General features: G+C 33.1%; 109 protein-coding genes and 3 tRNA genes (1 of these 112 cut by a window edge). 48 read left to right on the plus strand and 64 right to left on the minus strand.

The features are described from left to right. Positions 1–58: 58 nt before the first annotated feature. Positions 59–283 carry a DUF6922 domain-containing protein gene (locus tag ACM55F_RS07930; protein WP_416853275.1) on the plus strand — a complete coding sequence of 75 codons (225 nt, stop codon included), beginning with the start codon at positions 59–61 and terminating at the stop codon, positions 281–283. 66 nt (positions 284–349) lie between these two features. Continuing rightward, positions 350–1,849, plus strand: a complete 1,500-nt coding sequence (locus ACM55F_RS07935) for a TOTE conflict system archaeo-eukaryotic primase domain-containing protein (RefSeq protein ID WP_416853276.1) — start codon at positions 350–352, stop codon at positions 1,847–1,849. A gap of 40 nt (positions 1,850–1,889) precedes the next feature. Here the strand turns inward: ACM55F_RS07935 and yidC are convergent, their stop codons facing one another. From yidC to guaA, 6 genes are all read right to left on the minus strand, one after another. Beyond that, complete coding sequence (gene yidC / locus ACM55F_RS07940) at positions 1,890–3,794, minus strand: membrane protein insertase YidC (RefSeq protein WP_416853277.1); 1,905 nt, start codon at positions 3,792–3,794, stop codon at positions 1,890–1,892. Between the two features lie 82 nt (positions 3,795–3,876). After that, on the minus strand, positions 3,877–5,490 hold the full coding sequence (locus ACM55F_RS07945) for a CTP synthase (RefSeq protein ID WP_416853279.1): 1,614 nt from the start codon (positions 5,488–5,490) through the stop codon (positions 3,877–3,879). Positions 5,491–5,642: 152 nt separating this feature from the next. Further along, positions 5,643–5,876, minus strand: coding sequence for a DUF3820 family protein (locus ACM55F_RS07950; RefSeq protein ID WP_143386364.1), 234 nt, complete (start codon positions 5,874–5,876; stop codon positions 5,643–5,645). A gap of 86 nt (positions 5,877–5,962) precedes the next feature. After that, positions 5,963–6,364: an OsmC family protein gene (locus ACM55F_RS07955; protein ID WP_416853280.1), complete on the minus strand. Its 402-nt coding sequence runs from the start codon at positions 6,362–6,364 to the stop codon at positions 5,963–5,965. Further along, complete coding sequence (locus tag ACM55F_RS07960; protein ID WP_416853281.1) at positions 6,364–8,310, minus strand: amino acid ABC transporter substrate-binding protein; 1,947 nt, start codon at positions 8,308–8,310, stop codon at positions 6,364–6,366. The genes ACM55F_RS07955 and ACM55F_RS07960 overlap by 1 nt, the downstream gene beginning before the upstream one ends. A 134-nt stretch (positions 8,311–8,444) precedes the next feature. Further along, the gene (guaA, locus tag ACM55F_RS07965; RefSeq protein WP_416853283.1) at positions 8,445–9,974 is read right to left on the minus strand and encodes a glutamine-hydrolyzing GMP synthase; all 1,530 of its coding nucleotides are present in this window, start codon (positions 9,972–9,974) and stop codon (positions 8,445–8,447) included. A 228-nt stretch (positions 9,975–10,202) separates the two neighbouring features. On the opposite strand from guaA, the gene ACM55F_RS07970 reads away from it, so the two are divergent. Continuing rightward, on the plus strand, positions 10,203–10,730 hold the full coding sequence (locus ACM55F_RS07970) for a hypothetical protein (RefSeq protein WP_416853284.1): 528 nt from the start codon (positions 10,203–10,205) through the stop codon (positions 10,728–10,730). 26 nt (positions 10,731–10,756) lie between these two features. Here ACM55F_RS07970 and ACM55F_RS07975 read toward each other — a convergent pair whose 3' ends face one another. Both ACM55F_RS07975 and ACM55F_RS07980 read right to left on the minus strand, forming a co-directional pair. Further along, positions 10,757–11,452 carry a hypothetical protein gene (locus tag ACM55F_RS07975; RefSeq protein WP_416853285.1) on the minus strand — a complete coding sequence of 232 codons (696 nt, stop codon included), beginning with the start codon at positions 11,450–11,452 and terminating at the stop codon, positions 10,757–10,759. A gap of 125 nt (positions 11,453–11,577) precedes the next feature. Beyond that, positions 11,578–12,183 (minus strand): hypothetical protein, encoded by a 606-nt coding sequence (locus tag ACM55F_RS07980; RefSeq protein WP_416853286.1) that lies wholly within the window; start codon positions 12,181–12,183, stop codon positions 11,578–11,580. Between the two features lie 282 nt (positions 12,184–12,465). Here ACM55F_RS07980 and ACM55F_RS07985 point away from each other — a divergent pair, with 282 nt between their 5' ends. The 6 genes from ACM55F_RS07985 to ACM55F_RS08010 all read left to right on the plus strand — a co-directional run bounded on the left by ACM55F_RS07985 (position 12,466) and on the right by ACM55F_RS08010 (position 18,318). Beyond that, positions 12,466–12,858, plus strand: a complete 393-nt coding sequence (locus tag ACM55F_RS07985) for a RidA family protein (RefSeq protein WP_416850307.1) — start codon at positions 12,466–12,468, stop codon at positions 12,856–12,858. 50 nt (positions 12,859–12,908) lie between these two features. Further along, positions 12,909–14,165 carry a voltage-gated chloride channel family protein gene (locus tag ACM55F_RS07990; RefSeq protein ID WP_416853288.1) on the plus strand — a complete coding sequence of 419 codons (1,257 nt, stop codon included), beginning with the start codon at positions 12,909–12,911 and terminating at the stop codon, positions 14,163–14,165. Between the two features lie 69 nt (positions 14,166–14,234). Next, positions 14,235–15,239, plus strand: a complete 1,005-nt coding sequence (locus tag ACM55F_RS07995; RefSeq protein WP_416853289.1) for a DHH family phosphoesterase — start codon at positions 14,235–14,237, stop codon at positions 15,237–15,239. Between the two features lie 3 nt (positions 15,240–15,242). Continuing rightward, entirely contained in the window at positions 15,243–15,887 is a 645-nt protein-coding gene (gene gldI, locus ACM55F_RS08000; RefSeq protein WP_416853290.1) for a gliding motility-associated peptidyl-prolyl isomerase GldI, read from the plus strand. 16 nt (positions 15,888–15,903) lie between these two features. Then, positions 15,904–17,028, plus strand: a complete 1,125-nt coding sequence (locus ACM55F_RS08005) for a peptidylprolyl isomerase (RefSeq protein WP_416853291.1) — start codon at positions 15,904–15,906, stop codon at positions 17,026–17,028. 33 nt (positions 17,029–17,061) lie between these two features. Next, positions 17,062–18,318, plus strand: a complete 1,257-nt coding sequence (locus ACM55F_RS08010) for a peptidylprolyl isomerase (protein ID WP_416853292.1) — start codon at positions 17,062–17,064, stop codon at positions 18,316–18,318. 222 nt (positions 18,319–18,540) lie between these two features. Here ACM55F_RS08010 and ACM55F_RS08015 read toward each other — a convergent pair whose 3' ends face one another. The 13 genes from ACM55F_RS08015 to ACM55F_RS08075 all read right to left on the minus strand — a co-directional run bounded on the left by ACM55F_RS08015 (position 18,541) and on the right by ACM55F_RS08075 (position 31,416). Further along, a complete protein-coding gene (locus ACM55F_RS08015) occupies positions 18,541–18,981 on the minus strand; it encodes a hypothetical protein (protein ID WP_416853293.1) in 441 nt (146 codons plus the stop codon). 559 nt (positions 18,982–19,540) lie between these two features. Next, the gene (locus ACM55F_RS08020) at positions 19,541–20,257 is read right to left on the minus strand and encodes a response regulator transcription factor (protein ID WP_416853294.1); all 717 of its coding nucleotides are present in this window, start codon (positions 20,255–20,257) and stop codon (positions 19,541–19,543) included. 3 nt (positions 20,258–20,260) lie between these two features. Then, a complete protein-coding gene (locus tag ACM55F_RS08025; protein WP_416853296.1) occupies positions 20,261–21,844 on the minus strand; it encodes a sensor histidine kinase in 1,584 nt (527 codons plus the stop codon). Between the two features lie 59 nt (positions 21,845–21,903). Next, positions 21,904–22,500 (minus strand): dephospho-CoA kinase, encoded by a 597-nt coding sequence (gene coaE / locus ACM55F_RS08030; protein WP_416853297.1) that lies wholly within the window; start codon positions 22,498–22,500, stop codon positions 21,904–21,906. A gap of 1 nt (position 22,501) precedes the next feature. After that, entirely contained in the window at positions 22,502–23,500 is a 999-nt protein-coding gene (locus ACM55F_RS08035; RefSeq protein WP_416853299.1) for a glycosyltransferase family 2 protein, read from the minus strand. 131 nt (positions 23,501–23,631) lie between these two features. Continuing rightward, the gene (gene fabV / locus ACM55F_RS08040; RefSeq protein ID WP_416853300.1) at positions 23,632–24,822 is read right to left on the minus strand and encodes an enoyl-ACP reductase FabV; all 1,191 of its coding nucleotides are present in this window, start codon (positions 24,820–24,822) and stop codon (positions 23,632–23,634) included. Between the two features lie 91 nt (positions 24,823–24,913). After that, positions 24,914–26,566, minus strand: coding sequence for a DNA repair protein RecN (recN, locus tag ACM55F_RS08045; protein ID WP_416853301.1), 1,653 nt, complete (start codon positions 26,564–26,566; stop codon positions 24,914–24,916). A 55-nt stretch (positions 26,567–26,621) separates the two neighbouring features. Beyond that, positions 26,622–27,506, minus strand: coding sequence for a type IX secretion system protein PorD (porD, locus tag ACM55F_RS08050; RefSeq protein WP_416853302.1), 885 nt, complete (start codon positions 27,504–27,506; stop codon positions 26,622–26,624). Between the two features lie 73 nt (positions 27,507–27,579). Continuing rightward, positions 27,580–28,797, minus strand: a complete 1,218-nt coding sequence (gene coaBC / locus ACM55F_RS08055; protein WP_416853303.1) for a bifunctional phosphopantothenoylcysteine decarboxylase/phosphopantothenate--cysteine ligase CoaBC — start codon at positions 28,795–28,797, stop codon at positions 27,580–27,582. Between the two features lie 8 nt (positions 28,798–28,805). Then, the gene (locus ACM55F_RS08060) at positions 28,806–29,123 is read right to left on the minus strand and encodes a DNA-directed RNA polymerase subunit omega (RefSeq protein ID WP_035671643.1); all 318 of its coding nucleotides are present in this window, start codon (positions 29,121–29,123) and stop codon (positions 28,806–28,808) included. An 8-nt stretch (positions 29,124–29,131) separates the two neighbouring features. Then, on the minus strand, positions 29,132–29,926 hold the full coding sequence (locus tag ACM55F_RS08065) for an outer membrane protein assembly factor BamD (RefSeq protein WP_416853304.1): 795 nt from the start codon (positions 29,924–29,926) through the stop codon (positions 29,132–29,134). A 131-nt stretch (positions 29,927–30,057) separates the two neighbouring features. Then, positions 30,058–30,945 (minus strand): 4-hydroxy-tetrahydrodipicolinate synthase, encoded by an 888-nt coding sequence (gene dapA, locus ACM55F_RS08070; protein ID WP_416853305.1) that lies wholly within the window; start codon positions 30,943–30,945, stop codon positions 30,058–30,060. 6 nt (positions 30,946–30,951) lie between these two features. Continuing rightward, a complete protein-coding gene (locus tag ACM55F_RS08075; protein ID WP_416853306.1) occupies positions 30,952–31,416 on the minus strand; it encodes a DUF6913 domain-containing protein in 465 nt (154 codons plus the stop codon). A 101-nt stretch (positions 31,417–31,517) separates the two neighbouring features. On the opposite strand from ACM55F_RS08075, the gene ACM55F_RS08080 reads away from it, so the two are divergent. Next, positions 31,518–32,327, plus strand: a complete 810-nt coding sequence (locus tag ACM55F_RS08080) for a 5'-nucleotidase C-terminal domain-containing protein (RefSeq protein WP_416853307.1) — start codon at positions 31,518–31,520, stop codon at positions 32,325–32,327. A gap of 205 nt (positions 32,328–32,532) precedes the next feature. Then, positions 32,533–33,444, plus strand: a complete 912-nt coding sequence (locus ACM55F_RS08085; RefSeq protein WP_416853308.1) for a bifunctional metallophosphatase/5'-nucleotidase — start codon at positions 32,533–32,535, stop codon at positions 33,442–33,444. Here ACM55F_RS08085 and ACM55F_RS08090 read toward each other — a convergent pair. The 6 genes from ACM55F_RS08090 to rpsF all read right to left on the minus strand — a co-directional run bounded on the left by ACM55F_RS08090 (position 33,430) and on the right by rpsF (position 37,957). After that, complete coding sequence (locus ACM55F_RS08090; RefSeq protein ID WP_416853309.1) at positions 33,430–34,122, minus strand: lysoplasmalogenase family protein; 693 nt, start codon at positions 34,120–34,122, stop codon at positions 33,430–33,432. The two genes, ACM55F_RS08085 and ACM55F_RS08090, sit on opposite strands and share 15 nt — an antisense overlap. Next, the gene (ligA, locus tag ACM55F_RS08095) at positions 34,112–36,115 is read right to left on the minus strand and encodes an NAD-dependent DNA ligase LigA (RefSeq protein ID WP_416853310.1); all 2,004 of its coding nucleotides are present in this window, start codon (positions 36,113–36,115) and stop codon (positions 34,112–34,114) included. Before ligA ends, ACM55F_RS08090 begins: the two co-directional genes overlap by 11 nt. Positions 36,116–36,191: 76 nt before the next feature. Then, on the minus strand, positions 36,192–36,665 hold the full coding sequence (locus ACM55F_RS08100) for a DUF6495 family protein (protein ID WP_416853311.1): 474 nt from the start codon (positions 36,663–36,665) through the stop codon (positions 36,192–36,194). 139 nt (positions 36,666–36,804) lie between these two features. After that, entirely contained in the window at positions 36,805–37,248 is a 444-nt protein-coding gene (gene rplI, locus ACM55F_RS08105; protein WP_416853312.1) for a 50S ribosomal protein L9, read from the minus strand. 65 nt (positions 37,249–37,313) lie between these two features. After that, a complete protein-coding gene (gene rpsR / locus ACM55F_RS08110; RefSeq protein ID WP_007138295.1) occupies positions 37,314–37,610 on the minus strand; it encodes a 30S ribosomal protein S18 in 297 nt (98 codons plus the stop codon). Between the two features lie 5 nt (positions 37,611–37,615). Further along, positions 37,616–37,957 carry a 30S ribosomal protein S6 gene (rpsF, locus tag ACM55F_RS08115; RefSeq protein ID WP_416853313.1) on the minus strand — a complete coding sequence of 114 codons (342 nt, stop codon included), beginning with the start codon at positions 37,955–37,957 and terminating at the stop codon, positions 37,616–37,618. Between the two features lie 167 nt (positions 37,958–38,124). On the opposite strand from rpsF, the gene ACM55F_RS08120 reads away from it, so the two are divergent. Further along, entirely contained in the window at positions 38,125–38,820 is a 696-nt protein-coding gene (locus ACM55F_RS08120; protein ID WP_039110583.1) for a LytR/AlgR family response regulator transcription factor, read from the plus strand. A gap of 8 nt (positions 38,821–38,828) precedes the next feature. Here the strand turns inward: ACM55F_RS08120 and priA are convergent, their stop codons facing one another. Together priA and ACM55F_RS08130 are read right to left on the minus strand one after the other, a co-directional pair. Next, complete coding sequence (priA, locus tag ACM55F_RS08125) at positions 38,829–41,282, minus strand: replication restart helicase PriA (protein ID WP_416853314.1); 2,454 nt, start codon at positions 41,280–41,282, stop codon at positions 38,829–38,831. Between the two features lie 58 nt (positions 41,283–41,340). After that, positions 41,341–41,775, minus strand: coding sequence for a DUF2147 domain-containing protein (locus ACM55F_RS08130; RefSeq protein WP_416853315.1), 435 nt, complete (start codon positions 41,773–41,775; stop codon positions 41,341–41,343). A 262-nt stretch (positions 41,776–42,037) separates the two neighbouring features. On the opposite strand from ACM55F_RS08130, the gene gcvT reads away from it, so the two are divergent. The 3 genes from gcvT to ACM55F_RS08145 all read left to right on the plus strand — a co-directional run bounded on the left by gcvT (position 42,038) and on the right by ACM55F_RS08145 (position 46,142). Next, positions 42,038–43,120, plus strand: coding sequence for a glycine cleavage system aminomethyltransferase GcvT (gene gcvT, locus ACM55F_RS08135; protein ID WP_416853316.1), 1,083 nt, complete (start codon positions 42,038–42,040; stop codon positions 43,118–43,120). A 173-nt stretch (positions 43,121–43,293) separates the two neighbouring features. Then, positions 43,294–45,324, plus strand: coding sequence for a S41 family peptidase (locus tag ACM55F_RS08140; RefSeq protein WP_416853317.1), 2,031 nt, complete (start codon positions 43,294–43,296; stop codon positions 45,322–45,324). Positions 45,325–45,428: 104 nt separating this feature from the next. Then, entirely contained in the window at positions 45,429–46,142 is a 714-nt protein-coding gene (locus ACM55F_RS08145) for a YebC/PmpR family DNA-binding transcriptional regulator (RefSeq protein ID WP_416853318.1), read from the plus strand. Between the two features lie 926 nt (positions 46,143–47,068). Here the strand turns inward: ACM55F_RS08145 and typA are convergent. Further along, entirely contained in the window at positions 47,069–48,865 is a 1,797-nt protein-coding gene (gene typA / locus ACM55F_RS08150) for a translational GTPase TypA (RefSeq protein WP_416853319.1), read from the minus strand. 171 nt (positions 48,866–49,036) lie between these two features. Between typA and ACM55F_RS08155 the strand changes: the two genes are divergently transcribed. Both ACM55F_RS08155 and ACM55F_RS08160 read left to right on the plus strand, forming a co-directional pair. Beyond that, positions 49,037–50,752 (plus strand): PAS domain-containing sensor histidine kinase, encoded by a 1,716-nt coding sequence (locus ACM55F_RS08155; RefSeq protein ID WP_416853320.1) that lies wholly within the window; start codon positions 49,037–49,039, stop codon positions 50,750–50,752. After that, positions 50,752–51,159: a response regulator gene (locus ACM55F_RS08160; RefSeq protein ID WP_416853321.1), complete on the plus strand. Its 408-nt coding sequence runs from the start codon at positions 50,752–50,754 to the stop codon at positions 51,157–51,159. Before ACM55F_RS08155 ends, ACM55F_RS08160 begins: the two co-directional genes overlap by 1 nt. 71 nt (positions 51,160–51,230) lie before the next feature. Here ACM55F_RS08160 and rpsT read toward each other — a convergent pair whose 3' ends face one another. From rpsT to proS, 5 genes are all read right to left on the minus strand, one after another. Continuing rightward, a complete protein-coding gene (gene rpsT / locus ACM55F_RS08165; RefSeq protein WP_035673520.1) occupies positions 51,231–51,482 on the minus strand; it encodes a 30S ribosomal protein S20 in 252 nt (83 codons plus the stop codon). 34 nt (positions 51,483–51,516) lie between these two features. Then, a tRNA-Glu gene (locus tag ACM55F_RS08170) sits at positions 51,517–51,588 on the minus strand. 42 nt (positions 51,589–51,630) lie between these two features. Then, positions 51,631–51,702: transfer RNA gene (locus tag ACM55F_RS08175), tRNA-Glu, on the minus strand. Between the two features lie 47 nt (positions 51,703–51,749). Beyond that, positions 51,750–51,821: transfer RNA gene (locus ACM55F_RS08180), tRNA-Glu, on the minus strand. A gap of 78 nt (positions 51,822–51,899) precedes the next feature. Next, complete coding sequence (gene proS / locus ACM55F_RS08185) at positions 51,900–53,378, minus strand: proline--tRNA ligase (RefSeq protein ID WP_416853322.1); 1,479 nt, start codon at positions 53,376–53,378, stop codon at positions 51,900–51,902. A gap of 101 nt (positions 53,379–53,479) precedes the next feature. On the opposite strand from proS, the gene ACM55F_RS08190 reads away from it, so the two are divergent. The 5 genes from ACM55F_RS08190 to ACM55F_RS08210 all read left to right on the plus strand — a co-directional run bounded on the left by ACM55F_RS08190 (position 53,480) and on the right by ACM55F_RS08210 (position 58,967). Continuing rightward, on the plus strand, positions 53,480–54,439 hold the full coding sequence (locus ACM55F_RS08190; protein ID WP_416853323.1) for a hypothetical protein: 960 nt from the start codon (positions 53,480–53,482) through the stop codon (positions 54,437–54,439). Positions 54,440–54,485: 46 nt separating this feature from the next. Continuing rightward, entirely contained in the window at positions 54,486–55,988 is a 1,503-nt protein-coding gene (locus ACM55F_RS08195) for an OmpP1/FadL family transporter (protein ID WP_416853324.1), read from the plus strand. A gap of 218 nt (positions 55,989–56,206) precedes the next feature. Next, the gene (rimO, locus tag ACM55F_RS08200; protein ID WP_416853325.1) at positions 56,207–57,520 is read left to right on the plus strand and encodes a 30S ribosomal protein S12 methylthiotransferase RimO; all 1,314 of its coding nucleotides are present in this window, start codon (positions 56,207–56,209) and stop codon (positions 57,518–57,520) included. A 42-nt stretch (positions 57,521–57,562) separates the two neighbouring features. Then, complete coding sequence (locus ACM55F_RS08205) at positions 57,563–58,030, plus strand: hypothetical protein (RefSeq protein ID WP_416853326.1); 468 nt, start codon at positions 57,563–57,565, stop codon at positions 58,028–58,030. A 34-nt stretch (positions 58,031–58,064) separates the two neighbouring features. Beyond that, positions 58,065–58,967, plus strand: a complete 903-nt coding sequence (locus ACM55F_RS08210; protein WP_416853327.1) for an N-acetylmuramoyl-L-alanine amidase — start codon at positions 58,065–58,067, stop codon at positions 58,965–58,967. Between the two features lie 416 nt (positions 58,968–59,383). On the opposite strand, the gene ACM55F_RS08215 is transcribed toward ACM55F_RS08210, so the two are convergent. Next, positions 59,384–60,421, minus strand: a complete 1,038-nt coding sequence (locus ACM55F_RS08215; protein WP_416853328.1) for an outer membrane beta-barrel protein — start codon at positions 60,419–60,421, stop codon at positions 59,384–59,386. A 749-nt stretch (positions 60,422–61,170) separates the two neighbouring features. Here ACM55F_RS08215 and ACM55F_RS08220 point away from each other — a divergent pair. The 5 genes from ACM55F_RS08220 (at position 61,171) to ACM55F_RS08240 (ending at position 64,912) form a co-directional block, all read left to right on the plus strand. After that, positions 61,171–61,452, plus strand: a complete 282-nt coding sequence (locus ACM55F_RS08220; protein ID WP_416853329.1) for a hypothetical protein — start codon at positions 61,171–61,173, stop codon at positions 61,450–61,452. Between the two features lie 91 nt (positions 61,453–61,543). Beyond that, a complete protein-coding gene (locus ACM55F_RS08225) occupies positions 61,544–63,199 on the plus strand; it encodes a SulP family inorganic anion transporter (RefSeq protein WP_416853330.1) in 1,656 nt (551 codons plus the stop codon). A 98-nt stretch (positions 63,200–63,297) separates the two neighbouring features. Continuing rightward, entirely contained in the window at positions 63,298–63,933 is a 636-nt protein-coding gene (can, locus tag ACM55F_RS08230; RefSeq protein WP_416853331.1) for a carbonate dehydratase, read from the plus strand. Positions 63,934–64,054: 121 nt separating this feature from the next. After that, on the plus strand, positions 64,055–64,354 hold the full coding sequence (locus tag ACM55F_RS08235) for a hypothetical protein (RefSeq protein WP_416853332.1): 300 nt from the start codon (positions 64,055–64,057) through the stop codon (positions 64,352–64,354). A gap of 78 nt (positions 64,355–64,432) precedes the next feature. After that, positions 64,433–64,912 carry a hypothetical protein gene (locus tag ACM55F_RS08240; RefSeq protein ID WP_416853333.1) on the plus strand — a complete coding sequence of 160 codons (480 nt, stop codon included), beginning with the start codon at positions 64,433–64,435 and terminating at the stop codon, positions 64,910–64,912. A gap of 98 nt (positions 64,913–65,010) precedes the next feature. Here ACM55F_RS08240 and ACM55F_RS08245 read toward each other — a convergent pair whose 3' ends face one another. The 5 genes from ACM55F_RS08245 to ACM55F_RS08265 form a co-directional block, all read right to left on the minus strand. Then, on the minus strand, positions 65,011–65,847 hold the full coding sequence (locus tag ACM55F_RS08245) for a hypothetical protein (protein ID WP_416853334.1): 837 nt from the start codon (positions 65,845–65,847) through the stop codon (positions 65,011–65,013). Between the two features lie 51 nt (positions 65,848–65,898). Beyond that, on the minus strand, positions 65,899–67,251 hold the full coding sequence (locus tag ACM55F_RS08250) for an NAD-dependent succinate-semialdehyde dehydrogenase (protein ID WP_416853335.1): 1,353 nt from the start codon (positions 67,249–67,251) through the stop codon (positions 65,899–65,901). A 49-nt stretch (positions 67,252–67,300) separates the two neighbouring features. After that, a complete protein-coding gene (locus tag ACM55F_RS08255) occupies positions 67,301–67,948 on the minus strand; it encodes a GNAT family N-acetyltransferase (protein ID WP_416853336.1) in 648 nt (215 codons plus the stop codon). A 366-nt stretch (positions 67,949–68,314) separates the two neighbouring features. Then, positions 68,315–68,740, minus strand: coding sequence for a QcrA and Rieske domain-containing protein (locus ACM55F_RS08260; RefSeq protein ID WP_416853337.1), 426 nt, complete (start codon positions 68,738–68,740; stop codon positions 68,315–68,317). Between the two features lie 216 nt (positions 68,741–68,956). Further along, entirely contained in the window at positions 68,957–69,916 is a 960-nt protein-coding gene (locus tag ACM55F_RS08265) for an aldo/keto reductase (RefSeq protein WP_416853338.1), read from the minus strand. Positions 69,917–70,326: 410 nt separating this feature from the next. Between ACM55F_RS08265 and ACM55F_RS08270 the strand changes: the two genes are divergently transcribed. Genes ACM55F_RS08270 through ACM55F_RS08285 form a run of 4 tightly spaced genes read left to right on the plus strand, consistent with a single transcriptional unit; the run spans position 70,327 to position 76,357 of the window. Beyond that, complete coding sequence (locus ACM55F_RS08270) at positions 70,327–72,540, plus strand: helicase associated domain-containing protein (protein ID WP_416853339.1); 2,214 nt, start codon at positions 70,327–70,329, stop codon at positions 72,538–72,540. Further along, positions 72,521–72,703 carry a DNA modification system-associated small protein gene (locus tag ACM55F_RS08275; RefSeq protein ID WP_315188335.1) on the plus strand — a complete coding sequence of 61 codons (183 nt, stop codon included), beginning with the start codon at positions 72,521–72,523 and terminating at the stop codon, positions 72,701–72,703. The genes ACM55F_RS08270 and ACM55F_RS08275 overlap by 20 nt, the downstream gene beginning before the upstream one ends. Continuing rightward, a complete protein-coding gene (gene dndD, locus ACM55F_RS08280) occupies positions 72,700–74,802 on the plus strand; it encodes a DNA sulfur modification protein DndD (RefSeq protein ID WP_416853340.1) in 2,103 nt (700 codons plus the stop codon). The genes ACM55F_RS08275 and dndD overlap by 4 nt, the downstream gene beginning before the upstream one ends. After that, complete coding sequence (locus ACM55F_RS08285) at positions 74,792–76,357, plus strand: DndE family protein (protein ID WP_416853341.1); 1,566 nt, start codon at positions 74,792–74,794, stop codon at positions 76,355–76,357. The genes dndD and ACM55F_RS08285 overlap by 11 nt, the downstream gene beginning before the upstream one ends. 147 nt (positions 76,358–76,504) lie before the next feature. Here the strand turns inward: ACM55F_RS08285 and ACM55F_RS08290 are convergent, their stop codons facing one another. The 5 genes from ACM55F_RS08290 to ACM55F_RS08310 all read right to left on the minus strand — a co-directional run bounded on the left by ACM55F_RS08290 (position 76,505) and on the right by ACM55F_RS08310 (position 84,385). Next, on the minus strand, positions 76,505–78,046 hold the full coding sequence (locus ACM55F_RS08290; RefSeq protein WP_416853342.1) for an acyl-CoA carboxylase subunit beta: 1,542 nt from the start codon (positions 78,044–78,046) through the stop codon (positions 76,505–76,507). Positions 78,047–78,165: 119 nt separating this feature from the next. Further along, complete coding sequence (gene accC, locus ACM55F_RS08295; protein WP_416853343.1) at positions 78,166–79,605, minus strand: acetyl-CoA carboxylase biotin carboxylase subunit; 1,440 nt, start codon at positions 79,603–79,605, stop codon at positions 78,166–78,168. A 199-nt stretch (positions 79,606–79,804) separates the two neighbouring features. After that, positions 79,805–80,290 carry an acyl-CoA carboxylase biotin carboxyl carrier protein subunit gene (locus tag ACM55F_RS08300; protein ID WP_416853344.1) on the minus strand — a complete coding sequence of 162 codons (486 nt, stop codon included), beginning with the start codon at positions 80,288–80,290 and terminating at the stop codon, positions 79,805–79,807. A 354-nt stretch (positions 80,291–80,644) separates the two neighbouring features. Next, positions 80,645–82,855, minus strand: coding sequence for a B12-binding domain-containing radical SAM protein (locus tag ACM55F_RS08305; RefSeq protein WP_416853345.1), 2,211 nt, complete (start codon positions 82,853–82,855; stop codon positions 80,645–80,647). 246 nt (positions 82,856–83,101) lie between these two features. After that, positions 83,102–84,385, minus strand: coding sequence for an MFS transporter (locus ACM55F_RS08310; protein ID WP_416853346.1), 1,284 nt, complete (start codon positions 84,383–84,385; stop codon positions 83,102–83,104). A gap of 104 nt (positions 84,386–84,489) precedes the next feature. Between ACM55F_RS08310 and bshC the strand changes: the two genes are divergently transcribed. The 4 genes from bshC (at position 84,490) to ACM55F_RS08330 (ending at position 87,908) form a co-directional block, all read left to right on the plus strand. Continuing rightward, positions 84,490–86,082, plus strand: a complete 1,593-nt coding sequence (gene bshC, locus ACM55F_RS08315) for a bacillithiol biosynthesis cysteine-adding enzyme BshC (RefSeq protein WP_416853347.1) — start codon at positions 84,490–84,492, stop codon at positions 86,080–86,082. A 16-nt stretch (positions 86,083–86,098) separates the two neighbouring features. Next, on the plus strand, positions 86,099–87,127 hold the full coding sequence (locus ACM55F_RS08320; RefSeq protein WP_416853348.1) for an acyltransferase family protein: 1,029 nt from the start codon (positions 86,099–86,101) through the stop codon (positions 87,125–87,127). Positions 87,128–87,132: 5 nt separating this feature from the next. Next, a complete protein-coding gene (locus ACM55F_RS08325; protein WP_416853349.1) occupies positions 87,133–87,369 on the plus strand; it encodes a hypothetical protein in 237 nt (78 codons plus the stop codon). 119 nt (positions 87,370–87,488) lie between these two features. Continuing rightward, on the plus strand, positions 87,489–87,908 hold the full coding sequence (locus tag ACM55F_RS08330; protein WP_416853350.1) for a nucleoside-diphosphate kinase: 420 nt from the start codon (positions 87,489–87,491) through the stop codon (positions 87,906–87,908). Positions 87,909–88,050: 142 nt separating this feature from the next. On the opposite strand, the gene ACM55F_RS08335 is transcribed toward ACM55F_RS08330, so the two are convergent. Together ACM55F_RS08335 and ACM55F_RS08340 are read right to left on the minus strand one after the other, a co-directional pair. Further along, positions 88,051–88,347: a DciA family protein gene (locus ACM55F_RS08335; RefSeq protein WP_035673647.1), complete on the minus strand. Its 297-nt coding sequence runs from the start codon at positions 88,345–88,347 to the stop codon at positions 88,051–88,053. Then, positions 88,328–88,768 (minus strand): lipocalin family protein, encoded by a 441-nt coding sequence (locus ACM55F_RS08340; RefSeq protein ID WP_416853351.1) that lies wholly within the window; start codon positions 88,766–88,768, stop codon positions 88,328–88,330. Before ACM55F_RS08340 ends, ACM55F_RS08335 begins: the two co-directional genes overlap by 20 nt. Positions 88,769–88,992: 224 nt before the next feature. On the opposite strand from ACM55F_RS08340, the gene ACM55F_RS08345 reads away from it, so the two are divergent. Beyond that, entirely contained in the window at positions 88,993–90,069 is a 1,077-nt protein-coding gene (locus ACM55F_RS08345; RefSeq protein ID WP_416853352.1) for a serine hydrolase domain-containing protein, read from the plus strand. A 187-nt stretch (positions 90,070–90,256) separates the two neighbouring features. Here the strand turns inward: ACM55F_RS08345 and ftsY are convergent, their stop codons facing one another. The 12 genes from ftsY to ACM55F_RS08405 form a co-directional block, all read right to left on the minus strand. Continuing rightward, positions 90,257–91,210, minus strand: a complete 954-nt coding sequence (gene ftsY, locus ACM55F_RS08350) for a signal recognition particle-docking protein FtsY (RefSeq protein WP_416853353.1) — start codon at positions 91,208–91,210, stop codon at positions 90,257–90,259. A gap of 128 nt (positions 91,211–91,338) precedes the next feature. Then, entirely contained in the window at positions 91,339–91,491 is a 153-nt protein-coding gene (locus ACM55F_RS08355) for a DUF4295 domain-containing protein (protein WP_143386768.1), read from the minus strand. 9 nt (positions 91,492–91,500) lie between these two features. Continuing rightward, on the minus strand, positions 91,501–91,683 hold the full coding sequence (rpmG, locus tag ACM55F_RS08360; RefSeq protein ID WP_017495179.1) for a 50S ribosomal protein L33: 183 nt from the start codon (positions 91,681–91,683) through the stop codon (positions 91,501–91,503). Between the two features lie 27 nt (positions 91,684–91,710). Next, positions 91,711–91,947, minus strand: a complete 237-nt coding sequence (gene rpmB / locus ACM55F_RS08365) for a 50S ribosomal protein L28 (protein ID WP_024980263.1) — start codon at positions 91,945–91,947, stop codon at positions 91,711–91,713. 75 nt (positions 91,948–92,022) lie between these two features. Then, positions 92,023–93,273, minus strand: coding sequence for a CinA family nicotinamide mononucleotide deamidase-related protein (locus ACM55F_RS08370; protein ID WP_416853354.1), 1,251 nt, complete (start codon positions 93,271–93,273; stop codon positions 92,023–92,025). Between the two features lie 215 nt (positions 93,274–93,488). Beyond that, positions 93,489–93,833 (minus strand): Hpt domain-containing protein, encoded by a 345-nt coding sequence (locus tag ACM55F_RS08375; protein ID WP_282732276.1) that lies wholly within the window; start codon positions 93,831–93,833, stop codon positions 93,489–93,491. Next, the gene (locus ACM55F_RS08380) at positions 93,833–94,444 is read right to left on the minus strand and encodes a fumarylacetoacetate hydrolase family protein (RefSeq protein WP_143386772.1); all 612 of its coding nucleotides are present in this window, start codon (positions 94,442–94,444) and stop codon (positions 93,833–93,835) included. The genes ACM55F_RS08375 and ACM55F_RS08380 overlap by 1 nt, the downstream gene beginning before the upstream one ends. An 83-nt stretch (positions 94,445–94,527) precedes the next feature. Continuing rightward, positions 94,528–95,298 carry a 3'-5' exonuclease gene (locus tag ACM55F_RS08385; protein WP_282732278.1) on the minus strand — a complete coding sequence of 257 codons (771 nt, stop codon included), beginning with the start codon at positions 95,296–95,298 and terminating at the stop codon, positions 94,528–94,530. 145 nt (positions 95,299–95,443) lie between these two features. Continuing rightward, positions 95,444–96,733, minus strand: coding sequence for a dihydrolipoamide acetyltransferase family protein (locus ACM55F_RS08390; protein ID WP_416853355.1), 1,290 nt, complete (start codon positions 96,731–96,733; stop codon positions 95,444–95,446). Positions 96,734–96,817: 84 nt separating this feature from the next. Further along, entirely contained in the window at positions 96,818–98,023 is a 1,206-nt protein-coding gene (locus ACM55F_RS08395; RefSeq protein WP_416853356.1) for a glycosyltransferase family 2 protein, read from the minus strand. Between the two features lie 3 nt (positions 98,024–98,026). Beyond that, entirely contained in the window at positions 98,027–98,317 is a 291-nt protein-coding gene (locus ACM55F_RS08400) for a type II toxin-antitoxin system RelE/ParE family toxin (RefSeq protein ID WP_416853357.1), read from the minus strand. Then, on the minus strand, positions 98,317–98,559 hold the full coding sequence (locus ACM55F_RS08405) for a hypothetical protein (RefSeq protein ID WP_416853358.1): 243 nt from the start codon (positions 98,557–98,559) through the stop codon (positions 98,317–98,319). The genes ACM55F_RS08400 and ACM55F_RS08405 overlap by 1 nt, the downstream gene beginning before the upstream one ends. A gap of 317 nt (positions 98,560–98,876) precedes the next feature. Between ACM55F_RS08405 and ACM55F_RS08410 the strand changes: the two genes are divergently transcribed. From ACM55F_RS08410 to ACM55F_RS08425, 4 genes are all read left to right on the plus strand, one after another. Further along, positions 98,877–99,845 carry a T9SS C-terminal target domain-containing protein gene (locus ACM55F_RS08410; protein ID WP_416853359.1) on the plus strand — a complete coding sequence of 323 codons (969 nt, stop codon included), beginning with the start codon at positions 98,877–98,879 and terminating at the stop codon, positions 99,843–99,845. Between the two features lie 80 nt (positions 99,846–99,925). Next, a complete protein-coding gene (locus ACM55F_RS08415; RefSeq protein WP_416853360.1) occupies positions 99,926–101,788 on the plus strand; it encodes an ABC-F family ATP-binding cassette domain-containing protein in 1,863 nt (620 codons plus the stop codon). A gap of 331 nt (positions 101,789–102,119) precedes the next feature. Beyond that, the gene (locus ACM55F_RS08420) at positions 102,120–103,034 is read left to right on the plus strand and encodes a serine hydrolase domain-containing protein (protein ID WP_416853361.1); all 915 of its coding nucleotides are present in this window, start codon (positions 102,120–102,122) and stop codon (positions 103,032–103,034) included. A gap of 26 nt (positions 103,035–103,060) precedes the next feature. After that, on the plus strand, positions 103,061–103,558 hold the full coding sequence (locus ACM55F_RS08425) for a tetratricopeptide repeat protein (protein ID WP_416853362.1): 498 nt from the start codon (positions 103,061–103,063) through the stop codon (positions 103,556–103,558). Positions 103,559–103,795: 237 nt separating this feature from the next. Here the strand turns inward: ACM55F_RS08425 and ACM55F_RS08430 are convergent, their stop codons facing one another. After that, positions 103,796–104,101 carry a hypothetical protein gene (locus tag ACM55F_RS08430; protein WP_416853363.1) on the minus strand — a complete coding sequence of 102 codons (306 nt, stop codon included), beginning with the start codon at positions 104,099–104,101 and terminating at the stop codon, positions 103,796–103,798. A 333-nt stretch (positions 104,102–104,434) separates the two neighbouring features. Between ACM55F_RS08430 and ACM55F_RS08435 the strand changes: the two genes are divergently transcribed. Then, on the plus strand, positions 104,435–104,737 hold the full coding sequence (locus ACM55F_RS08435; protein ID WP_143388175.1) for a nucleotidyltransferase family protein: 303 nt from the start codon (positions 104,435–104,437) through the stop codon (positions 104,735–104,737). Next, positions 104,727–105,065 carry a HepT-like ribonuclease domain-containing protein gene (locus ACM55F_RS08440; RefSeq protein ID WP_416853364.1) on the plus strand — a complete coding sequence of 113 codons (339 nt, stop codon included), beginning with the start codon at positions 104,727–104,729 and terminating at the stop codon, positions 105,063–105,065. The genes ACM55F_RS08435 and ACM55F_RS08440 overlap by 11 nt, the downstream gene beginning before the upstream one ends. A 77-nt stretch (positions 105,066–105,142) precedes the next feature. Here the strand turns inward: ACM55F_RS08440 and ACM55F_RS08445 are convergent, their stop codons facing one another. Both ACM55F_RS08445 and ACM55F_RS08450 read right to left on the minus strand, forming a co-directional pair. After that, positions 105,143–106,690, minus strand: coding sequence for an SDR family NAD(P)-dependent oxidoreductase (locus ACM55F_RS08445; protein ID WP_416853365.1), 1,548 nt, complete (start codon positions 106,688–106,690; stop codon positions 105,143–105,145). Positions 106,691–106,744: 54 nt separating this feature from the next. Next, entirely contained in the window at positions 106,745–107,836 is a 1,092-nt protein-coding gene (locus tag ACM55F_RS08450) for a PD-(D/E)XK nuclease family protein (RefSeq protein ID WP_416853366.1), read from the minus strand. A 323-nt stretch (positions 107,837–108,159) separates the two neighbouring features. Between ACM55F_RS08450 and ACM55F_RS08455 the strand changes: the two genes are divergently transcribed. Continuing rightward, positions 108,160–108,960: an O-methyltransferase gene (locus ACM55F_RS08455; RefSeq protein WP_416853367.1), complete on the plus strand. Its 801-nt coding sequence runs from the start codon at positions 108,160–108,162 to the stop codon at positions 108,958–108,960. Positions 108,961–109,026: 66 nt separating this feature from the next. Here ACM55F_RS08455 and ACM55F_RS08460 read toward each other — a convergent pair whose 3' ends face one another. Further along, on the minus strand, positions 109,027–109,704 hold the full coding sequence (locus tag ACM55F_RS08460; protein WP_416853368.1) for a hypothetical protein: 678 nt from the start codon (positions 109,702–109,704) through the stop codon (positions 109,027–109,029). A gap of 385 nt (positions 109,705–110,089) precedes the next feature. Here ACM55F_RS08460 and ACM55F_RS08465 point away from each other — a divergent pair, with 385 nt between their 5' ends. The 5 genes from ACM55F_RS08465 to secA all read left to right on the plus strand — a co-directional run. After that, positions 110,090–110,776, plus strand: coding sequence for an ABC transporter ATP-binding protein (locus ACM55F_RS08465; RefSeq protein WP_416853369.1), 687 nt, complete (start codon positions 110,090–110,092; stop codon positions 110,774–110,776). Between the two features lie 131 nt (positions 110,777–110,907). After that, positions 110,908–111,765 carry an ATP-grasp domain-containing protein gene (locus ACM55F_RS08470; protein ID WP_416853370.1) on the plus strand — a complete coding sequence of 286 codons (858 nt, stop codon included), beginning with the start codon at positions 110,908–110,910 and terminating at the stop codon, positions 111,763–111,765. A gap of 31 nt (positions 111,766–111,796) precedes the next feature. Further along, positions 111,797–112,366 (plus strand): cob(I)yrinic acid a,c-diamide adenosyltransferase, encoded by a 570-nt coding sequence (locus tag ACM55F_RS08475; protein WP_416853371.1) that lies wholly within the window; start codon positions 111,797–111,799, stop codon positions 112,364–112,366. A gap of 227 nt (positions 112,367–112,593) precedes the next feature. Then, on the plus strand, positions 112,594–112,815 hold the full coding sequence (locus ACM55F_RS08480; RefSeq protein WP_007138072.1) for a DUF2795 domain-containing protein: 222 nt from the start codon (positions 112,594–112,596) through the stop codon (positions 112,813–112,815). An 84-nt stretch (positions 112,816–112,899) separates the two neighbouring features. Beyond that, positions 112,900–115,343, plus strand: the 5' portion of a protein-coding gene (secA, locus tag ACM55F_RS08485; RefSeq protein ID WP_416853372.1) for a preprotein translocase subunit SecA. The gene runs 901 nt beyond the window's last position; the window shows 2,444 of its 3,345 coding nt (coding positions 1–2,444); the start codon lies at positions 112,900–112,902; its stop codon lies off the right edge, out of view.

Below are 115,343 nucleotides of genomic sequence, written 5' to 3' on the forward strand. Positions count from 1 at the left end.
TTTGAACAGCCGTTTAACATTTATTAACGAATGTTATTAAAAAAATGACTAATTATGTATGGTGAAACAATCAGTAAACATAGCGACAATTTTTCCCAAACACTTATTTTGGGATATGGATCATAGTAAACCTAGTCTCTCCAGAGATAAGGATATTATAATCCCAAGGGCTTTGTTTGCCACAAACCAAGAAACTTTCGCAACAGATATTGTTAAACTAGAACAGTATTATTCCAAAACACTAATTCTTAAAATACCTCAAAACCAAAAAAGAGGGTATTAGTAACGAAGTTTGTGCAATGGTTGCAAAAAGATACAATGTATACACTTTTGCTCGTTTCAAACAAGTATGAGTGCAGTAAGTTCTATTCTAAAACAGACTATCTTAGAATTACAAAATTTATCAAGCATCTCGCAATTTGCATTAGGTGGTGGTACAAATTTGGCTTTAAGATACAACCATCGCATATCGATGTTACAATCAGGACCATTAAATAAAATCGAACTATTCAAATCTGTTTTTATGGGCAGAGAAGATGTATTTGCGGTACGCTGGGAAAAGGGAAATAAAAGCGGCTATATGCCAGCATACTTCTATGATCCATATAGATATCGGGCACATAAAATGAGTGGTGGCACTTTTCAAAATTACACAGATAAAGAATACTTACCTTTTACTGATAAAGAAATTGAAAAACACCTTAATGGGGAACAACTAATCGGAGTTTATCCTTTACTGAAAGATAATACTTCTTGGTTTATTGTTGCAGATTTCGATAAAGTTGATTGGGTAAATGACTGCACAAAGTTTATAACTGCTTGTACAGAAAAGGGAATTCAATCCTATTTGGAGCGTTCGCGCTCAGGTAAAGGCGGACACGTTTGGATATTTTTTGAACAACCTTATCCGGCAATTAAAAGCAGAAAAATTTTTATTTCAATTTTAGAACAAGCAGGAATTTTTTCTTTGTTCGACAAGAGTTCCAGTTTTGACAGATTGTTTCCCAATCAAGATTTTCTTTCCGGAAAAGGATTTGGAAACTTAATCGCACTTCCGTTTTATAAAAAAACATTGGAACAAGGAAATAGTTGTTTCATCGAAATTGATAGCTTGCAACCATTTCCAAATCAATGGGATTATATTAAAAACATTCAAAGAATCTCAACAACAGAACTTGATAAACTCTACCAAATTTATATTGAACCACAAAACATTGCTATTCCAACTTTACCACAATCTAACAATGGAAAGCTGACCATAACATTAAACAATGTTGTAAAAATTAATCGTAACGCAATATCTAGCCCATTGATTAATTTCCTAAAAGAAGAATTAAATTTTCTGAATACAAAATTTTTAATAAAAAAGAAAATGGGCAAAAATATTTTTGGAACCGAACGCTATTTCAAGTTTGTTGAAGAAACTGAAAATGCCATAATCATTCCAAGAGGTTTTATTGGGAAAATAATTCGCTTTTGCAGAGAAAATAAAATCGAATATGATTTTATTGATGAAAGAAAAAAACGAAATGAAGTTTCTTTTTTATTTAATGCACAACTCCGAGAACACCAGCAAATAGTGATTGATACTATCGGCAAGAAAGATTTAGGAGTAATTGTAGCTCCACCTGGTTCTGGAAAAACGGTTGTAGGACTAAAAATTATAGCAGAGAAAAGACAACCTGCTTTAATCATTACGCATCGCAAACAAATTGCGGAACAATGGATAGAAAGAATTGAAACCTTTTTAGGAATACCAAAAAATGATATTGGAAAAATCGGGCAAGGAAAAACTAAAATAGGAAAACAAATAACAGTTGCCATGATTCAAAGTTTATCAAACCTTTGAAATAAAAAAACCCGCTCAATTGAACGGGTTTCTTTATGATTTATTTTTTCTTTTGTTGTGCTTTTTGAGCTTCAGCCTGTTCCATAACTTCTTGAAGTTTTTTCTGGAATTTACCTTGTTTTTTAGGCTCTTTCAATTTATTTTCTTGAATTTGAGCATGAATCTTATCACTATCGATAAAGTATCTTTTAATGACAATCATAATTCCAATTGTAATTAGATTCGAAATAAAGTTATACAAACTCAATCCCGCGCCATAACTATTAAAGAAAAACAACATCATTATTGGCGAAACATAAATCATGATTTTCATCATTTTTGCCATATCCGGCATACCTTCTTGTTGTGGAGCAGCCATTTGTTGATCACCGGAAGTCATTTTCATATAGAAGAAAATAGCAATCGAGGCAAGCACTGGAAACAAACTGATATGATTTCCGTAAAAAGGAATATAAAAAGGCAATCGCACAACTTCATCAAAAGAAGATAAATCGTCTGCCCATAAGAAACTCTTTTGTCTTAACTCAAAAGCCGATGGGAAAAACTGAAACGAAGCATACATAAAAGGAAGCTGAATCAAAGCTGGAATACAACCTGCCATAGGATTCACTCCTGCCTTATTGTATAGTTTCATCGTTTCCTGTTGTTTCTTCATTGGGTCTTTTTTGAATTTTTCTCCCAATTCTGTAATTTCAGGTCGCAATACTTTCATCTTGGCTTGCGACAAGAAAGATTTAAAAGTAATAGGTGACATCGCCAATTTTATCAAAATTGTAAAAATAATTATCGCAATTCCGTAAGCAATATAAGAGCTTAAAAATCCGAACAATGGAATAAATATAAGCTTATTGATCCATCCAAAAATACCCCATCCAAGTGAGATTGTTTTTTCAAGATTCTTATCGTATGCTTTTAATGTTTTATAATCTGTTGGACCAAAATACCAACTCATCTTATAATCCACTTCTCCATTATCAAAAGCTAATGGGATATTCGCTTTGAATTGCTTCGTAAAAGTAGTATCCACTTTATCATCATGAACCAAATCAGTAGATTTCAATTTAGCCTTTTCAAAAGGTGTTTTTGTCAAAAGAATCGTAGAGAAAAAATGTTGTTTGAAAGCTACAAAAGTTGCTTTTTCAAGATCTGATTCTTCTAATTTACCAAGTCCTGCATAATCAATCTTTCCTTCTTCGTGTTCGAAATATATTTCTGTATATCGGTTTTCGTAAGCTACACTTTTCTCGTTTCTATAGGTTTTCAAATTCCATTCTAAATCCAATGGTTTAGAAGTATTCAAAACCTTATTCAATCCTTGAGAACGAATATCAAAACCAATCATATAATCATTTGGTTTCAATACGTATTTGTATTCTAAAAACTCGTTTGCTCCTGCTTTCAAACGCATAGACAGAACTTGATCCGCTCCAACTTTTGTTAAAGTTGGTTCAAAAAATAAGTCTTTTGTGTTTAAAGTACGGTTATCACTGGTAAGTAATTGCACATTCAGATCGGCATTATTGTCTTTTATCAATTCAACCAATTCTCCTGAACCTTTTTTGAACTTTTCAAATTGTTTCAACGTAGCCCCAACAATATATCCTCCTTTATTGGCAATTGTCAACTTAACTAATTCGTTTTCAATAGTGGTGAAACCAGCTTTCGCAGAAGGAAGTGTTGCTGAATAAGCAAAATTCCCTAACGTTTTTTGCAATTGGGCCAATTGTGTCGAATCTCCGGTTGCTGCAACAGCAACTGTAGCTGTAGCAACTGTTTTAGCTTCCAATTCTTTGGCTTTGGCCTCCTTGATTACCAGCTCTTTTTTGGCTTTCTCGGCTGCAATGGCTGCCTCATCAGGCTGATTTTGATACATGATCCAAATCAAAATACCAAAAATCAATACAAAACCTATAATCGAATTAAGGTCAAATTTTTTCTCTTCCATTATTTTATTTAAAAAAGTTTATTGTTTAAAGTATAACGTTTACTGAATACTGTGCCTTAACACCGATTCTAAAAACGAAATACTATTTTTTCTTTGCCTGAACAGCCGCTGCAACAAAATTCACAAAAATAGGATGTGGATTTGCCACTGTACTTTTGTATTCAGGATGGTATTGAACCCCAATAAAAAACGGATGGTTTTCTAATTCAATGATTTCAACCAAACCTGTATCTGGATTTACCCCAGAAGCGATTAAACCTGCATTTTGCAATTGCGCAACATAATTACTATTGTACTCATAACGATGACGGTGACGTTCTGAAATAGTCTCTTTTCCGTAGATTTTATACGCCAATGAATCTTGTTTCACATCACATTTCCAAGCTCCAAGACGCATTGTCCCTCCTTTATCAGTTATGGTTTTTTGCTCTTCCATCAAATTGACAACAGGATGTGAAGTTTGCTCATTCATTTCGGTAGAATTAGCATCGGGATAACCCACAATATTTCTTGCGTATTCAATAATTGCCATTTGCATACCCAAACAAATTCCGAAAAACGGAACTTTATTTTCCCTTGCATAACGAACCGCTTCTATCTTTCCTTCAATTCCTCTTTCACCAAAACCTGGCGCTACAAGAATTCCGTCTAAACCTGCTAACTTTTCTTCAATATTTGATTCATCAATATATTCTGAATGTATAGAAATGACATTTACTTTGGTTTCATTGGCAGCACCTGCATGAATAAAAGCTTCCAAAATAGATTTGTAACAATCTTGCATTTCTACATATTTCCCGATCAAGCCAATATTTACGACATGCTTAGGATGTTTTAATCTACGCAAGAACGTATTCCAGTTTTTTAAATCCGGAGCTGCTTTTTTAGGCAAATCCAATTTCTTTAAAGCTACAATATCAAGTCCTTCTTCCAACATTAAATTTGGCACTTCATAAATGGTTGAAGCATCGATAGATTGGATAACCGCCTCTCTTTTTACATTACAAAACAAAGCCAATTTATTACGTATTTCATCTGAAATTTCGTGTTCTGTCCTACAAACTAAAATATCAGCTTTTATACCGCTTTCCATTAAAGTTTTTACCGAATGTTGTGTTGGTTTTGTTTTCAATTCCCCTGCAGCAGCCAAATAAGGAACTAAAGTAAGATGAATTACTAAACCGTTATGTTCTCCTAATTCCCATACCAATTGGCGAACCGATTCAATATAAGGCAAAGATTCGATATCCCCTACTGTCCCACCGATTTCGGTAATAACAATATCATAATCACCCGATTTACCAAGCAATTGCATTCTATCTTTAATTTCATTGGTGATATGAGGAACAACTTGTACCGTTTTCCCTAAAAACTCTCCTCTTCTTTCTTTTTCAATAACCGAAAGATAAATTCTACCAGTCGTTACATTATTGGCTTGAGAAGTTGGAACATTCAGGAAACGCTCGTAATGCCCTAAATCCAGATCCGTTTCTGCCCCATCATCGGTAACATAACATTCTCCATGCTCGTAAGGATTTAAAGTACCTGGGTCAACATTGATATAGGGGTCAAATTTCTGAATAGTAGTCCTGTACCCTCGTGCTTGTAATAATTTCGCCAAAGATGCTGCTATAATTCCTTTTCCTAAAGAAGAAGTCACACCGCCAGTAACAAAAATATATTTCGTTTGATTCATTCTGTTGTTGTTTGTAATGTAGTTGTGTAAAAAACGTGGCAAAAATACAATTATAAATTGAGAAAATGCTAATTTGAAAATGAGATAATTTGGAAATTTGAGAATTGTCCAATGCTCGGTTTTTTAAACCGAAACATTATTGAATTAACAAATTAAAGCGGTTTTGGATATCGCTTTTTGATATTTCGTATCAATTCCTCTAATCCATTCAATTTTAACTCATAAATAAGTTGAAGCTGTTGCCCTAATTCTCCTTTTGGAAATCCTTTATTACTGTACCAAACTACATAATATTCCGGCAAATCGATAAGATACTTGCCTTCATATTTACCAAAAGGCATTTTGGTATGAGCGAGTTTGATGAGTTGTTTTTGGTTTTGTTCCATTTTTTTTGAAGAAAAAAGAATAAAGAGAGGAGAAGCAAGATTTATTCAATACTCTTGCTTCTCCTCTCTTTATTCTTTACTCTAATTTATTTCCAGTTGAAAGTAATTCGTTTCTCAATTTCGGTATTTAAACTTAAGAAAACAGGACAAGTCATGGCTGCTCTTTCAAGGATCGTTTTATTCTTTTGATCGACTGTCCCTACCATCTCAAAAGCAATTTCTATTGTTCCTATTCGTCTTGGCTCGGCATTCATAATTTTTGTAACTGATGCTGTAGAATCTTTCAAATCCACATTCATATCACGGGCTTTTATTCCCATAATTGTCATCATACAACTTGCCAAAGCATTAGCAACAGTATCTGTTGGAGAGAAAGCCTCTCCTTTTCCGTTATTATCTACCGGCGCATCCGATATTATTTCTGTTCCAGATTGCAAGTGTATCGACGATGTTCTTAAATCGCCTAAGTAAGTTACTTTTGATGTCATTAGTTGGCTTCTTTTATGGTTAAATCAGTATCGTAGTATAAAATATGCACCCCTTTATTGGTATAACCACCATCTTCTTTTTTATAGTATTCAAATTTATTATCGATCTGTTCTGTCGCCATCGTGTCGGCAGTTTCCTGATATGTTTTATCTTGTGACAATCGCATCATAGTGTCAAATGTAATATCAAAACCACGGGTTGCAAAAGCGCTAGGAAAAATTTTATTTTTCTTTCTATACTCTTTTTCGAAAATTAAAGCTTCAGGAGATACATTTTCACGAGTAACGGAAGGATACATTAATTTCAACTTTGTTAAATTCACAAAATTAATTTCATCCGTATCCAGTGTTTCATTAGGCTCTAAAATAACCAACTGTACTTTATAAGTGGCCATAGCACTCAACATAGCTGCCATTGTTGATTTTATCATTCCTGTATTTGCCGTTTCCATTACCACATAGTTTATTTTATCTTTTACAAATAAACTCTTTAAATTTTCAGCGGATATGCCACCGTTTGCAGTAAGTGCTGAAAATTTCACATCTTTATGATTTTCCTTAATATACTGTATAACGGATTCTTTTTTCTTATCCACTACAGCTATGATATTCCCGTCTTTTGCTCTCATAAAATCAAACACAGCATTTTTAACCACAACGACAGTTGGGATAGTTTGAAACAAATTAGTGTAAGAGTTGCCCAAATCTTTCGATAAAGGCGAAATTACCGGAACTTGATTCACTTTCAATAATTCAGCTGTTTTTTCTACATTATTTTGATAGAATGGCCCAATTATAGCATCCGAATCTTCTAGATTATTTTCTTTGATTATAGACGCGACATTAGAAGTGTTTTTGGTTTCTTGAGAATCAAATATCTTCACATCGAAAGAAAGTCCCATTTGTTTTGCAGAATCGATAGCCATTAAAGCTCCCGAATAAAAATCTAAAGTCATGTTCAAAAACTTGTCTTTTTTCAATCGCATCGCAGTTGAATTAACAGTATCGCCCTCTATTTTTGCCATATTAAAAGGCAAAAGCAGCACAAGTTTTTTTCGATCGTTACTACCCATTTTCTTTGACAAAATGGTGTATTCTTTTTTAGTTTCTTGCGGAATAGCAATGATTGCAGGAACCTTCAAAATCATTCCTTCCACAACACCTTGAGATAAAGCAGGATTCAAAGCGATTAACTCTTCCTGAGTCATACCAACCATTTTTGATAAACTATAAAGTGTTTCTTTTGGCTTCACTTCATAATTTAAATAATTAACTGCTGTATCTGTCTTTATAGGACTTGGTTTTGCAATTTCTTTTTTGGGTTCAACCGCAACAGCTATTTTATCAGCTTTGGGGGCAGTACCTTTAATCAATAATTTATATCCCTCAGGTAAACTAGAAATAACTTCAGGATTCTTACGCTCTAATTCTTCAATGGTAATTCCATATTGTTTAGAGATTGAATATTTTGTCTCTTTTGGAAGCACATAATGATAGACCACTTTTTCTGGAGTCGCAGTACTATTTTTCTGAACTTTATTAGAAGGAATAATTAGGGTTTGACCTATTTGCAGCCCTTCTTTTTCAAGAAAAGGATTTGCTTGTTTTAACGCTTCGTCAGAAACACCATATTTTTTTTCAATACCGTAAAGTGTTTCTTTAGGCAGCACTTCATGGGTTATGGTCTTTGCGCTTGGTTTGGCTAGGAGCACAGCCTTTGGTTTACCACCACTTTTTGGAATCAGCAAAATACTGTTAGGCTTTAATCCACTTTGCGCATCTGGATTTAATTGATAAATATCAAATGGAGTAACGTTGTACTTTATTGCAATTTGACTTATCGTTTCTCCTTTCTGAACTTTATGGGTTGTGGGTTTTTCTTGTGAAAAAACACTATAATTAAACAACAAAGCAGTCATACAAATCGCAAAAAAATATTTCATCATTTTTATTTAAAAAATTATTCAAATCACTAATAAAATAACGGTATCAAATTTTATTCCAAAAATTTGATACCGTTTATATAAAGAACATTAAAAAAATAATGATATTCCGAGAAGGGATTAACAAAAATTTAATTTTATTCCCACTCAATAGTTGCAGGCGGTTTTGAACTAATATCATAAACCACTCTATTTACACCTTTTACTTTATTAATAATATCATTAGATACTTTCATCAAGAAGTCATACGGTAAATGTACCCAATCCGCTGTCATGCCATCGGTAGATTCAACAGCACGAAGCGCTATTACTTTTTCATATGTACGCTCATCACCCATTACACCTACACTATTTACAGGAAGTAAAATAGCTCCGGCTTGCCAAACTTTATCATACAATCCCCAAGATTTCAATCCTTCAATAAAAACAGAATCTACTTCTTGTAAAATTCTAACTTTCTCTGGCGTGATATCTCCTAAAATTCTAATTGACAATCCTGGTCCTGGGAAAGGATGTCTTCCTAATAATTCTGGGTCAATTCCTAATGAAGCTCCTACTCTGCGCACTTCATCTTTGAAAAGCATACGAAGTGGTTCTACTATTTTCAATTTCATGTAATCAGGTAAACCTCCTACATTATGGTGTGATTTAATGGTAGCCGAAGGTCCTTTTACTGAAACTGATTCAATAACATCAGGATAAATTGTTCCTTGCGCCAACCATTTTACATCTTCTATAAGGTGTGATTCATCATCAAAAACTTCAATAAATACACGTCCAATAATTTTACGTTTGGTTTCTGGGTCGCTTACACCTGCTAATTCAGATAAGAAACGATCTCCTGAATCTACTCCTTTAACGTTCAAACCCATTCCTTTGTATTGATCCAATACGTTTTGAAATTCGTTTTTACGAAGCAAACCGTTATTTACAAAAATACAATATAAGTTTTTCCCAATTGCCTGATGCAATAAAACTGCCGCTACAGTAGAATCTACTCCTCCAGAAAGGCCAAGAACTACTTTATCGTCTTGTAATTTTTCTTTTAATTCTGCCACCATTTCGCTAACAAAAGCCTTTGGTGTAAAATTTTGAGGAACTTCTGCTATTTTTACTAAAAAGTTTTCCAGCATTTTTGATCCATCTGTAGAGTGAAAAACCTCTGGATGGTATTGAATAGCGTATGTTGTTTCGCCTTCAATTTTATAAGCTGCAAATTCTACATCATGTGTACTTGCTAATTTCACTCCGTTTGTTGGCAAAGCTTTAATACTATCGCTATGACTCATCCAAACTTGGCTATTCTCTGAAACACCTTCAAAGAAAACTTCATTCTCTTTTATAAAAGACAAATTAGCTCTACCATATTCTCTAGTGTTTGAAGCCGCTACTTCACCTCCACTAAAATGAGATAAATATTGCGCACCGTAACAAACAGCTAGCATAGGAAGTTTTCCTCTAATTTGAGATAAATCAGGATGTGGCGCATCTTCTCCTCTAACAGAAAAAGGGCTACCTCCAAGAATTACTGCTTTATAAGATGATAAATCACTCGGAAAATGATTGTAAGGGAAGATTTCGCAGAATATATTTAATTCGCGAACTCTACGCGCAATAAGTTGAGTATATTGCGATCCGAAGTCTAAAATAAGTACGTTGTGTTGCATGCGCAAAAATACTTTTTATATTTTGAATTGAAAAATTGAATTTTGAAAAATATTTTTTTTTTTTTTCAATAGGCTATTTATCCTATTTATTCACACTTCAAAAACTGTCTTTTTTTGACAAAATGAATGATTTTTAAAATAAAAACTAAGAATAATTTAAGTCCGTATGAAATATTTACTGTTTTTTTAAGTTAACCTTATATAAATAAAACATAAAATTAAAAAACAATGAAAATTAAAACATACGCAGCAATTACCTTTTTAGTTCTTCTTATCGCTTCCTGTAGTGTTGTCGATAGCTTATTAACTATTAATATAGCTACTCAAACTTCCTTTAAAATCGAAAGTGGATTCCCTCTTAATGTCGCTTCCGAAATAATAACTCCAGATGTTACTACAAACTCAAGCGCCATTTTTGAAAACAACAATACGAAAGCTGATTTAGTAAAAGATGTAAAATTGAAAGAGTTAAAACTGACCATAACAGACCCAAGTAACAAAACATTCAGTTTTTTAAAATCAATTCATTTATACATTTCAACAGATGCTGATGACGAAATCGAATTAGCGTATTCAGACGATATTAATTCCACTTCAAATACTTTAAATCTAACCTGTACTGCACAAAAATTAGACAAATACATCAAGGCTCCGAGCTATAAAATAAGAGCTAAGGCTGTCATTAAAGAAACGTTGTCTCAAGATATTACTGTAAAATCAGACATGAAATTTAGTGTTACTGCTGATCCGTTTTAACAAATCAGCAGTTTTTCAATTACGCTTTATTCTCTAATAATTACAAACTTCCCTTTTACTCCTGCATCCCAATTTTCCCAATAATCAGACTTAATAAGTTTTCCTTTGTCATCATAAATTTGAAATTCAGCTGTATTTCCGCCTAGCGCCCCTCTATTTAAAGCTTCTATTTCGAATGTATTTATTCCTTCTTTAAGAAATATTTTAAATTCTTGATAATTTTCTTTCATTAATAATCTTTCTTGGACTATACTTTCATTCATAGTCGCTTTTGCTAAATCCCCATCAATCTGTCCAAAATCACGATATTTAATTACAAAAAAATTAGATTTCGTTCTAATCTCACCAAAATTGACATCAATTTTAACCAAAAGTCTTGAATCTTCTTTTAAACCTTCTCTTACTAATGTTTTCCCTAAATCTTTTTCCATTTTATCCCTATAAACATCTCCTGGATTAGCAAAATCATTTTTTGGAGTCATGTTAATAGTGCTTGTTTCTCCAATTTTTAATACTGAACTAGGGGTTTTAATTTCAGGGCTTTTAAAAACATTTGGAGAATAAGTTGGTGGTATATCAGTTTCAGGAGGTACTATTTTTTTAAACTTAGGACTTCTATTTATAGGGGGAATTGCTTTAAACTTTTTACTAAATTCAATCTGACTATAGCTTTTTGAAGAAATACCAATACTAATTATTATAAAAAAAAGAATCTGTTTCATATCAAGGTGAATATTGATAAATCAATATTTATTAAAAAATTTAAAACTAAAAACATAGTGTAAATAACAAAAATAATATAAATTAATTTTATTTATTTATTTATCGAATTGAAAAAAGAACATTCCTATTCTTTAATTAAAATTAAGGTTGCTTTAAAATCTATCCCAAGATTCCATTGGCTAGAAGAAATAATGCTTCCTTTATCATCATACACTTCAAATTCTGCTGTATTAGGGGGTGCAAATCCTTCGTTCAACGCCTCAAAATCAATCTTATTAATCCCTTTTTCTAATTTTATCTGGAAACCTTTAAAATCTCCATCCAAAACGACCTCGTATTCTATTACCTTATCATTTAAATATACTCTAATCTTATCCCCATCAACATAAGCGGCATCACGATATCTTACTTTAGCAGTAAGAGAACCCGTTTTGAAATTTCCTAAATTTTGATTTCTTTTATAATTAACAACCTCTAAATTTTCTGCTTTTTTAGTGATTTTATCAGGATTCACAAAATTGATTTTTGGCACATCAAGGGGGATATCTTGTTTTTTTATCACTTTTGGTGCAGTAATTTTTGGCAAATCTGCCTTTGGCGGAATTACTATTTTGGCTTTCAAGTTTTTATTTTTAGGTGGAATTGCTTTAAATTTAGAGCTAAATTCATTCTGTGCATATCCTCTTAGGGACATACCTATAACAATAATTAAAAATAGGATTTTTTTCATAACTTTTTAGATTAACGTATCTGTGCTTGTAAAATTTTAAAAATAAAAAAAACAAAAGTGTAAAATCATAAAAACGATATAATTTAACTTTCATTTATAACATTCAATTTCAAATTTTATTACATTTTAGAGCATAAGATTTTCTAAAATTGATTTTCCGAAATTGAACTTTTTAATTAAAAATTAGTGTTTTTTATTTCTCATTTTTTTCTAAATTGCAAAAAATATACCAAAAATCAAATTAGGTTGTAATATTTTAAAAATCAGTTAAAAACAATTAAAATGAAAAGAGAAAACATATTGACAGGCTCACCATGGGAAGACAAAATGGGATATTGTCGCGCAGTACGTATTGGAAATATCATTGAAGTATCAGGAACAGTAGCTATAATTGATGGTGAAAAAGTAAAAGCTGACGATGCACATGCACAAACTCTTAATATTTTAGAGCGCGTGGAAAAAGTCCTTGAAGACCTGAATGTAGGTATGAAAGACGTGATTCGCACCCGAATATTTACTACTGACGTTGCTACATTTGAAGCAGTTGCTACAGCTCACGCCAAATTTTTTAAAGACATAAAACCTACGACTGGTTTTTACGGAATCAATCAATTAGTTGCACCCGAATATTTGGTTGAAATAGAATTTACAGCCATTGCTCCTGAAAAATCATAAATTCAGAAACGATTGTAATACTTTAGCAAAAAAACTCCGACTATTCTATAATGAATTTAGAAAACGCTAAAAAAATAATGCTTGTCATACCCAAATGGATTTTCATTTGTGCTTTGACAGGCATTTTTTCTGGATCAGCATCCGCGTTTTTTTTAGTGGCACTTGAATGGGCTACACACTATAGAGAACACAACAACTGGATTATTTGGCTCTTGCCAGTAGGCGGCCTCATCATAGGGTTGTGTTACCATTATTGGGGAAAGGATGTTGTAAAAGGTAATAATTTATTACTGGAAGAATACGAAAATCCCCAGAAAATAATTCCGTTAAAAATGGCGCCTTTGGTACTTATTAGCACCTTAATAACACATCTTTTGGGAGGTTCCGCAGGTCGCGAAGGCACAGCTGTACAAATGGGAGGCTCCATTGCCGATCAATTTACAAAACTTTTCAAACTTGATAATTCTGAGAGAAAGACACTAATCATTCTGGGAATCAGTGCTGGTTTTGCATCGGTTTTTGGTACACCTTTGGCTGGAGCCTTGTTTGCTTTAGAAGTTTTATATTTCAGTAAAATCAGTTACAAAAGTATTCCTTTGACTTTTATAACCGCTTACATTGCTTATTTTACGGTTGAATTCTGGCAAGTAAAACACACCCATTATAGTATTCCAATTCTTCCCGAAATGAATTTTACCAACATACTTTGGGTGATTCTAGTTAGTATTCTTTTTGGCTTAGCAGCCATGTTATTCTCCCGAAGCACCCACTTTTGGGGCGCTTTATTTTCGAAAACAATACCCTTTCCTCCACTTCGTCCATTCATAGGAGGAATTATACTTGCTTTAGTAATTTACCTTATCGGGACCACAAAATACATCGGCTTAGGAGTACCAATGATTGTGGATGCATTTTCGAATCCAAATGCTTCCTATGATTTTCTTCTAAAAATACTATTTACCGGATTTACACTGGGAGCTGGATTCAAAGGTGGCGAAGTAACTCCGCTGTTCTTCGTGGGTGCCACGCTAGGAAGTGCTTTATCGCTAATTGTTCCTTTACCTATTGCACTTTTGGCAGGAATGGGTTTTGTTGCTGTCTTTTCTGGAGCAACCCATACTCCTATTGCCTGTACAGTCATGGGAATGGAACTTTTTGGGATAGAAAGCGGCATTTTCATTGGTATCGCCTGTTTAACAGCCTACTTTTCTTCAGGCTCAGTAGGAATCTATCATGCCCAAATTGTAAAAGGCACCAAATACCGCCTCTATCAAAAAATTAAAACGAAAAACCTAGACCTTTTCTAAGATTGTAAAAGTTTGTTAATTATATAAATGATTTCAACATTACATTAAAAAAATGTAATTTCGCAAACTATGAAAATACAAGACATTCAAGCGATACAGTTGTTATTATCAACTCCAAAAAAAATTGTAATTATTCCACACCGTGGTCCTGATGGCGACGCTATGGGTTCGACCTTAGGATTATATCATTTTTTATTAAAAAACAACCATCATCCTGTTGTAGTTTCTCCAAATGAGTTTCCTGAATTTTTAGCATGGATGCCTGGATCGGAAACTGTTAAAATATACGAAAAAGACAAAGTCAACTGCACCAAAATTCTTGAAGAAGCAGAACTAATCTTCACATTGGATTTTAATGCCTTGCACCGCACAGGTGAAATGGAAAATGTTTTAGCAAAGCTAAAAACAGCATTCATCATGATTGATCATCATCAAAAACCGGATGATTATGCTACATTTACCTATTCAGACACTTCGTATGGGTCAACTTGTGAAATGTTATACAACTTCATTTTATTTCTTGGAAAAAAAGAAGACATCGACAAAACTATCGGAACTTGTATTTATACTGGAATTCTAACCGATTCAGGTTCATTTCGTTTTCCAAAAACAACAGGAGACACACACAGAATTGTTGCTGAATTAATTGATCTAGGAGTAGAAAACACGGAGATTCCAACCTTATTATTTGACAACAGTTCTTTTGGACGTTTACAATTGTTGGGAAGAGCGCTTCAAAACATGAAAGTGTTAACAGAGCATAAAACAGCTTACACAATACTTACACAAGATGAATTAAACTCTTTTGATTATGTCAAAGGAGATACAGAAGGTATTGTAAATTACGGATTGAGCATAAAAGGAATCCTTTTTACAGCTATTTTCATCGAAAATAAGGAAGAGAAAATTATCAAGATTTCGTTCCGTTCCCAAGGTGATTTCGATGTCAATCAATTCGCAAGAGATTACTTTAATGGTGGTGGACATCGTAATGCGGCTGGTGGGAAATCAGAAGTATCCATGGACGAAACAATAAAGAAATTTGAAGATTTAGTAACAAAACTAACTATCTAATACATGAAAAATAGCAAATTAATCGCAATTGTATTCTTTTTGTTCGCATTAGTTTCAAGTTGTAAACAACATCAGGATGCCCGCAAACCTATTTCTCAGGCTTCAGGGAGCTTTATGAAGAAATCGATAGAGCGGAATAAAAAATTAATAGCCGGTGAGGAAGGACAAATTGATGCAGTTATCAAAAGAAATCCTAAAGTAAAATTTATTGCTTCATCAAAAGGATATTGGTATTCTTATGTGGTTAAAAATGAGCTGGATACTTTAACACCAAAAAAAGGAGATGTTGCATTCTTTGATTATGAAATTAAAGATTTGAAAGGTAATATCATTTATTCTGAATTAGAATTAAGACCTCAAGTTTATTATGTTGACAAACAAAATATCATGATGGGATTGAGAGACGGTATAAAATTGATGCGTAAAAAAGAGAAAGTAAATTTTCTTTTTACCTCACATATGGGCTATGGCTACCACGGAGACAACAAGAAAATTGGTATAAATCAACCGCTGTTTTGTACGGTAACACTTCGTGATTTTAAATCGGAAGCTGCCTATAGAAAAGAAAGCGAAATAAAACCAACAGCTCCGACAGTAAAACAGGAAGTCGCAACAGAAATCAAATCAAAAGACACCATAACACAATAAAAAATAAATTTTAGAAATGAAAAAAAGCATCCTATTCGTATTACTTGTAATTGCCTCATTTTATTCTTGTAAAGAAGAACACAATGATCTTCCTGATGGTTTATATGCCAAAATTGAAACCAATAAAGGCGAAATAATAGTACAACTAGATTTTGAAAAAGCACCTATCACAGTAGCCAACTACGTCACTTTGGCCGAAGGAAAAAATAAATTTGTTACCAATGAAAATCTAAAAAACAGACCCTTTTTTGACGGTTTGAAATTTCACAGAGTGATTAAAGAATTCATGATACAAACGGGAGACCCATTAGGAACAGGATCAGGAGATACCGGTTATAAATTCAAAGACGAATTTTCCGATTTGAGATTTGACAAAGGTGGTGTTTTGGCTATGGCCAACAACGGACCTACAACTAACAGCAGTCAGTTTTTCATCACCCATCTTGCGACTCCTTGGCTGGAAGGCAAACACACCATTTTTGGTCATGTTGTAGAAAAAGGAATAGATGTAGTGGAGAAGATTGAACAAAATGATTACATCAATAAAGTGACTATCATTAGAAATGGTGAAGCGGCAAAAAAGTTTGATGCAGTAAAAACATTCAGTGATTATTTCTCGATAGAGTCTCAAAACCAAAAGAAAAAAGCAGCCATTGATGCCGAAAACAAAAAAATGTACAACGCCAAATACAAAGAAGTTCGGGATCAAAAAATAGCTTATTTTGCTGCGTTAAAAACTAAAGCGACAAAAACACCTACTGGATTACAATACGTAATAACTCAGAAAAGTGGCGGTAAAAAACCCGCTAATGGTGCTAATATTTTCATTCATTACGCCGGTTTTCTTGAAGACGGTGAACTATTTGACGCAAGTGTAGAAAGTGCTGCTAAAACTTTTGGAAAATACGATGAAAACAGAGCCGCTCAAAATGGCTACCAACCGATTCCTTTTCAAGCCGGGAAAAAAGATGGCATGATTCCTGGTTTCATTGAAGGACTGGAGAAATTAGCTCTTGGTGACAAAGCCGTAATATTCATTCCGTCAAAACTGGCCTATGGTCAAGCGGGTGCTGGTGGAGTAATTCCGCCAAATGCCAATATTATTTTTGAAATTGAATTATTAGAAGCAATGCCTCAATAGCGAAGTAAAAGTCTGACCTTAAACTATTACAAGATGAAATTTAAAATTCTATTTTTATTATTTTTTGGAATCCTGAGTGTTCAGGCTCAAACTACCAAAAAAACTGTTCCTGCTAAAAAACCAACGACAACTTTAGCGAAACCGGGTGTAAAAGCAATTGTAAAACCAGCTGTAAAAGCAACAGTAAAAACTCCTGTAGCAATTGAAGGGATTTTTGCAATCATTTCAACTACTAAAGGAGATATTACTGCTCAGTTGGAATACAAAAAAACACCGGTTACTGTAGCCAACTTTATAGCGCTTGCCGAAGGAAAAAATACTTTTGTGGCAGATGAAAAACTAAAAAGGAAACCTTTTTTCGATGGTTTAAAATTTCACCGCGTTATTAAAGATTTTATGATTCAGGGCGGTGATCCATCCGGGAACGGTTCTGGTGGTCCCGGCTATGCGTTCAAAGATGAGTTTACCGATTTGAAACACAACAAAGGCGGTATTCTCTCTATGGCAAACTCTGGCCCAACTACAAATGGAAGCCAATTTTTTATCACGCACAAAGAAACTCCTTGGTTGGATGGAAAACACACCGTTTTTGGTCATGTTACCGAAGGAATGAGCATTGTAAATCTAATTACTCAAGAGGATATCATTAAGAAGATTACCATCATAAGAAAAGGAGCATTAGCAAAACAATTTGATGCTCCAAAAGTATTCTCAGATTATTTCAACAATAAAGCCGAAGATGCTAAGAAACAAGCATTAATTGATGCTGAAAATCAAAAGAAACAAGTTGCACTTGCTACAGAAAGTAAAAAAGCTTATTTTGAAAAATACGGTAGCATTATCACTGCAAAAACAGCCTATTTAGCCGCTGCAAAAGCAACCGCAACTACCACCACCACCGGTTTAGCCTATAAAATAGTTCAAAAAGGAAGCGGTGTAAAACCTGCTGACGGTACGACTTTCTATTTTCATTACGCGGGTTATTTCGAGGACGGAACTTTATTTGACAGCAGCTATGAAAACGTAAGCAAAGACTACGGAAAATACGATGCGAACAGAGCCGCTCAAAACGGATACCAAGTGTTCCCTTTTGAAGCAGGCAAAAAAGACGGAATGATTCCCGGATTTTTGGAAGGCTTGGCCCTAATGTCTTTTGGAGACAAAGCCGTGATTTTCATCCCTGCTAATTTGGCTTACGGCCAAAGAGGTGCTGGTAGTGTAATTCCACCCAATACTAATCTTGTTTTCGAATTGGAAATGTTTGAAAAACAGCCCGCTCCGAAACAGTAAATATCAAAAAAGTATTCAATAAAAAACCCGACAGTTCTCACCAAAGCGAATTGTCGGGTTTGTTATTTCAAATTATTCCGATGAATACAAATAACCAAAAATCAGCACACGGTTTAGACAGATTAAACGGATTTACACTGATTATAAAAATCTTTAAAAATCCGTGTTTTTCTGTTGGATCCGTGTCATCTGTGTGCTATAAAACTCCAATCAGAAAGGGGATTATTTCTTTCCAAATTTCCAATCAAATTCATCTTTTTGATTAATAATCGCACCAATCTCAAATTTCACTACCTCATCAAATTCCGTTTGAAAGATGATCCAATTTTCCTCATTGAAATAGTTTTCAAAAGTATCGAATTCTTCCTGAGTGAATTTAGTTATTCCTTTGGCAAGCAAATCTTTTTTGACATCACTGATTTTTCTATTAATCACTTTATTCCCAAACAACTCCAGTTCCGGACTCGAAGCCACAATATAACCTAATTTAAAATCTTCCTCTACATAGAAAGTCAAACGCATTTTAAGTTTATTGTAGGCAAAAATCACATTATCATCTTCGTCCTTGTAGTTTCTATCTGGTTTACCGTAAATAGTGGTAACATCATTTTGTTTCATTCCGAAAATGAGCTTGTCAATTCCGTTTTTTGGATTTATTTTCATACGTAGTTTATATTTGTTTCTTAAAGGAGTATGTAATTCGCATAGCCCTATCGGTGTTTATTTCGAGCTTGCGTTATACTCATTCATGTTCTATCATTTGACCGCAAAGTTCGCAAAGTTTTTTGCAAAGTACACTACCTTTTTAGTTTAAAAGATACTGAGATATAGAAATTCGAACTATAAAAGAGTTATTAAAATATAGTTTATGGTTTAAATCCAGTTTCGGGAGATTTTTGTTTTCGTAGACAAAGCGCTTCTTCGCGGGAAATCATACCTTCAGTTCATCGCAACCAAAAAATTAAAGAGATATCAATATGAAATTGAATTAATCAAAATGAAGGACATCAATGAATCCAATGAAAGAATACTTAAAAGTTATGTTCGTTAGCGTTTTGTAATCGATATGGCATCTCTTAAAAGCTAGGCTGTAATCTCGTTGACTACGTATTTGTCTTTGGGGTAATTATGATTCCATAAACAAGTTCTTTGGGTGACAGCCTATTTTCAGGATGGGACATTCCAAACAAAAAAGGCTCCGATTTCTCGAAGCCTAATTTCTTTATACTGCCGTTTTATTTTTTACAACTAATCTAAATCCTTCACCGTGAATATTTAAGATTTCGACATCTTCATCCAGTTTCAGATATTTTCTTAACTTAGCGATGTACACATCCATACTTCTTGAAGTAAAGTAATTATCATCTCTCCATATTTTTGTCAAGGCCAATTCTCTCGGCATCAAATCATTTTCATGAAGAATCAACATTTTTAATAACTCATTCTCTTTTGGAGACAATTTTATAGGCTCTTCGTCATCATAAGTTAAGAAACGAAGTTTTGAATTCAAATGGAATTTACCAATATTAAATTCAAACTGTACTTGCTCCGCTTTTGTATCAGAAGATTTTCTTTGAATAATAGCTTTGATTTTCATCAACAATACTTCAGAATCAAAAGGCTTATTCAAATAATCATCGGCACCTGCTTTATATCCTTTCAATACATCTTCTTTCATAGATTTGGCAGTCAAGAAAATAATAGGCACTTCATTGTTCTTTTCTCTGATTTCTTTTGCCAGTGTATAACCATCTTTATATGGCATCATTACATCCAGAATACACAAATCGTAAGTATCTTTTTTGAATTTTTCAAATCCCTCCATTCCATTTTTAGCCAAAGTGACATCAAAATCATTTAGCATTAAATAATCTTTTAGTACTGCTCCAAAATTAAGGTCATCTTCAACTAAAAGTATTTTTTTATTTACATTTTCCATGTTCTAATTTATTAATGGTAATTTTATTATGAAGGTACTTCCTTTTCCCTTTTCACTTTCTACATAAATTTGACCGTTATGGTCTTCAACTATTCTTTTTACATACGCTAGACCTAGTCCGTGGCCTTTAACATTATGTATATCTCCTGTATGTTCTCTGTAAAATTTTTCAAAAATTCTCTTTTGAGCCACTTTACTCATTCCCAAACCATTATCCTTTACTTTAATAATAACCATGTCTTTAACATTTTCTGTAAAAACATCAATCTCTGGAATATTTGGCGAATATTTTATTGCATTTTCTAAAATATTAACAAGCACATTCGTAAAATGCACATCATTTATTAAAACAGTAGTTCTACCAGCGTCGAAATGACTTGTAATTGTACCTTGTCTGTCTTCTAAAATTAAATTCACATGCTCAATCGCATCATTAATAACATCATGGATGTTATTTGAATCTTTATTAATGTCTAATTCTTTTTTCTCCAGTTTAGAAATTCTTAAAACATTTTCAACCTGAGCATGCATCCTCTTATTTTCATCTCTAATCATTTGAAGGTATCTAAACACCTTTTCCTTGTCATCAATAATCTTTGGATTCTTTATTGCATCCAAAGCCAAATTAATAGTTGCTATAGGAGTTTTAAACTCATGGGTCATATTGTTGATGAAATCTGTTTTTATTTCTGATATGTGACGTTGACGAATCAATTGGTTTAATGCACTTGAATAGGCAATAATAATGATAAGCGTAAATATGATTGAAAGCACAGTTATACTAACGAGTTCCGATAATAAGAATTTCTTTTTATGAGGAAAAGTTACTAATAACTGATACTTACTATTCCCTTCATTATCAGTAAATATTGGAATCGAATACGTCGCTTCTTTGTCATATTTAAAATCATCTGATTTTATTTTGGTTGCTAAATTACTGCTGTATATTCCAAACTCAAATTTTGTGTTTACACCATATTCCTCTAATTCTTTTTTTATCAGTTTACGCAATAATTCTTTTGAAACTCTTTCTTCTAGAGGCATTGCACCTGCAATATCCTTAAAGAAAATTTCAAATTGTGCATTATCCAAAACGTCTAAATTTCCGGATTTTTCAATCCTAACATCTGGTATTAAACTTTGTTCAACACCTGAATTATCTATTTTATTATTGTTATAAACTTCTGTAACACGTTTAGAATTAAAATTTTTAAATCTTTCGCTGTCAAATTTCTTATCAAAGAACGTTGAAGATATATTGTAATCTTCTGATATAATACTATTTGAATATATTATGGTTTTATTCGTTCTGGGATTCTTCTGAACATAATAAAACTCTAACAAATCATTCTTTTTTGGAATCTTTCCTGTACTGTCTTTATAATGATTGTATTTATCATAAAAACTATAGGCTTCCTGTTGTTGCAGCTTATCTGCTACATTACCAATAACTTGCTTCACATGAAATTTAAATTGTTCATCATTGTTTTTAAATGAGGTATTAAACCAATATACCTGAACGAGAATTATTCCTATCAAGGACAAACTCATCAACAACACAAGCAATCTAAAAAAAAGTTTATTCATCGTGACAAAATTAGTATTTTAACAATATATTAAATAATACATTAACCAAAGATTAACATCTAAGACTCGTTTTGTTTAATCTTTAAAATTTTAAGAATTTTAACAACTTCTGTTTTTGCCTTTTCAATTGAAGTATTTTCTATGACAAAATCGCTTTTTGAGATGCGTTGTTCGTCAGTCCACTGTGCATTTATTCGCTTTAAAACAAGCTCACGAGTAGTTCCATCTCGCTGCATAACCCTTTCAACCCTTGATTCTACTGGGACTGTGACGGTTATGATTATATCACATCTTTTATAGCCTCCGCTTTCAAATAAAATAGCAGCTTCATAAATAATATAGGGCGCTGTTGCATGTTCCAAAAGCCATTGATCAAAATGTTTTTTTACCGCAGGGTGAACAATTGTATTGAGTACTTCTAATTTTTCAGGGTTACTGAATACAATTTCTGCCAATTTTTCCCTATTTAAGATATCATTTTCAAAAATAGCATTTCCAAATGCGTTTTTTATCGCAGCTATAATTTCTGAAGATTGCATAATCTTCTTTGCTTCGTCATCAGCAATGTAAACCGGAATCCCAAATGATTGAAAATAATTTGCAATAGTTGTTTTTCCACTTCCAATACCACCTGTTAAACCAATTATTTTTGTCATATTAATTTTTGAAAAATAACTCGGGAAAAGCCTCTTGTGGTTTTTGCTTGAGAATGATGATTTTTATAAATGATTCCAAAAATCCTGTTCCATAACCATAAAATTGTTTCCAAACGGCTATTAATGATAAATATCCAATTTTAACACTCTTGTTCTGATAAGTAGACCCCAAAAACAATACCAAAAAATAAACAAAATACAACTGAAGCAGTTGATCAAAATTGAAAATCAATAATAGTAAGGACGTAAAAAATCCTATTATAAAAACAGAAGGAAAGAAAAAAGTCAGTTTATTGTATTGTGGATACCAACTATTGAGAATGGGTCTTGCTTTACCAAATTTATTCACCTGAACGGAAAATTTATCCCAATCAATTCTTCGCTTGTGATACACGAATGCTTTAGGAAATAGTTTGGTCTCAAAACCTAAATTCCACAAACGAATTGATAAATCCGGATCTTCCCCAGGATGGATGTTTCCAAAACCTTTCGAGGCTTCAAAAGCTTTACGAGACAATCCCATGTTAAAACTTCTAGGCTGAAACTTATCAATTTTTTCTGAACCACCTCTAATTCCTCCAGTGGTAAGAAATGAAGTCATCGCAAAATTGATTGCTTTTTGTATATCTGAAAAACTGTCCAAAGCTTTATCCGGACCTCCAAAACAATCCACATAATTTTGCTTTAGCGCCTTTTCAACTTCATTTAAATATGCTGCAGGAATAATACAATCCGAGTCAAAAATAATAAAGTAATCTCCTCTGGCCTTTTTCATCCCATAATTTCTGGAATCTCCAGGCCCCGAATTATCCTTAGAATAATAGGAAATATCGAGTCTGTCACCATATTTTTGAGCAATATCTTTGCAAGATAAAGTAGATCCATCTTCAATTATAACAATTTCAAAAATTTCGTTGTAAGTTGTATGAGATAAACTTTCTAAAAGTTCGTCAACTTCTTCCGGGCGATTGTAAACTGGTATGATTAGGGAAAATAACATAAATTAAGAATGTGGTATTAAAGATGTTTTTTAGACTCAAAAAAATTTTAACAAATATAACCTTTATCCATAAAAAAACCATCAACTATTAATTGATGGTTTTATAAATATTTAATTCCGTAAATATAGGATTAAGCAATACTTTCTATGTTTACCACTTCATTTGCATCTGCTTTATAATCTACTCCTGGAACGTCAAAGCCAAATAGATTGTAAAAATCTTTTCTGTAACCTTCTAAATCACCTATTTCAGATAAGTTTTCAGTTACAGCCTCAATCCATAATTTAGCTACTTTTTCCTGAACATCAGCACGCATTTCTAAATCATCGATACGAATTCTGCCCTTTTCATCTACAGGAACTTCATCTCCAGTATATAATCTTTCTTGGTATAAACGTTGAATTTGCTCAATACAACCTTCATGAATTCCTTCTTCTTTCATTATTTTGTATAATAAAGAAATATACAAAGGAATGACAGGAATCGCAGAACTTGCTTGAGTTACCAATGCTTTATTTACAGAAACAAATGCTTTTCCATCAATATTCGCTAAACTGTTAGTGATAGCAAATGCAGTCGCTTCAAGATGATCTTTAGCACGACCTATTGTTCCTTTTCTATAAACTGCTTCAGTTAATGATGGCCCTATGTAAGAATAGGCAACAGTTGTTGCACCCGGAGCCAATAAATTTTCTGCTTTTAAAGCATCCATCCACATGGACCAATCTTCACCACCCATTACAGCAATCGTATTTTCAATATCATCACCACTACATGGCTCAATAGAAATTTCAGAAACTTTTCCCGAATGAAAATCAACCGTTTTGTTCGTAAAAGTACTTCCAATTGGTTTCAAAACAGAACGATGCAAAACTCCTGTTGTAGGATGCATACGAACTGGTGAAGCCAAACTATAGATTACTAAATCTATCTGACCTAAATCAGCTTTGATAGTATCTAATGTTTGTTTCTTTACTTCATTCGAAAATGCATCTCCATTAATACTTTTCGCATATAAACCTGCTTTATGAGCTTCATTTTCGAAAGCTGCAGAATTATACCAACCAGGTGAAGCCGTTTTTCCTTCAGAAGGTGCTTTTTCAAAAAATACACCAATCGTTGCTGCATCAGAACCAAAAGCACTTGTAATTCTGGAAGCCAACCCAAAACCAGTTGAAGCTCCAATTACTAAGACTTTTTTAGCCCCATTAATATTTCCTTTTGATTGTATATATTCTATCTGATTTTTAACATTTTGTTCGCATCCTTTTGGGTGAGATGTCGTACAAATAAATCCTCTCATTCTAGGTTCTATAATCATATTTGGTTATTCTTTAATTTAATTTTTCGTATAATGGTTTGTAAGCTTTCGCAAAATGCTTCCTAAAAGGGAACAAATATAAAGCAAAATATTAGTTCAGCAAGGCCTTTGCGTGATTTAAGGCTGATTCAGAAACGATTGTTCCTGATAACATTTGTGCAATTTCCACTACCCTGTCTTGCTCGTTTAACAACTTTAATTCCGATTGTGTATCGTCACCAACAGTTGATTTAAACACTTTGAAATGGGCATTCCCTTTTGCAGCGATTTGCGGTAAATGGGTAATAGCAAAAATTTGCATCTCCTGACTCATTTCTTTCATGATTTCTCCCATCCTAATTGCAATCTCTCCCGAAACCCCCGTATCAATTTCATCAAAAATTAGTGTTGGCAATTTTGAATATTGTGCCAAAATTGCTTTAACTGCCAGCATGATTCTGGACATTTCCCCACCGGAGGCGACTTTTTTTAATAATCCAAAATCAGTTCCTTTATTGGCAGAAAATAAAAACTGAAGTTCATCCTTTCCGTTTTGAAAATAGGTTTCTGTACTATTGATGTCGATTTTAAAGCGGACATTAGGCATTCCCAAAGTTTCTAAAATCGCAATCAATTTTTGAGACAAAACCGGAATCGATTCTAATCGATTATCATGAATTATAGTCGACATGGCATCTAATGTCATTGTTTTTTGTTCAATAGAATGGGTCAATGCTATAATTTCTTCTTCGATATTTCCTAATTCTAAAACTGCATTTTCTAAGTTACTTTGAATTCCCAGTAATTCATCCACCGTAGTAACCTGATGTTTCTTTTGTAAATTAAAAATAACCTGCAGCTTTTGGCTAATTAAGTCCAATTGCTCCGGATCATTAATTAGTTTTTCTGAACAGCGATTCATCTCATCCGAAATATCATCAAATTCAATAGTTAAACTTGTAATTCTTTCTAACAAAGAATGATAATCGGCTGAAAAGGGTGCTATTTTTTGCAATGAAATTTTAATTTCTTTCAAATTATTCAAGACTCCTATCTGTTCTTCATTGGCAATAGCCAAAGCTTTATCAATAGACTCTTTAATAATCTCAACATTGTTCAACTTCTCAAAATCAGCTTCAAGAGTTTCTTGTTCGCCTGATTTTAATTGAGCAGCAACCAATTCATCCAACAAAAAAGTATTGTATTCCTGTTCTTTCTTAGCTTCACTTTGTCTTTTCAGTACCGAATTCAATTTGGATTTATCCGATTTATAACCTTTCAAAAGCGATTGGTAATCCAAAATCGTCTCTTTATTATTGGCAATGGCATCAATAATATCGAACTGAACATTTTCATCCGAAAGTTCTTGGGTTTGCTGTTGCGAATGAATATCAATCAAGAACAGACTCAATTCTTGAAGTTCCTGAAGATTTACCGGACTGTCATTGATAAAAGCCCTTGATTTACCGGAAGGCAGGATTTCGCGTCTAATTATAGTTTCATTTTCATAGTCCAAATCATTGGCGTCAAAAAATGACAACAAATTATACTTTGAAATTTCAAAATGAGCTTCAATGATGCATTTCTCTTCCTTATTTTTCAAAGAAGTCAAGTCGGCTCTTTTTCCTAAAACTAGTCCTAATGCTCCTAAAATTATTGATTTACCAGCACCAGTTTCCCCAGTGATTGTTGAAAAACCTTTTGAAAAATCGATAGTCAATTTTTCTATTAAAGCATAGTTTTTTATCGAAAGTGACGTTATCATTTATATATTGTTTTGTGATATAAGGCTAAGTATTAAATTAAAAATTGAAAACCAATTAATATTCTATTAGCACCCATTTACTTGAATTCAAAGGAGAAATTTTATTCAGATTATCGACTAAATCTGATATAGTAATACTTGGTCCACCAGAAAATATAGAAACTATTTCATCTGATTTAGCATCAAAAAAGACACGGGTTAAAAAAGCATTGGGTCTTGAAGCATTTAATTTTGCCAAATTAATTAACGACCCTTTTATTTTTTCTTTTGAAGCTTTCAAATCCTGACTCATCAAATCCAGTCCGGTATGATAGTCATACATGGTTTGTCTGATTTGTTTAAATGTTGGCGATAAAATATCGTTTATTAAAAAGTAACGGTTTTGATTTCCATCCGTTTGCCCCCACCCTTTAGAACCTCCTTGTTGCGCCACATTTGAAATGTTTTGGGCAATTTCAAAATTTGGATTTCCAGATTCCAAAACAAAAGTATCCGAATCCATTCCTAAAATTACATAACTGTAAAAAGCAAGTACAGAAACTAAATTAGAATCAAAAGTAGTTGGATTAAAAATTAAATTTTCAAACTCTGTATATCTAAAACTAAAGTCTTTGTCATTGTAATTTAATACGGGAGAGGCATAAGAGGAATTAAAAACAGGTCTTGATGATTGTACCTGAATAGTGGCTGTAAATTGGTCTGCACTATTCGATGAAACTGTAATATACATTGAACAATTAATCTTTTCGTTTTGCTTGAAATTCTGCCCTGTCCAATCCGTTTTATTTACAAATTCACTTATTGATGTCTCTAAGGTCTTGAAAACTTGCTGATTTGCATTACTTAATTTCTGTGCATTTACTGTCACAGTACAATTTAACTGTTGCGCTTGCGAAAGCCCAAAAGTCAGTAGTAAAAGAAAAGTAATTATTTTATTCATCTGTAAGCTTTCTATTGTTTCTTATCGGTCCTATGTAATTGCAAATCATCATTGCCGTTTGAATTGCAATCCGCTAGCTCATTTCATAAAAGTGTGCTACTACTTTATTTAGTATATCATCAGCAACTGCTTCTTTCGATTTCAATTCCATGGCCTTGATAGTAAAAAACTTATCTATGAAGGTAACTTTATTAGTTGCCTTTCCAAAACCGGCTCCTTTATCTTGCAATGAATTTAGAACTATCAAATCTAAGTTTTTTTTCTGAATTTTCAACTTAGCATTTTCAATTTCATTTTCTGTTTCCAAAGCAAAACCAATTAAAAACTGATTTTTTTTACTTTGCCCTAAAGATGCTAAGATATCTTTTGTTTTCTCCAGTTCAATAGTGAAATCATCTGTATTCTTTTTTATCTTTTGTGAAGCTACATTTTTAGGCTTATAATCCGCTACTGCAGCAGCAGCAATCGCAACATCTACATCAGAATAGTAAAGATGGCAGGCATCGTACATTTCCTGAGCAGAAACTACAGGAATCACTTTTATCAATGGATTAGTTACTTTACAATGCGTAGGGCCAGTAACTATTATTACTGAAGCTCCCAGATTTGCAGCACTTGAGGCAATATCAAAACCCATTTTTCCCGAAGAATGATTTCCTATAAAACGCACAGGATCTATCGCTTCGTATGTGGGACCGGCGGTAATTAATATTTTTTTCCCTTTTAATGGCAATCCTCTTTCTAAATCAGCTTCTATAAATGCGACAATGTGTTCCGGTTCAGCCATTCTTCCTTCTCCTGAAAGTCCACTGGCTAATTCGCCACTTTCAGCAGGAATTATAGTATCACCAAATTCAGTCAGAGAGAAAAAATTAGCAATAGTAGATGGATGTTTGTACATATCCAGATCCATTGCAGGTGCATAATACACCGGACATTTTGCCGATAAGTATGCTGCAATCAAAAGATTATCACAAGTGCCATTTGCCATTTTTGACAAGGTATTTGCAGTAGCTGGAGCAATAACCATTAAATCAGCCCAAAGTGCTAATTCAACATGATTATTCCATTTTTCATTCTCGTCGTCTTGATTGTAAAAGCTTGAAAATACAGGATTTTTAGATAACGTAGATAACGTTAATGGAGTTATAAAATCCTTAGAAGCAGGTGTCATTATCACTTGGACATGTGCACCTGCTTTTATGAAAAGTCGTACTAATGAAGCTGTTTTATAGGCTGCAATTCCACCAGAAATACCTAGTAAAATTTTCTTACCGTTTAAAACTGACATTACTACTATTACTTATTTGAATCTCTGTGGTAAATTTTACCATCTAACCATTCTTGAACTGCTAAAGCGTGAGGCTTAGGCAATTTTTCGTAAAATTTTGAAACCTCAATTTGTTCTTTATTTTCAAAAACTTCTTCAAGACTGTCATTATATGTAGCAAATTCTTCCAATTTCTCAGTCAATTCTTTTTTGATTTCAGAATTGATTTGGTTTGCTCTTTTAGCCATAATGGTTATCGCTTCATACACGTTCCCAGTAGGTTCTTCAATAACATTCTTGTTGTATGTTATTGTATTTACCGGAGCATTCGTCTTTTTTAAATCCATGACTTTATTTATTTAGTAAATTTTTGTAAATCTTTTTCAATTCTAGCTAACATTTCATCAGCTTTCTTTTTGTATTGTGTATTTTCATCAAATTTTATTAAATTTGAGTGTGACACTACTGCAACATTTAATCGCTCTTCCATTTTTGCAGGAACACTATTGATTGCTAGTTGATAAGCCGAATCAAATTTGTAAAACAAAGCACTTTCTTTGAATGTTGTTCCTGGGTAATCAGCTATAAAGTTATCAAAAGCAACTATCGCTGATTTAAAATCTGAAATAGTATTATAACCTTTTGCATTTTCGTATACCTTTTTCTCTATTTTTTCACTTAGCGCTTTTACAGTTGTATTTGCTTCTGCCAAATATTCAGAGTTAGGATAAGTATCAATAAATGCTTGTAATTTATCTATCGCTTTCACTGTATCCACCTGATCAAGACTATACACAGGTGATAACATCGAATAACTTTTTGCCCCTAAATAAGCTGCTTCTTGTATTTTTTCGCTTTTTGGATAACCCGAAACAAAACTTTCAAATTGATATCCCGCTAAATAATATTGTTTGGTTTTGTAATACGATTGTGCAAACATGTAAAACAATTTTTCCGCCTGAGGTTTACCTCTGTATGCCGGAGCAATTTGTTCAAAAAGACGAATCGCTTTTGAATATTTACCGGTATCATACAATTTAGTAGCCATGTCAAACTTTACAGCAACATCTTCGGTTTTTAATGCTTTTTGATATTCGTTACAAGAACAAAAAAGGGTAACAAGAAGCAATAGAGATATTATTTTTTTCATTTTTTTACTTTTTTTACAATTTCTGTGTTGTGTTTAGTCAACAGAAAATCATACCGAAGTTTCGGTGGCAAATTTAGTTATTAATTTAGCTACTACAAAATATATTTTTGCATAAAAAAAGACACTGCTTTTTACGCTTGTTTATTCATTTTTTCAACAAATTGCCTAATTCTGCCAGCCAATGATTCATCTACTTTTACCAATGGTAAACGAACTGTATTTTCAGCGATTCCCAGTGACAGAAACACTTGTTTGATTCCTGCAGGATTTCCCTGCTCAAAAATCATATCGATACAATCCGATAAAAGGTATTGTGATTTGAATGCTTCTTCCACTTTTCTATTTAAACCCAATCGAATCATTTCAGAGAATTCTTTCGGAAAACCTTGTCCAATTACAGATATAACGCCAGACCCACCTGCCAAAACCATTGGTAAAGCAATCATATCATCGCCTGAAATCACAAGGAAATCCTTTGGTTTGTTTTTCAATATTTGCATCGCCTGAACAATATCTCCAGCCGCCTCCTTGATAGCAACCACATTTTTGAAATCATTAGCTAAACGCAAAACAGTTGATGGCAACATATTACTTGCTGTCCTTCCAGGAACATTATATAAGATTACAGGAATCGGAGAAGCTTCGGCAACAGCTTTAAAGTGTTGGTAAATTCCTTCCTGAGTTGGTTTATTATAGTATGGTGAAACGGAAAGTATTGCAGCAAACTGTGACAAATCTCTAGTTCTAAGCTCTTCTACAACCTTCATTGTATTGTTACCTCCAACCCCTAATACCAATGGCAATCTTCCATTATTAGTTTCTATTACCGTCTTAATAACTAATTCTTTTTCGTCTTGAGACAATGTTGCATTTTCAGCAGTTGTACCGAGTACTACAAGATATTCAATTCCATTATCGATAGAGAAATTTACAATTCTGTTTAATGCTTCAGTATCAATTGAAAAATCCTCGTTAAATGGCGTCACAAGGGCAACACCTGTTCCTATTAATGATTGCATATTGGATTATAATTTGTTTAAAAATTTTAAATATCTAAATAATTCGTGAGTGAAAACTTTATAATTTTCAGTATTGGTATTAATCATCAAGTGATTCAATCTTTTGTCGATTGATGAAAATCCAACTTTAAATTGTGCTTTTGAATTATGAGTAACAACCATTAAAATTGCCTTTTCAACATCATAATAACTGATTAGCAAATCAAACTGCTCATTTATAAAATCATTGGCCAGCGGGTCCGTAATCTCCCCTTTCCAATTGAGATTTTTTGCTCCAAAACCAGGATGAGTATTGCCCGCGCTTTTTTTAAATTTGTCTTTGTAAACAATAACTTTAATATTGTCTGCTGCAATTCCGTTTGCAATTAACTCGTTAATCAAAGCCTCCTTTTCCGAAAAATAACTGGTATCTATAAGTAAACCTACAGTTTGTATCGAAGTTGAAAGCGAACTGCTTTTAACATTATGCAAGCTGTTTTTTAATATTTTTTTTACAGAAAAATTCTTTATGTAATTTAAAAACATATTACTTTTACTTGATTACAAAATTAATTAATTAAGTCGCATTTGAAATGGTAAATCTAAAAAAGTATAACGATGTTTTAAAACTTTTTGTTATATTCTTAACATTTGTTTTTATTACTTCCTGTAGTAAACAAAATTATTACATTACAAAGATAGAAGGTAAAAGAATCCCAATTACCGAAAAGGAAAACCAAGCTCCTGACACCAGCCCAGATAGCGAACAGGCAAAGCAAATTGAAAACTTTATTAAACCCTACCGCGAGCACATTAATAAAGATTTAGACAGCGTTTTGGCGTATTGTCCGGAAACTTTAGATAAAAGTTCCGGCAAATGGCAGACTACTATTGGAAATTTACTGGCTGATGTTACTCTGGAGCGAGGTAATTTGGTTTTTAATGCCAGAGAAAAAAAGAATATCGATATCTGTTTACTGAATCATGGCGGTATTCGTTCTATTCTTCCAAAAGGAAATGTTACGAGCAGAACAGCTTTTGAAATTATGCCTTTTGAAAACAGTATGGTTGTCATTGCTTTAAAAGGAGCGCAAATTTTTGAATTAGTTGATTATTTTATAGCCGAGAAAAAACCACATCCTTTATCTGGTATAACCTTTACGATTGACAAAAATAACACAGCCAAAAACATCTTAGTTCAAGGAAAACCAATTGAAAAAGACAAAATTTATTATGTGGGCACCAATGATTATTTATCTAATGGTGGTGACAATATGGATTTCTTTAAAAAAGGCGTTGAGAAATATGTTTTGGATTATAAATTGCGAAATATTTTAATTGATTATTTCAAAGAAGTGGATTCCATTCCTGTTATAAATGATCTTAGAATTACTGTTGAATAGAAAAAGATTCATTTAAAAAGAAGAAAATAGTTTCATAAATATATAGCCCTAGCCCTGATGGTCGAATTGCTCTCGCAATTACCTTTATGTTTTTTAAAAACATAAAGATATAGCGTACAGCAGGACACGAGCGAAGCGAACTGACGAAGTAAATAGCTCCTGATTGTTTCTCCTCGCAATGATAATTAGATTAAAAAAAACAAAAATGAAAAGAAGAGATTTTATCGAAAAAACCGCTGCAAGTACCGCTTTATTGAGTTTAGGACTACCTTTAACCAGCTTTACATCCAGTGAGACGAAACACTTGACGATTCTACATACGAATGATGTTCACAGTTATATTGATCCTTTTCCTGCGGATCATCCCAGAAATCCTAATATGGGCGGCGTTGTACGAAGAGCGGCTCTTATAGAATCAATCAGAAAAGAAAATCCAAATGTGCTATTGCTAGATGCCGGCGATATTTTTCAGGGAACGCCGTATTTTAATTATTACGGCGGTGAATTAGAATTTAAATTGATGAGCATGATGCAATATGATGCTTCCACTATAGGTAATCATGATTTTGATAATGGCGTTGAAGGTTTGTATGCTCAAATGTCTCATGCGAAGTTTGAATTCTTATCAGCAAACTATGATTTTAAAAACACGGTGATGGATGGTTTTGCAAAACCGTACAAAATATTTAATAAAAACGGAATCAAAGTTGGTGTTTTTGGCCTTGGAATTGAACTCAATGGATTAGTGGATAAAGCAATGTACAAAGAAACTGTCTACAATAATCCTGTTGAGGCAGCGCAAGATATGGTTCGGATTTTAAAAAAAGAACAAAAGTGTGATTTACTAATTTGCTTGTCACATTTAGGGTATAAATACAAAGACGAGCCCAATAAAATTTGTGATTTAAAACTAGCTGAATTAACCCAAGATATTGACTTAATAATAGGCGGTCATACCCATACCTTTCTTGATAAACCAACTGTTATAAAAAATCTTGTTGGTAAAGAAGTTTTGGTAAATCAAGCAGGTTGTTACGGCATTAACTTAGGTCGAATTGATTTTTATTTGGATAATAATAAAGAGCTTGCATCCAAAGGAACATCAATTATTGTTTAATTTATTGATAAATTTGTCATTTGCAATAAAGTAATTGACCATGAAAAAATAAGAAATCACCTGAGTAGCCATTTCGATTAGACTAAAAACGGACAGTGATAAATAAAATCCATTTAGAACATAGAAAATATCAGAAAACATAAAAAAAATTGACATTAGAAGTAAATTTAGAAAAACAAAAGTGCCTTTTGCAACGTAATTCACAACAGACATACAAATCAACGCGCTTAATACAATACTATAAATTACAATAACTGAAAAATCTGTTTTCATTTTCTCAAATTGCAAACTCAAAATTGTAATCGATAAAATAACCAATACAATTATTACAATTAGCAATGATAAAATAGCTATTCTATCAAACTTTATTTTTTTTAAGCTTTGAAAAAGATGAACTATCAATAACATATAGACAATCAAAAAACTCAGAACAGAACCCGTTTCCGAATCATTATAATTCATCAAAATAAAAACATCTCCTATAAAAGAAAAGAGAAAAATGCCCGCTTTAATTAAATCAATTTTGTAATTATTTGTGGTTAAATAGTAAATAAAGATTGACGGGACTACAATAGATTTTGTATAAAGTACAAATGATTCCTGCCCTAGCAAATTAAATAAAACAGTCAATATGCAGGCGGAAAAATAAAGTATGAGTGAAGGTGTATTAGCTTTCATTTATCAGTTTCATAAAATCATCTTCAGAAATTATAGGGATATTTAGCTTACTGGCTTTTTCCAATTTAGCTGGCCCCATATTATCTCCTGCAACAACATAATCGGTTTTCGCAGAAATAGAACTTCCCACTTTGCCTCCGTTATCTTCAATTGCTTTTTTTAAATCATCTCTGGAAAATTTCTCAAAAACACCAGAGACTACAAAAGTTTTTCCAGAAAGTTTATTTGTGGCGTTTGGATTTATTTTCTCAACAATTTCAAATTGTACGCCATGTTTTTTTAATCTTTCAATAATGATTCTATTTTCTTGATTTTCGAAAAAGTCAATCACACTTTGGGCAATTCGTTCTCCAATTTCATCCACCAAAATCAAATCCATCAATGTGGCCTGACTTATTGCATCAATATTTTTATAATGCTTCGCTAATTTCTTAGCCACTGTTTCACCAACAAATCGGATTCCAAGAGCAAACAAAACGCTTTCGAAGGGAATATTTTTTGAATTTTCTACCCCTTTCACCAAATTTTCTGCTGATTTTTGAGCCATTCTTTCCAAAGGAAGAATTTGCTCCACAGTCAATTCATATAAGTCGGCATAATTATGAACCAATCCGTTATTGAAAAGTAATGCTACAGTTTCTCCGCCAAGACCTTCAATATCCATAGCTTTTCGAGAAATATAATGCTGTATCCTTCCGATAATCTGCGGAGGACAGCCATAAAAATTAGGACAATAGTGATTTGCTTCGCCTTCACTTCGCACTAACTCAGTATGGCATTCCGGACAATGGGTGATGTATTTTGTTGGTTCTGTACTTTCTTGACGTTTGCTCAAATCAACAGCAATAATTTTAGGGATTATTTCCCCTCCTTTTTCTACAAAAACGGTATCTCCTACACGAATATCCAGTTTCTCAATTTGATCAGCATTGTGTAAAGAAGCACGTTTCACTATGGTTCCTGCTAATTGCACCGGCTCTAAATTTGCCACTGGCGTGATTGCCCCAGTTCTTCCCACTTGATAGGATATGGAATTTAATTTTGTTGAAACTTGTTCTGATTTGAATTTATAGGCAATTGCCCAACGCGGAGATTTGGCTGTAAAACCCAATTCTTCCTGATAGTGAAAAGAATTTACTTTTACCACTACGCCATCCGTTTCATAAGGAAGAGTATGTCTATGGGTGTCCCAATAATCGATGTATTGAAAAACTTCTTCCAAGTTATGAGCAAGTTTTGCTTCTTTTGGTGCTTTAAATCCCCATTGTCTAGCCGTTTCTAATCCTTCATATTGTGATTTAAAAGGTAAATTATTTCCAATTAAAAAATACAACAAACAATCCAACGGTCTTTTTGCAACTTCAGCACTGTCTTGTAATTTCAAACTTCCCGAAGCTGTGTTTCTAGGATTTGAATACGGTAATTCCCCTATTTCGATTAAATCCTGGTTCATTTTTTCGAAACCGGCAAAAGGCAAAATGATTTCACCACGTACATCAAATGTAGAAGGAAAATTTCCTTTTAGCTTAAGCGGAATTGATTTTATGGTTTTAATATTATTAGTCACATCATCACCTTGAAAACCATCACCACGGGTAACTGCGCGTTTTAATTTTCCGTTTTCATAGGTAATACTGATTGATGCCCCATCATATTTTAATTCGCAGGTATATTCTAATGGAACTTCTCCTAGAACTTTTTGAATACGCTTTTCCCAATCCATTAATTCCTCCTTAGAATAGGAGTTATCTAATGAATACATTCGGTGTTCGTGAGGAACGGTTTGGAAGTTTTTTGTAATCGTACCACCTACTCTTTGCGTAGGAGAACTTTCATCAATATATTCTGGATATTTATTTTCTAAATCCTGGAGTTGTTTTAATTTTAAATCAAATTCATAATCGGAAATTGTAGGTTTATCTAACACATAATAATTATAGTTGTGTTGATTTAATTCCTCTCTTAAAGTTTCAATTGTATTTTGAATATCCATAGAAAATAAAAATTGGCTATTTTAGTTTTTTAAAAAGTGTACTAAAATAACCAAATTAAAAGAAACTGCAATACAATTATGACGCTATAATTGTATTTATTTGTTTGTATAAAAGGCCGTCACTTAAAAAAGAACCTTGCTGTATTAATTCAAAAATGGAAGTATTACGCTCATCGGTAAACTCTTTTTTCCCCACTTTCATTTCAATTGTATCCGTAAACATATTATCGCTAAGCCATTGCAATCCTTCTTTGGTCAGAAAATCAGTTTCTGGAACCAATGATTTCAAAACAACAGATTGAACATAAGTATCAAAACAATGAAAAAGGAAAATATGATTTTTAGAAAAATACTCTAAATATTCTGCTTTTGTTAGAACACCTTCCCAAATTAAATCAGAAAACACGTCTAATTCTTGTTCGGCAACTTCCGGTTTTTCAATTTTAATTTTATCCCACTCCCCTTTATCAATTGCTTGAGTAGCTAAAAAATTAGTGAATTCAGGCGTTAATTCTTCAAATTGTTCTTTTGTTAATCTTGAGTATTTCATGTCATTGCGAGGAACAAAGCAATCCCGTTCCAAATAATTAAAAGTTAATAATGATGTGATTGCTTCGTACCTCGCAATGACATTAAACAAAAAAAAATCCCGACTTCCATCGGGATTTAATTATATAAATTTAAAAAATTTATGCTTTTTCAGCAACAATTTCGTAATCTAATTCAACGATAACATCTCTGTGTAAACGAACGTTAGCAGTATATTTACCAGTACGTTTAACGATTCCACTTGTGATGAATTTTCTTTCGATTTGTTGTCCACCTTTAGCTAAAGATTCAGCGATATCAATATTCGTGATTGAACCGAATAATTTTTCACCACCTGCTTTTGCAAAGATTTTAATTTCGATAGCTTTTAAAGCTTCAGCTAATGCTTTTGCATCTGCTACAACTTTAGCTTCTTTGTGTGCTCTTTGTTTTAGGTTTTCAGCTAACACTTTCTTTGCAGAAGAAGTTGCTAAATGTGCGTGACCTTGTGGTATCAAAAAGTTACGACCGTAACCATTTTTTACCGTTACAATATCATCTTTAAATCCTAAATTTTGAACGTCTTGTCTTAATATAAGTTCCATGTTGTTGTCCTTTGTTATAGAAGTTAGGTTTCATGTTTCAGAAAACCAACAACTGAGTTAAATTATTATTTTAGTAAATCAGCCACATATGGCATTAAAGCTAAGTGACGTGCTCTTTTCACAGCAACTGACACTTTTCTTTGGTATTTCAATGAAGTTCCTGTTAAACGACGAGGAAGAATTTTCCCTTGCTCATTAACGAATTTCAATAAGAAGTCAGCATCTTTATAGTCAATATATTTGATACCTGATTTTTTGAAACGACAATACTTTTTAGTTTTGTTTGTTTCTATGTTTAAAGGCGTAAGATATCTGATATCTCCGTCTTTTTTTCCTGAAGCCGATTGTTGTAATGTTGCCATGATAATTAAGCTTTTGTAGATTTTAATTTAGTTCTTCTTCTTTCAGCCCAAGAAATAGCGTGTTTATCTAAACTTACAGTTAAGAAACGCATTACTCTTTCGTCACGTCTAAATTCAGTTTCAAAAGCAATAAGAACTTCTCCTGGAACTTTAAATTCGAATAAATGGTAAAAACCACTTTTTTTGTTTTGAATTTCGTAAGCCATTTTTTTAAGGCCCCAGTCTTCTTTCGATACCATCTCTGCTCCTCTAGTAGTAAGAAAATCTTCAAATTTGCTTACTGTTTCCTTTACCTGAACTTCAGATAAAACGGGATTTAAAATGAAAACAGTTTCATAATGATTCATAAATATTTTATTTATTTGTTAATTTGGCTGCAAAAGTAATCAATTATTTTAAATAAACAATGACATTTTTACTTTATTCGTTGTATGGTAAAAAAAATCGATAAAGATTAGTTTTTTTAATAAAATGTTGTTAAATTTACTATTCCAAATCTTAAATTTCAAAAATTATGAAACTTAATTGTGTAGTAGTTGATGATAGTTCCATTCAAAGAATGATCATCGCAAAGTTAGTTAATAATCATCCAAATTTGCATTTAATTGGAGATTTTTCTAATGCAATTGAAGCTAGAAGTTGCATGTCCGTACATAATGTGGATTTAATATTTCTAGATATTGAGATGCCCGTGATAAGTGGTTTTGATTTTTTAGATGGTTTAAAAATTAAACCACAAATAATCTTCATTACTTCTAAAGCGGAGTATGCCATGAAGGCATTTGATTATGATGCTACCGACTATCTGCAAAAACCTATTGCAATAGATCGTTTCAATGCATCGGTAAGAAGAGCAATCGATTTATATTCTCTTAAAAAAGAGAATAAAGAAGAAGAAGGCGAACATATTTTCATTAAGAGTAATCTTAAAAAATTAAAAATCTTCACTTCTAAAATTAAATGGATTGAAGCTTTTGGTGACTACGTTAGAGTGGTTACTGAAGAAGACAGCAACTTAGTGCTTTCTACAATGAAATCTTTTGAAAATGATTTGTCAAAAGAAAAATTCATCAGAGTTCATAAGTCCTATATTATAAATATAGACAAAGTAGAGCGTTTCAATAGCAAGTTTGCCGAAATTGGAATTACAAAAATACCTTTGAGTAGAAATAAAAAAGAAGATTTAGTTAAAGCCCTATCATTTGCCTAAAATTACTTTTAATAAAAATCGACGTTTAGCGCAACTTTAATAGCTCTATATTGAGCAACAGCCTCAAAACTATTCAATATCTTTTGGATAGTTTTTTTTGTGCTTACTACAGACATGTTTTGTGGAATTTTAATAATGATTGTTCGTATGTATTCATTTCTAATTCTATTTATAGCTGGTTCCTCAGGGCCTAATACCGGCATAGTAAGATTTTGGCTCATCACTTGATACAGCCACATAGCACCTTCCTTTAGCTTATCAAAATCACGCTGTTTTAATGTCAGTTTTATGATTCTGAAATAAGGAGGGTATTTATAAATTTGCCTGTCATACAATTGCTCCTTGTACATTCCCAGATAATCATTATTGGTTACCTGCTGTATCGTATTATGATTGGGATTATACGTTTGAATAATTACTTTCCCTTGTTTCTCCGAACGCCCTGCCCGACCTGCTACCTGAGTCATCATTTGAAAACTTCTTTCGAATGCTCTAAAATCAGGATGATACAACATATTATCGGCATTCATGATTCCAACCAAACTTACATTATCAAAATCCAATCCTTTGGCAAGCATTTGCGTTCCAACTAAAATATCAATTTCTCTATTCTTGAAACTATCAATAATTTTTTCAAAACCAAATTTACCACGTGTCGTATCCTGATCCATTCTTCCAGTTTTTGAATTTGGAAAAATAGAAATCAATTCTTGCTCTATTTGTTCAGTTCCAAAGCCTTTAGTAGTCAAATCAACACTGGAACAAGAATGACAATTTGTAGGTTTTGCCATGGTATACCCACAGTAATGACAACGCAACTGGTTTTTATGCTTGTGATACGTCAAACTCACATCGCATTGTTGGCATTGAGGAACATTTCCACAAGTGATACATTCTATTATAGGAGAATAACCTCTTCTGTTTTGAAATAAAATTACTTGTTCGCCTAATGAAAGTGCAATATTAATTTCTTCAATTAAAACATCACTGAAATGTCCTGTCATTTTTTTGCGAAAGTATTTATCTTTCAAATCCACCAATTCAATATTTGGCATCATGACGTTTCCAAATCGTTTCGAAATTTCGACTAAACCATATTTCTCTGATTTTGCATTAAAATAAGTCTCAATACTTGGTGTTGCCGAACCTAATAAAACTTTTGCTTTATGCGAATGAGCCAAAACAACTGCAGCATCACGCGCATGATAACGCGGTGCAGGATCTATTTGTTTGAACGTTTGTTCGTGCTCCTCATCAACAATTATAAATCCCAGATTATGAAAAGGCAAAAACAAAGCGGATCGCGCTCCTATTATTACTTGCGCTTTCTCAGAATTTACCAAAACTTGGTTCCAAACCTCAATGCGTTCATTATTGTTATATTTCGAATGAAAAACGGCTACTTTATTTCCAAAATAAGTTCTCAATCTTCCCACCAATTGTGTCGTCAAAGCAATTTCGGGCAATAAATACAATACTTGTTTTCCCGTTTCCAAATATTCTTCAATAAGCTTAATATAAATCTCCGTTTTTCCACTGGAAGTTACACCATGTAGCAAACAGACTTCTTTTTTAGTAAAACTATCTTTAATTTCATCAAAAGCAGTTTGCTGCGCTTGACTTAATTGCAGTTGATCTTCTCTTATTTTTCCATTGAAATTTACTCGGTCTTCCTGAATAAAATAATCCTCAAATATTTCTTTTTCAATTAATGCTTTTATAATTGCCGAAGAGGAATGAGCCGCTTCAACCAGTTTTTTAACAGTTATCGGTTTAGCTCCGCTTGTAGCGCTCAATTGAAAATAACTCAGTACAATTTCCTTTTGTTTGTTGGCATTTTTCAGGGTTTCCAACAATTCACCCAAACCTGCATTCGAATCGTATTTAGAATGCAAACGCACATAACGAACTAACTTAGGCTTGTAACTTTCTGAAATTTCTTCTTGAAGTACCAATATATTTTTGTCAATCAATTTTTGAATAACAGGAAAGATATTTTTTTTATTTAAAATAGCTATAATGTCTTGAACTTTGAGCGAACTTTGCTGTTGCAAAGCTTGATAAACCAGATATTCATCATCAGAAAGTAGGCTTTCATCCACAAACAAATCTTGCTTTTGAGAAATTATGGTTTCGCTTTCCAGCAAAAGTGCGCTTGGCATAGCGCCTCGATACACATCCCCAATAGCACACATATAATAAGAAGCTATCCATTGCCAATGCGCAATTTGGATTTCAGTAACGATGGGATTTTCATCCAGAATTTGGTGAATTTCTTTGGCTTCGTATAAAGTGGGTTCATTTTGATGAGTTTCAATAACTAATGCCGTGTAAATTTTACTTTTACCAAAAGGTACCGCAACACGCATTCCTTTCTTGATATAATGAAATTCAGCTTCAGAAACGCTATAGGTAAAGGTTTTGGCAAGAGAAAGGGGTAAAATTACTTCGACGAAATGCATTTTTAAGTTTTAGGTATTTATTATTATTTGGACAGGTATTGAATTCATTCTATTTGAATTAACTTTTTACTCTGTACCAATATTGTGTTCGTCCAAACAATGAAATCCCAATAAAACCTCGAACTTTAAGTTTGTCTTTTGATTCTAATGTAATGAAACATTTATAAAGTTTCCCGTTTTTAGGATCTAAGATTTTACCATTAGTATACACATCTCCGTCTTTTTTCAATCCCTTAATTATAATCATCCCAAGAATAGGTTTGTTTTTATCCTCGCCTGAACAACTCGTACAAACTTTTTTTCTATGTTCTTCTTCGAGAATTTCAATTACTTTACCATAAATCTTTCCAGATTTTTCATAGATTTCCACTATTGATTTGGCTTTTCCAGTTTCATCATCAATAGTTTTCCATTTACCAATAACCGTTTGATTTTGACCATAGAAAATGGTAACAAAAAACAGTGCTATAATAACAAATCTACTTTTTTTCATGATGGTTGATTTTTTGCTCTCGCAAATTAGAGACCGCAAATTAATTAATTGTAAAATTAAACATTAAAAAGGAAAAGATTGTAATGAATAGCAGGAAATAGCTTCCTAACTTCATTGGATTAAATCCTAAAAATTATTATTTTAAAATTGTACAGCCTGTTATTTCGAAAACGTTTGAAACTTTAAATTTTGCTTCTTTACGCCTTTGTCACCCGAAATAAAATCAATAAATTAGCCACTTGAAATTCTATACAAAATAACAATGAAAAACACTGCGCTTACGCACATACACGAGAGTTTGGGAGCGAAAATGCTTCCGTTTGCCGGATACAATATGCCTATTTTATATGAGGGTGTAAATGCTGAACATGAAACGGTTCGAAATGCCGTGGGTGTTTTTGATGTTTCTCACATGGGTGAATTCTTGCTTACAGGACCAAATGCGTTGGCTTTGATACAAAAAGTAACTTCTAATGATGCGTCTACTTTGACAATTGGTAGAGCACAATATTCTTGTTTACCAAACAATGATGGCGGAATTGTAGATGATTTGATTGTTTACAAAATGAAAGACGAGCAGTATTTATTAGTGGTAAACGCTTCAAATATTGATAAAGATTGGGATTGGATTTCAGCACATAATGATTTGGGAGTCGAAATGAAAAACTTATCTGATGATTATTCATTATTGGCAATTCAAGGCCCAAAAGCCGTTGAAGCCATGCAATCATTGACTTCAAAGGATTTGTCAGCTATTCCGTATTACCATTTTGAAGTAGGCGATTTTGCAGGAATTGACAACGTAATCATTTCAGCTACAGGCTACACTGGTTCCGGAGGATTTGAGATTTATTGCAAAAATTCAGAAGTAGAACAAATTTGGAATAAAGTTTTTGAAGCCGGTGCTCCTTTTGGAATTAAACCAATTGGTCTTGCCGCTCGTGATACGTTACGATTAGAAATGGGATTTTGTTTATACGGAAATGACATCAATGACACGACTTCTCCATTAGAAGCTGGTTTGGGTTGGATTACTAAATTCACAAAAGAATTCACCAATTCTGAAAATCTAAAAAAACAAAAAGAAGCTGGAGTTTCTAAAAAATTAGTGGCTTTTGAAATGCAGGAACGTGCGGTACCAAGACATGATTATGAAATTGTTGATGCTTCAGGAAATGTAATTGGAATCGTTACTTCAGGAACAATGTCGCCATCAATGAATAAAGGAATTGGTTTGGGTTATGTAACCGTTGAAAACAGTACTTTGGACAGCGACATATTTATTAGAATTAGAAAAAATGATGTTCCTGCCAAAGTGGTAAAATTGCCTTTTTACAAAAAATAAAAAATATGTTTGTCCGCAATGTTACCTAGCAACAAAAATAGCACACAGATTATACCGATTAAACGGATAAGCACAGATTTTTTTGATTATTTTTATTTAAAATTGGTGATAATTCGTGTAATTCGTGGCTAAAAAAATTTAGATGTTATTACGGACAAGCAATTAAAAAATAAATGAAAAAAATTTCACTCGTATTATTCTTGACTACATTTTCACTATTTGGTCAAAATGATGCCAAAACTTGTGAAATACTTTCTAAAATAAATGCGTTAATTCAGCGCGAACATATTAATCCAAAACCGATAGACGACAGTTTATCGGTTTTTGTTTTTGATAGCTTTATTGACCAACTTGATCCTTCAAGAACTGTTTTTTTGAAATCAGAATACGATATTTTATCTCAAAAATACCGTTTGAATATTGACAATCTCATAAAAGATAAAGATTGTACTTTTCTAACCGATATTTCTTCAGTTTACAAAAAAGATCTTTTAAGAAATAAGAATATTTTAGAAAAAATCGATAAAGAAACCATAGACTACGAACTAAAAGACACGATTCGGTTTTATAAAAAAGCATTCCCAATCTATTTGTTAGACAATCAAGTTGAGAAAGTTTGGAGAAAAAAAATTCGATATGAAATTCTGGATGATATCGCTCAGGTAAGTAAAAATCTAGATTCTATTAAAACCAATTTTAATACATTGGCCATACATTCGAAAAACACTGTTATTCAAAATGAACTTTGTAGAATAAATAGCAATTTACAAAATGAATCAAACTTAGCAGAAAGTCTTTACAATCATTTTTGCAGTTATTTCGACCCGCATACCGCTTATTTTAGTGATGATTCCAAGTCAAGTTTTGTAGCTTCATTATCAAAAGAACATTTATCATTAGGACTAAATGTAAGCTTAAATGAAAAAAGTGAAATTATTGTAGATGAATTAGATCCAAATGGTCCCGCTTTTCTAACTGGAAAAATTAAAAAAGGCGATCAGATTGTTTCGATATCAAACCTAAAAGAGACTTTACTGGTTTCTTGTACTTCACTGGAGTCCATTTCGAATATGATTCTCTCGGAAGCCAACAAAAACATCGTATTAACGCTTCGTCGCAATTCTGGAAAAAGCTTTGAAGTACTTGTAGAAAAAGAAGTAATAAAAGATGAGAAAAACACCGTTTATAGTTTTGTAATCCAGAAAGAAATTAAAATTGGATATATAAAAATCCCAAGTTTTTATGCTGATTTTGAAGGTAACAGCGGTAAAGGTTGTGCGCAGGATGTAGCAAAAGAAGTTATCAAATTACAAAAAGACAATATCAAAGGATTAGTAATCGACTTAGTAGATAACGGTGGTGGATCAATGGAAGAGGCTATAAAATTAGCCGGAATGTTTATTGATGACGGCCCAATATCTGTGGTGATTGATAATAAAAAAACAAAAATAATCATTGACGATCCATATAAAGGAATGATTTATAAAGATCCAATTGTAATTTTGATCAATGGAAATTCAGCATCAGCAAGTGAATTTTTTGCATCAATTCTGCAAGATTATAATCGGGCTTTATTGATTGGCAGCACTACTTTAGGCAAAGCAACCATGCAAACAATCGTTCCATTAGAAGAAAATGACAATGAAAATTTTGTAAAAGTAACAATCAATAAATTTTTCAGAATAACTGGAAAGAGTCATCAAAGTACGGGTGTTTCTCCAAATGTAGTTCTGCCGGAAATATACGAGACAATATTCCCAAAAGAGAATAACTATCCTACAGCTTTCAAAAATGACAGTATCACCACTTTCTTTAAATTTAGGACTTATGCAAAAAATAATTTGATTAAAAAAATATTAGAAAATAGTAGACTACGGATTGTAAACGATGACTATTTTAATGATATTAAGTCAATTAATATAAAAATTGACGCTTTAGTAAACCAACCGAAAAAAGCGATACCATTAACAATTGATATGATTTTTGAGGAACAAAATAAAGTTAATGATTTATGGGAAGAGATTAATTCTTTTGATTCTGGAAGTATTAATTTGAATGTTTATAATTCGGATTTAAATAAATTCCTTCTCGCCATTCATCCTTCAGAAAAAATTAACAATCAATTTCAACTGAATGCTTTAAAAACGAATCACTATTTGAATGAGGCAATTACAATAATTGAAGATTTTAATGCTTTAAAATAAAATAAAGGATATCAATTTATTTTTAATTCGATAAAAGAATTTAATTTGATTTTGGTAAAATAAGGAATAACTGTATTTTTGCAGTTCAAAATAATAAACTAGCAATGGGAAGAGCGTTTGAGTTCAGAAAAGGAAGAAAAATGAAACGTTGGTCAGCAATGGCCAAAGCATTTACCAGAATTGGTAAAGATATTGTAATGGCTGTCAAGGAAGGCGGACCAAATCCTGATGCCAACTCAAGATTAAGAGCTGTTATTCAGAATTCCAAGGCAGTTAATATGCCGAAAGAAAATGTAGAACGTGCTATCAAAAAAGCAACGGATAAAGATACAGCTAACTATAAAGAGGTTTTATTTGAAGGATATGCGCCTCACGGAATTGCAATTCTTGTTGAAACAGCTACTGATAATAATAACAGAACTGTTGCTAATGTTAGAAGCTATTTTAACAAATGTAATGGTACAATGGGTACACAAGGTTCGGTTGAATTTATGTTTGACCATACCTGTAACTTTAGAATTCCAGCAAACGGAATTGACCCGGAAGAATTAGAATTAGAATTAATCGATTTTGGTGCAGAAGAAGTTTTTGAAGACGAAGACGGTATTTTAATTTATGCGCCGTTTGGAAGTTTCGGGACCATTCAAAAAGAATTAGAAAACAGAGGATTAGAAATTCTTTCCTCCGGATTTGAAAGAATTCCTCAAATCACAAAAAAACTTACTGAAGCTGAAGTTGCTGATGTTGAAAAACTAATTGAAAAACTAGAAGAAGATGATGACGTGATGAACGTGTATCATACGATGGAAGAAGAATAGATATCAGATTGCAGTTTTAATTGCAGTTTTTAAACTCCAGAGAAATCTGGAGTTTTTTTTTTATAGTCTGCACCGTCCTGAAATAGCGATACGCAGAAAGACATCTTTACGGAAGAGAATTTAAATTATATAAACAAAGTCAGCGAGATTACAGTATGTGTCTTTAAAACTTCAAATTGTCAGTAAAACTGAAGAGCTATATTTTTTGACACCCTTAGAGACAATTATTTACTAGTAGAGCCAAAATGCAGTTATCACATAACCACTAACTTCCATCATAGGTTTAGAAAACATCAAAATCAAATTCTTGATTTAGAAATAAACAGACCCGAACAAATATAGGCATCCGATATAACATACATTTGAAAAAGAGACAATTATTATTTACGTATCGTTACAGATGCTTATTCCAAAAAAATTATAGGCATTATGTTTTTTTAGATAACCTCAACACAAAAAGTAGTTTAATGGCATTGAAAACAGTAGTCAAACAAAGAAAAAACAAGGACTTGTCACTAATCCAATATTCTGATTCAGGTTTACAATATCGCGCCAACGATTATCAAAGAATATTAAATAAAACGAAATTCTATGCTGTATGCACAAGATTCGAATCCATATGAAACCGCAATTACAGAAAGAATAAATGGTATATTAAAAACAGAAATTTATGATCGATAAATGCAATCAAAATTTAGACATTGTAAAATCGCTGGCTAAAGAAGCCATAAATATCTATAATAATAACGTCCACATTATTCTAATTATATGCTTACTCCTGATCAAATGCATATTCAAAATCAAATTAAGATCGAACTTATAAAACAAAAAAAAACAGTAGTAAACTTGTGCTTACTACTGTCTGAAAATTGTACTTTTATTTTTTATTAATCCTTCATCGTTTTTTCAGGACTAGACAAATAAAATTAGAATTTAAATCTTTTTCTATCTGTTTCAGTCAAATATATTTTTCTCAAACGAATACTTTTCGGAGTAACCTCAACGTATTCATCTTTTTGAATGTACTCTAAAGCTTCTTCTAATGAGAAAATAATAGGAGGAATAATCCTTGCTTTTTCATCATTTCCAGATGAACGAACATTAGATTGTTTTTTCATTTTAGTCACGTTCACACACATGTCATCGCTACGAGAGTTTTCTCCAATTACCTGACCTTCGTAAATTTCATCATTAGGATTAACGAAGAATTTACCACGATCTTGCAATTTGTCGATAGAATAAGGGATAGCTTTTCCATTTTCCATAGAGATTAATGAACCGTTGTTTCTTCCTGGAATTTCACCTTTAAAAGGCTCATATCCTATGTAACGGTGTGACATAATTGCCTCACCAGCAGTAGCAGTCAACAATTGATTACGTAATCCAATGATTCCACGAGATGGAATATTAAATTTTACAATCATACGTTCCCCTTTACCTTCCATACTCAACATTTCTCCTTTACGGATAGAAACAAACTCTACTGCTCTACCTGAAAGATTTTCCGGTAAATCGATTGTTAATTCCTCAATTGGCTCACATTTTTTACCATCAATTTCTTTAATGATAACTTGTGGCTGACCGATTTGCAATTCATAACCTTCTCTTCTCATTGTTTCAATAAGAACAGACAAGTGAAGTACACCACGACCAAAAACCATAAATTTATCAGCAGAATCAGTTTCACCCAATTTCATTGCTAAGTTTTTCTCTAATTCTTTTGTCAAACGATCTCTAATATGACGAGAAGTTACAAATTTACCCTCTTTTCCGAAGAAAGGAGAATCATTAATTGTAAACAACATACTCATAGTAGGCTCGTCAATATCGATTGTTTTCAAAGCTTCCGGGTTTTCAAAATCAGCGATAGTATCTCCAATTTCAAATCCTTCAACTCCAATGATAGCACAAATATCTCCAGCAATTACTTGTTGTACTTTTTTACGACCAAGTCCTTCAAAAGTATGAAGTTCTTTAATTCTAGATTTTATTACTTTACCATCTCTTTTTACTAATGAGATTGGCATACCTTCGTTAAGAACTCCTCTTTCAAGACGACCAATAGCGATACGACCTGTAAATGCAGAAAAGTCTAAAGAAGTAATCAACATTTGTGGCGTTCCTTCAGAAACTTTAGGAGCAGGTACATTTTCAATAACCATGTCCAATAATGCTTCAACATTATCAGTTACGTTTTCCCAATGGTCAGACATCCAGTTGTTTTTGGCAGAACCGTAAACAGTTGGAAAATCCAATTGCCATTCTTCAGCACCCAATTCGAACATTAAGTCGAAAACTTTTTCATGCACTTCTTCCGGAGTACAGTTTTCTTTATCTACTTTGTTGATTACAACGCAAGGTTTTAATCCTAAGTCAATAGCTTTTTGCAATACAAAACGAGTTTGTGGCATTGGTCCTTCAAAAGCATCCACCAAAAGACAAACACCATCTGCCATATTCAATACACGCTCTACTTCACCACCAAAATCGGCGTGACCAGGAGTATCAATAATGTTGATTTTTGTTCCTTTGTATTGAACAGAAACATTCTTTGAAGTAATGGTAATACCTCTTTCACGCTCTAAGTCGTTGTTATCAAGGATTAAGTCACCTGTGTTTTCGTTGTCACGAAATAACTGACAGTGATACATAATTTTATCAACCAAAGTTGTTTTACCGTGATCGACGTGGGCAATAATTGCAATGTTTCTAATAGATTCCATCTGTGATTTTTAATGGGTGCAAAGGTACACTTTATTTTGATATAAAAAATATTTCTACAATAGTTTACATATTGTTAACCTTTTAGACCGAAAAATATTCCATAGAAAAAGTCCGAAAATAAGTTTTAAATGATGTTTAATAATTAAGTATTATTTAATTATATTTGAGTAATGAAAAACAAAACCAATCAAATAACCTTAACTTACATCCTTATATCCATATTTATGGCTATTATTTGCCATAAAATATTTAAAAATTACACTCACGACACTAATTACCAATATTATAACTTCATAAAAGATTTATTATTTATTTCTTTAACAGGCATTGCTTACAAATATATTTTATCAAAAAATGACAATAGAAACATAGCTGTTTTTGAAAAATTAAAGAATACAAATGACGAAATTAAAGAATCGAACGAAAAATATGACATTGTAGCAAAAGCAACAAGTGACACTATTTGGGATTGGAAAATACAAGAAGATAATTTATCTTGGAATAAAGGAATAGAAAGCGTTTTTGGCTATACAGAAAATCAGGTAGGCGATAACTCAACATGGTGGTTTGATAAAATCCATCCTGAAGACAGTATTAAAATGTCTATCAAACTATATTCATTCATAGAACAAAAAACAGAAAAATGGCAAGATCAATATCGATTTAGGTGCGCGGATAACTCTTATAAATATGTCCTTGACCGAGGATTCCTCCTTAAAGATGAGGAAGGAAAAGCCATAAGAATGATTGGAGCCATACAAGATATTACAAAACAAAAAGAAGAAGAACAAAGACTTAAATTATTAGAAACCGTAATTACTCAATCTAAAGATTCCATAATTATAACCGAAGCCAATTTCAACAACGCTAGCATTCCAAAAATAATTTATGTAAACCCAGCTTTTACCATTATGTCTGGATATAAATCCGAAGAAATTATTGGAAAAACACCAAACCTTTTTAAAGGTCCAAATTCAGACAAACAGGAGTACAAAAAATTAATTACCGCTTTAAAAAATAAAGAAGAGTGTTTAATTGAAACCATCAGTTACAAGAAAAGCAAAGAAGAATATTGGGTTCGCTTTTCTATGATTCCTATATATAATTCAGAAAATGAACTTTCACACTGGATTTCAATACAAAGAGACGTTTCTGAAGAAAAGAAACAAGAAAAAGAAAAAGAGCAACTTATTAGAGAATTAACACAAAATAATAAAGACTTAAAACAGTTTTCTTATATTACTTCTCATAACCTCAGGGCACCATTATCAAACCTGACAGGTCTTTTAAACTTAATTGAAGACATCCCTATAGAAAATCAAGAATTAAAGGAAATCCTAAACGGGTTTAATAAATCAACACATTTATTAAATGAAACGATTAATGACTTAGTAAAAGTAATTATCATCAAAGACAATCCTTCTATTCAAAAAGAAGCCGTACTTTTAAAAGAAATCTTTGAAAATGTTTTTAATCAACTTAGTTTTCAAATTGAATTGTACAAACCCATAATTAAACTTAATTTCGAAAAAGTTTCTGTTTTAAACACAAATAAAGCCTACATAGAAAGCATATTACTAAATCTATTAACGAATGCTATAAAATACAAATCTGAAAACAGAAAGCTTAAAATAACAATTAACGCCAATGAAGTTGACAACACTGTTTATCTAATATTCAAAGACAACGGAATAGGCATCGATTTAGAAAGAAATAGAGACAAAGTTTTCGGACTTTACCAAAGATTCCACAATTACCCTGACAGCAAAGGACTAGGATTATATCTTGTGAAATCTCAGGTTGAAACTATGGGAGGAACTATTAGCATCGAAAGTGAGGTAAACAAAGGAACCACATTCACATTAACATTTAAAAACAAACAATAATGTTGGATCAAATTTTATGCGTTGATGACGACCCCATAACACTTATGTTATGCAAAAAAGTAATCATTAAAGCATCCTTTTCAAAGGAAACAATTACGTCTCAAAATGGAGAAGAAGCACTTGATTACTTTAATAAACTAAAACAAACTAACTCTGAAAGCGAATTAAAAAAACACCCTAAATTAATTTTTTTAGATTTAAATATGCCCGTAATGGGAGGATGGGAGTTTTTAGATATTTTTAACACTATTGACTATTCCGAGTTTAGCACAATAAAAGTGGTTGTTCTTTCCTCTACAATAGACCCTGAAGACTTAGAAAAAGCAAAATCATACCCAATGGTCATTGATTTTTTATCGAAGCCTATAACCACATCAATGCTTGAATACTTAAAAAACAAAATATAGCGAATTATAATATATAAAAAAAGCTCTCAATGTTATTGAGAGCTTTTTTTATATATTGAAAATTGTCCTAATTACAATTTAGCAACATGTTTCGTTAATTTAGACTTTAAATTAGAAGCTTTATTATCATGGATGATGTTTTTCTTAGCTAATTTATCAATCATAGATATTACACTTGATAATTTAGATGTAGCATCAGTTTTATCAGTTGCTATCCTTAATGCTTTGATGGCATTACGAGTAGTTTTGTGTTGGTATCTATTTAATACTCTTCTCTTTTCGTTACTTCTAATTCTCTTTAGAGCTGATTTATGATTTGCCATTTTATTGCTTTTTTATCTTTTACTATTTTTTTTGTAGTCCGTAAGGGAATCGAACCCCTGTTACCAAGACGAAATCTTGGCGTCCTAACCCCTAGACGAACGGACCTTATCCTCCTAAGTTGTTTTCAATATGTTACAATTGAATTTGTAGCCCGTAGCGGAATCGAACCGCTCTTACATGGATGAAAACCATGCGTCCTAACCGATAGACGAACGGGCCATTTTTCCCTCTAAGTTCGGGAAGACTTTAATATGCAAAAAAAATAGTAGCCCGTAGCGGAATCGAACCGCTCTTACATGGATGAAAACCATGCGTCCTAACCGATAGACGAACGGGCCCTGCTTCTCTAATGCGGATGCAAAAATACAACTATTTTTGAAACGTACAATAGTACATGCAAAAAAAAATATTTTTTTTTAATATGCCTTCGCAAACAACACCCTTCCTATAGACTCACCACCAGTAAAAACACAGCTTCCCGCCTCTTCTACCCTATCTAAAGGAATACATCTAATCGTAGCTTTGGTCAAATCTTTTATCTTCTCTTCGGTTGCCGCAGTTCCATCCCAATGAGCTGATACAAAGCCTCCTTTAGTATCTAAAACCTGTTTAAATTCATCAAAACTATTTACTTCAGTAATATGCGTGTCACGATAATTTAAAGCTTTATCAAACAAATCAATTTGAATTTGGGCTAACAAATCATTGATATATGTCACAATTCCATCTTTGGAAACAATTTCTTTAGTCAACGTATCTCTTCTTGCCACTTCAAAAGTACCATTCTCTAAATCTTTCGGACCAACAGCAATTCTAACCGGCACTCCTTTTAATTCCCATTCTGCAAATTTAAAACCAGGTTTTTGAGTAGTTCTGTCATCAAATTTCACGGAGATGTTTAATTTTCGCAAAGCCACTGTCAAAACATTTACTTCAGCTGTTATTGCAGCTAATTGCTCGTCTGTTTTGTAAATAGGAACGATCACCACCTGAATAGGCGCTAAACTAGGTGGCAAGACTAACCCTTGATCATCTGAATGCGTCATTACTAATGCACCCATCAAACGAGTCGAAACTCCCCATGAAGTTCCCCAAACATATTCTTGCTTTCCTTCGGCATTAGCAAATTTAACATCAAAAGCTTTAGCGAAGTTTTGCCCTAAAAAGTGAGACGTTCCTGCCTGCAATGCTTTCCCGTCTTGCATTAAAGCCTCTATACAATAGGTTTCCTCAGCCCCGGCAAAGCGTTCCGTTTCCGTTTTAAAACCTTTAATTACCGGCATTGCCATAAAATTCTCCGCAAATTCAGCATACACATGCATCATTTTTTCAGATTCTTCAATAGCTTCCGCTTTAGTAGCATGTGCTGTGTGCCCTTCTTGCCATAAAAATTCTGCTGTACGCAAAAACAATCTTGTTCTCATTTCCCACCGCACTACATTTGCCCATTGATTAATCAACAAAGGTAAATCTCTATAGGATTGCACCCACCCTTTGTACGTTGACCAAATAATAGCTTCACTGGTTGGTCGAACGATTAATTCTTCTTCCAGTTTCGCATTAGGGTCTACCATCAGCTTCCCCGGCCTATCCGGATCGTTTTTCAATCTATAATGGGTCACTATAGCACATTCTTTTGCAAATCCCTCTGCATTTTTTTCTTCTGCTTCAAACATGCTTTTTGGAACAAACAAAGGAAAATAGGCATTTTGATGACCCGTTTCTTTAAACATTCGATCCAACTCAGCTTGCATTTTTTCCCATATTGCATAACCGTACGGTTTGATTACCATACAACCTCTAACTCCTGAATTTTCGGCTAAATCGGCTTTTACAACCAACTCGTTATACCATTTTGAATAATCTTCTGATCTTGTAGTTAAGTTCTTACTCATATTGAATAGTTTGGCACAAATTTTGTTTTAATAATTTTAACTAAATAGTTCCGCAAAACTAACTATTTTTGTATTGTCCAACAATAAAAAACCCCATAGATATGAAAACTAGTACTTTTTCCCTTAAAAATGCGTCAATTTATTATGTTGTCGGGTTTTTGAGCATTTTGTTAACCTCATGCGGTTCTTACCAAAATAGCTCTTACTACGACGGGGATGGAATTTATGGAAATACCGCTAAAAAAACTATTGAGAGAGAGAACCCAGACACTCAAAACAATTATTACAAAAATTATTTTGGCTCTTTACAAGACAACAACCAATCCGCTGAGATTTTTACTGATGTAGACAATTACAGTAACTACAACACCGATCAAGAGAGTACTGAACAAACCTATTCCAATTATGGCGGATGGGGGAGCAATTCTCATCAAACCATAATAGACGTATCGCCTAATTACTGGGGGCTTTCGTTAGGATACGGATTAGGCTATCCTTATAGTGGTTTCGGTTTCGGTTATTCCAGCTTCGGCTGGAACTACCCGTACTATGGTTATGGCTATTCTAACTTCGGGTGGAACTATCCTTATTATGGTTGGGGATATCCTAGCTACGGTTGGAATTACCCTTATTACGGAGGAGGTTACTCATCTGGTTACTATAACAATTACTCTTATAATCCAAGCAGAAGGGGTTCATCGTATTCTAACAGAGTGAACAGCAGTAATAGAAATTATAGCACCAGAACTTCTAGGGATTATTCTCAAAACCCAACCAATAGTTATAGAGGGACAAATTATAGAAATTCTACTTATAATAGTACCAGAACAAGCCCTACTTTTACAAGAAATCAGAATCAGAATCAGAATAATTCTTTTAGTAATCCTAGCCGAAGATCTAACACAAATAGCACTCGCAGCGAAAGCAATTCTGCTGCAAGATCTTACACACCAAATTCAAGAAGTGAAAGTAATTCGTCAAGATCTTATAGCCCAAGCTCAAATAATTCCAATAATAGCGGTGGCGGAGGAAGATCATCATCTGGAAGTGGAAGAAGATAACTTTTAGATCTATTTTGAATAAAAAATAAACTTACCTGAAATAAAAATGAAAAAATATTTATTCCTACTATTAACTGGCTTCACTTTTAGTGCTGCACAATCACAAGAGACAACAGATGCGATGCGATATGCGCAGGACAATTTGAATGGCACAGCACGTTTTAGAGCCATGGGCGGTGCTTTTGGGGCTCTAGGCGGTGATTTATCTTCTATAAATATAAATCCTGCAGGAGCTGCTGTTTTTTCAAATAATCAAATTGCGGTGACATTGAGCAGTTATAATACTAAAAACAATTCCAATTATTTTGGTACTGAAACCAGCGAGAAAGACAATTCCTTTGATTTAAATCAAGCCGGAGGTGTATTTGTTTTTAATAACAGTAATTCAAATAGTAATTGGAAAAAGTTTTCATTAGCCGTAAATTATGATAACGTAAGTAATTTTAACAATTCTGTATTTTCTGCTGGAACTAATCCAAATAATTCAATAGACAGCTATTTTCTTAGTTTTGCCGATGGAATTCCATTAGATGTACTGGAAAACTCAAACTATGGAAGTTTAGATCATGGAGCACAACAAGCTTATTTAGGATATCAAGGTTATATTATTAATCCCGTTAGCACGGATCCAAATAATACACAATACACTTCAAATGTTCCTGGAGGCGGAAATTACTATCATGAAAACACTTTTAGCTCTAATGGTTATAATGGCAAATTATCTTTTAACGCCGCAACATCTTATAAAGATCAGTTGTATTTGGGAATAAACCTAAATTCTCATTTTACAGATTACAGACAATCTACTAGCTTTTATGAAGACAATAGTGCTCCATTGACTGCTGATTATACTGTTACAAGATTGCGTTTTGACAATGATTTATATACTTATGGGACTGGATTTTCATTTCAGGTCGGCGCTATTGCAAAAGTTACGAATGAAGTTCGACTAGGACTCGCTTACGAATCATCAACTTGGTACCACTTGAGCGATGAATTTTCTCAAAGATTAGTCGCCGTGAGTAGTGCAACTGATGCGCCTGACACGAATGATGTTGTAAGTCCTCAAGTTACGAATTACTATGCACCCTACAAGCTACAAACACCGAGTAAACTTACTGGAAGTTTTGCTTATGTTTTTGGCAAATCTGGTTTGATCAGTATTGATTATGCAATGAAAGATTACAGCAACACCAAATTCAAACCAGAAAATGATTCTTATTTCAGCGATGTAAACAGCAATATGAATTCTATTTTGGATAAAACCAACGAAGTAAGGGTTGGTGCTGAATATAAAATTGAGAGGTTAAGCTTGAGAGCAGGATACCGTTACGAACAGAGTCCGTATAAAAACAAAACAACTGTTGGTGATTTGAAAGGATACTCAGGGGGCTTAGGATATAATTTTGGTTCTACCAAAGTGGATTTATCGTATTCATCTGCGGAAAGAAATTCTCAACAAAGTTTTTTTAATCAAGGCCTAACAGATAGTGCTAAAATAAATTCTATTAACAATAATGTCTCTTTGACTTTATTGTTTGAATTATAGTTCCCCAAAAAAAACACTATTAAGAATCCGTTTCGTTATTATGGAACGGATTTTTTTAGCCCTGATGGCAGTGTAAATCCTCCCGATTTTTTTTCGGGAGATTGCAACGTACAGCAGGAATAGCTCCATAAAAAAACTGAAAAGAAACTGAAATAAGTTCAGTTTGAATAAAAAATTGTAATTTTGCAAAATTCCCAAATTATCGGGACTATAATGCTATGAGAACGAAGTCTTTAAAAAAGAATAAAATCAACGTAATCACTCTTGGGTGTTCGAAAAATGTATATGACAGTGAAGTGCTTATGGGACAGCTTCGCGCAAGCGGAAAAGACGTCACACACGAGGCACCAGAAGCTGAAGAAGGAAATATTATTGTCATAAATACTTGTGGATTTATTGATAATGCTAAGGCTGAATCAGTAAACATGATTTTAGAATATGCCGATAAAAAAGAAAGAGGATTGGTTGATAAAGTATTCGTTACAGGATGTTTATCTGAACGTTACCGACCTGACTTAGAAAAAGAGATACCAAATGTGGATCAGTTTTTTGGAACTACGGAGTTACCACAATTACTGAAAGCTTTGGGTGCTGATTATAAGCATGAATTATTAGGAGAGCGATTGACCACGACTCCAAAAAATTATGCCTATTTAAAAATTTCCGAAGGTTGCGACAGACCGTGCAGTTTTTGTGCGATTCCATTAATGCGAGGAAAAAACGTTTCACAAACTATTGAAAAATTAGTTAAAGAAGCGGAAGGCCTAGCTAAAAATGGCGTAAAAGAATTAATATTGATTGCCCAGGATTTGACTTATTATGGTTTAGATCTTTATAAGAAGAGAAATCTTGGTGAACTATTGGAGGCTTTGGTAAAAGTGGAAGGAATCGAATGGATTCGTTTGCATTACGCCTTCCCTACCGGTTTCCCGATGGATGTTTTGGAAATCATGAAACGTGAGCCAAAGATTTGTAATTATATTGACATTCCGTTACAACATATTTCAGATTCTATTTTGAAATCAATGCGTCGCGGAACAACTCAAGAGAAAACGACAAAATTATTGAAAGATTTCCGTGCGGCAGTTCCTGGAATGGCAATTCGTACGACTTTAATCGTAGGATATCCTGGAGAAACCCAAGAGGATTTCAACATATTGAAAGATTTTGTTCAAGAAATGAAATTTGACAGAATGGGTTGTTTTGCTTATTCTCACGAAGAAAATACGCATGCTTATTTACTGGAAGATGATGTTCCAGATACAGTAAAACAAGAGCGTGCGAATGAAATAATGGAATTGCAATCTCAAATTTCTTGGGATTTAAACCAAGAAAAAGTAGGTCAAACATACAAATGCATCATCGACAGAAAAGAAGGAGGTCATTTTGTTGGACGTACCGAATTTGACAGTCCTGATGTAGATAACGAAGTTTTGATTGATGCTTCAAAGCACTACGTGAAAACTGGTGAATTTGTAATGATAAAAATTATCGAGGCTACAGAATTTGATTTGTATGGTGAGCCAGCTTAGATTTGTTATATAGTTTTTGAAATCCTTTTTAAAATATTTAATATGAAAATAGTTCAGTCATTATTAGTGGGCGCATTTATGTTATTATCTATAAACACCATTTTCGCACAATACGGAAATAACAGCTATGGCGGAGGTGGCTATGGCAGAAATGGTTATGGAAGCGGTCGCATGAATAGCGGAATGGATCAAACAAGAAGTCAGGAAAAACCAAAAGAAATTCCCGTTGAAGAAACTGTTGGTAAAATTATGGTCAGACTAAAACCAGCCCTAGTTCTTGACGAACTTCAGGAAATTGCTATTGCAAACATACTTACAGAAAGCATAAAACAACAAGGAGTTATACTAAAACAAGAAACAAATCAAAGCGATCAAATAAAAAATATCCAAATACTTTCTGAAAATACAGAAAGAAAGATTGTGGAATTATTAAATGACGATCAAAAAGAAAAATACAAAATATTTTCTCAAGAAAGTAAAAATCCAAAGAAATCCAAAAAAAACAGATAATCCGTATTTTGAAACATAAAAATGCAATTTAAATATGAGAAAATCCTTTTACTACCTGATTTCGGCTGTTATAATTGCATCTTGCTCTACTAATCCTTACAAAGCCAGTGAAAAAGTATATGACGCAAAACTCAAAACATTAAAGGATCAGATTTCAACCAAAGAGTCACAACCCTTGCCATCTATTGCCCAAACAGCAATAAGCATCGATACTTTATATGCGAAACAATTGCATATTTTTAAAGATTCTATTTCAAAAATGGGATCTACTCCTTTGCAAAATGGCATTACTACAGAATGGATAGGCACCGTGAATTTTAATTTGCGAAAGCCTAACTTCATAATTCTACATCATACTGCCCAAGACTCGCTTCAACAAACTGTAAAAACATTTACAAAAATTGAAACGCAAGTAAGTGCTCATTATGTAATTTCTGACAATGGCAAAGTAGTTCATATGTTGAATGATTATCTGAGAGCCTGGCATGCCGGTACGGGTTCATGGGGAAGAAATACCGATATCAATTCGACATCAATAGGAATTGAACTCGATAACAACGGCACAGAGCCTTTTACTGAATTACAGATGAATAGTCTACTGGCACTATTGACTAAATTAAAAAAAGACTATAATATTCCTGCCCAAAACATCATTGGCCATTCCGATATTGCTCCTACCAGAAAAAAAGATCCCAGTGCTTTGTTCCCTTGGAAAATTTTAGCTGAAAAAGGATTTGGAGTTTGGTCTGATGAAATATTAGAAACTGCTCCTGTCGATTTTAATGTGCAGCAAGGATTACAAATTATAGGATACGACACAAAGAATCTTTTGGCAGCAATCACGGCATTTAAACTACATTATGTTCAATCTCAAGTTGATGACGTCGTAGATGAAAACACGAAGAATATTATCTATTCTATTTATAAGAAACAATAACTTATTCCTTCCCAAGTACTAAAGCAAAGCGTCTTTTTGAATTATTCAAAAAGACGCTTTGCTATTAAATCTCTTTTCAAACAACTTATAGAGGAGAGATTATCAATAAAAAAGTTACCAAAACACTTAACAGCTTCCTGAAAGCAAAACGATTCTTACAAGACTCAAAGAGACATTTTATCATTAAACCTCTTTTTTAACAAACTCTTTCCCTTTTAAATTCAAGAAAAAAAAGCTGGAAAACACCTAAAAGCTTCATGAAAACAAAACTATTTTTACAAGACTCAAAAAGACGTTATGTTATCGAACTTCTTTCCTGAACTAACACCACATAAAAAGTCTCCACTTACAGTAAATAAAAAAGCTGCCAAAATACTTAAAAGTATCTTGACAGCAAAAAAAAAATATTACTTTTATTAGAATGTATAAGTTGTCGCAAGTAAAACATATGCGTTTGAACTTGTCGGAATAGCATCGCTATCAAAGAAAGTATCTTCAGATGAACTGTCATATCTAATCTCAGGAATAATAGTAAGGTTCCCTACTTTATAGTTTAACGATAAAGTATTTCCAAGTATATTTCCACCTACAGACTTAAGTCCATCTTTATCATCAAAATATTCCAATCTGTAAGCTAAGCTAACATTATCTTTAACAGCATAACTAGCATACCCTACTAATGAGAACCATTCTCCATCTAAAGTACTATCAAAATCATCAGCATACATAGCATAAGTACCATTAAATCCTAAAGAGAATGCATCGCTTATCTTTTTAGAGCCTACAAAATCAAACTGGGTTACATTTGCATCAGAAGAAGGGTTACTGCTTCCTGAAGTTACGTTAAAGTATGCACTTCCTGTATCTCCAACATATCCTAATTGACCGATAAATGTTTTTTGAGTAGAACCTGCATCAAGTGCAGATTTAAAATCGGTTGGGTTAGTAACTCCCGCCATAATACTGAACTTGCCTGCAGTATATTGCGCTTTAACACCAGTATTAAAAAACGGTCCGTTTGTAAAAGCATAAGACATACTATAGTTTTTGTTGTCAACAGCATCTAATAGCTCATACCCAATATGGGTTCCAAAACTACCTGCTGTCACTTTGAACTTATCTGAAAACTCATACGTAAAGTTTAATTGTTTAATCATAAAAGTATTAGCAGCATCATTATAAGTAAATTCACTTGCTCTGCTACCAAAACCTAAATCTACAAAAACAGATGCTTTCCCCATTTTGTGCGAAGCTTCTATAGATGCCATTCCCAATTCAAATGAATTATGTGAACCTGTAAAACTTGTTAAACCATTACCTTGTTGATTAGAAAAATCATATTTATAATACATATCTGCCGATCCTGCAAAAGTAGTGGCTGGTGCTGGTGTATCTTGTGCAAATGTCATGCTCGTCGTTAGCATTAATGCTAAAATTAGTCCTGCTTTTTTCATCTTTAGTTTAGTTTTAATTTATTAATTATTAATTTGGTATTGGATATTATCTTTTTCTCTATAGCAATTTGTCGTATTATTTAAAATCAAAAACTGTTTTCATACTTATTCATTTAGTATGTAAAACCCTTTTTCCTGAGGCGAATTTATTAACTTTTATTTTACTTGAATAAATAATAATTACTTATTTGACTCTTTTTGATAAGAATTATCGATAACAAAAAAACATTCCGAAATAATATATATTTCCATCTTTTTTGTAAGATATTTTAAAAATTTCATAATTCATTTATTTACAAATACCCTATTTTTTTACATATTAAACTAAAAAACATACAATAATAAGAGTTTTTTACTTATTTTAAACAAGCAAAAAACACATTTACCCCCTAAAAAAACATACCTCATAGTAAAATTTAAATTTAATCAAAAAAAATAATCACGCTATTCGCAGCTTTTTTTTAACTACCAAAATATCCAATTCTAAATAAAATACCTGATTAATATCTCAATCCTGTTCCATAAAACGATAATTCAAAAAAACAAAAACCGGTAAAGACTTTCATTCCTTTAAAATCATTTTTGCATTTATCAAAAAAGGTAAACCATGATTTTTTTAAGATTATAGACTATTCTAAAAACGTATTTTTAGAAATATTCCTTTTTATGGAGCCCAACAAATGTTAATTTTATTTTAAATTTAAAAGAAGTAGTTTTGATTTCATCCGTTAAACTCTATTTTTGCCGTAATGAAGCTAATTGCACAAATATTAATGTTTGTTTTTGTCGCTTTTCTTTTAACACCAACTATTGTTTGTGTGATAGAGAAAAGTGCTGACACTTCTATTTTCTATGGTTTTTCTGAGGAAGAACAAGCGCATAAGCAGATTAAAGCAATTGTTCATTATAATACTTCTTACGAAGGAATCAATTTATTAGGACCAACTTCAAGCCTGATCCAATCAGAGAATTTGTCCAAACACGATACAATTGCTTCTACTATATTCATACCCCCACCCGAACAGGTTTAAACCATCATGGATTTTAATATTTTATAATCCAAATCTCTCATTTTTTTGTAATGTGAGCAAGTCTTTTGTGTTTAATTTTTAGTAAGGTATTATGACAAAAAAAATCAACCTTTTTACTAACCTTAAATCTGATTTTGCGTCTGGTTTAGTGGTTTTTTTGGTGGCGCTCCCATTGTGTTTAGGTATTGCGATGGCTTCTGGTGCACCGTTATTTTCGGGAATTATCTCTGGCGTTATAGGCGGGATAATTGTAGGTTATCTGAGTAAATCACATATAAGTGTATCCGGACCCGCGGCTGGTTTAACAGCTATTGTTCTTACGGCAATTACTGATCTAGGTGCTTTTGATATTTTTTTAACCGCAGTTTTTATTGCAGGTTTAATCCAATTGGGATTGGGATTTATCAAAGCAGGAACTATTTCAAATTATTTTCCTACAAATGTTATTGAAGGAATGTTAGCCGGAATTGGAATTATTATAATTATGAAACAACTGCCGCATGCCTTTGGCTACGACAGCGATTTTGAGGGTGACCAATCTTTTATGCAAATGGATGGAAGCAATACGTTTTCGGCATTATTCGGCATATTTAACTATGTTCAATTGGGTTCCATAATAATTACTATAATCTCACTAATCATATTGATTGCCTGGGATAAGGTTCCTTTTTTGAAAAAATTAAAATTAATTCCAGGTGCACTTATAGCTGTTGTAATTGGCGTTGTTCTGAATGAAATTTTCACTTTAACTGGAAGCTCTTTAGCTATAGCCAAAGAACATTTGGTTTCATTACCGGTTCCGACGACTTTTGAAGAATTCAAACAAATTATAGTTACTCCTAATTTTTCTGGAATAACTAATCCTAAAGTCTGGGTTGTAGGTTTGACCATTGCCATTGTTGCTTCAATAGAAACTTTATTGTGTATTGAAGCATCTGACAGAATGGATGTTCAAAAACGCTACACTGATACCAATGTAGAGTTAAAAGCACAGGGAATTGGAAATATCATCAGCTCTCTTTTAGGTGGTCTACCAATGACTTCGGTTGTTGTTCGTTCATCTGCGAATAATAATGCTGGTGCAAAATCAAAAATGTCCGCTATTATTCATGGCCTGTTGTTATTGGTCAGCGTTGTTACAATTCCACTACTCTTGAATAAAATCCCATTGGCTACGTTAGCAGCGATATTGCTATTAGTGGGATATAAATTGGCTAAGCCATCGACATTCAAGCATTTTTGGGAAAAAGGAAAATATCAATTTATACCTTTTATTGCTACTTTATTAGCCGTTGTATTCACAGATTTATTAAAAGGTGTTGCTCTGGGGATTGTAATTAGTATTATATTTATTTTGAGAGGTAACCTCAAACGAGCATACTATTTTAGAAAAGAAGAGTATGCAGATGGCGATGTGATTCACATCGATTTAGCACAAGAAGTTTCTTTTTTAAATAAAGCAGCAATCAAGTTAACATTAAATCATATTCCTGAAAATTCCAAAGTAATTATTAATGCACAGGATACGGTTTACATAGCCCATGACATTTTAGATTTAATCCATGAATTTAAAACCATAAAAGCTAAAGATGATAATATAAAAGTGAAGCTTAAAGGATTTAAAAAAGCATATCAGTTAGAAAATAGTGAAGAGACGGCAAACAAAGTTACTTTTGAGCACTATTATGATGCAGCAAAAAGAAAAACAATCAAAAAAGAAATCACTATTGAAGAATTTCATGATTAAACCACAAATAACAAATCTTTAATCAATCTCTTTTTACTTCTCACTAATTATACTAAGTAGAAGAAAAGTTGATTTTACTAATTTTAACAAAACAAAAAATGAGCGATTTTTATAAAAAAATATTAGACAACAATAAAATATGGGTAGAAACTTCTTTAGCCAAAGATCCAAATTACTTTGAAGATTTAGCTAAAGGCCAAACACCGCCATTATTATGGATTGGTTGTTCTGACAGTAGAGTTCCCGCTAATGAAATCGTAGGAGCAAAACCTGGCGAAGTATTCGTTCATAGAAATATTGCCAATATGGTAGTCCATACTGATATGAATATGCTTAGTGTACTGGATTATGCTGTAAACGTTTTAAAAGTAAAACATGTACTTGTTTGCGGACATTACGGCTGCGGAGGTATAAAGGCTGCAATGGGGAACGATTCAATTGGCATTATTGATAATTGGATTCGACACATAAAAAATGTATATCGCTTACATCATAACTATTTGGATTCCATTGTTGACGAAACGGATCGTTTCAATAAGTTTGTAGAACTCAACGTAAAGGAACAGGTTTTTGATTTAGCCAAAACATCCATTGTGCAATCAGCTTGGAAAAACGGACAAGATCTAACGTTACATGGTTGGGTTTATGGACTAAATTCCGGTTTTGTAACGGATTTAGAAGTCAATATCAGTTCAGAAAAAGATTTGGATCAAGTATATCAATTAAAATTCTAAAAAATCGCCTTCGGGCGATTTTTTTAAATGATTTTGTAACATCTAAAATAAGACCTCTTACTACTGTAACACTAAAAGAACCAGTTTTGAAAACTCTATTGTTCCGCATTAAATTTCAGTTATGAATAACAGCCTAATTAAATTACTCTTTTTATTCGTATTGGCTACATTTTCCTTTATATGGATTAGTGACCAACTAGCTGTGATTATTGAAGATGAACAATACAGTTTTTATGAACTAACTGAAAAAAGTGATGGTGAAAACAAGGTCGAAAACGAATTAAAAACCCAGTTTATAAATAAAATTGAGACTTTAAATTGTACCACAATTTCGTTTTTAAAGAAAAAAAACAATACTGCATACCTATTCAATAGCAAAGAATTCTTCTCTGAAAATCTGACACCTCCTCCGCAAGTATAGCGCTATATTATTTATCTAAAAAATACTATAGGTACCTTTAAAAAAGGTACTATTATCCCATACCTATACTTATTAAAAATGAAAAATTTATTAATTGCAATAGCTGTATTCGTAACAGCTCCATTACTAGCGCAAACACATGAAATAACTAAACACAATGGTGAAAAATTAGAAATTAACTTTATTAAAATTAAAAATAATATAATTTACTATTCCGCACCGGAAAGTGTAGAAGAAAAAAAAATCAGTAAATATGCTGTTGCACAATTAAATGAAAAATCAAAAATAAATTCTCAGATTATATCTGAAAAAATTCATGCATCGGCAAAATCAGACTTTAAAAAAGTGGTTGTACTAAAAGAATCAGAAACTATCGGTTTAAAAGAAGTTGATACTATAAATAGTTTTTTTGGTAAAATTAAAGGTCAATCAAGACTTTCACTATTAGAAATGGGTAAAAAAAGACTAAAAGAAAATGCCGCACTCAGGGGAAATCAATTTATTGTAATCTTATCGAATAAAACCGACAACCTTAAAGCAGTCACCTATACTTACTAGTAGTACTTCTTTCTTTTCAGAAAGTAGTGCATCAATACCGAAAGAGCCTGTCTAAATCGCAGACGGGCTCTTTTTTATAAATTCTAATTTTGGTTTCCTTAGTACGTAAAAGTCACACCTGCTACTAAAAATTGGGTTCCAAATGGTTCCAAATTAGCTTTATTTGAAGCTGCATTATAAGTATAATTTAACCAAATTGGCATGGTAATACTTTCGCTTACCTGTATGTCTTTTGACACCGTGCATCCCAGGTTAACAAATGAGGGTTTATTATAATCGGCAAAAGTATAATATTCAGCTTTATTATTAAGGACAGCTCCCACAACAGGAGATATATTCAATCCTAAAGGAGCTTCAAAATCATAACCAATTTCCATATAAGTAGTAAAATTTTGTTTTCCTTTTTCATCATTTTCATCTTTATATCTAAAATCATTCCCTGCGATTAAGGTGCTTAAAGTAACCCAAATTGGCACCCCTTTTTCAGAAAAATCAAACAGAAGCTGCAAATCAATTGATTGCGATCCGTCATTCCCAAAATTGAAAAAATCATTTGAAACGCCTTCTTGTTTGTCTGTAGATGGCCAATAATAATCCTGCAATGAAAGCGTTAAATAATCTGTAAAGGCATAATTAAGAATAAAATCCAACTCTTGGTACCCTTTTGAAGCTCCATTTGCATCATAATATTCTTTTTTGAAATTGTGTGTTGTCCAAAAACCCACAGCGAATTTATCATTCACATTATAATTCCCATACAATTGTGCGACAGGATATTTACCACCCCAAGATTGTCCTCTCCAAACATAACGACTTGCAATATCGAGATTTATGTCCCAATTTTTTGGGGATTTTACGGTATCTATGACTCTTTCTTGAGCAAATAGTATATTACTCATCAACATTGATATAAAAATAAGTATTGCTTTTTTCATGCTTGTTTTTGGTTGTTAATCTTAAAATTTGATTCCTATTATTAGTTATATTTATTCAATAATTATCGATTTCATATTCATAAATTCTTTTATTCCAATATCCGATAATTCTCTTCCATAGCCTGATTTTTTAATTCCTCCAAATGGAATTCTGGAATCAGATCGTACCAATGAATTTATGAAAACATTTCCTGCTTCAATTTTTCTAGCCAATCTGTACCCCTTTTCACGGTCTTCTGTCCAAATTGCCGATGCCAAACCATATCTATGATTATTGGCAATGGCAACAGCATCATTTTCATCTTTAGCTCTGATTATGGTTGCCAATGGTCCAAAAATTTCCTCCTGAAAAGCTATGTTATTTGAATCCACAAAATCAATTAATGTCGGTTGGAAATTGCAGTCTTCTCGCATTCCCCCTACTATTAATTTAGCGCCTTGCTGTAATGCTTTTCCCAATTGATTACTCAATTTTTCGGCCAAATCCAATCTGGCCAAAGGCCCCATATTGATGCCGTTCTGCAATGGATTTCCTTGCTGCAATGCGTTAATTTTTTGGGCAAAAAGAGCAGCAAATTCATCAGCCACTTTTTCGGCTACAATAATACGTTTGGCACAAATACAAGCCTGACCCGCATTTAACATTCTGGATTGTGTTGCAACTGTCGCCGCTTTTTCAAGATTGGCATCATTCAAAACTATAAAAGCGTCTGAGCCACCTAATTCCATTACCGACTTTTTAATGTGTTTTCCAGCCAATGAAGCTACCGAAGAACCTGCCATTTCACTCCCTGTCAAAGTTACACCACAGACAATATCTGAAGCGATTACACTTTCCACTTGTGCAATATCAATGGTTATTTGTTGAAAAACACCTTCGGGAAAACCAGCTTCCAAAAATGCATTTTCAATAGCTTTGGCACAGCCAATAACATTTGGTGCATGTTTCAAAAGTGTCACATTGCCCGCCATAATTGCCGGTGCGGCATAACGAAGTACTTGCCAAAAAGGATAATTCCAAGGCATAATCGCAAAAACGGCTCCCATTGGATCATAAACCGACAGGCTTCTGAAAGGCGTATCATACTGCTGCTCCTTCAGCATTTTTTCTGCATTCTCCGCATAAAAATCACAATTTCCAGCTGATTTTTCAACTTCAGAAATACCTTCGGATAAAATTTTACCCATTTCATTGGTAATGAGTAATCCTAATCCATCCTTATTTGCTCTCAGGACATGAGCCAATTTTTTCATTTTATCTGCCCTCTCCTGAAAAGACGTATTTCGCCAATTCTTAAAAGCACTTTCTGATATTTTCAGTTTTTGATTCAATTTTGCATTCGTCAACACCTCATGCTCTGCAATAATCGCTCTTGAAAATGGGTTTATTGATTTGAATATCATTATAAAAATGTTTTTTGTTTAAAGGCCCTATTATTAGTGAGACTGAATACTATATCTGGCTTAATTCGGTATTTGAATCCAAAGGCCAAAACATTAGTATCGCACAATTTCCGCTTCGAGAATCGTCTAAATACTCCAATAAAGGTTCTATTAGAATAAACCCACATTTGGTTTGAGCCGTTACAGTTGAATCTATGATTTCGCCTTTCATTAATTTATTGCAATATTCAAGAATAGTCATTTGATCTTTCACCTTATCAAAATCAATAGGCATTCCGGCAGTCATTTGTCCTTTACAACCCAACTGTTTTGCAAGATTTTGTCTGGCATTGTAAATCTCCCTTCCAATTCCTTTTCCCTGATAATGAGGATGAACAGACATGTCTAATCCGTAAATCCAATCCGCATTTGGGTCATGGGTTCCTAACCATAAATTATCAGAAATCTCTAAAAAAGTATGCGGCCCTTTGTGATAATTTTGACGTAAAGTTGTTGAAGAAGCAATCACTTTATCACCGTCTAAAACGACAAACTGTCCTTCAGGAAAAATCTCCAGATGTTTTTTGTATTTTTCTTCAGTGATTAATTCGTCTTTAGACAATGTTGGAAACACAATGGCTTGTAATTCCGCCTGCTGTTTTGCATGTTCCGCTAAAGGTGTTTGTATCCTGTATTTCCCTAACATTTTTTTCTGCATAAATTGACGACTTCTTTGAATACTAATAAAGAGATTAAAAGATTGGTGCTAAATTAAGAGAATTTGAAGTATACTCCTTATCGTTGGGATAAATATTTTATTGTTTCTACAAATGATTAAAATGAGGAATAAATTGAGAAAGGTTTAGCCATTATTTTACAAGCAATGACTATTGCATATGAATATGTGACTTAGCGTTAATTTATGTCAGATCCTCAAAAAAGAGAAGTATTTATTAGTCACATAAACGTATTAAACAGTTGTAATTACTAATTTTAGACTGTTTAATACGTTTTTATTATCTATAAATTACATGTTTATACTGACTTAAAAAAAAATTAATGATTCTGAAAAACTGAAGAATTATTAGGAATAAACCCTAAGTGTATTTCCACTTAAAGAGGTATTATATTGTTTTAAATTACTGGTTGCCGGTCCTTTGGTAACAACTCCAACGCTAGTAAATTCTGAGTTATGATTTGGACAAATAAAATTATTTCCGCTTGAATTATAATTTACATTTGTTCCTTCATGGGTACATGCGGCTGAAACTGCAATAAAAGATCCGGCAAGGGTTTTTGCGATAACAATTCCATTTGTAACCATGAATCCTCCATTAGTGGCTAATGTTCCTGAACTAACATCTACGTTGAAATCGACACCAGTAGGTGCTGGAGTTGGAGACAAAGAGTCATCACTGGAACAACTAGATGACAACCCTGCTATACAAGCCGGCAATAAAACAGCCGCAGCTCCAAATCCTGCTCTTGCAAAAAATTCTTTTCTATTCATAATTTAATTTTTAGAAATTAATACTACTACTAAATAGGAATGCTTTCAATCTTTTAAAAAATTAGTTTTAAACAGTTTAAAAATAAATAAAAAAACGTTAAATTCTTACAATTAGCGTTTTAATTAATTATTTTTTGATAATTGGTGTTGGAATCATTGCGATTACTATGTCTGAAAATCATATTAAAAAAGAGTAAAAGTTAACTTTCATCTTTTTTAATATCCCAAAACCCCTTCAATCTTCTCTAGTTCCTCTTTGGAAAAATCCAGATTTTGTAGACTGTCAATATTATTATTTAATTGACTAACAGAACTGGCACCAATCAAAACAGAAGTGATTCGGTTGTCTTTTAATAACCAAGCCAAAGCCATTTGTGCCAAAGACTGATTTCGTCCTTTCGCTATTTCGTTCAACGCTATAATCTTTTGCACTTTTGCTTCAGAAACTTCTTCTAATTGCAAATGTCCATTTGGATTCGAAGCTCTTGAATTTTCCGGAATTCCTTTCAGGTATTTATCCGTTAAAAGTCCTTGTGCCAAAGGCGAAAAAGCAATACATCCCACTCCTTTTTCTTCCAGAACGTCCAGTAAACCCTCTTCTGGTTCTCTAACAAACATCGAGTATTTTACTTGATGAATCAGGCAAGGTGTTCCTAATCGTTTTAGGATTTCGGTGGCTTCTCTGGTTTGTTCCGCATTATAATTAGAAATTCCAGCATACAACGCTTTCCCGCTTCGCACGGCATAATCCAAAGCCATCATGGTTTCTTCCAAAGGCGTTTCCGGGTCAAAACGATGCGAATAAAAAATATCCACATAATCCAAATTCATTCGCTTCAAACTCTGGTCTAAACTCGACAACAAATATTTACGTGAACCCCAGTCGCCATAAGGACCATCCCACATAGTGTAACCGGCTTTAGTAGTAATCACCAATTCATCACGCAGGTTTCCTTGAAAGTTATTCTTCAGGATTTTTCCAAAATTAGTTTCTGCCGAACCCGGAACCGGACCGTAATTATTCGCCAAATCAAAATGGGTAATTCCTTCATCAAAAGCTGCTTTGACAATGTTTTCTCCATTTTCGAAACTATCCACCGAACCGAAGTTGTGCCATAATCCCAAAGAAATTTGTGGCAGCAACAAACCACTTTTTCCACATCTGTTGTATTTCATTTAGTTGTTTTTTTAATCTAATTCTAGTTTAATTTTTTAGTCAGCTGCGAAAGATACTAAAATGTCAAATGATACTAAAAAAACACCAACCGGTTTTTTAAGCAATTCATAAGCTCACAAAAAACTTAAGATAAAATTTATTTATTAAAAATTATCTCTCATTTACGGGAAACCGTAAAGTATAGCAAAAAAAGAGGTTGTAATTTGTAAACTAACAAAATCATGTTAATAAGATAATTCTTAAGCTAGGATTGTTTTGGCTATTTTTACAGAAAAATCATAATGCATTTTTCAGTTTTTTTTTTAAACTTAAATCTAAGATATAGCATAGCATTATTTAAGTAAATGCTTAAAATAATAAACTTCTTAAGAAGAAAATACATTTAAATAAGTAAAAAATATAAAATTAAATGACAATAGACGAAATTTATAAAAATGAAAACATAAGTGTTCGTTCCTATAACGTCTGTAGATATAATGGACTTGAAACTCTTAAAGAAATAATTGAATTTTATCGTGAAAATAGGTCTTTCAATAAACTCAGGAATTGTGGCAAAAGATCAAATGAAGAGTTAACTGAATTATATAACAAATATAAAAACATTGATTTTGGTTTTGAGGCAAATTTTCAGTTCAAAATCGAAAATAAATTCAAAATAATTATTTCTGAATTATCCAGAAATCAAAGGGAAGTAATAAATAGCTTTATTCAAGTAAATACAAATAGTCTTTCAATTAGAAGTCAAAATGCCATAAAAGCATTATTGGAAGATAATTTGAAAATTAAAAATTTTGCAGATAAAATATTATTTGAAGATGGTTTTGATGTAAAAAAAATAAGAAATGTTGGTGCTCTTTCAGTTTATGAACTTGAAGTATACATCAATATTGTAGAAGATTTTATAATTGAAGTAAGTAAAAATGAAAATGATAAATATTTAATCTCGCTAAAAAATAAATTTCTAATTCAGAATACATTTTCATTATCTAATATCCCAAGTGAAATACTAGAATCCGAATCAATATTTCAATTAACGAATTTTCTAATAAATCAAAATGCTTTTTACGATAAAAATCAAACTAAAATCTTAACAAAAGCTTTAAAAATTTATCTTAATTCTCCTGAACTAACGCTTGATGAAATAGCAAAAGAAGTAGACTTAACTCGAGAAAGAGTTAGACAAGTTAGAAAAAAAATTTTTGAAGAGTTATTTAACAAACTACTTTTTATCCAAAACTTTGATGATAATTTACTTGAAAAATATAATATCGATAATACTCAATATTACATTGAGATAAATGATACTCAAATAGAAGCCATTAATAATCAAAACAAAACAAACTTCACTAAAGAATTTATAATATATCTAATATACTCCTATTGGTCTTATGAATTTGAACTTGTTGGTAATAATGAAGATGTTTTACTTCCAAAATATTTTAATGCTCGAAATAGGCATAATTGGAGTAATTTCTATTTAGTAAAAAAAGAGCTTGTGCTTGAATTTGATTTTATTTCATTGGCAAATGATATTAGTGAACGATTAAATGAACGTCTTGAAGAAACATATAATTTCAGTTTTAAAAGTTACTTATCTAATTTTTTAATAAATGATAATTTAGAAATTCTCAACTCAATTATGGAGATTGCAGAAAAAATAGTAAATCAAGAATTCGAAATTTATATTGATTTAGATGACAATTTAATTTTCGAAAGAAATTCAATTAAAACTTTACCTGAATACATCTTTGAAGCATTACAAGAGATTGGAAAACCATCAACAATTGAGGTTCTATATAAATTTATTGAAAATAAACATCCTGGAATTTCTAAAAATCCGGAGGCATTAAGAGGTAGTTGTCAAAGGTCTGATTCATTAATATTCTTTGGTAGAAGCAGTACTTATGGTCTTAAAAAATGGGAAATAGAAATGGAGAATGTAAAAGGAGGGACAATTAGAAGTATTGCTGAAGAATTTCTTTCAAATTATACAGAGCCTATGAATATTAAGTATATTTCAGATTTTGTTTTGCAGTATCGCCCAGAGAGTAATGAAAAAAGTATCATTTACAACTTAAAAATGGAGGATAACAATAGATTTGTTTTTTTTAAAAATTCATTTATTGGTCTTAAATCCAAAAAATACAACCTTGATGAATATTCTCTTCTAAGCGATAAAACAATAACACGAACTTGGGAAGAAAATTATCAAGAATTATCAAATTTTATTTCAAAAAATAATAAATTACCCGCATCATTTAGTTGTCCTTTAGAAGAAATAAGAATAAGTAGATGGCTTTACACTCAAAAAAGTAAAATTAATAGAGGGTTGCTGGATAATTCAAAAAGTGAATTAATTAAAGAAATAACTTCAAATTTTAATTTAAGAGATAACAAAACTACTCTATTTAGAAACGATGGTTATAGGAAATTAACGGAGTTTATCGAAAAAGAAAAAAGATTACCTTCAGCGAATAAAAATGAAGAAAGTCAATTATATGCTTTTTTCTATAAACAAAGAAAACTATACGAAGATTCTAAATTAGGAGTCGATGAAGAATTAAAATTTATAGAAATAGCTAAAACGATACAAAATTTTAAATATGAAAATCAAAGAAACTAAAATATTGCAAGAAAAGAGACTAGATGATATTTGTCAATTAAAAGGTGTCAATTATGATTCTTTAAAAACTTTACTCGAATCTGTAAAAACAAAAAAACTTTTGAAAAGAAATAATTATCATCAGCAAAAAATTAATGATATAATCGAAAAAGCAACAAAATGAAGTTTTCAAATATAGAAATAAATAATTTTAGACAATATTATAACTCTGTTAATATTGACCTAACAACAAGTTCTGATAAAAATATTATTATCATAGGTGGAAAAAATGGATATGGTAAAACAAATTTTCTTTTATCTATTGTTTGGTGTCTTTATGGTGATAAGATTTCACAAATAGATGAGAATTTCAAAAAAGAAATTCAAAAAGAAAAAAATTATTCGTCTTTTATGCAACAATCAATAAATTGGACTGCGAAAAGAGAAAATAAAACTAATTTTTCTGTAAACATTTTTATCACAGAAATTGAATTACCAGAACTAAGAACGCTGTCTTCAAATACAGAAAGTGTGATTATTGAAAGAACATTTAATGTAGCTACTATGAATGAAACTTTGTCAATTATTGATGCTGTTTCTAAAATTGAAATATTTGATCAAGAAAGTGATAAAATTAATTTCATCAACGATTACATCATTCCGATTGATGCTGCAAAATTTGTATTTTTTGATGCTGAGAAAATCGGGGAGATTGCAAATTTGTCTATAAAAGAAGAAGGGAGTTTTATCAATGATGCGTTAGGTAAGATTTTAGGATTAGATACTTATGAAACACTTATAGATGATGTCGAATTTTACATCAATAACCTTAAAAAAGAAGGAGCAACAAAGAATCTACAAGAATTAATTGCCAATAAAGAAAATGAAATTAGAATATCAGAAATTGATATTGAAAAATTTGAAGAAGAAAACGCTGAAAAGTTAAAAGAGATTGATGATCTTAAAAAGAAAATACGGGAATATGACAATTTAATTTCTAAACATAGCAAGCAAGGGAATTCGATATTTGACAGGGAGGCTATCTTAATTGAAATTGAAAAACTCAAAATTAAAGAAGACGAGCTAAATGAGCGATTTAATGAACTAAGTGAAATCATACCACTTGCGATACTCACAGGAAAATTAGAAGAAGTAAATGAGCATCTTGAAATTCAAGAAAAAAACGAGACTTCCCAAATATTTTCAAAAGAAAATTTAGAAAAAATAGAAGGTTTTATTGAATTACTTTTTAACAAACCTCCTGAACCAGAAAATTCAACTATGTCTTTAAAGGACAAAATGTTTTATTACCAAAAAGCTCAATCATTAGGCTCGGAATTGTTTAAAGAAAACGATGATTATGTAGAATTAGAATTTGAGCACGATTTAAATAACTCGGAAAAAAGATTAATTTCTGATGCTATCAATCTTATAAATACACAATCAAAAGATTTATTTGAAACAACAATTGACGAATTCAATGAAACAAAAATTAAACTTTCTGATTTAACTAAGACACTTAATAAAGTAGATGCTGATTTAGAAGATGAATTAATTTTAGATTATTCTTCAAAAAAGGAAACTTCCGATTATAATGTAACTGAAAAGAACAGAAAAATAGGTGAAAATCATCAACAAATCACGAAACTTAAAAATGATATTGTTAGACTTAACCAGCAATTAGTTACTCTTGTCAAAAAAGTTGACATAAATGAGCAAAACAAACTAAAAATCAAGAAAAGTAACGAATATATTGAAGTTTTAAATTTGTTTTTAGATGAGCAAAAGGATAAGCATAAAGATAGTTTGGAAAAAACAATTCTTATAGAATTGAAAACCTTGATGCATAAACTAAATAGCGAGGAAAATCAAAGTAAGTTTATTGAAGATGTGAAAGTAACAATTTTAGCATCTGGTCAGGGGATGAAAATTACTCTTATGGATCAGGATGATAATGAAATCAGAAAAGAAAGTTTATCATCTGGTGAAAAACAGATTTATATTTCTTGTTTAATAAAAGCTATTCTAAAAGAATCAATTCAAAGCTTGCCCATATTTATTGATACGCCTCTTGGAAGACTAGACGAAGAACATAGAGATAGTATTACCCAAAAATATTATCCAGCACTTTCAGAACAAGTTGTGTTATTTTCAACAAATAGTGAAATTACACCAAAAAGATTTAAAGATATTTCAGCTAATGTTTCAAAATCTTATTTATTGGTAAATGATGGGGCAAATACTAATTTAAAAAAAGGATATTTCCAAAGTTATGAGAATTAAAATTAGCAGAGAAAATGACGAATTGTTATACAAGTTAAAAACTTTATACAATTTTAAAAATGAAGGTATTGTCCCTCGAATTGCATTCTCATACAGTTTGCTTTCTGGTAAAATATTTGATATTGAAAATGAAGTAATGCCAAGTTCAGATGGTAAAGAATTTCGTGATGATAAAGCTTTGTTTGGAACTATTATAGGGGATAGCAGTAATACGATAATTTTTAAATCAGTATTAGATCAGCATTATAATAAAAACACTTCTGAAGAAGAATTCTCAAAACTTTTTAAGCTTCATTTAAATCATGGTTTAAATATTTGGAATGACAAGATTGAAAGAGGGAACATCTCAAAAGGAGACCACATAGATATCCTTTTAACAGCTATCAATAAAGGTTTATTAATGAGAAGCTCAAATGTTCATATTACTAACCAAAATGAATCTCAAAATATTTTAAAAATTAACAGTTCAAATAAACCGATTGAACTTTGTTTTGGAACTGATTTAGATGGCAATTCTATTAAAATTAAAATTAATGATGAAACAGAATATACTAGTAGACATTTTGGGATAGCAGGAACAACAGGATCTGGAAAAACACAGTTTGTATTTGATTTGATTTATCAAATTTCTAAACAAACTGATTATGAATTAAAATATACTTTTTTTGACTTTAAAGGAACTGATACAAAAGAAAAGCTTGATTCTTTTTTATCTTTAACAAAATCAACCTTTATTGATATTAACCATCAAAAAGGTTTTCCTTTTAGTCCTTTGAAAAATTATGATTTAAGTAACCAAAATTATATAGAATCATTTGCAAGTGATTTGAGAACCTTTTTTAAAAGTATTGGACAAGTTCAATCTGCAAGTTTAGTTAGAGAAATTAAGGATTATTATTTTGAAAATAATGAAGCCCCTACATTAGATGAATTATTAGAAACAATTCTAGAAAAAAACAAAGGCAAATTTGACACAACTACAAGTGTAATACAACAATTGATAAATTCAGGAATTTATAATGAGTCTGATACTTATTCAATCTTTAATCAAAGCACATACATTTCAATGCCTTCTGAAGTTACAAAAGAAATTAAGCAATTTGTAACATTTAATCTTTTAAAATATATGTATGATAGTATTAAAAAATCTGGTGATACTATAGTTACAAATAATATTAAAGAATTAAAACATATTATTGTTATTGATGAAGCTCAAAACTTTTTGCAACATAAAAATGCAAGACCTGTAATTGAATCTATGTTAAGAGAATTAAGGTCAATGGGTATAATCATAATTTTAATAGCTCAAGAAACTCAAGATTTTATATATAGTGATTTTAATTTTATGTCTCAAATACAATTCCCAATTTGCGCAAATGTTAATGATAAATCTTCAAAAAGAATTATTCCCTTCCTTGGTAGCGTGAATAGTGAAGTGAGATTAAATACTCAATTATCTAAATTAGATTCTGGTAAAGGCTTAATTAATATTGGAGAACCAAAACTTATTGAATTAAGACAATTTTGGAAAACCAAAAAAGAGGAGAATATATAAAGTAAAATTAACTTAAAAACAATCAGTTTTTTCAAGTCATTTCATGTTTATCTTATCAAACATATCTGATTTTTCGCTATAAACTACATGTCCCGTCCTAAAAAACCACCTAAATAATCAGGTGGTTTTTTCAATTCTATCCAACAATCACAAAGGAATATTTCCGTGTTTTCTATTAGGGGTTACGCTCACTTTATTTTCGAGCATACTAAAGGCTTTTATCAGTTTCCGTCTTGTATCTTGCGGTAGGATAACCTCATCCACAAAACCACGTTGCGCTGCAGTATATGGATTCGCAAACAAATCGGCATATTCTACTTCTTTTTCCAAGAGTTTTGCTTCATGATCTTCGGCTTCATTGATTTCTTTCTTGAAGATAATTTCTGAGGCACCTTTGGCTCCCATTACGGCAATTTCGGCAGTTGGCCAAGCAAAATTCATGTCGGCACCAATGTGTTTCGAGTTCATCACATCATACGCACCACCGTATGCTTTACGGGTAATTACGGTCACTCTTGGTACGGTTGCTTCGCTAAGGGCGTACAGCAATTTCGCACCATGAACAATAATCCCGTTCCATTCTTGGTCAGTTCCCGGTAAAAACCCCGGTACATCCACCAAAACCAATAACGGAATATTAAAACAATCACAAAAACGAGTAAATCGTGCTGCTTTTTTCGAACTGTTCACATCGAGACAACCGGCTAAAATCATCGGTTGGTTCGCTATAATTCCAATGCTTTTTCCTCCCAATCGGGCAAAACCAACCAAGATATTTTCGGCATAATTTTTATGAATTTCAAAAAACGAATCTTCGTCAATAATCCCACTAATCACCTCGTGCATATCGTAGGGTTTGTTGGAATTATCCGGAATAATAGCCGCTAATTTGGCACGAACCTCATCATTCAGCTCGTAGGGTAAATTGCGGGGCATTTCTTTATTGCTTTGTGGCAAATAACTTAACAAGCGTTTCAAATCCTCCAGACATTCCACATCATTGGTCGAGGTGCAATGCGCCACACCCGATTTAGTAGAATGCGTACTCGCACCACCCAATTCCTCCGAAGTTACGGTTTCATTGGTCACGGTTTTTACCACATTTGGTCCTGTAACAAACATATAACTGGTATCTTCAACCATCATCGTAAAATCAGTCATCGCAGGAGAATAAACGGCTCCACCGGCACAGGGACCCATAATTGCAGAGATTTGCGGAATCACACCCGAAGCTTGTACGTTTCTGTAAAAAATATCAGCATAACCGCCCAAAGAACGAACACCTTCCTGAATACGTGCTCCACCAGAATCATTCAGACCAATCATAGGTGCTCCCATTTTGATTGCCATATCCATAACTTTACAGATTTTCTCGGCATGGGTTTCGGATAAAGAACCACCAAAAACCGTGAAATCCTGTGCGAAAATATAAACCAATCGCCCGTTTATGGTTCCGTATCCAGTAATGACACCATCACCATAATACAGTTCTTTTTCCATTCCAAAATCAGATGTTCGGTGCGTAACCAACATCCCGATTTCTTCAAAAGAACCTTCGTCCATCAAATAATTGACGCGTTCTCTCGCCGTTAGCTTTTTATTCGAATGTTGTTTTGCAATTCTGTTTTTACCTCCACCCAAATGAGCTTCGGCAATTTTATCGTTTAATGTATTTATTTTGTCTTTCATATTTTTCTTTTTTAACCGCCAATTCGCTAATTTTTTATTATCTTTTTTAAAACCATTAAGGTATTAAGTACTCCTTTTTCTAAATGAAACTTAATCTCTTAATGGCTAAAACAACTATTCTAATTTAGTAAGCGTACGATTTTTTTGTCTTCAAAATATTGTTTTAAAGCCACCAAAGCAGCAATTTCGGCTTCTTGCGCCATTTGGTTTTTCAATACATCAGCATTGTAATAGTTCTTTACGAAATGCGTGTCAAATTTCCCGGAACGAAACGCCTCGTGTTCAAAAACAAATTTCCCGAAAGGCAACGTCGTCTGAACACCTTCCACATGATAGTCTTCAATCGCTTTAAGCATAATTTGAATGGCTTCCTCACGGGTTTCTCCGTAAGTAATTAATTTGGCTAACATTGGATCGTAATAAATGGGAATGTCCATGCCTTGTTCAAAACCATTATCCACACGAATTCCTTCTCCAACAGGCAATTGATAGACATCCAAATGACCAACACTTGGCAGAAAATCATTCATCGGATCTTCAGCATACACACGCAATTCCATCGCATGTCCTTTTATTTTCAAATCTTCTTGCTTGATTGCCAATGCTTCTCCCCTTGCCACTCTGATTTGCAATTCAACCAAGTCGGTTCCGGTAATCCATTCCGTAACGGGATGTTCCACCTGCAAACGCGTGTTCATCTCCAAGAAGTAGAAATTATTATTTTCGTCCAATAAAAATTCGACAGTTCCAGCTCCTAAATAATCACAGGATTTAGCCACCAAAACAGCTGCTTCGCCCATTTTTTTACGCAATTCCGGTGTTAAAACCGAAGAAGGCGCTTCTTCTATCACTTTTTGATGACGACGCTGGATACTGCATTCTCTTTCGAATAAATACAACACATTGCCATGACTGTCCGCCATCACCTGAATTTCGATATGTCTTGGCGAGCCCACATATTTTTCGATAAAAACGGAACCATCTCCAAAAGCAGAAATTGCTTCACTGATGGCGCGATCCATTTGGGATTCGAAATCAGCTTCGCTTTCTACCACACGCATTCCTTTTCCACCGCCACCTGCTGAAGCTTTAATTAAAATTGGAAAACCAATTTCCTTGGCAACCACTTTAGCTTTTTCGACATCAGTAATGGCTTCGTCAAAACCAGGAACCATTGGAATATTGTATTGCTTAACGGCATCTTTAGCCGCTAATTTACTTCCCATGATTTTTATCGCTTTCGACTTGGGGCCAATAAAGATGATATTATTTTTTTCGGCTTCTTCAGCAAAATCAGCATTTTCACTCAAGAATCCATAACCGGGATGAATCGCATCCACATTTAAGGCTTTCGCTACTTCAATGATTTTACTTCCCAATAAATAGGATTGACTCGAAGGTGCTTCCCCAATCCAAACGGCTTCATCGGCAAATTTTACGTGAGGTGCATTTCTGTCGGCAGTAGAATATACCGCCACAGTTTTAATGCCCATTTTTTGTGCGGTTTTCATCACCCTGATGGCAATTTCCCCTCTATTGGCAACTAATAATTTTTTCATTTTTTATTTTTTTAACCACAGATTTGCTATATTTTATTGTCTTGTATCAATTATGAGTTTAAATTAGTCCACAGATTTAGACATTTTTTTAACCATATAAGGGATATAAGTTCATTTAAATTCGACTATTTTAATTCATAAATAGAATTCGGTAACAACGATAAAAACACTTTTTAATTAGCGAATTAGCGGTATATACTTATTCGAATTCAATTAACAACTGTCCTTTATCTACAGCATCTCCCATCATTACTGAAATCGTTTTGATAACGCCGTCACGAGGAGAAAGAAAACTATTTTCCATTTTCATGGCGCCCAAAATAATTAGGTTGTCATTCTCTTTTACAGTTTGTCCCACCACAACACTGATTTCTAGAATCAATCCGGGCATAGGTGCTTTGATAAAATTGACTTGCTTGGTAAGTCCCACTTCAAACCCCATTTCTTTAATAAGAATGTCCAAAGGATTTGAAATGGCCACAACATAAGTGTTGTTATTTACCTTTACAGTATAGTTTTTTTGAAGAAAATCAGAAGTGATGATTTCCGCTTTATAAGGGGTATTTTGATGTAGTATATGAAATTTATTAGCTTCCACACTAACTGCATCCAGTTGAGAAATACTTTCCTTTTCAAAATCAAAATGGAAAGTATCATTTACATTTACTTTATAACCAATACTCATACGTGTATTTATTTAATTGGTTGTAAAAATAAGTAAAGAAAACGTTTTCGTAATCGAAAAATAAAATTTTTATGCTAATTTGATATAGTTATATAAAAATAATCATTAAAACTTACTTAAATAAAAAAGCACAAGAAAATTAAGTATACTTTACAAAAAACATATAAAATCTAGCATTAAATAGTTCTACTACTTTTCTAGAGAATAAATCATCATCCATTTTACTGACAACCATATAAGGAATATGACTACATTTAAGCTAATGTTCGGTTCAAATTATACGAACTTCAATTTCTTATATGGTTTAAAACACCTAAATATTTAAAGTTTTTTGTAAATAATTCGACAATACTTTTACAGAACTAATAATCCAAATTCTCTTAGGGTTTTAACTGGTTTTGAGTACCAAAACAACTCAAAGTCTTCCAGTTGTGTTTCGAAATCTAATTTTATTTCTTGAAACGTTTGGATTTTAACATTCGAAACCGAGATTTTATGTAGCATTTCAACCAGCCATTCTCCTTCGTTTTTATTCGTTTGAATACTGAAACTTTCCTTTTTATCATGGAAAGTTAACGCCATCAGCTCCCAAGAATTCCCTTTTTTGGATTTAGTAAAATGTTCTATAAATGGCTTCCCGCCTAACCAAACGATTTTGGCAGTGGGTTTTATGTTGAAATCATCGTCTTCGTGTAAAGCATCAAATATAAAATCACTTGAAATTTTAGTCTTTGGAATTTTAAATTCAAACCAATCCTGCAACTCATAATCAAAACAGATTCCGTGCATGAAATTGAACAAGGATTTCTTAAGTCCAAAACTAAATTTATCATGATCGATTCCTGTTGCATCCGTATAATTAATATCGTTATTGGCGAAAACCACCCCTAACCCCTCCAAAGGAGGGGAAGTAGGAACAACGCCAAATTTATCTGGATACAAGCCCACGGGACTGTGTGCGGTCATGGCAAATTGATGCCAGAATCCCGATTGCAATACACCCACTTCAAATAATTGACGTACCATTTCGAGGCTATCAACCGTTTCCTGAATGGTTTGTGTAGGATAACCGTACATTAAATACGCATGAACCATTACTCCTGCTTCGGTGAAATTTCGGGTAACTTTGGCAACTTGTTCGACCGTAACCCCTTTATCTATTAGTTTTAATAATCTGTCGGAAGCGACTTCGAGTCCGCCAGAAACGGCGATACAACCCGAGGCTTTTAGTAGAAAACACAAATCTTTGGTAAAGCTTTTTTCGAATCGAATGTTTGTCCACCAAGTCACCGCTAATTTTCTGCGAAGGATTTCGAGTGCCAAAGCACGCATTAAAGCCGGAGGAGCTGCTTCATCTACAAAATGAAATCCGTTTTCGCCTGTTTGAGCAATCATTTCCTCCATTCGATCACACAATAAATTGGCTGCAACTGGTTCGTAAACTTTAATATAGTCTAAAGAAATATCGCAAAACGTACATTTCCCCCAATAGCAGCCGTGCGCCATGGTGAGTTTGTTCCAGCGTCCGTCACTCCACATGCGGTGCATTGGATTCACAATTTCGATAACCGAAATATATTTATCCAATAACAAATCCGAGTAATCAGGCGTGCCCACTTGTGATTGTTTGTAATCGTGTTTTATGGAATTATTTTTATAAACTACTTTTTCGTTTTCTAAAAGAAAGGTTCTTTTATACGAATTGTAACCCGGATTTTCAATATTGGAAATTAATTCTTCGATTGGCATTTCGCCATCATCCAACGTAATAAAATCGAAAAACTCAAACACTCGGGCATCCGAAAGGGAACGCAATTCCGTATTTGGGAAACCACCGCCCATCGAAATCTTAATTTCGGGATAATGCTTTTTCACCCATTGTGCGCAACGAAAAGCCGAATACAAATTCCCTGGAAACGGAACCGAAATCAGGAATAATGTAGGCTGGATGGTTTCTATTCTTTCCTTTAAAATCGAAAGAAGAATGCTATCAATATAAGTAGGTTCCTGTTGCAAGGCTTCGTACAACTCGTCAAAAGAATTCGCACTTCGACCCAAACGTTCAGCATAGCGACTGAATCCAAAATTGGCATCAACGCATTCCACAATAAAATCGGAGATATCTTCGAGATACAAAGTAGCCAAATGTTTCGCTTTGTCCTGTGTTCCCATTGTTCCAAAAGCCCAATCCAATTCTTCCAATTGTGCAAATCGTGACGCTTCCGGCAAGAAATCTTCCTGACAAATTTGAAGTGCCAATGTTGGATTTTTTCCTTGTAAAAAAGCAATTACAGGATCAATAGTTTTTAGATATTCGTCTTGTAAAGCGAAAATACGTTTAGAATTGTCTGAGATTTCTCCAACTTTAAACTTTAAACTCCCAACGGTAAATAAACTTTGCAAACCTTCTTTCGAAAACAATTTCAAAATCACTTCGATTCCCAAATCGGCCTGAACAGACTCAATATTTTTAGTATTCAGAAACCCTTTGATGTAAGCAGTTGCCGGATACGGTGTATTCAGTTGGGTAAAAGGAGGCGTAATGAGGAAAAGTTTGGTTTTCAAAAGGAATAAGTTTGGTGCAAAAATAAGGGTTATTTATGTTCTTTCTATTTCTAAGACACCTAAATTAATCGTTTTGCTATTATTATCGTTTTGTCGCTATTTGGTAAACACAAAAATCACTTGACCTATTTCGAATAAAATAAAGACCAAATCATTGATCTAAAAAGAAAATCCAGTACCAGCCAATTTCTGCCAGAACTAATACTAGAATACTGACGCTTTCTAGTTTAAAATTACAATATCCTCTTAAAACTTATGCTCTTCTTTGCTAATCATCAACAAAGAAAATAAAGAGATACAGGCTGCGGTACTCAAATAAAAACCAACATAAGTCAAACTGTACTGCGTCGCCAACCAAATCGCAATCATGGGTGCAAAAGCCGCTCCAATGATTCCTGCCAAATTAAATGCCAACGAAGTGCCTGAATAACGAACGGTAGTAGGAAATAATTCTGATAAGAAAGTACCCAAAGGGCCATACGTAAATCCCATCAAAGCCATTCCAACACATAAAAACAAAGTCACTAGAATGGTGCTGCCTGAGTTTAAGAAGAAAGAAAATGCAAAACCAAAAATAGCAATAGCTGTTGTGGAATAAATCAGCATCTTTCTACGCCCAATACGATCCGCAATTAGGGCCGAAACAGGAATGAAAAGTGCAAAAAACAATACCGAAAACAACTGCATTAATAGAAAATCTCTTTTGGAATAACCTAAATCAGAAGTTGCCCAGCTGAGCGTAAACACCGTCATGAGATAAAACACTAAGAAAGTAGTAATGGCAGCAAATGTGCCAAAAATCAATTGGTTTTTATAAAATTTTAATAAAGTAAAAAAAGGAATTTTCACTTCTTCTTGTTCTTTTTTTGAATTTTCGAAAGCAGGAGTTTCGGTGATTTTTAATCGAATATAAAAACCTACCACAACCAGTAATGAACTCGCTATAAACGGAATCCTCCAACCATAATCCAGAAAAGCATCGGCACTCATCGTATCAGTCAAAATCAAGAAAGTCCCTCCCGAAAGCAATAAACCTATTGGAGCTCCCAATTGGGGGAACATACCATACCAAGCACGTTTATTAGGCGGAGCATTTTCGATGGCCAATAATACGGCTCCACCCCATTCACCACCTAAACCAACTCCCTGACCAAAGCGGCACAACATTAATAATAAAGGGGCAGCAATTCCAATGCTGGCATAACTCGGTAAAAAACCAATACTCACCGTTGAAATACCCATCGTTAACAAAGCAATTACTAAGGTAGTCTTGCGACCTATTTTATCCCCATAATGACCAAAAACAGCCGAGCCAAGAGGTCTGGAAAGAAACGCTATCGAAAACGTCGCTAGGGATAGCAAAACCGAATTAGTACTGTCTGTTGAAGGAAAAAACAATTGAGGAAAAACCAAAACGGCTGCATTTGCATAAATATAAAAATCGAAAAACTCTATAGTTGTACCAATTAAACTGCCAAAAAGAATATGTTTTAATGAATTTTCTTTATTCGGATTTGAATTATCTTGCATAGGAATGTTAAAATATTTCGATAAAATTGATACTATTTTTCGAAAGTAACAAATATTATAGTTCCAATTATTATTGGTAAATTAGCGACATATAAAAATTTATTATGCCAACCGACTGTATCAGCTATCAGAATTCCGGATATTTCTCTCCTTTGATGAATGATTATTTAGACCAAAAGACAAACTTACAATCCCTATATAACAGATTCCCAACGCTTGAAAACTTTGAAGAACAAATTCTGGAGAAGCAAGCAAATTTTGATGATACTTCCCGAAAAACATTGGTTTCCGTTTTACAAAAACAATATTTAAATGTTGAAACTTCGGCTTTGACCAAACAAAATATTGACGCTTTAGGCAATACAAATACATTTACCATTACTACAGGACATCAATTAAATTTATTCAGCGGTCCTTTATATTTCTTGTATAAAATTATTTCGACTATTAATTTGACTACCGAATTAAAAGCGAAATATCCAACGTATCACTTCGTTCCCATTTATTGGATGGCAACCGAGGATCATGATTTTGAAGAAATCAATTATTTTAATTTTAAAGGTAAAAAATTCCGTTGGAACAAAGAAAGCGCTGGTCCTGTTGGTAGATTGTCTACTGAAGGTTTAGCTGATTTCCTTGAAGTATATGCGCTGGAATTAGGTTCCAGTACAAATGCAAATACACTCAAAAAACTATTTGAAGATTCTTATCTCAATCACGATAATTTAGCCGATGCTACGAGATTTTTGGCCAATGCACTTTTTGGCGCGTATGGTTTAGTCATTTTGGACGCAGATAATCAGGATTTAAAACGCAACTTCATTCCTTTTGTAAAAGAAGAATTATTGCAACAGTCATCCCATAAATTAGTATTGGAAACTGCTGAAAAATTAAAAGACTACACGGTTCAAGTGAATCCACGTGAAATTAATTTGTTTTATATCGAAGATGACATAAGAGAACGCATCATCTTTGAAAATGATACTTACAAAGTAAATCACACTAAAATCGAGTTTTCTGAAAGTGAAATTCTAACACTTTTAGAGAATCATCCAGAGAAATTCAGTCCTAACGTGATTATGCGTCCGTTATATCAAGAAGTGATTCTTCCTAATTTATGCTACATTGGCGGAGGCGGAGAAATCGCATATTGGTTAGAACTAAAATCCTTTTTTGCTGCTGCAAAAATAACTTTTCCAATCCTTTTACTTAGAAACTCTGTTCTATTAGCTACCGAAAAGCAAGCTAAAAAAGCAGACAAATTAGACTTGAATTGGGCCGATTTATTTTCAAAACAGGATAATTTAGTAAATACTAAAACCAAACAATTATCAGATTTCCCAATCGATTTAAAGCATTTGAAAACCCAATTGCAAAAACAATTTGAAGCGCTTTATGAAGTAGCAAATAAAACAGATGAATCTTTTATTGGAGCTGTAAAAGCACAGGAAGTAAAACAAACTAAAGGATTAGAAAATCTAGAGAAACGTTTGCTTAAAGCACAAAAAAGAAAATTAAGTGCTATTTTACAACGCATCACAAACTTGCAAAACGAATTATTTCCCAACCAAAGTTTACAGGAACGCCAAACTAATTTTTCGGGATTTTATTTAGAAAATGGTGACAATCTGATTCCAACATTGGTGAATCAACTCAAGCCTTTACAGTCTAATTTTGATATAATTACACTTCCTTAAAACCAACCAAAAACTAATGATCAAAGAACGCCTGATTTCACTGGATGTATTTAGAGGATTTACTATTTTATTAATGACCATTGTCAACAATCCAGGAAGCTGGGCGACAGTCTATCCTCCTTTATTACACTCCGATTGGAATGGTTGCACTCCCACCGATTTAGTTTTTCCATTCTTTATCTTCATTATGGGTGTAGCCGTTTCATTTGCAATGCCTACAAAAAATTTTGACAGCACCACTTTTAATAAAATAATGGTTCGTTCACTGCGCATGTTTTGTTTAGGAGTATTTTTTAATTTCTTTGGAAAAATACAACTCTTCGGACTGGAAGGAATCCCATTATTAATAGGACGATTAATCATAACCATTGGCGTTGGCTATGCACTGATGGGTAGTTTCAATTCAAAAGTAAAAACATATTTAGCCGTTGCTATATTTGCTATTTATCTATTCTTGGCTTACAGTGGCATTGAAGCTTATCAAGACGTAAGGCTTCCGGGCGTTTTACAACGCATTGGAATTGTATATTTTATAATATCTCTTTTGTATTTAAAAACTACCCAAAAAACGCAACTTATAGTAACTTCAACAATTTTATTGGGATATTGGGCAATAATGACACTGATTCCTGTTCCAGAAATTGGTTTAGCAAACCTTGAAAAAGGAACTAATTTAGCATCATGGATTGACAGTATTTTATTAAAAGATCATGTATGGGCCGTTACAAAAACTTGGGACCCCGAAGGAATTCTAAGTACTATTCCCGCTATAGCTTCAGGAATAATAGGATTGCTTATCGGTCAATTGCTCAATCGTCCATTACCAAAACTGGAAATTGCGAAAAGAATGGGAATTACAGGAATGAGTCTTATCATTCTGACACTTTTATGGTCTATTGTATTTCCACTAAACAAATCACTGTGGACGAGCTCTTTTGTTTTATATACATCCGGTTTAGCAATACTTTCTTTGACTCTTTTCTATTATGTGATTGATATTGCAAACTATAAAAATGGACAAAGCTATTTCTTGTTTGGGGCGTAAATCCAATGATTGTATTCTTCTTTTCGGAAATAATCCCACAAGGATTGGAAATGATTCAATTTCAAAATCCAGAAATTCCTTCTGAACAAATCAATCTTCAAAATTATCTGTATAGTTTTTGGATTGCACCCGTTTTCAATAATCCTATGACGGCATCCTTAGCCGGAGCTTTAATTTATGTAACTATTTGGTCTTTCATTTTAGGGCTGTTTTATAAACATAAATTAATCTTTAAGGTTTAATTTTTAAAAATTCCTGACTAATCTTAAATAAAGTCCTTTTAATTGGTGATTTATTAAAATAAACACATAAAAAAAGTTTACTTTTGCACCCAATTCGAAAAATTAAAAACACAAACAAAATGGCTACTAATAGAACATTTACAATGATCAAGCCTGATGCTGTTGCTAACGGACACATCGGAAACATACTTGCTATGATTACTAATGCAGGTTTCAAAATCATTTCTTTGAAATTAACACAATTAACTGTAGCTGATGCTCAAGCATTTTACGAAGTTCACGCTGCAAGACCTTTCTACGGTGAATTAGTTGAATTCATGTCAAGAGGACCAATTGTTGCTGCTATTTTAGAAAAAGATAACGCTGTTGAAGATTTCAGAACTTTAATTGGTGCTACAAACCCTGCTGAAGCTGCTGAAGGTACTATCCGTAAAGCATACGCTACTTCTATTGGAGAAAATGCAGTTCACGGTTCTGATAGCGATGAAAATGCAGCTATCGAAGGTGCTTTCCATTTTGCTGGAAGAGAGCAGTTTTAGATTTATGATTGAAGATTAACGAATTTTTGAATTAAGATTTAAAAATCCTATAAAACAGAAAATCCCGTTTCAAAAATTTGAAACGGGATTTTTTATTTACAATCACTGAAATCTAAAATCGTTGATCAACAATCTAAAATCATTATCTCAAAACTACATCCTTCACCACATCACGACGCAATTCTTCATTAATCATAGCCACAATTTTTGACCTGCCGTGACTTAATTCCTCTCGTAAAACTGACGAAGTTAACTCTACATACAATGTACTTCCTTTCAAAACTACATTGTTGGTATAACTGTTCACTCCATTACCCATCAGATTTTTCCACGCATCTTTAACGTCAATTTGATCCATTCCGGGTTGGAGTTTATTCACTTGGATAATTTGTTTCAAAACATCCCCTATCGTACTCTGATTATTTAGCCTTTTTGCCATCGCCCAGTAAATTTATTGATGTTGCTTTCTTGTAATGATATTCCGTTTTTTCCTTGTTCAACAATACTAATTCTTCCGCTGACAAAGCAATTAATTCCTCACTCCATTTCATGTACGGTGTCGAATAATCTAAAAATACTTTATCATCGGCAAATCGCACCGTTACGTTTTCATAAACATCATTCACCAAAAAAGTCCCATCCAATTGTGGCATCACTTTCTTCCGAATCCCTTTATTGTTGCTTATTTTGAAAAAATCATAACTTTCATTCATCCCATATTCCTTATCTTTTCCTTTTTCAAAAACAACTTTTTCAATTTCCCAATATCCATTTATTTTAGCAATATCGGCGGGCTTAATATTTTGCTGACATCCTACAAAAAGAAATACTATAAAAAGAATGCTAAATGTGTTTTTCATATAATTATTATTTTTAGGAGCTATTTCCTGCTGTACGCTATATCCACGCAAAAAAAGCGTGGGATACCGCTTCCATCAGGGCTAGGGAATTCGGGTTAAATCACGTTTATTCTAAATACAAAGTTACTCTTAATAAATTCAAAGAAAACAAAAATAGTAGAAACACATTAAACTATTTTCTATATTTTTGGTCTTAAAGGAATTAGAAATAAATCATTAGCAAGATGTCAAAAATAATCTACAGTTTTCTCATCGTATTATTTTGTAGTAGCTGCAGTCCCGAAACTACTGAACCAACTCCTACTCCAACACCTGCAGAAACAATCTATTTCCCACCATTAAATGGTACAACTTGGGAAACAAAATCTATTGCGAGTTTAGGTTGGAAACAATCCGCCGTGCAACCGCTATTAGATTATTTGGAACTCAAAAATTCTAAATCTTTCATTATTCTTATTAACGGCAGAATCGTAATGGAAAATTATTTCAACGGTCATGACGTCAATGCTTTTTGGTATTGGGCAAGCGCCGGAAAAACACTGACATCAACTGTAACAGGAATTGCACAACAAGAAAACCTGATCAACATCAATACTAAAGTTTCACAATACATAGGAACTGGTTGGACCAGTTTGCCTTTAGCCAAAGAAAACTTGATTACAAACAAACATTTACTCAATATGACTTCCGGATTAGATGACAGTACAGATCATGTTGATCCAGCAAGCCTAAAATACAAAGCGGATGCAGGAATACGTTGGGCGTATCATAATGTATATGTAAAATTACAGGATGTGATTGCTCAAGTCAGCGGTCAAACTTGGAATACCTATTTCAATACCAAATTGAAAGATAAAATAGGAATGGATGGCGCATGGTTTCAATTAGGCAATAATTCTGTTTATGGAAGTAATACTCGCTCCATGGCACGCTTTGGCTTGTTAATTTACAACAAAGGAAAATGGGAAAGTAATACAATAGTGAATGAAAACTATTTAAACGAAGCCACAAACACTTCACAAACTATAAATCTGGGATATGGCTATTTATGGTGGCTGAATGGAAAATCAAGTTATCATTTGCCACAAAGCCAACTTCAGTTCAATGGTAGTTTAATACCGACAGCTCCAGCCGATATGTATATGGCCTTAGGCAAAAACGACCAGAAAATCTATATTATTCCAAGCAAGAAAATGGTCGTAATCAGAATGGGAGATGTTGCAAATCCAGATAATCCAACTTTTGCTTTATCCGATTTTGATGAAACTTTATGGCAAAAAATTAGTGATTTATACCAATAAACCTACTTGGTTTTCAAACGTTTCATAAAACCTAAGACAAAGAAAACCAAACCTATTACCAACAAAAAATAATAGAAACCAAGACTTTTATCTCGGACAAGATTTGCCAATATAAAAGAAATGATGCTCACTAGATAGAGATACATCGGAGGTGTATTTTTTAAAGAAGAAAAATCCATTCTAATTATTATTTAAAAAAACTATCTACAAACTCATACTTATTAAAAACCTGAAGATCCTCAATTCCTTCTCCAACACCAATGTATTTTACTGGAATTTGAAACTGATCTGAGATTCCTATTACAACACCACCTTTTGCAGTTCCGTCTAGTTTCGTAACTGCTAAACAAGTAACCTCAGTAGCTGCTGTAAATTGTTTCGCTTGTTCAAAAGCATTCTGACCGGTTGAGCCGTCCAAAACTAATAATACATCGTGTGGCGCATCACCAACAACTTTTTGCATCACTCGTTTTACTTTGGTCAATTCGTTCATTAAATTAATTTTATTATGCAAACGACCTGCAGTATCAATAATAACAATATCGGCATTTTGTGCCACTGCTGATTGTAATGTATCAAAAGCTACCGAAGCAGGATCACTTCCCATATCTTGACGAACAATAGGAACGCCTACTCTATCCGCCCATATTTGCAACTGATCGATGGCTGCCGCACGAAAAGTATCGGCTGCACCCAAAACTACTTTATACCCTTGTTTTTTAAATTGATACGCTAACTTGCCAATAGTTGTAGTTTTTCCAACTCCATTCACACCTACCACCATTAAAACATACGGTTTCGTTTGTGTTGGAATTATAAATTCAGTGGCTTCCCCACTATTAGTCTCTGATAATAGAGCAGCAATTTCTTCTCTAAGAATTTGATTAAGTTCTTCTATACCAAGGTATTTATCTGAAGCAACACGATTTTCGATTCTGGTGATTATTTTTAATGTAGTATTCACACCAACATCTGAGGCAACAAGAATTTCCTCTAAATTATCTAAAACTTCGTCATCAACTTTTGACTTTCCGGCAACAGCTTTGGTTAGCTTCGAAAAGAAATTTGTTTTTGATTTTTCAAGACCTTTGTCTAATGTTTCTTTTTTCTCTGATGAAAATATTCTTTTGAAAAAACTCATTGTATAAATAGTATTAAGAATGAAGTATTTAAGTCCAAAGAACCAATACGTTTTTCTAACGGTAAATATAGAAAATAAAAAAGCTACTTCCGAATGAAAGTAGCTTTTCTATATAATGCTATTGTAAATTACTTCTTTTTCAAGAATTCATCAACTGCTTCTGGAGTCATAATAGATTCTACGAATGTATATGCTCCTGTTACTGGAGATTTCACCATTTTAATGGCTTTTGATAATCTCTTAGAAGATGTCTGTAACGATGCTACTGTTTTCTTTGCCATGACTAATTATTATTTAATTTCTTTATGAACAGTTACACGCTTCAAGATTGGATTAAATTTTTTAATCTCTAATCTGTCCGGAGTATTTTTTTTGTTCTTTGTTGTTATGTATCTTGAAGTCCCTGCAACACCTGATGTTTTGTGTTCAGTACATTCTAAAATTACCTGGATTCTATTACCTTTCTTTGCCATCTTGCTATTTTTTTATTTTGGAAGGGATTATTTAATAAATCCTTCTGACTGCGCTTTTTTCAAAACTGCAGCGATTCCATTTTTATTAATTGTTTTTATCGTAGATGCAGCTACTCTTAGAGTAATCCATCTATCTTCTTCTGGAAGATAAAAACGCTTTTTAACTAAGTTTACAGAAAATTTTCTCTTAGTTTTGTTCATAGCGTGAGAAACGTTATTTCCTACCATCGCTCTTTTACCTGTAAGGTCACAAACTCTTGACATTATACTTATCTTTTATCGTTATTCAAAATCAGGGTGCAAAGAAAAGAAAAATAAACCTATTAAGCAAAGAAAATATTACACATTTTTCAAAATTTCTTTCTGTAATAGCTCTAAACTTTTAATTACCGCTCTATCTATCACTTTTTCACGGGGTTGGCCAAAATTAAATTCTTCAACAATTACTTCGCTTGATGTTGCCAATGCGATAAAAACAGCTCCAACTTCCGCATTTGAGTCTCCTTTTAACGGCCCTGCGTTTCCAGTTGTAGCAATTGCATAATCCGTTTTCATCATCTTTTTTATGCTCAAAGCCATAGCTGAAACTACTTCCCTACTCACAACAGAATGCTCTTTTATGAGGCTTTCGGGAATACCCAAAACATTAATTTTAACTTCTGTAGCATACGAAACCACACTTCCTTTAAAATACTTTGAAGCCCCGGAAACCGATGTCAATACTGCTGCGATTTTTCCTCCTGTGCAACTTTCGGCAGTGGAAATCGTTTTATTTTGTTTTGTCAGCATTTTCCCCACTACAACCTCGAGGGTTTCATCATCATCAAAACCAACAATAATATCATTGATTATGGCAGCCAGCGAGTTTACATTTTCTTCAATGGCAGCCTCTAATTTTTCCTTATCAGTACCTCGCGCCGAAAGACGCAAACGAACTCTTCCCGGTGCAGGCAAATATGCTAATTTGATAAATTCAGGAAGGTTATTTTCCCATTCTTCAATACGCTCAGCAACCATACTCTCTCCTTGACCGTAAGTAAGAATTGTTTTATGAAGAATGTAGGGGCGCTTGTATTCACGGACAACTTTTGGAATTATCTCATGCTCTACTAAATATTTCATTTCGAAAGGAACTCCGGGAAGCGAAATAAATACTGTATTTTCCTTTTTCATCCACATTCCAGGTGCCGTACCTACCTGATTATGAAGTACCGTACATTTTGACGGAACCAGCGCCTGGTCTTTATTGATTTGCGTAATTGTTCGCTTATAAAAACCTTCTATAAGATGGGTAACATGAGTAAGAACTTTCTGATCAACAATTAATTCATCTTCAAAATAATCACAAAATGTTTTCTTGGTAACATCATCTTTTGTCGGGCCTAAACCCCCGGTAATAATAACCAGATCCACTCTGTTTTGAAGCTTCGCAAAAGTATCTAAAATATGTTTTTTATCGTCGCTTATCGAAATCATTTCGTTGATTTCAACACCAATTTTGTCCAACGATTTGGCAATAAAACCAGAATTTGTATCAACAATCTGGCCTATTAAAATTTCGTCACCTATAGTAACTATGGTTGCTTTCATTTTTTAAGTGCTATTTTTTTTGTGAGATTGCAATCCAAAAAAAAGGAAAGTATAAATTAATACGTTCCTTTTTTTGCGTGAGGGATAAAAGTGAAAATCCTCCCGATTTTTCTTCGGGAGATTACTTCACCTAATAATTATTTTCATAGGAGTTCAGTGAACTTCGTTTGTAACGGATAGCCCGACCCGCTTTTTCTGCGGGTCACGCCAAAATTTTACAAATTAAAGTCTTTTTTGATTTCTTTGATCGCATCGTTGACTTGATTCTTAACGCTCTTGAAAGTTTCTTTTATGTCTTTCTTTTTACCTTCAGCTTTGGTCCAGGCTTCGACTTGAAGAATCTCTTCAAAAGCCACGTTTAAACCCATTAAATCAAGCGTAGGTTTTATCTTGTGTGCATAGGCATAAGCATGCTTATGGTCTTTCTTTTTTATCCCTTCTTTGATTTGCAATAAATCGTCTGGAACTTCAGTAACGAACAAAGTCAAAATTTCATTTACAAATTCTGGATCGTTGTCTGAAAGTGCGTACACTTTTGAAAGGTTGTAGTTTATAGCCATTATTTTACTTGTATTCTAAATAGTTGTTGTCCTTCTAAAAACCCTTCTAAAACATCATCCGGCTTTACAGCAGCTACTCCTTCTGGAGTTCCCGTAAAAATAATATCCCCAATTTTTAAGGTAAAAAACTGAGAAACATGCGAAATTAGTTCATCAATTTTCCACAACATAAGATTAGAGTTACCTATTTGTACCGTTTTATTGTTGTTGGTTAATTCAAAAGTAATATTTTCTAATGAACTAAATTGATTTTTTGGTAAAAATTCTCCTATAACCGCCGAACCGTCAAATGCTTTTGCCTTTTCCCAAGGCAGCCCTTTTGCTTTTAATTTATCTTGTAAATCCCGAGCCGTAAAATCTATTCCTACACTAATTTCGTCATAATATTTATGCGCAAACTTAGGTTCAATATACTTCCCCACTTTATTGATTTTTACAATAATTTCGATTTCATGGTGAACATCTTCCGAAAATTCAGGAATTACGAACGGATGTTGTTTCAATAAAACAGCTGAATCCGGCTTCATAAAAACCACCGGTTCTGTGGGTCTTTCGTTGTGCAATTCCTCTATATGGTTGGTATAATTTCTACCAATGCAGATTATTTTCATAACTTGGGTTTTGGGTTTTAGATTTTAGGTTTTAGGTTTTTGAATATCTTACTCCCAAAACCTAATACCCAATATCCTGATACCTATTTTGTATTCAGTTTTCTAAGTTTGATTGCCGTTAAAACTTTTTTGGTATACAAAGGAAAATCGGCATTTTGAATCCAACTAAAATAACCTGGCTCCGTTTCTAAAACCTTGTCTACTTTTACTCCTTTGTGTTTTCCAAATGAAAAAATCTCTTCATTATCTTTATCAAAAGCTATCATTCCGGCAAAATCAGCAATCTTTTTTCTAGTTGAAAATTCCGAAAGCAATTTCATGTCATTTTCCAATTCCGGATAACGATCCAATTGTGCTTTAAGGATTTCATAAGTTGCCATAGTATCCGCTTCCGCAGAATGTGCATTTTCCAGTCCTTTACCACAATAGAATTTTAAAGCTGCTGACAAGGTTCGTTCTTCCATTTTGTGAAAAATTGTTTGAACATCTACTGACACTTTTCCTTTCATATCAAAATCTACTCCAGCACGCAATAATTCTTCCGCTAATAACGGAATATCAAAACGATCCGAATTAAATCCAGCCAAATCACTGTCTTTAATCATATTATAAACTTGCGCTGCCAGCTCATTAAAAGTCGGTTCATTCGCCACTTTTTCATCGGTAATTCCATGAACAGCTGTTGTTTGTGGCGGAATTGGAATCGTTGGATTAACCAGCCAAGTTTTGCTTTCTTTGTTTCCGTTTGGAAAAACTTTAAATATTGAGATTTCTACAATTCTATCTTTTCCGATATCAATTCCTGTGGTTTCAAGATCGAAAAAGCAAATTGGTTTATTGAGTTTAAGTTCCATTTTTAAATTTTGTGTGGATACAAATATAGAAATTTGGGTTTAATTTGGCTTAAAGTTCAACGTTTAAAGTTCCAAAAAACCTCAAAAAAAGAAAACCCGATTGATTTTTAAAAATCAATCGGGTTTTTATAGTAATTATAAACTTTTAAACATCTCTGTTTACATCAAAAGTTTCTAAGTATTCAGCGACTCTTTTTACAAAACTACCTCCTAATGCTCCATCAACTACTCTATGATCATAGCTGTGCGATAAGAACATTTTTTGACGAATCCCGATAAAGTCTCCTTCTGGAGTTTCAATTACTGCCGGCATTTTACGGATTGCTCCAAGAGCTAAAATCCCCACTTGCGGCTGATTAATGATCGGCGTACCAAAAACACTTCCAAAAGTCCCCACATTCGTAACCGTATACGTTCCGCCTTGTGTATCATCTGGTTTTAGTTTCCCCATTTTAGCACGACCTCCTAAATCGTTGACCGCTTTTGCCATTCCAACTAAATTCAGTTGATCCGCATTTTTAATTACTGGAACAATTAAGTTTCCGTTTGGCAATGAAGCCGCCATTCCAAGGTTAATGTTTTTCTTTTTGATAATAAAATCACCATCTACAGAAATATTCATTCCAGGGAAATCTTTCAGTGCCTTAGCAACTGCTTCCATAAAAATCGGCGTGTAAGTCAATTTCTCCCCTTCTCTTTTTTCGAAAGTAACTTTATTTTTCTCTCTCCATTTTACAATATTCGTCACATCCACTTCAATAAATGATTGTACGTGAGCCGATGTTTGTACCGAAGCGACCATATAACCCGCAATTAGCTTGCGCATTCTGTCCATTTCTATGATTTCATCACCACCACTTAAAGATACCGGAGCTGCTTTTTGAGCAACTGGAGCTGAAGTTGCTTTTTGAACTGCTGCAACCGGAGTCGAAACTACAGGCTGGCTTGTTCTATTTTTTACGTACTCTAAAATATCATTTTTAGTAACTCTTCCATCTTTACCAGTTCCAGAAATCGACTCTAATTCGGCAACCGAAACACCTTCTTCTTTGGCTATATTTTTAACCAAAGGCGACAAGAATTTTTCGGAATTTGAGAAATCTGCTGGAACAGCAACCGCTTCTTTAGCTGCATCAACTGTTTTTTCAATTGCGGCAACGGCAACCGGAGCTGCAATTTCTTCTACAGCCGCGCTATCAGTTTCAATAATAGCAATAGTTTGCCCTACCTGAACTAAATCATCTTTACCGAACAGTTGTTCCACTAAAATACCCGAAACTTCGCTAGGCACTTCACTGTCTACTTTATCAGTAGCAATTTCAAGTACCGCTTCATCGGCTTCAATTTTGTCTCCAACTTGTTTCAACCAATTTGTAATGGTCGCTTCTGCAACGCTTTCTCCCATTTTTGGAAGCTTTAATTCAAATCTTGCCATATTGTTAACCTAAAAGGTGATTTTGATTTTCAGTTTGCGAAATTACTAAATATTTTGAATATAAATTACATTTAATGTAATTTTTCACTCTAATTTTATAATCTGACCCCTTTCGTTACTATTATTACTTCCAATTAAAAAGTTAGCATTTTTTGGTATAATTTTAAAGGTAATCCCGACGCTTCGGGACTTATTCCTTGAAGATTCGAGAATTGCGATACTTTCTTTGAAAGAAACGAATTCGTTATCCAGAATTATTTCGGTTTCATTCCCTATTTTAATCGAAGACGAAATTACCATTTTTTCTGTTTTTAAATCGTGAAATGCAACTTTTTTTTGTAAAACCAAAGCCAATTTCTCTACTAATTTTTCCGAACAAGAATAAAGCAGATATGATTTTGGAGGGATTATTATGCTGGGCTTCCCTTGAAACATTTTCACAAAAGAAAAAAAGACAATTCCTACTTTCATAAAAATGCTAAAAAAAATCGATCCCGGACCGTCAGTACTAAAATGCTTTTTATAAAAGAAATGCATCGCTTTCTGAAAACGCTTCATATAAGTCTCATCTTTAATTGTACTTTCCCCTTTATAGTGGATAACTGAGGTTTCATGGAAATAATAATTAGATTTCCCTTTTTGCAAAAATCGATACGATAAATCAATGTCATCGGAGTACATGAAACAATCTTCATCAAATCCTCCTGCTTCAAGAAACAAATCTCGTTTCATGAACATAAAAGCGCCAACAAGAATATCAACTTTTCCCGTTTCGCTTTCCTTTAAATGTTGCGCGTAATATTTACCAAATAATCTTGCTTTGGGAAATAATTTATATAAAGCTGTAATTTTAGTAAAAGCCACCCAGGGAGTTGGAACGCCACGTTTGCTTTCCGGCAGAAAATTTCCGGTTCCATCAATGAGTTTACACCCTACAATACCCATTGAATCGCTTAATTGCGAAGAAAGAAGCGATTTTGCGAAAGCCAACACTTTAGCAAATGTATCTTCAGCGACAACAGTATCAGGATTAAGAATACATATGTACTCCCCTTGAGCTTGAGCAACTCCTACATTATTGCCTTTTGGAAAACCTAAATTTTCATTATTTTGAATGAGTTTTACGTTTGGAAAACGTTGCTTCATCATTGCACAACTATTATCGGAAGAATTATTATCGATTACAATTATTTCACTGTCAATGGTTTCTAACGCACTTTGAACGCTTAAAACACATTGTTCCAAAAAATAGCGAACGTTGTAATTGAGAATGATGACGGATAGTTGCAAAGCTTATTGTTTTAGTTTTTTGGGATTTTGTTTCGTATTGAAAACTCTCAAAATCACAACACTTTCTTTCTCTGCAGAATAGATAATTTTAAAACTCCAAATGGTTGCAAATCTAACTTTTTCGATATTAATTATTGGCTCAACCGGAAATTTATAAGGAAAATTCAACAGAGAATTTGCCAAATCATAAATTTCATTAAATACTAAAATGGCATTTTGAGGACTTTCTTTTTTTATGTACTTATAAATAGCTTCTAATTCATTTGATGCTTTTTTACTCCAAAGCACTTTCATTAATCTAAAATCTTTTTTCGGACTTCTTCACTCGAATAGGTTTCTAACTTTCCTTCACTCAATTGATGCAAAGCCTCATGAATGTCCTTTGTATATTCTTTTTCAGATATTGGGTTTCCTTCTGTATCATAACCAACAATATTTTCTTCATCAAGAAGTTTCGCTATTTTACTAAGAATTTTATTGTCATTAATGTTCAAAATTCTCTGCGTGATGTTGATTTTTAAGGTTTCTGTTTTCATGATACAAATTTTTAACTACTCAAATTTACGATATTTTACTGAAAATCAAAAAACATGTTTCTCCTTAGCCCCGATTACTTCACTAAACTTATATTTTCATGGGAGTTCAGTGAACTTCGTTTGAAGTGAAAATCCTTTCTCGTCCTGAACTTGTTTCAGGATCCTGAAACAAGTTCAGGACGAGAAAGATTGCAACGAAAAGCGAGAACGATGTCTCCAAATAAAACCCAAATCATTCGCTCCAAATTCTAATTTTAATTCTTAGAATCAATTACTTTTGACAAATAAAAGCTACTAACGATTCTAATTTTAATTCATTGAAAAAGATATTCTTCTTATTATTCTTGTTTTCTATTATTACTGCGGAGGCTCAAATTTTGGGTTGTACCGATCCTCTTTCTAAAAACTACAATCCAGCTGCTACTATCAATGACGGAAGTTGTGACTATTCTTCGGTAAAAATTAAACCAAAATATTCCGTTAAATTAGATGCAATTCTGAAAGAAACTTCCAGTTTAATACAAAGCGATACGCTGCTATGGACCAGTAATGACGACACTGATACAGCTCTTTATGCTATTGATACCAAAGGTGTTATTCAAAATAAAATTCAACTGAAAAATGTAACTAATACCGACTGGGAAGAAATTTCGCAAGACAGTCTTTATTTTTATATTGGTGATTTCGGAAATAATGCCTCCGGAAATAGAAAAGATCTCCATATTTTACGGCTTGAAAAACAATCGCTTTCGCAGAACAACCAAAAAATTGATACGCTTTCGTTTTCGTATTCTAATCAAACGGATTTTACAAAAACCAAGTCCAACGCAACCAATTTTGATTGTGAAGCTTTTATTGTTTCCGGAGACAACATTTACTTGTTTACCAAACAATGGAAAGAAAAAAGAACCAGTGTTTATGTGATTCCAAAAATTCCCGGCCACCATATAGCACAATTAAAAGAATCCTATAATGTGAAAGGATTGATTACCTCAGCAACGTATCTCGCTGAAAAAAAGCTGCTTGTTCTTTGTGGCTACAATACCATTTTATCTCCATTTATTTATCTGTTTTACGACTACAATGATTCCGGTTTCTTTTCTGGAAATAAAAGGAAAATCAAAATTTTACTTCCGTTTCATCAGATGGAAGGTATCAGTACGCAAGACGGCCTTCATTATTATCTTACCAATGAAAATTTCGTCAGAAAACCGATTATAAATATCCCACAGCAGTTGCATGAATTTGATTTAAGTATGTTTCTAATCAATCATCTGAAACAATAATTGTTAATGAAATCTTAGAATCAACTAAACTATTGGCAAATGGACATTTAATAGCTTACTTTTGCAAAAAATTTAGCCCTGTGAATTACTTATCAGTTGAAAATATCTCGAAATCTTTTGGAGAAAGAACACTTTTTGAAAATATTTCTTTTGGAATCAATAAAGACCAAAAAATTGCCTTCATAGCCAAAAATGGCTCTGGAAAAACGACCATTATGAGTATTATTAATGGTTTAGAAGAATCTGATACCGGACAAGTAGTACTAAGAAAAGGCATAAAAATGGCTTTCCTTTCGCAAAATAATAATTTGCAAGACGAATTGACCATTGAAGAAAGCATTTTCGCATCAGATAATGAGACTTTGAAAGTGATTGAGGCGTATGAAAAAGCATTAGAAAATCCTGAAGATGAGGAAGCCTACCAAAAAGCTTTTGACGGAATGGATCAGCACAATGCATGGGATTTTGAAACGCAGTACAAGCAAATTTTGTTCAAACTGAAGTTGGAAGATTTCAAACTGAAAGTAAAAAATCTTTCGGGTGGACAGAAAAAAAGGTTGTCGCTGGCTATCATTTTGATTAATCGTCCTGATTTATTGATTCTGGATGAACCTACGAATCACTTGGATTTAGAGATGATCGAATGGCTGGAAAGTTATTTTGCCAAAGAAAATATTACATTGTTTATGGTGACGCACGACCGTTTCTTTTTGGAGCGTGTTTGTAACGAAATCATCGAATTAGACAACGGAAAATTATACCAATATAAAGGAAATTACTCGTATTATTTAGAGAAAAAAGAGGAACGCATCGCATCCGAGAATTCTAGTGTGGATAAAGCGCAGAATCTTTTCGTGAAAGAATTAGAATGGATGCGCCGCCAGCCAAAAGCGAGAACGACCAAATCGAAATCGCGTCAGGATGATTTTTATGACATTAAGGAAAAAGCGCAAAGTCGCCGTCGTGAAAATAAAGTAGAGCTGGAAATTAATATGGAACGTATGGGAAGCAAGATTATCGAGCTTCACAAAATTTCCAAAAAATTCAAAGACCATGTGATCATGGATAATTTCAGTTTTGATTTTCAACGTGGTGAACGCATTGGAATCATTGGAAAGAATGGAACCGGAAAATCGACTTTCTTGAATCTTTTGACTGGAACTTTACCGCTTGATGGAGGAAAAGTAGTCATAGGTGAAACGATAAAAGTAGGTTACTATACACAAAGCGGAATTAACCCAAAACCGGGTCAGCGTGTGATTGATGTGATTAAGGAATACGGAGAATTCATTCCGTTGATGAAAGGAAAATTGATTTCGGCTTCACAATTATTGGAGCGTTTCTTGTTTGATGCTAAAAAACAATACGATTTTGTCGATCGTTTGAGTGGTGGAGAATTGAAACGTTTGTACTTGTGTACGGTTTTGATTCAGAATCCAAACTTCTTGATTCTGGATGAGCCTACCAATGATTTGGATATTGTGACACTGAATGTTTTGGAAAGCTTCCTTTTGGATTATCCTGGATGCTTAGTTGTAGTTTCTCACGACAGGTATTTCATGGATAAAATTGTGGATCACTTATTCATTTTTAGAGGTGATGGTGTGGTGGAAGATTTTCCTGGAAATTATTCTGATTTTAGAGCCTACGAAGACAGTGCTGATGTGGCTCAAAAAGAGGAAAATAAAGCAGATAAGAAAGACTGGAAACAAAACAATCCAACTGGAAACCTTACGTTCAACGAGCAAAAAGAATTCCAAAAAACGGAACGAGAAATAAAAGATTTAGAAATTCAGAAAGCAACTATCGAACAATTATTCTCGGATGGAAAAATTGCCGAAGCTGACATTGAAAAGAAAGCCAACGAATTGAAAAACATCATCAATAAAATTGAAGAGAAAGAAGAACGATGGTTTGAGTTGAGTGCGAAGATAGAGGGATAGAATTAGTATTCAGTGTTCAGTCGCAGTTTGCAGCATGAAACACTTTCTTCAAATAATATTCTAAACAACACCCACAACAGAATGAGATTCTGTTGTGGGTGTTGTTATTTAAAGCAAAAAAGTGATTATAAATTCGTAAGAAAAATTAGAGCAAATTAAAAGTCCATTTGATGTTTTGTAGTTTATTTTATATATTTTTGAGAGAAATAAAGCCTGATGTTTGTCAGACCAAGCCACCCAATTTTGGGTAGATTGGGATGATTTTGTCAGACCTATAAACAAGTTAGCCGTAATTATAAAAAAATCGTGCATAGAAAAACCAATCAAAAAAATGAAGAAATCAATTTTAATTATAAGTTTACTATGTTTAACTATTTCCTGTTTTAGTCAAAAAGCGAAGAATTCAAAAAACAATTTAAAACAAAAAATAGACAATTATCTAAAAGAAATTATTGAAGTTAATGAAATTCCAGGTTCAGCAGTTGCAGTTATAAAAAATGGAAAAGTTATCTACGAGAAATATTATGGAAAAAGTTCAATAGAAGAAAATACGCTTGTAAATGAAAACAGCATTTTTAGATTATATTCCACTACCAAATTGATTTCAGCGGTTGCTGTTTTTCAACTTATTGAGAAAAACAAATTATCATTAGAAGATAAAATTGCTAAATATTTGGATAATCTTCCTGAAGAATGGCAAGATGTTAAACTCAAAAATCTAATAACACATTCATCAGGTTTACCAGATATTGTAAAATTTGAAGACATTCCGTATTCTTTAGATGAAAGTGAAAAATGGTCGCGGTTATGCAAAAAACCAATGGAGTTTGAAACTGGGGATTATTACAGTTACAATCAAACCAATTATTGCTTACTTACAAAAATTATTGAGAAAACATTTGGATCAACATTTGAAGATTATGTATTAAAAAATCAATTCCCTTCTGCAAAAAAGGGAGTTATTTTCTCAGCAAATTCTTCAGAATCCATTCCTGATAGAGTTATTCATCATCTCTTTGATTTTAAAAAGAATAAATATGAAAGATTTAATGCTGATCACGGTAAAATTCATAATTCAGGAAGTGGTTTGAATATTACATTGAAAGAATTTATAGCTTGGAATGAAAGATTAGATGAAAATATTCTTTTAAATCCAGCAACAAAAAATTCAATATGGAGCCCATTTCAGTTTAAAAACACGAAAGACAACTTTCTTTACGGTTGGGGAATATACGAAACAAAATAAAATCATTTGGTTTTAGTGGTGGAAATATGACAGCTTTTAGAAAATTTATTGATAATGATTTGACTATTATATTTTTATCAAATGGCTATAAAAATTATAATGTAGAAGAACAAGTAATTGACCATATTGCTGGTATAGTTGATGAAAAATTATTGGACAGTAATTTATTAGCAGATGAAAAAATCACATCTGATTTTTATAAAAATGATTTTGAAAAAGCAGTGAAAAATTATGATACAATAAAAAACCAAAATCCGACACGAAACTTCGAAAACAGATTAATTACGATTGGATATAATTTGATGAATAATGAAAATTTAAAAGACGCAATTAAAGTTTTTGAATTTAACGTAAAAGAAAATCCAAATTCTTCAAATGCTTATGATTGTGTAGCCGAAGCGTATTTTGCAAATGGACAATTAGAATTATCAAAACAGAATTATCAAAAATCATTTGATATGTATTCAGGAAATACAAACGCAAAAGATATGGTTAATAAAATTGATGAAATGTTGAAAAAATAATAACTACGGCTAATCGAGTAGACGGGTCCGCCAATAACTGACGGACTGCGCCTCTCACACCACCGTACGTGCGGGTCCCCCCTCTTCGAAGTTTACAATAGTTCTCGGTTAAGCTGCGCAAATATCTCTGACTTTGCGCCCTAACAATGGGCAACAAAACAATAAAGCAAAAAACCACAACAAAATCTAATATCTGTTGTGGTTTTTGTTTTATAAACTCGTAGCCTATGTAATGGTTTACGCCAAAAACAAGGTCTTCTTGTGATAATTATATAAAATCGAATCGTAAAGGGTTACTTTAGGCGCTACTATTTCTGAAGAAGCATCAAACTTGATACCGTTGTATTTTCGGAACAAGTAAATCTCTTTCAAACAATTAGCCAAACTCTTATGGATTAATGTTTTAAAAGTCGGCAATTTTTTGTCTCCTACCAATAAATCAATTTGGTAATTCGAACTCGTTTTCGATATATTATTTCCGATGATTCTTACAGTAAATTTTGTCGGAATTCCGTTTTGTTCCCCTTTATACTCTATTACCATAGTATTTAAAATTAAAATGTGGTTAAATTAGATAATGTTTAAACTTTTATATTTATTGAATTCTATATTAAAGATACTAATATAAAGAAAACTGCATAATAACAGCCCCTAAATTATTAATTTACAACAAAACTAATTAATAAAACGGTTTTGAACCTCATTTAAAACTCTAAAAATTTCATAAATTATTGGGTAGTCCTGATTTACAATCCATACCAACAAAGTCGAGTAACAAAATAGCGGTTGAAATTCGTGTAGTCAAAAATCCCAGTATCATGAATTACTTGAGAGTATGAATTATTTTGCGTATTTTTGAATTATACTATTTAAAACATGAATGCAATAGAAAGCCATACCGAGGATATAACTAAATTATGCAAAATGCATAATGTTAAGTCATTGTATGCATTTGGTTCTGTTTTGACTGAAAAATTCAATAACGAAAGTGACATTGACCTAATCGTTGAATTTCAACCGTTAGATGTTTTAGATTATGCCGATAATTATTATGATTTAAAATTCTCATTAGAAACCATATTAAAAAGACAAATTGATTTGCTTGAAGAAAAAGCTATTAAAAATCCTTATTTCAGAAAAACTATAAATCAAAACAAACAACTGATTTATGGACAATAACATTAAAACTTGGCTTTATGATATTTTAAGTTCAATTAATGAAATCGAAAGTTATTTTATTGATCTACCAAAAGAATTTATAGTTTATGAAAATGATTTAAGGACTAAAAGAGCTGTTGAAAGGAATATTGAAATAATTGGCGAAGCAATGAATCGAATTTTAAAAGAAGATAGCGAAATCATTATTTCGAACTCCAGAAAAATAGTGGATGTTAGAAATAGAATAATTCATGGTTATGATTCGGTTTCTGACGAGGTGATTTGGGGAATTGTAATTCGACATTTACCCATTCTACAAAAAGAAGTCGAAAAAATGCTAGGGGAATAGAAAACCTTAACCCACAAGAAAAAACCACAACAAAATTAGATTTTGTTGTGGTTTTTAATTTTATAAATAAATAATTCCTACCAAGGAATCGGATTGTAATCTTTCAAGAACTTCCCACACCAATGTTTTCCAGTATTGATACCGTCAAACAACGGATCCATAACTCGCGCCGCACCATCAACAATGTCTAATGGCGGTTGGAAATCTTCTTCTTCCTGTTTTCTTTTGGCTAATTCTGCCGGATCTTCGTCGGTTACCCAACCCGTATCTACCGCATTCATAAAAATCCCGTCTTTCGCCAAAGTTCCTGAAGAAGTATGGGTCAGCATATTCAAAGCGGCTTTGGCCATATTAGTATGCGGATGGCGGTCTTCCTTAAAAAAGCGATGAAACTTCCCTTCCATAGCCGAAACGTTGATGATGTGTTTTTGTCCAGTGTTGTCTTTCTTCATCACTTCCGAAAGGCGGTTACACAATACAAAAGGCGCCACCGAATTCACCAGCTGCACTTCGATCATCTCCGTCGTTTCTATTTGTCCCAATCGCAAACGCCAGCTGTTTGTTTTTCTTAAATCCACTTGCTGCAAATCGGCGTCAAGTTCTCCTTCCGGAAAAACTTCATTTGCCACCAGCGCATTATCAAACGAATACGGAATCTGGGATAATTTGGCGGAAGCCCGCAACCCAATTCCAGGTTCCGGTCCGTGCCAAGTCACCGGCATATTTTGATTTGAAGAAGCTCCAGATGTCAATACTTTTAATTCATCCAAACAATTGGTATGATCCAGTAATAGTTCTTGCGCTTGTAGCGGCAAAGAAGTTATAGGAAGTTCTTCATTTTCCATTAAATGGGTATAGAATCCGGCGGGGCGTCTCACGGTTTGTGCCGCATTATTGATCAAGATATCCAAACGCTCGTATTTTTGCTCAATAAAGTTACAAAAAATCTCCACACTGGGAATATGTCGTAAATCCAATCCGTGAATTTTTAAGCGATGTCCCCAATCCATAAAATCATCTTCCTTAGAAAAACGCAAGGCCGAATCCACCGGAAAACGAGTCGTCGCAATAACTGTTGCTCCACCCCGCAACAGCATCAAAGTAATATGATAGCCAATTTTCAGACGAGAACCTGTAATAACGGCAACTTGTCCGTTTACATCTGCAGTTTGAAAACGTTTGGCATAATTAAAATCGCCACAATCTGTACACATCGTATCATAAAAGTGGTGCATTTTAGTAAATTCCGTTTTACATACATAACAATTTCTGGGAGTTTCCAATTCTAATTGTTCTTTGAGAGCGAGATGGTTCATAGCCAATAGTTTTGGTGCCACAAAAACACTCGCTTCGCGGGCATGACGGATTCCAGTTTCCTTGCGGGCGGTTCTGTCGCGCTTTTCCATTTTCCGTTTGATTGCTAGCTTTCCGTCCTTTTTTCTACGGGAAAGTTCGTCACGATCCGGTCTGGAAAACATTCCTGCCGCTTTGATTAAAGCTGTTCTTTGTTCTTTTGGGATATCAAATATTTGGTCTGTATCCGTATTCAATTGTGCCAAAATAGCGATGCATCGGTCAATTTCTTCCGAGCTTATGGCACTTTTATGTTCTATTTGTTCAATCATTATCGTAAAAAATGAATATTATTCTTGGTGTAAATTATAAATTCAAAATAAAAATTATTCTAAGTTTTTAATTCTCAATTCATCTGAATTTACATGCTTAATTTCCCCCTCATCATTGAAAAATATCTCAATATCAATAGGCTTTTCTAATTTGAATCTCTTCAACCACTTCTTAGATTTATCTGCGTAATAAAAAACATTCTTACGATTATCATCCGGTTTTTTCACTCCGTAATGTCCTCTATTTTTTTCATTAACAATTGAAAGACTTATATGAGCATCTCTAGTCCTTTTAACCAAATCCTTTTCTGTGTAGATTTTTACATAACTTGAAAAATTCTTCTTGATCTCTTCAAGTTGATATTCTTCTTCAAAATTTAAGGTATTGGCAAAATCATTTAAAAGATCGATTACAGGTTTTCCATAATTTTTCTTTTCTAATTTTTCCTTTTTCTCTTCAATATAGCTTTTAAAATCTGTATTTATAAACGAAAGAAATGATTTTATCAAGTAAGATGATTGGTTATTGATTGGATCAATTAATCCATTATTTTCATCTGTAAATATTTTAAGTAACATATTAAAAACGGAGTCATCTTCTTTATTCCAAAACAAATGACATTTCCTTTTATATTCTAACTTATCAAACGATTGTTTAGCGATATAAGATGGTTTAGGCGTTAGATAAATGACATAAATCTCAGGTTTTAAGCCCATTTCATTATAATATACTTCTAAACCAATTAATTCATCTTCTAATTGTGAATCATTTTTGCTAATTGATAAATCTGTAATTTTATTTTCCAAACATATTGCATATAAAATTTCTTTTGATTTATCTTCAATAATCTCCAAGACAATATCTATATCGCGTCTCTTTTTTTTACTTTCAATATTTACTGTCAGCTCAGGCAAAATATTAATCGAATATCCTGAATATTTAGATAAATCTGTTATCTTACCTCCAAACTGTATGTTTTTAAGAAACTCATTATCAATCGTTAAAACTTTATTTAAAAAACTTTGCAATAAAAGGCATGAAAAACCGTGATCCTCATTTGGGTCAAGCAAATATGCTAAAAACGAACTTACATTAGGCTCATTTATTGAACCGTCATTTGATGATAAAATTCTAAAAATATTCATTGGTAAGTTTGTCTTTATTATTAAAAAAATCTATTAATTCCAAGGGTGCAAATATACTATTTAAAGTGAATAGTATTTAGCATGAAATGATTCGTGTAATACCTGAATTATTACTAATTACCAAGGCATACGCTTTAGGAATTAACCGTGTTTAATCTGTAAGTGAATTAACTTTTAAAATATTTTAACTTTAGAATCTGCATAAATCTGCAAAATCTGCGTGCCTATATTTTTCACGCAGATTTTACAGATTCACGCAGATTATTCATTCCGTACTACTTACTCCTTTTTTGTATCTTCGCCCCTACTTTGCAAATGTCTCTATGTTATTCCAAATAAAATCGTACTTACAATTCCTTTGGCACTCAAAAAATGAGCATGCAGTACATTCACCGTTTGTATTTACTTTATTGACCAAATGCTTTTATGACAAAAAATCAAAACCCGAATATGCAATTCTAAGGAATTACAGAAAATCACTTTTAGAAAACAACAATACTATTGAAGTAACTGATTTTGGCGCAGGTTCGAAAGTGTTCAAGTCCAACACAAGAGTAATCTCCAAAATTGCAAAAACTGCGGGAATTGCTCCAAAACGCGCCGAACTATTATTTAGAATTACGAGTTATTTGCAGCCAGACCCGAGCGATAGCGAACAGGCGAAGCAATCTATTTTAGAAATTGGTACTTCATTAGGATTAGCAACCGCTGCGCTTTCATTAGGTAATTCAACAGCAAAAATAATCACTTTAGAAGGTTGTCCGGAAACGGCAAAACAAGCTCAAAACCAATTTAAACAATTTGGTTTAACCAATATAAATTCAATCGTAACCGAATTCAACGCTTATTTGAGTAAACTTCAAACTTTAAACTTTAAACTCATTTATTTCGACGGCAATCACTCCAAGAAAGCGACGGTAGACTATTTCGAATTATTACTTTCTACGATTACTAACGAAACCGTTTGGATATTCGATGACATCCATTGGTCGCCAGAAATGGAGGAAGCTTGGGAAATCATAAAAACCCATCCAAAAGTGACCGTTACCATTGATACTTTTCAGTGGGGATTGGTATTTTTTAGAAGAGAACAGCCCAAAGAACATTTTGTAATTCGCGTTTAACGCAAAAAAAAATGACAGCCATTACTGGCTATCATCTCTTCAAATATTGATTGAATTAGTAATTCCTTATTCTTTAGCTTCTTTCATTTCAGCTGATTTTGCGCCCATTCTATTTACTTTCAACATTGGAGCAAATTTGAATTTTAAACCAGCAATTTTTCTGTTATCTTCAGACGAAAGCCCTTCTTTTTCAACAGTGTTTTTTCTGCTGTCAAGTGCTTCATACATTAGTTTAATTTCATCCCAGTCTTCACGTGAATAACTATCTTTATTATCTTCAGCAGTATGGATGAATTGTTGGTAAACACTATGTATATTGTCTTTGTTTACCCAAGCAAAACTCATATCATCTCCAACTTTACCTTGACCAAATAAAGCATTTCTTAATTGCTGTTTTGAGCTTACTGTTACATCAGCAGTTGGTTGCTCAGCTTCTTTTTCAGCTTGAATTTTAGCCTTCAAAGCTTCATATTTAGCATTTGCTGCATCAAGACGTTCCTGCGCAGCAGCATTGTCTTTCATGTTTGCTAAAGCTGCTTGAGCATCTCCACTTCTTAATTGATAAGTCGCTTCAATTCCTTCCCAGTTTTCTCTAGCATCTTCTGCGGTAACATTACCTAATGAATCTACATACATTACATAAGTATCAACTTTTTTCTCCGCTTCAACAGCTTTTTCATCTTTACAAGCTGTAAATCCTAAAGCGATTACCGCTAAACCTAACATCAATTTTGTATTTTTCATAATTACTTGTTTTATTAAATATTATACAAGCAAATATAACTCCCACAACACTATATTCAATAAATAACCAAAAATTATGAAACTAATTAAAATAATTGTGATATAAAAATACAAAAAGTGTGAATTATACAAACTGAGATTAAAATTATGTAAAATAACATATCTCTATTTTATGTATAAACAAAACCTCTTCATGCTGTTTTTAGAAAATAAGTCAAAACTAAATATGGAATTTGATTTTTAGGGTTAATTAAATTGAGCTAAAAAATTGTAACAAATTTAAAAAATGACTACTTATTAATAATTGAAAAGTCTTTTGTACTTTTAAAATCTAAAACTTAATAGTACCCTACGCGCAGTCGAAGGTTAAAAATCATACATTCTAATGGCAAACCCGCTAATAAAAATAACCAATATCAAACGAGATTTTGTACTTGGAAATGAAATTGTTTATGTCCTAAAAGGCATTGATTTAGAAATAAATAAAGGCGAATATGTGGCATTAATGGGACCTTCAGGATCCGGAAAATCAACGTTAATGAATTTATTAGGCTGTTTGGACACCCCAACTTCCGGAAATTACATTCTGAACGGAAAAGATGTCAGTCAGATGAAAGATGATGAATTAGCTGAAATTCGCAATAAAGAAATAGGATTTGTTTTCCAGACTTTCAACCTTTTACCCCGAACAACCGCATTAGACAATGTGGCTTTACCCATGATTTACGCCGGTTTTTCTAAATCAGATAGAAACAAACGCGCTACTGAAGTTTTGGAACAAGTAAATCTTGCCGACAGAATGGATCACCAACCCAACCAACTTTCAGGTGGACAAAGACAACGTGTGGCTATTGCGCGCGCTTTAGTCAACAAACCTTCTATTATTCTAGCTGATGAACCTACGGGAAATCTGGACAGTAAGACTTCGCTTGAAATCATGAAACTTTTTGGAGACATACACGCCAATGGAAATACCGTAATTCTGGTAACACACGAAGAGGAAATCGCTGCTTATGCACATAGAATCATACGTTTGCGTGACGGACTTATAGAAAGCGACACCTCTAAATAGTTTTTTCAGGAGCTATTTACTTCGTCAGTTCGCTTCGCTCGTGTCCGGCTATCCGCTTGTATCTCTTTTATCCGGGCTAGAAAATCCAAATTACGATTGCGTTTAAAATTCCAAATAACACCTACCAAAAAATGAAAATCGCTATACTTACCTGCGAAAAACTTCCCAATTTAAATCCCGAAGATCAAAAAATAATCCCTGCATTGGCCAAACATAATATAGAAGCCAGCGCCGCTATTTGGAATGACAAAACCATTGATTGGACTGATTTCGACTATTTAATTTTTCGCAATACTTGGGATTATTTTGAGAAAGAAACCGAGTTTAAAATTTGGCTCGACCAAATAGAAGAGTTGGGAATCAAAACGCTTAACCCCATTGCAGTAATCAAGCAAAACATACATAAGTTTTATTTGCGCGAAATGGAGCAGCAAGGAATCACAATTTTGCCAACCGTTTTTATTGACAAAACAGATAATCTTAATCTTGCTGAGCTAATTCCTTCGCACTGGAAAAAAGTCGTAATAAAACCAGCATTTTCTGCGGGCTCCTATCTCACTGAAGTTTTTGAAATATCGGAAATTCAAGCAATAAGTCAAAAATATAAAAGTATAGCTTCGGAGAAAGAATTGCTATTACAGGAATTCATGCCCGAGATTCAAACGTTGGGCGAAACTTCATTTATCTTTTTCAATAAAAAATTCTCCCACGCGGTAAATAAAAAACCCGTTGATGGCGATTTTAGAGTACAGTCGTTATTTGGAGGAAAGTACAATTTAGTTCAACCAAGTCAGGAACTAATTGAAAAAGCGCAAAAAATTGTTGATACATTCCCAGAGAATTTACTGTATGCCCGTGTAGACGGAATACTGATTGAGGACGAACTCTATTTAATGGAAATTGAATGCATCGAGCCTGATTTATATTTCAATCTAAGTAAAAATTCACTGGAACGATTTGTTGCAGCAATAGTGGAATTAATACCCTAAATTTGTTTTTTTTTAATCAAATAAACGGTAGATGAAAGTATATACAAAGACTGGAGATAAAGGAACAACAGCACTTTTTGGCGGAACCAGAGTCCCAAAAGACCATGCCCGAATTGAAAGTTATGGAACCGTTGACGAATTAAATTCCCATATTGGTCTGATTCGGGATCAGGAAATGAATAGTCATTATAAAGAAATCCTTATCGAAATTCAAGATCGACTTTTTACCGTGGGTGCCATATTGGCTACACCTCCAGAAAAGGAAGTCCTGAAAAACGGTGAATTGCGTTTAAAAAAACTGGGCATTATAGAATCTGATATTGAATTATTGGAAAATGAAATTGACGCTATGGAAGAAGCATTGCCGCCAATGACTCATTTTGTACTTCCCGGCGGGCATACAACCGTGTCATATTGTCATATAGCACGCTGTGTTTGTCGCAGAGCAGAGCGTTTAGCAGTCCATTTAAGCCACAACGAACCCGTTGCTGAAATTGCAATCAAGTACCTAAACCGACTTTCTGACTATCTTTTTGTGTTGGCACGAAAGTTGTCTCATGATTTGAACGCTGCGGAAGTTCAATGGATCCCGAGGAAATAAGATTTTTAATATCAGATTTTTTTTAAACTTATAGATTCATATTTATAGATTGAATAATATTGATTAAAAGATTTAAATACCATCTTTTTTTAAATCAAAAATCGTTAATCTTAAATTAAAAATCAGCAATATTTAAAACGTTCTTAACTTTAATTAAAAATAAATCATTTTTTACTTGTCTTTTTCAGTAAAAAATTTATTTTTGCACAAAACTAAATCGACAACAGATGTATTGGACATTAGAATTAGCATCGTATTTAAGCGATGCCCCGTGGCCTGCTAACAAAGACGAACTTATTGACTACGCTATTAGAGCAGGAGCTCCATTAGAAGTAGTAGAAAACCTTCAATCTATAGAGGATGAAGGCGAGATATATGAATCAATGGAAGAAATTTGGCCAGATTATCCTACAGACGAAGATTATCTTTGGAATGAGGATGAATATTAAAAAGTAAACCAAGAAAAAGTCTCAAAAGAGGCTTTTTTTTTGTTTAAATTTACAGAATTACACAAACAGAAATAAAAACATATTATGAGTTTTATAAACAGTATCATTAAAGTCTTTGTTGGAGATAAATCTCAAAAAGATGTCAAAGCTTTACAACCCTATCTCAACAAAATTAAAACTTTTGAAAATCCTCTAATGTCACTATCTAATGATGAACTTAGAGCACGTACCGTATTTTTCAAAGATAAAATAAAACAAGATCGCGCTGAAAAAGATGCCAAAATCACTGCGTTAAAGCAAGAAGTGGAAAGCATTCAGGATATTGATAAAAGAGAAGATATTTATATCGCTATTGATGCATTGGAAAAAGAAGCTTACGATATCTCTGAAAAAACGTTGATGGAAATTCTTCCTGAAGCGTTTGCCGTTGTGAAAGAAACAGCAAGACGATTTAAAGAAAACACTCAAATCGTTGTAACTGCAACTGCAAAAGATCGTGAACTTTCAGCTGTTAAAAGCTACATCACCTTAGATGGCGACAATGCTATCTGGGCGAATTCTTGGAGTGCTGCCGGTAAAGAAATTACTTGGGACATGATCCACTATGATGTACAATTAATTGGAGGAATGGTTTTGCATGAAGGAAAAGTTGCTGAAATGCAAACGGGTGAAGGAAAAACATTAGTAGCAACATTACCTCTTTATTTAAATGCGTTAACCGGAAACGGAGTGCATTTGGTAACTGTGAATGATTATTTGGCAAAACGTGACAGCACATGGAAAGCGCCTTTATTCGAATTTCATGGTTTAACTGTTGAATGTATTGACAATTATCAACCAAGTTCAGAAGGAAGAAAAAAAGCCTATGATGCTGATATCACTTACGGAACCAACAACGAATTTGGTTTTGACTATTTAAGAGATAATATGGCCCATTCGCCAGAGGATTTGGTTCAAAGAAAACACAATTATGCAATTGTCGATGAGGTCGATTCTGTTTTGATTGATGATGCAAGAACACCATTGATTATTTCAGGACCAGTTCCTCAAGGAGATCGCCATGAATTCATGGAAATGAAACCAAAAATTGAAAACTTAGTTAGTTTACAACGTCAATTGGCTAACGGTTTCTTATCTGAAGCAAAAAAATTAATCAAAGAAGGAAATACTAAAGAAGGCGGATTCTTATTATTGAGAGCCTACAGAAGTTTACCTAAAAATAAAGCTTTAATCAAGTTTTTAAGTGAAGAAGGAATCAAACAATTGCTTCAAAAAACGGAGAATCAATACATGCAGGATAACAATCGCGAAATGCATAAGATTGATGAAGCCTTGTATTTTGTAATTGAAGAAAAAAACAACCAGGTTGAATTGACTGATAATGGAATAAAATTCCTTTCAGGAGATACGGATCCAGACTTTTTTGTACTTCCGGATATTGGAACTGAAATTGCAGCTATCGAAAAGAAAAAACTGGATAAAGACGGGGAGGCAGAAGAAAAAGAAAAATTATTCCAAGATTTCGGTATAAAAAGTGAGCGTATTCATACTTTGACGCAACTTTTGAAAGCATATGCATTATTCGAAAAAGATGTTGAATATGTAATCATGGACAACAAAATCATGATTGTTGATGAGCAAACGGGTCGTATCATGGATGGTCGTCGTTATTCTGATGGATTGCACCAAGCCATTGAAGCCAAAGAAAATGTAAAAATTGAAGCTGCAACACAAACATTTGCAACAGTAACTTTACAAAACTATTTCAGAATGTACAGCAAATTAGGCGGTATGACTGGAACAGCAGTAACTGAAGCGGGTGAGTTATGGCAAATATATAAATTAGACGTTGTTGAAATTCCTACTAACAGAGGAATGGCAAGAAAAGACAAAGAGGATTTTATTTATAAAACGACTCGTGAAAAATTCAATGCCGTAATCGAAGATGTAACCGAGTTATCAAAAGCAGGAAGACCAGTATTAATTGGAACAACTTCAGTTGAGATTTCGGAATTACTAAGCCGAATGTTAAAAATGAGAGGTGTTACGCATAATGTATTGAATGCAAAAATGCACAAACAAGAAGCTCAAATTGTTGAAGAAGCAGGAAAATCTGGTGTTGTGACAATTGCTACTAACATGGCTGGTCGTGGTACCGATATCAAATTATCTGCTGAAGTAAAAGCGGCAGGTGGACTGGCAATTGTAGGAACGGAACGTCATGATTCCCGTCGTGTTGACCGTCAGCTACGTGGTCGTGCAGGACGTCAAGGTGACCCGGGAAGTTCTCAATTTTACGTTTCTCTTGAAGACAACCTAATGCGTTTATTTGGTTCTGAAAGAGTTGCTAAAGTTATGGACAGAATGGGATTACAGGAAGGTGAAGTGATTCAGCATTCTATGATGACTAAATCTATCGAGCGTGCTCAGAAAAAAGTAGAAGAAAACAATTTTGGAGTTCGTAAACGTTTACTGGAATATGATGATGTAATGAATGCACAACGTGAAGTAATTTACAAACGTCGTCG

This window comes from Flavobacterium melibiosi (genome assembly GCF_048158545.1).
Lineage (GTDB): Bacteria > Bacteroidota > Bacteroidia > Flavobacteriales > Flavobacteriaceae > Flavobacterium > Flavobacterium melibiosi.

What these genes read in the sequence shown, in the direction of transcription:
- ACM55F_RS08020 (WP_416853294.1), bottom strand. Translation starts at nt 20,257, where the DNA reads ATGGAAAATGTAAATAAAAAAATACTTTTAGTTGAAGATGACCTTAAT.
- coaE (WP_416853297.1), bottom strand. Translation starts at nt 22,500, where the DNA reads ATGACAAAAATAATTGGTTTAACAGGTGGTATTGGAAGTGGAAAAACA.
- proS (WP_416853322.1), bottom strand. Translation starts at nt 53,378, where the DNA reads ATGAGTAAGAACTTAACTACAAGATCAGAAGATTATTCAAAATGGTAT.
- ACM55F_RS07980 (WP_416853286.1), bottom strand. Translation starts at nt 12,183, where the DNA reads ATGAAAAAAATCCTATTTTTAATTATTGTTATAGGTATGTCCCTAAGA.
- ACM55F_RS08290 (WP_416853342.1), bottom strand. Translation starts at nt 78,046, where the DNA reads ATGAAAGACAAAATAAATACATTAAACGATAAAATTGCCGAAGCTCAT.
- ACM55F_RS08440 (WP_416853364.1), top strand. Translation starts at nt 104,727, where the DNA reads ATGGACAATAACATTAAAACTTGGCTTTATGATATTTTAAGTTCAATT.
- ACM55F_RS08265 (WP_416853338.1), bottom strand. Translation starts at nt 69,916, where the DNA reads ATGAAATACAACAGATGTGGAAAAAGTGGTTTGTTGCTGCCACAAATT.
- ACM55F_RS07930 (WP_416853275.1), top strand. Translation starts at nt 59, where the DNA reads ATGGTGAAACAATCAGTAAACATAGCGACAATTTTTCCCAAACACTTA.
- ACM55F_RS08390 (WP_416853355.1), bottom strand. Translation starts at nt 96,733, where the DNA reads ATGGCAAGATTTGAATTAAAGCTTCCAAAAATGGGAGAAAGCGTTGCA.
- can (WP_416853331.1), top strand. Translation starts at nt 63,298, where the DNA reads ATGAGCGATTTTTATAAAAAAATATTAGACAACAATAAAATATGGGTA.
- ACM55F_RS08235 (WP_416853332.1), top strand. Translation starts at nt 64,055, where the DNA reads ATGAATAACAGCCTAATTAAATTACTCTTTTTATTCGTATTGGCTACA.
- gcvT (WP_416853316.1), top strand. Translation starts at nt 42,038, where the DNA reads ATGAAAAACACTGCGCTTACGCACATACACGAGAGTTTGGGAGCGAAA.
- ACM55F_RS08250 (WP_416853335.1), bottom strand. Translation starts at nt 67,251, where the DNA reads ATGATATTCAAATCAATAAACCCATTTTCAAGAGCGATTATTGCAGAG.
- ACM55F_RS08210 (WP_416853327.1), top strand. Translation starts at nt 58,065, where the DNA reads ATGAGAAAATCCTTTTACTACCTGATTTCGGCTGTTATAATTGCATCT.
- ACM55F_RS08215 (WP_416853328.1), bottom strand. Translation starts at nt 60,421, where the DNA reads ATGAAAAAAGCAGGACTAATTTTAGCATTAATGCTAACGACGAGCATG.
- ACM55F_RS08355 (WP_143386768.1), bottom strand. Translation starts at nt 91,491, where the DNA reads ATGGCAAAGAAAACAGTAGCATCGTTACAGACATCTTCTAAGAGATTA.
- ACM55F_RS08420 (WP_416853361.1), top strand. Translation starts at nt 102,120, where the DNA reads ATGAAGAAATCAATTTTAATTATAAGTTTACTATGTTTAACTATTTCC.
- ACM55F_RS08130 (WP_416853315.1), bottom strand. Translation starts at nt 41,775, where the DNA reads ATGAAAAAAAGTAGATTTGTTATTATAGCACTGTTTTTTGTTACCATT.
- ligA (WP_416853310.1), bottom strand. Translation starts at nt 36,115, where the DNA reads ATGGATATTCAAAATACAATTGAAACTTTAAGAGAGGAATTAAATCAA.
- ACM55F_RS07955 (WP_416853280.1), bottom strand. Translation starts at nt 6,364, where the DNA reads ATGACATCAAAAGTAACTTACTTAGGCGATTTAAGAACATCGTCGATA.
- ACM55F_RS08220 (WP_416853329.1), top strand. Translation starts at nt 61,171, where the DNA reads ATGAAGCTAATTGCACAAATATTAATGTTTGTTTTTGTCGCTTTTCTT.
- ACM55F_RS08450 (WP_416853366.1), bottom strand. Translation starts at nt 107,836, where the DNA reads ATGAATATTTTTAGAATTTTATCATCAAATGACGGTTCAATAAATGAG.
- ACM55F_RS08225 (WP_416853330.1), top strand. Translation starts at nt 61,544, where the DNA reads ATGACAAAAAAAATCAACCTTTTTACTAACCTTAAATCTGATTTTGCG.
- guaA (WP_416853283.1), bottom strand. Translation starts at nt 9,974, where the DNA reads ATGCAACACAACGTACTTATTTTAGACTTCGGATCGCAATATACTCAA.
- ACM55F_RS08255 (WP_416853336.1), bottom strand. Translation starts at nt 67,948, where the DNA reads ATGCAGAAAAAAATGTTAGGGAAATACAGGATACAAACACCTTTAGCG.
- porD (WP_416853302.1), bottom strand. Translation starts at nt 27,506, where the DNA reads ATGAATAAAATAATTACTTTTCTTTTACTACTGACTTTTGGGCTTTCG.
- ACM55F_RS08320 (WP_416853348.1), top strand. Translation starts at nt 86,099, where the DNA reads ATGATCAAAGAACGCCTGATTTCACTGGATGTATTTAGAGGATTTACT.
- ACM55F_RS08010 (WP_416853292.1), top strand. Translation starts at nt 17,062, where the DNA reads ATGAAATTTAAAATTCTATTTTTATTATTTTTTGGAATCCTGAGTGTT.
- ACM55F_RS08335 (WP_035673647.1), bottom strand. Translation starts at nt 88,347, where the DNA reads ATGGCAAAAAGGCTAAATAATCAGAGTACGATAGGGGATGTTTTGAAA.
- ACM55F_RS08140 (WP_416853317.1), top strand. Translation starts at nt 43,294, where the DNA reads ATGAAAAAAATTTCACTCGTATTATTCTTGACTACATTTTCACTATTT.
- ACM55F_RS08455 (WP_416853367.1), top strand. Translation starts at nt 108,160, where the DNA reads ATGTTATTCCAAATAAAATCGTACTTACAATTCCTTTGGCACTCAAAA.
- ACM55F_RS08370 (WP_416853354.1), bottom strand. Translation starts at nt 93,273, where the DNA reads ATGAAAGCAACCATAGTTACTATAGGTGACGAAATTTTAATAGGCCAG.
- ACM55F_RS07935 (WP_416853276.1), top strand. Translation starts at nt 350, where the DNA reads ATGAGTGCAGTAAGTTCTATTCTAAAACAGACTATCTTAGAATTACAA.
- ACM55F_RS08270 (WP_416853339.1), top strand. Translation starts at nt 70,327, where the DNA reads ATGACAATAGACGAAATTTATAAAAATGAAAACATAAGTGTTCGTTCC.
- rimO (WP_416853325.1), top strand. Translation starts at nt 56,207, where the DNA reads ATGAGAACGAAGTCTTTAAAAAAGAATAAAATCAACGTAATCACTCTT.
- ftsY (WP_416853353.1), bottom strand. Translation starts at nt 91,210, where the DNA reads ATGAGTTTTTTCAAAAGAATATTTTCATCAGAGAAAAAAGAAACATTA.
- ACM55F_RS08190 (WP_416853323.1), top strand. Translation starts at nt 53,480, where the DNA reads ATGAAAACTAGTACTTTTTCCCTTAAAAATGCGTCAATTTATTATGTT.
- ACM55F_RS08145 (WP_416853318.1), top strand. Translation starts at nt 45,429, where the DNA reads ATGGGAAGAGCGTTTGAGTTCAGAAAAGGAAGAAAAATGAAACGTTGG.
- ACM55F_RS08195 (WP_416853324.1), top strand. Translation starts at nt 54,486, where the DNA reads ATGAAAAAATATTTATTCCTACTATTAACTGGCTTCACTTTTAGTGCT.
- ACM55F_RS08260 (WP_416853337.1), bottom strand. Translation starts at nt 68,740, where the DNA reads ATGAATAGAAAAGAATTTTTTGCAAGAGCAGGATTTGGAGCTGCGGCT.
- ACM55F_RS08445 (WP_416853365.1), bottom strand. Translation starts at nt 106,690, where the DNA reads ATGATTGAACAAATAGAACATAAAAGTGCCATAAGCTCGGAAGAAATT.
- coaBC (WP_416853303.1), bottom strand. Translation starts at nt 28,797, where the DNA reads ATGTCAGTTTTAAACGGTAAGAAAATTTTACTAGGTATTTCTGGTGGA.
- ACM55F_RS08285 (WP_416853341.1), top strand. Translation starts at nt 74,792, where the DNA reads ATGAGAATTAAAATTAGCAGAGAAAATGACGAATTGTTATACAAGTTA.
- ACM55F_RS08340 (WP_416853351.1), bottom strand. Translation starts at nt 88,768, where the DNA reads ATGAAAAACACATTTAGCATTCTTTTTATAGTATTTCTTTTTGTAGGA.
- rpmB (WP_024980263.1), bottom strand. Translation starts at nt 91,947, where the DNA reads ATGTCAAGAGTTTGTGACCTTACAGGTAAAAGAGCGATGGTAGGAAAT.
- ACM55F_RS07970 (WP_416853284.1), top strand. Translation starts at nt 10,203, where the DNA reads ATGAAAATTAAAACATACGCAGCAATTACCTTTTTAGTTCTTCTTATC.
- bshC (WP_416853347.1), top strand. Translation starts at nt 84,490, where the DNA reads ATGCCAACCGACTGTATCAGCTATCAGAATTCCGGATATTTCTCTCCT.
- gldI (WP_416853290.1), top strand. Translation starts at nt 15,243, where the DNA reads ATGAAAAATAGCAAATTAATCGCAATTGTATTCTTTTTGTTCGCATTA.
- ACM55F_RS08065 (WP_416853304.1), bottom strand. Translation starts at nt 29,926, where the DNA reads ATGAAAAAAATAATATCTCTATTGCTTCTTGTTACCCTTTTTTGTTCT.
- ACM55F_RS08345 (WP_416853352.1), top strand. Translation starts at nt 88,993, where the DNA reads ATGTCAAAAATAATCTACAGTTTTCTCATCGTATTATTTTGTAGTAGC.
- ACM55F_RS07985 (WP_416850307.1), top strand. Translation starts at nt 12,466, where the DNA reads ATGAAAAGAGAAAACATATTGACAGGCTCACCATGGGAAGACAAAATG.
- ACM55F_RS08380 (WP_143386772.1), bottom strand. Translation starts at nt 94,444, where the DNA reads ATGAAAATAATCTGCATTGGTAGAAATTATACCAACCATATAGAGGAA.
- ACM55F_RS08375 (WP_282732276.1), bottom strand. Translation starts at nt 93,833, where the DNA reads ATGGCTATAAACTACAACCTTTCAAAAGTGTACGCACTTTCAGACAAC.
- ACM55F_RS08405 (WP_416853358.1), bottom strand. Translation starts at nt 98,559, where the DNA reads ATGAAAACAGAAACCTTAAAAATCAACATCACGCAGAGAATTTTGAAC.
- rplI (WP_416853312.1), bottom strand. Translation starts at nt 37,248, where the DNA reads ATGGAACTTATATTAAGACAAGACGTTCAAAATTTAGGATTTAAAGAT.
- ACM55F_RS08300 (WP_416853344.1), bottom strand. Translation starts at nt 80,290, where the DNA reads ATGAGTATTGGTTATAAAGTAAATGTAAATGATACTTTCCATTTTGAT.
- dndD (WP_416853340.1), top strand. Translation starts at nt 72,700, where the DNA reads ATGAAGTTTTCAAATATAGAAATAAATAATTTTAGACAATATTATAAC.
- ACM55F_RS08155 (WP_416853320.1), top strand. Translation starts at nt 49,037, where the DNA reads ATGAAAAACAAAACCAATCAAATAACCTTAACTTACATCCTTATATCC.
- ACM55F_RS07950 (WP_143386364.1), bottom strand. Translation starts at nt 5,876, where the DNA reads ATGGAACAAAACCAAAAACAACTCATCAAACTCGCTCATACCAAAATG.
- ACM55F_RS07945 (WP_416853279.1), bottom strand. Translation starts at nt 5,490, where the DNA reads ATGAATCAAACGAAATATATTTTTGTTACTGGCGGTGTGACTTCTTCT.
- yidC (WP_416853277.1), bottom strand. Translation starts at nt 3,794, where the DNA reads ATGGAAGAGAAAAAATTTGACCTTAATTCGATTATAGGTTTTGTATTG.
- ACM55F_RS08060 (WP_035671643.1), bottom strand. Translation starts at nt 29,123, where the DNA reads ATGGATTTAAAAAAGACGAATGCTCCGGTAAATACAATAACATACAAC.
- rpsF (WP_416853313.1), bottom strand. Translation starts at nt 37,957, where the DNA reads ATGAATCATTATGAAACTGTTTTCATTTTAAATCCCGTTTTATCTGAA.
- ACM55F_RS08245 (WP_416853334.1), bottom strand. Translation starts at nt 65,847, where the DNA reads ATGAAAAAAGCAATACTTATTTTTATATCAATGTTGATGAGTAATATA.
- rpsR (WP_007138295.1), bottom strand. Translation starts at nt 37,610, where the DNA reads ATGGCAACATTACAACAATCGGCTTCAGGAAAAAAAGACGGAGATATC.
- rpmG (WP_017495179.1), bottom strand. Translation starts at nt 91,683, where the DNA reads ATGGCAAAGAAAGGTAATAGAATCCAGGTAATTTTAGAATGTACTGAA.
- ACM55F_RS08100 (WP_416853311.1), bottom strand. Translation starts at nt 36,665, where the DNA reads ATGAAATACTCAAGATTAACAAAAGAACAATTTGAAGAATTAACGCCT.
- ACM55F_RS08480 (WP_007138072.1), top strand. Translation starts at nt 112,594, where the DNA reads ATGTATTGGACATTAGAATTAGCATCGTATTTAAGCGATGCCCCGTGG.
- ACM55F_RS07995 (WP_416853289.1), top strand. Translation starts at nt 14,235, where the DNA reads ATGAAAATACAAGACATTCAAGCGATACAGTTGTTATTATCAACTCCA.
- ACM55F_RS08090 (WP_416853309.1), bottom strand. Translation starts at nt 34,122, where the DNA reads ATGAAAGCTAATACACCTTCACTCATACTTTATTTTTCCGCCTGCATA.
- ACM55F_RS07960 (WP_416853281.1), bottom strand. Translation starts at nt 8,310, where the DNA reads ATGATGAAATATTTTTTTGCGATTTGTATGACTGCTTTGTTGTTTAAT.
- fabV (WP_416853300.1), bottom strand. Translation starts at nt 24,822, where the DNA reads ATGATTATAGAACCTAGAATGAGAGGATTTATTTGTACGACATCTCAC.
- accC (WP_416853343.1), bottom strand. Translation starts at nt 79,605, where the DNA reads ATGAAAAAATTATTAGTTGCCAATAGAGGGGAAATTGCCATCAGGGTG.
- ACM55F_RS08310 (WP_416853346.1), bottom strand. Translation starts at nt 84,385, where the DNA reads ATGCAAGATAATTCAAATCCGAATAAAGAAAATTCATTAAAACATATT.
- rpsT (WP_035673520.1), bottom strand. Translation starts at nt 51,482, where the DNA reads ATGGCAAATCATAAATCAGCTCTAAAGAGAATTAGAAGTAACGAAAAG.
- ACM55F_RS08275 (WP_315188335.1), top strand. Translation starts at nt 72,521, where the DNA reads ATGAAAATCAAAGAAACTAAAATATTGCAAGAAAAGAGACTAGATGAT.
- ACM55F_RS08475 (WP_416853371.1), top strand. Translation starts at nt 111,797, where the DNA reads ATGAAAGTATATACAAAGACTGGAGATAAAGGAACAACAGCACTTTTT.
- ACM55F_RS08330 (WP_416853350.1), top strand. Translation starts at nt 87,489, where the DNA reads ATGGCTACTAATAGAACATTTACAATGATCAAGCCTGATGCTGTTGCT.
- recN (WP_416853301.1), bottom strand. Translation starts at nt 26,566, where the DNA reads ATGATAACGTCACTTTCGATAAAAAACTATGCTTTAATAGAAAAATTG.
- ACM55F_RS07975 (WP_416853285.1), bottom strand. Translation starts at nt 11,452, where the DNA reads ATGAAACAGATTCTTTTTTTTATAATAATTAGTATTGGTATTTCTTCA.
- ACM55F_RS08085 (WP_416853308.1), top strand. Translation starts at nt 32,533, where the DNA reads ATGAAAAGAAGAGATTTTATCGAAAAAACCGCTGCAAGTACCGCTTTA.
- ACM55F_RS08435 (WP_143388175.1), top strand. Translation starts at nt 104,435, where the DNA reads ATGAATGCAATAGAAAGCCATACCGAGGATATAACTAAATTATGCAAA.
- ACM55F_RS08430 (WP_416853363.1), bottom strand. Translation starts at nt 104,101, where the DNA reads ATGGTAATAGAGTATAAAGGGGAACAAAACGGAATTCCGACAAAATTT.
- ACM55F_RS08080 (WP_416853307.1), top strand. Translation starts at nt 31,518, where the DNA reads ATGGTAAATCTAAAAAAGTATAACGATGTTTTAAAACTTTTTGTTATA.
- ACM55F_RS08385 (WP_282732278.1), bottom strand. Translation starts at nt 95,298, where the DNA reads ATGGAACTTAAACTCAATAAACCAATTTGCTTTTTCGATCTTGAAACC.
- ACM55F_RS08035 (WP_416853299.1), bottom strand. Translation starts at nt 23,500, where the DNA reads ATGTTATTTTCCCTAATCATACCAGTTTACAATCGCCCGGAAGAAGTT.
- typA (WP_416853319.1), bottom strand. Translation starts at nt 48,865, where the DNA reads ATGGAATCTATTAGAAACATTGCAATTATTGCCCACGTCGATCACGGT.
- ACM55F_RS08120 (WP_039110583.1), top strand. Translation starts at nt 38,125, where the DNA reads ATGAAACTTAATTGTGTAGTAGTTGATGATAGTTCCATTCAAAGAATG.
- ACM55F_RS08470 (WP_416853370.1), top strand. Translation starts at nt 110,908, where the DNA reads ATGAAAATCGCTATACTTACCTGCGAAAAACTTCCCAATTTAAATCCC.
- ACM55F_RS08160 (WP_416853321.1), top strand. Translation starts at nt 50,752, where the DNA reads ATGTTGGATCAAATTTTATGCGTTGATGACGACCCCATAACACTTATG.
- ACM55F_RS08465 (WP_416853369.1), top strand. Translation starts at nt 110,090, where the DNA reads ATGGCAAACCCGCTAATAAAAATAACCAATATCAAACGAGATTTTGTA.
- ACM55F_RS08005 (WP_416853291.1), top strand. Translation starts at nt 15,904, where the DNA reads ATGAAAAAAAGCATCCTATTCGTATTACTTGTAATTGCCTCATTTTAT.
- ACM55F_RS08325 (WP_416853349.1), top strand. Translation starts at nt 87,133, where the DNA reads ATGATTGTATTCTTCTTTTCGGAAATAATCCCACAAGGATTGGAAATG.
- ACM55F_RS08015 (WP_416853293.1), bottom strand. Translation starts at nt 18,981, where the DNA reads ATGAAAATAAATCCAAAAAACGGAATTGACAAGCTCATTTTCGGAATG.
- ACM55F_RS08025 (WP_416853296.1), bottom strand. Translation starts at nt 21,844, where the DNA reads ATGAATAAACTTTTTTTTAGATTGCTTGTGTTGTTGATGAGTTTGTCC.
- ACM55F_RS08425 (WP_416853362.1), top strand. Translation starts at nt 103,061, where the DNA reads ATGACAGCTTTTAGAAAATTTATTGATAATGATTTGACTATTATATTT.
- ACM55F_RS08240 (WP_416853333.1), top strand. Translation starts at nt 64,433, where the DNA reads ATGAAAAATTTATTAATTGCAATAGCTGTATTCGTAACAGCTCCATTA.
- ACM55F_RS08400 (WP_416853357.1), bottom strand. Translation starts at nt 98,317, where the DNA reads ATGAAAGTGCTTTGGAGTAAAAAAGCATCAAATGAATTAGAAGCTATT.
- priA (WP_416853314.1), bottom strand. Translation starts at nt 41,282, where the DNA reads ATGCATTTCGTCGAAGTAATTTTACCCCTTTCTCTTGCCAAAACCTTT.
- ACM55F_RS08460 (WP_416853368.1), bottom strand. Translation starts at nt 109,704, where the DNA reads ATGAAAAATACAAAATTGATGTTAGGTTTAGCGGTAATCGCTTTAGGA.
- ACM55F_RS08205 (WP_416853326.1), top strand. Translation starts at nt 57,563, where the DNA reads ATGAAAATAGTTCAGTCATTATTAGTGGGCGCATTTATGTTATTATCT.
- dapA (WP_416853305.1), bottom strand. Translation starts at nt 30,945, where the DNA reads ATGCAATCATTAATAGGAACAGGTGTTGCCCTTGTGACGCCATTTAAC.
- ACM55F_RS07990 (WP_416853288.1), top strand. Translation starts at nt 12,909, where the DNA reads ATGAATTTAGAAAACGCTAAAAAAATAATGCTTGTCATACCCAAATGG.